The sequence below is a fragment of the Pseudomonas sp. ESBL9 genome, from assembly GCF_036668715.1.
GTDB lineage: Bacteria > Pseudomonadota > Gammaproteobacteria > Pseudomonadales > Pseudomonadaceae > Aquipseudomonas > Aquipseudomonas lundensis.
Window position 1 is genome coordinate 230139 of sequence record NZ_JAZEVV010000004.1, and the last position, 113936, is coordinate 344074.

Genomic DNA, 113936 nt, shown 5'->3' on the forward strand with positions numbered 1-113936 from the left:
TGGCGGCAGTGAAATGCACGCGCCCGTCTGCCGTGTCGGCACTCGGGCTGACCGTCGCTGCGTTGGCCACCCACATGCTCGATGCCGAGCAACTGGCCACCAGCAAGGGCATGGCTTCTTTCGCCGCTTTTTCAATGACCTGCGCATCGGTGCCGCCAAACCCCAGGCTGCGCAAGGCGGCCACGTCCGGACGCTCTTGCGGAGCCAGAACGCCCTGGACAAAGCCCATGTCCATCAGCGCTTTCATTTTTTCCAGGCCTTGCAGCGCGGCTTCCCGGGGGTTGGAAGCCTGCTGGCTGTTGCTCTGGGACGCGACGTTGCCGAAGGACAACCCGCCGTAGTTATGGGTCGGCCCCACTAAACCGTCAAAATTGACTTCAAAGGACTTCATCAGCGAGGCTCCGGCAAACGGTTTTTATAAGCACTTCAAAATGACAAACGTACGCCCGGCGTCAGCGCCGTCGGTAACGCGAGGGTCGGCGTTTCCAGCGAGGCCACCGGATAAGCACAATAATCAGCGGCGTAATACGCACTCGCACGGTGGTTACCCGAAGCGCCGATTCCGCCAAAAGGCGCGCTGCTGGCAGCCCCGGTCAACTGCTTGTTCCAGTTGACGATGCCGGCACGGCTTTCGAGCCAGAACTGCTGATAACGCGCTTCGGAATCGGACAGCAAACCGGCAGCCAGACCGAAGGCTGTGTTATTGGCCTGCGCTATCGCGGCGTCGAAATCAGCGTAACGGATCACTTGCAGCAACGGGCCGAACAACTCTTCGTCGCTACGCTCACTGACTTCGGTCACATCGATGATGCCCGGCGTCAGCAGCGCGGCATTGCTGTCTGGCTGACTCATTTCGAGCAGGGCCACCGCCCCGCTACCGAGCAGTACTTCTTGCGCATCCATCAGGGCCTGCGCGGCCTGTAACGAAATGACCGAGCCCATGAACGGCGCAGGCTGCTGATCGAACGCACCCACTTCAATGCGCTGGCTGACCTCGACCAGACGTGTCAGCAGGCTGTCGCCCCAGGCGCCTTCGGGCACCAGCAAGCGGCGCGCACACGTGCAGCGCTGACCGGCTGAAATAAAGGCTGATTGAATGATCGTGTACACCGCCGCTTCAACGTCAGCCACCTGATCGACCACCAGTGGGTTGTTGCCGCCCATCTCCAGCGCCAGGATTTTGTCCGGGCGACCGGCAAACTGCTGATGCAAGGCGTTACCGGTGCGACTCGACCCGGTGAAGAACAGGCCATCGATACCCGCATGGGCCGCCAGCGCAATGCCGGTGTCACGCGCGCCTTGCAGCAGGTTCAGCACCCCGGCAGGCAGACCGGCTTCGATCCAGCACTTGACGGTCAGCTCGGCCACTTTGGGTGTCAGCTCGCTCGGTTTGAAGACCACGCAGTTACCGGCCAACAGGGCCGGAACGATGTGACCGTTAGGCAGGTGCCCCGGAAAGTTGTAAGGGCCGAACACCGCCACCACACCGTGAGGCTTGTGCCGCAGCACGGCCGTGGCGTCCCCCAGTGGGCCGCTCTTCTCGCCCGTGCGCTCACGGTAGCTTTGAACCGAGATCGCCACCTTGTTAATCATGCTGGTGACTTCAGTCGCCGACTCCCACAGCGGCTTGCCGGTTTCCTCACCGATGCAGCGCGCCAGCGCGTCGGCGTTGGCCTTGAGGCTGGCGGCAAAGGCTTCCAGCACCGTCAGGCGCGCGTCGAAAGAACGTTTGGCCCAGCCCGCAAAGGCCTGACGCGCTGCGTTGACGGCGGCATCCACCTGGCTGGCATCGGCGCCCTGGCCGGACCACAGCACCTGCTGGGTGACCGGATTCAGCGATTCAAAGGCTTCGCCCTGCCCGTTTTGCCATGCGCCTGCGATGTACAACGTGCTCATTATTGCTTCTCCCGTGGGGCCACTGGCTGGGCGGATAACGTCACCGCGCGCACTTGATCGCCAGCGCTCAATTGCAGGCGCTTGGCAGTCATCGGATCGACCACCAGCGTGCCCGCGGCCAGCCGCGCCGGGGCGGCGGTGATGCGGCAGTCCTCGCGCTTGCGGTTGTGAATCAGGTAAGGCGTGGCGTCGTCGCCCGGTGTGCCAATGGCCAGCACCAGCGCTTCGCTTTCGCGCACCGCCCGGATTTTATCGGTCTCGCATTCCACCGCCGGGCCCGCGTCAAAGATATCGACGTAGCCCTGATAGCTGAACCCTTCGCTTTTAAGCATGTTCAGGGCCGGCTCGGTGTGGGTGTGCACCTTGCCGATCACGGCGCGCGCGTCTTCGGACAGGAAGCAGGTGTACACGGGAAACTTGGGCATCAGCTCGGCGATGAACGCTTTGTTACCGACCCCGGTCAGGTAGTCGGCCTGGCTGAATTCCATTTTGAAGAAGTGCCGACCCAGGCTTTCCCAGAACGGCGAACGCCCGGCTTCGTCAGACATGCCGCGCATTTCAGCAATGATCTTGTTGCCAAACAGCTCGGGGAACTCGGCGATGAACAGCATCCGCGCCTTGGCCAGCAAGCGGCCATTGAGGCCGGTGCGGTGATCCGCGCCGAGAAAAAGCGAGCACAGCTCCGAATTGCCGGTCAGGTCGTTGGCCAGAAACAGCGTCGGAATTTCGCGGTAAATATTCAGTTCTTGCGACGCGCTGACGGTCAGCCCGACGCGAAAGTTGTACCACGGCTCACGCAGGCCCACGGCGCCGGCAATGGCCGAAATACCGACCACCTTGCCGTTGTCGTCTTCCAGCACAAACAGATAGTCGGCATCGCCGCGTTCGGCTTCACCGCGAAAGGTTTTCTCGGCCCAGGTCACGCGGTGCAGCAGGCGTTCTTCATTGGCGGGCAGCGTGGTCAGACCGGTTCCCGTGCTGCGGGCCAGTTCGATCAGGGCAGGTAAATCGCTGTTGCGTACAGGACGAACGATCATGCTATCTCCTCATGCAGGGCTCGCTGACGAACCCCGCGAAACTCGCTCTAAAGCGTTAAACCGCAACCACTCGCACGCTGGCACCTTCGCCAACGCCCAGGGCTTCGGCCGCTTCCATGTCCAGCGTGACCGGCTTGCCCGGCGCCCAATCAAGCTCCAGCAACACCGCGCGGTAGTCCTGAAGCTGCGCATTGGCCACCAGGTACTGGCGCCCGCCGCCTTTGCACACGTCACCGATTTTCACCGGCACCACGCGGCTTTGCGCAATCGAACGAATACCCGACACCCGTGCATGCAGGGTCGGGCCACCGTCGAAAATGTCGATGTAATGATCGGTTTCAAAGCCTTCGCGCATCAGGATGTCAAAGGTGATCTGCGCCCGCGGGTGCACTTGGCCCATGGCTTCTTGCGCGGTGTCGGGCAGCAGCGGCACGTAGATCGGGTAGTGCGGCATCAGCTCGGCAAGGAAGGTCCGGCTTTTCAGCCCGCACAGGCGCTCGGCGGCGGCGTAGTTGAGGTCGAAGAAGTTGCGGCCGATGGCATCCCAGAACGGGGAATCGCCATTTTCGTCGCTGTAGCCGACGATTTCCGTCACCACCGAGTCGGCAAAGCGCTCCGGGTGGTTGGCGACGAACAGCAGGCGGCCACGGGAATTGAGTTCGGCAAACGTCGAACCGACCAGCTCCGGGACCACGTAAAAACTGGTCAGCAGGCTGTTACCGGTCAGGTCATGGCACTGCGACAGCACATGGATCTTGTTGTGAATCTTCAGCTCGCGGGAGGCGTGAACGAAGGTCTCGTTACGGAAGCTGTAGAACGGCTCCGAGTAACCGGCCGACGCCACGATGGCCGAACAGCCCACCAGCGTGCCGGTGGCCGTGTCTTCGAGGACGAAGAAGTAACTTTCTTCGCCATTGAAGCTCACCTCGGCAGCGAACGATGCCTCGGACGCGGCGATCTTGTCGCGCAGGCGTTCCACATCGTCCGGCAATGAAGTGACACCAATCGGGCTGTCCGCAGCCAGACGCTGTACCTCGCCCAGGTCAGCCATTTGCGCAGGGCGCATCACCAGCATGGTGTCACTCCTTAATTCTTGAAATAGAAAGAAACGAAGAAACCCCGGGGGCAGCGCGCAGGCACGCTCCCCTCCGGGGGGGGGCGATCAGGCTTGAGTCAGTTTCTGCACAGCGCGCTCAAAGCGGTCCAGACCGTCTTTGATATCGGCCTCGTCAACCACCAGGCTCGGCGCAAAGCGCACCACGTCCGGGCCCGCTTGCAGGATCATCAAGCCTTCCTGCTCGGCGGCATTAAAGATGTCCTTGGCCTTGCCTTTCCAGGCATCGCTCAACACGCAGCCGAGCAGCAGTCCCAGCCCCCGCACCTGTGTGAACAGGCCATATTGCTGACCGATGGCTTCAAGACGGGTCTTGAACTGGTCATGCCTGGCTTTCACACCGTCCAGTACTTCAGGGGTATTGATCACGTCGATCACCGCATTGCCCACTGCGCACGCCAGCGGGTTACCGCCGTACGTGGTGCCGTGCGTACCGACCACCAGGTGCTTGGCCAGCGACTCGGTGGTAAGCATGGCCGCAATCGGGAAACCGCCGCCCAGGCTCTTGGCGCTGGTGAGGATGTCCGGAGTCACGCCGTAGTGCATATAGGCAAACAGCTCGCCCGTACGGCCCATGCCGGTTTGCACTTCATCGAACACCAACAGCGCGTTGTGCTGATTGCACAGGTCACGGGCGCCTTGCAGGTAAGCCTGCTCGGCAGGCAACACGCCACCCTCGCCCTGTACCGGTTCCAGAACAACGGCGCAGGTCTTGTCGGAAATGGCCGCTTTGAGCGCGTCCAGATCATTGAACGGTACGTGGGTGATGCCGGTGATTTTTGGCCCGAAGCCGTCGGAATACTTTGACTGCCCGCCCACGTTAACGGTGAACAGGGTGCGCCCGTGGAAGCTGTTGAGCGCGGCAATGATTTCGTATTTTTCAGGACCAAAGCGGTCATGGGCCACACGGCGTGCGAGCTTGAAAGCCGCTTCGTTGGCTTCAGCGCCCGAGTTGCAGAAGAACACGCGCTCGGCGAAGGTCGAATCCACCAGTTTTTTGGCCAGGCGCAGCGCCGGCTCGTTGGTGAACACATTGGACACGTGCCACAGGTTGTTGGCCTGCTCAGTCAGCGCACCGACCAGTGCCGGATGCGCATGGCCCAATACGTTAACGGCAATGCCACCCGCGAAATCAATCAGCTCGCGGCCCGACTGGTCCCACACTCGGGAACCCGCACCGCGCACAGGAATGAAGGCCGCAGGTGCGTAGTTGGGCACCATGACCTGATCGAAATCGGCGCGTTGCACCGGGGCTTGCTCAACGGACATCGGAGTCTCCTGAAGAGGAACGCCTGCCTAAACTGGCGAGCGATGGGGGGATTGTAAGGACACGTGACCATCACGCCTTGCCGCCAAGCGACAACTTCTTATAGCGCTCAACCACGATTTTCCCAGGGTTTCGGCAATGCGACATATTGCGTCACAAAGGCGCAGTTTAAACGCTGGGCCCCGTTAACGGCAGCGCCACGTTGGGTTGATTTACAGATCCCCCGACATCGGCATTGCCCCCCCGACAGCTTCAATGCGCAAATGGGGCTATTCCTGTATCGCGCGATCGCACAATTGCGATACGTGGCCCACGGTTTTGAGCAGGTATTTGCGCTTTTCCTCAACCCCTTCGCGGACGATCTTGATCGCTCTTCACTGCCGATCAATGAGCCTGTCCATGCCTGACACCACCCCCGCTATTCCAGACGCGCCCGCACGTGCGCGCCCATCGCTGCTGCATCAAGCGCACCTCACACAATCGCTGCCCGACTGGCTGATGCAAGCCAGCGAACAGGCGCGGATCACCCTCAGACAAGTGACACCCGCGCCCCGACATTGGCCGCCCGACCTGCCCTATGCGCAACAGACTTCACTCAACCAGGCCCATATCAATCACTGGAAATCTCATCACGCCGTCCGCCAGCAATTCGACACGCTGCACAACATCGAGGCATTTGCCACGCCCTTGCTGCGCCAAGCGCTGCAGCGCCAGTATCACGTCGATCCCGCGTTGGACCTCAAACGCACCTTCATCAACCTGTACGTCCCCCTGACCACGCCGATTTTCGGCCTTAACACGGGCGCGGTTAAAAACTGGCGCGTTTCACTGCTGGACGCGGCCCTGCACAACTTCGAAGCTTTCGAAGCCGACCCGGATGCCCATACAACCGATTCCGGCTTCATCACCCAACCCTCGGCTGACGGGCAATTTCAGGTACTGCAAGCACTGACCGCCCAAGTCCCCATTGCGGGCTTTATCTCACTGTGCCGGCAACTGGATCTCGGCCGGCAGTACAAAATGCATCTGGACGACGCCTTGGGCGTGACCGACCGCAGCCAGGCGCGCGCGTTGAAAACAGCCGTTCGCGAATACATTAAAACCGCCCTGACGGCCTGCACGCACCATGCATTGGCGCACCAGCACATCAGCCGCAACCTACATGAGTCACTCAATGACCTGGGCCAGGTCAGGGGCTGGACGAGCGGCGGGCCCGCGCCCCTTTACCCGCACAGCATGACGCTGCTCGGCACCCCGCTGAGCGGGGTTCTCGTTTTCAGCGCCTACCCGGCGGCCACCCCGGACAACGCTGAAATCGTCGCGTACGTGCCGGATGATCCGCAGCATCCGCTCAAGCGCTATGCCTCGTTGGCTGACTTCGTCGCACAGCTGGCTCAACAACTGCAAGACACCGCCTACCAGCAGTACTTCAGCCGCTTTATCGATCAGCAGCATCTGGGAGCATTCTTCGGCGCAGTGCAGCGTGCGCTGTTTCACATCACCGTCGACCCGGCTGATCTCCCCGAGGGTCAAGGACGGCCCGAAGACTACCCGCAGGTAGTTCGCACCACCCCGATTGAACACCCGGTGCTGACGTACACCCTCGTCCATGTTTTCCAGGAATTCGACGAGCACCTGTTTTATGAGAAACGCCGAAAGCTGCTGGCCGATGCGCCCCTGATTGCCGTCAGTACGGATACCGAAGATCAGAAAACACGCCACGACCGTCACGAACGCCTGAAGCAAATCGGTGAATGGGCGCTCAACGGCCTCGAAATGGTCGGGGCCATTTTCGTGCCGGGGCTCGGGGAATTGATGTTGCTGCAAATGGCCTGGCAGGTGCTGGATGACGCCTATGAAGGCATCAAGGACTGGAGCGAAGGAAAAACCCTTGAAGCCTGGAACCACGTCTTCAACGTCATTTCCAGCCTGACCCAGGCAGGCGCCCTGGTCATTGGCGGCAAAATCGCCAGTGAGGCACTGTCACCCTTTATTGCTCGCTTGAAGCCCGTCACGCTGCCCACCGGCGAAACCCGATTGTGGGAGCCGGACCTCACACCTTACGAACACCCCGACCCGGTGCCTGCGCATACGCCAAGCAATGCCCTCGGCTTGCAGCTGCATGACGATGCGCAATACCTGACCCTTGAAGATAAAACCTACCGCGTCGAACAAGAAGCTCGCAGCCCACGCTACCGCATCAAGCACCCCGATCGCCTGCGGGCCTACTCGCCCCGCTTGCGCCACAACGGCATGGGCGCCTGGTCGGCCGAAACCGAACAGCCGCTTTACTGGGAGGATGCGCGGCTGTTTAAACGCCTCAACCCCAGCGCCGCCAACCTCCCGGACATTCAAGCTGCCCGCCTGCTGGCCCTCACCGATACCACGCCGTCTGTACTGCGCCGTCTGCATGCGGATGCGCTGCCTGCGCCCGCCTTGCTCGCAGACAGCCTTCAACGCTTCAACATCGACAACGACCTCCAGCGCTTTATCGACGACATGGAAAGCCACGATCCGGCCGCGCAACTGCGAGCCGACGCTCAGACCCAACTGCAAATACTGACCAGCCGCGACGTCTGGACCTTCAGTAAAGGCGTGAGGGTCATCAGCGAAAGTGGCGAGGTCATGGCCGACTACCCGCCTCGCTCCGGCGCCCCGCAACGCATAGACATCAGCCACACCCGCGTGCGTCAGGGTGAGCTGCTCAACGACGTTCTCCAGGCCCTGGATGCGCCGGATGCGAAAACCCTGTTAGGGCTCGACCCGGCATTCGGTGACCCGCTGCCAAACCCGCCCCTTCAACTCCGGCGCCTGCGCCAGCGCATTGCGCACGAGGCGCGTCGCCAGCGTTTCGAGGTGTTCACCTCGCGCTACACCACCCCGCAATGGCCCGTCAGTGACGAGGTCAAATGGCTACAAACGACCTACCCCGAACTGCCAACTTCGGCGGCACAGGAACTGATCTGGAATGCCCATGGGGACGAAATTCTTCAACTGCTCAATCAGCGCACCCTCTCCGAACGCCTCGAAGGCTTGGCGCAGCAGTATGTCCAGGAAACCCGCATCAACCGCGCCTACGAGGGTTTGTTTCTCGACTCGGCCTCCAGCCCCCACACGCAATGGCTGATTCTGAGAACCGTTGAATCCCTTCCCGGCTGGTCCAAAAAGGTGCGTCTGGAAATTCGTGAAGACCACTTTGAAGGCCCCCTGCTCGACAGCCTCGGTGACGAGCAGGCACCGCTACGCAAAGTACTGATCAAGTCAGCGCAGGGTTACAGCGCGCGCGATGCGCTGAATCAGGAGTTACACGGGCCCGACGACCTGTATGGCGCCTTGCTTCACGCACTGCCGGATGCCGAGCGTCGTCAACTGGGTTTTCCCTACGTCGGTCAGGGCAATGACTTGAAAAACGCAGTGCGTCAGCACCCACTCTTGCCGCGTACGCTGGTCAGCGCGCATGTTGAAACGCCGCGTACAGCACTGGACATCGACCCGCAGAGCCTGCCCAGGCTCAAAGCCGAGGGCTATCCCTTATTGGGTGCCGATGCGCCCCGACAGACCCCTGACATGATCGACCGGCGGGTCTATGAGCTTTACCCAAGCCTGAACATAAGGGAACGGGCACGCATCATTCGGACCCTGCCTGTCGACCGGGCCCAGGCCAATCAAGCACTCACCGAGCTTGGGCAAACGCTTCAAACACTGCGCGATGACCTTGAAGCCTGGACCGTCGATGCCCCCGCGGTGAACCAGCGCACCGGTGACATGCTGGCGCCCAACGCGCGCCGGGCCAATGTCCAGGACCGCCGCGCCTTCAGTCGTGAACTGGAACGTTGCTGGCGTCGGCAAACAGCCTTCGACAACCACTATGCCGACCCTGAACGCGATGGGTTTGAGTTAGCGTTCACACGGCCAATCGCCGATAGCATGCCGCCGATCAGCGCCGATTTCAGTCACGTCACTTACCTGTCCTTGACAGGTGCGGGGCCGGTGACCGGAGTTAACGAATTCCTTGAGCGCTTCCCAAGACTGCGCGTAGTGCACCTTCAGGGGTTTGAACTGGACGCGTTACCGGAGTCGATATTTTCGATGGAGAACCTTACCGACCTGCACCTGGAAAACAGTGCAATCACGCTAACCCCTGACACAGCGCTGCGCCTGGCCGGAATGGAACACTTGCAATACATCGACCTGGACGACAACCCGCTCAACATTACGCCCGACTTCAGCAACATGGCGAACCTGAACACCCTTTACATGAGCAATACCGAACTCACGGCATTTCCTGATTCATTACTGGGGCTCACGCGGCTTGAGGTGGTTGATTTAAGTGAAAACCTGATCGTCGAGTTGCCCGCCAGCCTGTTTGAGCCTCCACCCTCCGTCACCCAAGCGCTTGATCTTGAAGGCAATCCCTTGTCCGAAGAAAGCCTTGAGCGGGTGCGCACTTACTTTGCGCAAACTGGCATCGACATGAACGTCGAATTTGAAGTGGATGATGCTAACGCGCCTGAACCCGCCGAGGAGTAACGCTCAACCGCGCTCGGCAGGTGCTGATGACAACTCAAACGGGCTGCTGCTGCGGCGCTGATTGCGGTCTTCACGGGGGGTGGCGCCGAAGAAGTTGCGGTAGGCGCTGGAGAAGTGAGGCCCGGAGGAAAAGCCGCACGACAAACCGATCTGGATGATCGACTTGCTGGTTTGCATCAGCATTTGCCGGGCCTTGTTCAGGCGCAGCTCAAGGTAGTACTGGCTAGGGACGCGATTGAGGTACTGCTTGAAGATCCGCTCCAACTGCCGACGGGACACGCACACATGCTGGGCGATTTCGTCGGTGGTCAGCGGCTCTTCAATGTTGGCTTCCATCAGCAATACCGCTTGAGTCAGCTTGGGATGGCTGGAACCCAGACGGTTCTGCAACGGAATGCGCTGGCGCTCGCCCCCTTCACGAATGCGCTCCACCACCAGCTCTTCGGACACCGCGCCCGCCAGCTCGGCACCGTGGTCGCGGGCCAGCACGGCAAGCAGCAGATCCAGCACCGACATGCCCCCACAGGCACTGAGGCGATCGCGGTCCCAGTCAAACAGGTGACTGGTGGCAATCACCTTGGGGAAACGCTCGGCAAAGTCATCCTGCCAACGCCAGTGAACGGCCGCACGATAACCGTCCAACAACCCCAGTTGCGCCAAAGGATAGACACCCGCCGACAACCCGCCGATCACGCACCCGGCCCGCACCACCTGCTTAAGGGCGGTCCCCAGCGCCGAGGGCACGGGCCCCGGCGGCTCGTCGGCCAACAGAAACAGCTTTTGGCAGCCCTCAAGCTTGCCGGCCCAAGGCTCGCCGGGTAAGTGCCACGCGCCTTCCACAGGGGGTTCAGCTTGCAGGAACAACAACTCGTAAACGACTTCCGGGTGCACGCGCTGGGCAACACGCAACGCCTCTTCGGCCAGCGCCAGGGTCAAGGCTTTGGTGCTGGGCCAAATGAGAAAACCAATTCGATGGGCGGTCATAGCGTGCTATCCGGAACGAAAACGAGAGTGAGGAACCACATGCGCCAGACACTCAGCCTAGGCCAGCCGCGCAGGATGCGGAGCATGACCTATTTTGGTGCACAACGGCAGTCTTGAAATCACAGTTACTTCAGGCTACCTGAGAGGAACTGCTGCAAACGTTCACATTGCGGATTGACCAGTACTTCGCGCGGGTTGCCGCTTTCTTCCACGATCCCTTTGTGCAAGAACACCAACTGGTTCGACACTTCGCGGGCAAAGCCCATTTCGTGAGTCACCACCACCATGGTGCGGCCTTCAAGCGCGAGATCCTGCATCACTTTCAGCACATCGCCCACCAGCTCCGGGTCGAGGGCCGAGGTCGGCTCGTCGAAGAGCATGACTTCCGGCTCCATCGCCAGCGCACGGGCAATGGCCACCCGCTGCTGCTCGCCGCCCGACATGTGGCCAGGGTAAGCCTCCTTGCGATGGGAAACGCCCACCTTGTTCAGGTAGTGCTCGGCTTTTTCCCGCGCTTCGGTTTTGGACATGCCCAGTACATGCACCGGCGCTTCCATGATGTTTTCCAGCGCGGTCATGTGCGACCACAGGTTGAAATGCTGAAACACCATCGATAACCGCGAACGCATGCGTTGCAGTTGCTTAGGGTCAGCGGCCTTAAGCCCGCCGTCCTTGTTGGCAATGAGCTTGAGCTCTTCACCATTAAGCAGGATTTTGCCCGCGTGGGGCTGCTCAAGCAGGTTGATACAGCGCAAAAACGTACTTTTACCGGAACCGCTGGAACCGATGATGCTGATCACATCGCCCGCTTTGGCGGCCAGCGAAACGCCTTTGAGCACTTCGTGACTGCCATAGCGTTTATGCAGGTCTTGGACTTCAAGTTTGTACATGCTGTCGGTTCTCACAGAAACAGTCAGTCGTTGAGCAAGCGCCCGTGGCGCAGCGGCTCGCGCCCCGCCACTTTGGCCAGCCAGAAACCGGGTTGGGCATATCGCAGGCGCTCAACGGCAAACAGCACACCGGCCGTACCTGCGCATACCGTGCTCACCCGGTCGGATAAAGGATCAATCACTTCGAACAGCGGCTCGCCTTGTTCAACCCAGGCGCCCGCCGGACGTAAAAAACTCACCACACCGGGGTGCGGTGCAAACAACAACTCAGTCCCTTCGAAAGGCATGCCTTCACACGCCTCATGCTGCGCAGCCGGCCATTGCCCGCCGATCAGCCCTTGCTCGGCGAGAAACGCCAGAATCCCTTCGGCATAGAACTGTGCTTCATCACGACCGGTGTCTGCCTGCCCACCCAGCTCCACCGTAGTGGCCATGCAGGCCAGCGGAATGGGCGCGTCGCCAAAGTGACGCTGCACACGCAACCAGGGCAAGGAGCACGCTTCGTCAAAAGAGCTGCCGCCCGAATCTTCAGCCAGCAGGCCAACCCGCACATTCAGGTGCGCAGCCAGCGAGCGCCACTGCGGCCAATGCTGGGGCAAGGCGTACATGTGCAGGGCCGCTTCGGCATCGCAATGCAGGTCGAGTACCACGTCGGCATCACAGGCGTGGCTCAGGAGCACACGCTGCATGCCTTGCAACTGACTGGTCGCAGGTGGCAGCTCAGACAACACGTCGCGCATGGCCTGACGGATCAGATGAACATTGGCGCGTGGGTCATCCCCAAGGCGCCCTTCAAGCCGTGCCACAACCGGCGCACTCAGCTCGACAAAATCGCGGTTGAAGTTCTTGCCGCTGCCGTACTCGAAACGCCCTTGGTGATTGCCTTGCAGCAATTGCCCGAGCCCCAGCGGATTGGCCACGGGCACCAGTTCGATCACGCCGTTCAACAACCCTTGCGCTTCTAGCGCACTCAAGCGTTTTTTCAGCTCCCAGGCGCAACGCATACCGGGCAGTTCGTCGGCGTGCAAGCTGGCCTGAATGTAGGCCTTGCGCTCACCCGCGCCAAAACGAAACACCGACAGATGACGCTCGGTGCCCAGACTGCTCCAGGGCAAGGGATGATCGATACGTTCCATGGGTCAAGCCTTGCGCGGGGCCATATAGCCCAGCCAGCGGCGCTCGGCCAGTTTGAACAGGCGCACCAGAATGAACGTCAGGCACAGGTAGAAAACACCGGCGGTGATGTAGGCCTCGAACGGCAGGTAGTACTGCGCATTCACGGTACGCGCCGCACCCGTGATGTCGATCAGGGTCACGATGGACGCCAGACTGGTGGTCTGCAACATCATGATGACTTCGTTGCTGTACTGCGGCAGCGCCCGGCGCATGGCCGACGGCAACAGAATGCGGCGGTACATTTTGCCGCGCGACATGCCCATCGCCTTGGCCGCTTCAATTTCGCCGTGGGGCGTGGCCTTGAGGCTACCGGCGATGATTTCGGCGGTGTAGGCGCTGGTGTTGATGGCAAAGGCCAGACAGGCGCAGAACGTGGCGCTGGACAACAGCGGCCACATGAAACTGTCGCGCACTGCATCGAACTGGGCCAGCCCGTAGTAGATCAGGAACAACTGCACCAGCATCGGCGTGCCGCGAATCACATAGGTGTAGAGCCAGGCCGGGAAGTTGACCAGCGGCTGCTTGGAGACGCGCATCAGCCCCAGCGGCACGGCCGCCAGCAAGCCGAAGAACAGTGAAATACCCAGCAACTTGAGGGTTTCCAGCAGGCCATCAAGGTACAGCGGCATGCTGTCCCAAATGACGTTGTAGTCGAAGATCATAGATCAGCCGCCTTAACGCCTACCGAGTAGCGCTTCTCAAGTTGTCGCAACGCCAACAGCGATACGCTGGTCAACACCAGGTACATCGCCGCGACGGCCAGAAAGAAGGTGAAAGGTTCGCGAGTGGCATCTGCCGCCTGCTTGGCCTTGAACATCATGTCTTGCAACCCGACCACCGAGATCAGGGCCGTGGCTTTGGTCAACACCAGCCAGTTGTTGGTAAAGCCCGGGATCGCGAGACGAATCATCTGCGGCACCAACACCCGGAAAAACACTTGAAAGCTGCTCATCCCATACGCCATGCCGGCTTCGGCCTGCCCTTTGGGAATGGCCATAAAGGCACCCCGAAAGGTTTCGGACAAGTACGCACCAAAGATGAAACCCAAGGTGCCGATACCGGCCGCCAGCGGGTTCAAATCAATGTAATCGTCATACCCCAACAGGGGCGCGACGCGGTTCAGCAAGTCCTGACCGCCGTAGAAAATCAGCAGGATCAGCACCAGATCGGGAATGCCGCGAATGACAGTGGAATACAAATCGCCCAACCAGGCCAGCCAGCGCACCGGCGACAGGCGCAAAGAAACACCGATCAGACCTAGAACAATGGCCAGGGCCATGGACGACAAGGCGAGCTGAAGCGTCAGCCAAGCACCATCGAGGATGACAGCCCCGTAGCCTTTCAACATGATTCAGGTCCTCAAAATTTGGATGAAAAAATGGCGCAAACTTCAGAAATCCTGTTGCTTGCGCCATTTCGGACAGGGTGCTGCGATGGTTTACTTCGCGTCAGCGCCGTAAATATCGAAGTCGAAATATTTGTCCTGGATCTGCTTGTACTTGCCGTTGGTACGGATACCGTCGATGGCCGCGTTGATCTTGTCTTTCAGCGCATCGTTCTTGCGTACCGCGATGCCTACGCCGTCACCAAAGTATTTGACGTCGGTGAATTGCGGGCCTACGAACGCGTAACCTTTACCTGCGTCGGTTTTCAGGAAACCGTCTTGCAGCAGGGTGGCGTCGGCAACGGTGCCATCAAGGCGACCGGCCTGGATATCAAGGTAGATTTCGTTCTGCGAACCGTAAGGAACAACAGTGGCTCCTTTAGGCGCCAGCACTTCCTTGGCAAAACGGTCGTGGATCGAACCACGTTGCACACCGATTTTCTTGCCTTTGAGTTCATCCAGGCTGTCGCTGACGGCAGTGCCGTCCTTCATCACCAGGCGTGCTGGAGTGAGGTAGTAACGATGGGTGAAATCAACGGATTTTTTACGGTCGTCGGTGATGGACATCGAGGACAGGATGGCGTCGATCTTGCGCACTTTCAGCGCCGGGATCAGGCCATCGAACTCTTGCTCAACCCAAACGCACTTGACCTTCATCTCTTCGCACAGGGCGTTACCGATGTCGTAGTCAAAGCCGACAATGCTGCCATCCGGAGCCTTGGAGGCAAACGGAGGGTACGCAGCTTCGATACCAATTTTCAGAGGTTTTTCATCAGCAAAAGCCTGCAGGGACAGCACAGACAGTGCCAGGGCGCCAAGAAGCACGAGTTTCTTCATCTTAGGACTCCATCGGTAAAGGGCAAAAAATGCAGAGTGAGCGTGAGCCCAATATGCGGAGGTTAAACCGGGAATGCGGCGCCACGTCCTACTGGCGTTGTGCTGAGGTCAACACAACAACGACGACGAGCGAGTGATCGGCATTCTAACGACAGGCTTCAAGCCGTTATTTCTTCAATGCGACAACTAATTACAAATGCACCGAGAAAGGCGACTCCAGGCATTGACAGCTCTTCAAAATCATGCAAGAGCAAAAGGTGCAGAACCTATATGAGTTGCAAATAGCGGGCCTATTATTCGCAAAGCCTTCTATTCCGGCAAGTGCAGCGTTTCATCTAATTTATTTGGCCCGCACTGGCGGCGCCAAAACGGTGCTCTTCGTTTCGCAAAGCCCCGTTTTCGGGCACCCGGTTACACACGCGGTAACACCTCTTCGCTTTGCGCAGGAGCAAACCTACTGCGCGCCAGCCTGCTCCTACACACCCACCCTTTGGATCAACCACAAAAAAGCCCCGTCTGACAGTGCCAGGCGGGGCTTGTTTAATGCCAGCCGGTGTTACGCGACCTTCATGCCTTTATGGGTTTCAATCAAATGCTGCACCACGCCCGGATCGGCCAGCGTCGAGATATCCCCCAGCCCGTCGTACTCACCCGTGGCGATCTTGCGCAAAATGCGGCGCATGATTTTGCCCGAACGGGTCTTGGGCAGGCCCGGCGCCCACTGAATGACATCCGGCGACGCAATGGGACCGATCTCTTTACGGACCCAGTTTTTCAACTCCTGACGCAGTGCGTCTGTGGGCTCTTCCCCGCCATTCAACGTGACGTAGACGTAAATGCCCTGCCCTTTGATGTCGTGCGGCACGCCAACGACGGCGGCCTCGGCAACTTTAGGGTGCGCAACCATCGCACTTTCTATTTCAGCCGTGCCCATGCGGTGCCCGGAAACGTTAAGCACGTCATCCACACGCCCGGTGATCCAGTAATAGCCATCTTCGTCACGGCGGGCGCCGTCACCGGTGAAGTACATGCCGCGGAAGGTCTTGAAGTAGGTGTCCACAAAGCGGTCGTGATCGCCGTACAGCGTGCGCGACTGACCCGGCCACGAGTCGAGGATCACCAGATTGCCCTCGGTGGCGCCTTCGAGGATGTTGCCCAGGTTATCCACCAGCGCAGGCACCACTCCGAAGAACGGCCGTGCCGCCGAACCGGGCTTGAGGGCATGCGCGCCCGGCAGCGGGCTCATCAGGCACGCACCGGTTTCGGTCTGCCACCAGGTATCGACAATCGGGCAGCGCTCTTTGCCGACGGTCGTGTAGTACCAGCTCCAGGCTTCGGGGTTGATCGGCTCGCCCACCGACCCCAGCAAACGCAAACTGGACCCGTCTGCATCTTTAACGGCTGCCTGCCCCTCGGCCATCATGGCGCGAATGGCGGTAGGCGCGGTGTAGAGGATGTTGACCTTATGCTTGTCGATGATCTTCGACACACGGGTGATGTCCGGGTAGTTCGGCACCCCTTCAAACAGCACCGTGGTGGCACCGTTGGCCAGCGGCCCGTAGACAATGTAGGTATGACCGGTGACCCAGCCCACGTCGGCCGTGCACCAATACACCTCGCCCGGGCGGTAATCGAACACGCGCTCATGGGTCAGGGCCGCATACAGCAGGTAGCCACCAGTGGTGTGCTGTACGCCCTTGGGCTTGCCGGTGGAGCCGGAGGTATAAAGGATGAACAACGCTTCTTCAGCGCCCATCTCTTTTGGCGCGCAGTGCGTTGAGGCGACGGCCATCAGGTCGTGGTACCAGATGTCACGGTGTTTGTACCAGGCAATGTCACCGCCGGTGCGCTTGAACACGATGATCTTTTGCACGCTGGAGGTGTCTGGGTTGGTCAGCGCTTCGTCGACATTGGCCTTGAGCGCCGTGCGCTTGCCGCCCCGAATACCTTCGTCGGCGGTAATGACCACCTTGGATTTGCAGTCGATGATGCGACCGGCCAGCGCCTCAGGCGAGAAGCCGCCAAACACCACCGAGTGAATCGCACCGATACGGGTACAGGCCAGCATGGCCACCACCGCCTCGGGCACCATCGGCATGTAGATCGTCACCACGTCGCCACGGTGTACGTCCTGACCGCGTAAGGCGTTCGCCAACTTGCACACTTCTTCGTGCAGTTCACGGTAGGTAATGTTGCGCTGCTCGGAAGGGTCATCGCCCTCCCAGATAATCGCCACCTGATCGCCGCGCTCGGCCAGATGACGGTCCAGGCAGTTATAGGACACGTTGAGGGTGCCGTCGGCAAACCATTTGATGTCGACATGGTGATCGTCGAAAGAGGTCTGCTTGACCGTGGTGAAAGGCTTGATCCAGTCGAGACGCTTGGCCTGCTCGCGCCAGAAACCATCCGGGTTGACGACAGATTGCTGGTACATCGCCTTGTAGGTCGCCTCATCGGTCAGCGTGTTGGCTGCGACCTCGGGGCGTACGGGATACAGGGAAGCTGCACTCATGTTCCACACCTCAATTTTTTTGTAGTTGTTGTTTTATGACCCTGTTGTAGCCGGGCCACCGCGTGAGTTCCATTCGACGTTGGTAGTAAGAAACCTGCTTGAAAAACGTCATATTTATCAAGAAGGCTCAAGCTCGCCACTTACAGCACACCTCCCCGTCAAAAGCCGCGCCGCCAGACTGCCTTGCCCTGCTGTTTTCGGCGATTGTTGCAGAATCTGTCAACAGTCTTTATCAAAACGCCCTCTATATGCAGGCCAGGCGCAGGCATAAAATTCCTCTCGCCAACCAAGGCACCGCGATTAACGCAAGTTACAGCCCCCACGAAGGCACGTTCAGTCGCACTTAACTCATCAAGTTTCACACGTGGCCTCATAAGGGCTACGTGCCCCCACTCGACCAAAAACAGGTAACCCTGAAATGAAAGCGTTGTTAGTTCTGGCCCTCAGCAGTGTGTGTTTAACCGCCATGGCGGATGAATCAAACACCCCGGTTTCCAGCCAGCAACCTGCCGTAGAACACTACTCCTACTCTTCCGAACTGGACATTGCCAAAGTTATTTCCATGACTGAAGTGCCTAATGTGTGCGAAGTAGTGCCCGCACAAATGGTGTACGAAGACTCCCACGGTATGCAGCACACCCTGGAATACCGCGTCATGGGTAATGGCTGCTCGAACGGCTAACTTACTGTTTTAAGTTAAAGCCCTACTTATTTATTCAGGGCGCAACTTTAACGGCACACAAGGTTATATACGTGTTGCGTTAATGCCCGCCAGTCACCACTCAGGACACTCGTACATGAAACGCTCGCTGATATTGGCTTTTAGTCTATCGGTACTGGCAAGTGCTGCCTTTGCAGCAGACGGTTACACCCGCACTCATTCAGCCACTTATGCTGAAGACGGTTATGACAACACCCGTTCGGCCTCTTTTGCCGAAGATGGTTACGACAACACCCGCTCGGCCTCCTTTGCCGAAGACGGTTACGACAACACCCGCTCGGCCTCCTTTGCCGAAGATGGTTACGACAACACCCGCTCGGCCTCTTTTGCCGAAGATGGCTATGACCGCACCCAGGGTCATCGCTTGAGCTGACACCGCGAGTGACTTAACGCCCGGTTTCGACCGGGCTTAGTCCCCCCGAACGGCAAACACCCCCCTCCCGGCCTCACCTCGCCCTGCACACACCCCGGCAAGACCCACGCAAAAATAATCTGCCTGCGGCAAACCCTCGCCCAGCCGCTGCCTCGCCCAAGTCCACCCTAAAATCAGGGCATTTCGTCGCATCCGCGGAAAAAAACTGGCTGAAATACCCTGTACAAAACCCGTATACTCCCGCCGTCAAAAGGGCTTGATATATCCCCTTCCCGGGTTATAAACCCACGCTGCTCCGGCCCAAGGCCAGGCTGCGATGCACAAACCACTGCATCCCCTCAGCGACAGCGGGCCAACCCTACGAATACATTCATGTTTTTGCGTGCGCTTACCGCTGCTGCAAGCAACATTCCTTAGATCCAAGCGGCCAATGGCCGTGTGACAACTCAACCATTAAGCGTTATCACACGGGCGTCAGGCCCTCACGCAGGAGACGACACGTCATGCTGAGCTGGGACGAATTCGATAAAGAAGATGAAGGCGAAGTCGCCGTCAAAGGCGCCAATGCCGGTCACGCAACCGAAGCCAACATGGACCGCCTGGACACCGCCGGCGGCGTTGCGGCACTTGAGGCTCGCGCTGTCACGGCCAGTGACTCCGAGGCCATCAAGCGTGCCAAGGCCGCACTGGACAACCTTGATATCGCTGAAGGCCTGGCCGAGCTCGAAGGCGCCAGCGCTCGTGTAGCCGTTGATGAAAAGATGATGATCAACTGCCGCGCCGACCTTAACCAGCTCGTGCCGTTCAAGTACGACTGGGCCTGGCAGAAGTACCTCGACGGCTGCGCAAACCACTGGATGCCGCAAGAAGTCAACATGACCGCCGACATCGCCCTCTGGAAAAACCCGGAAGGCCTGACCGACGACGAACGCCGCATCGTGATGCGCAACCTGGGCTTCTTCTCCACCGCCGACTCGCTGGTTGCCAACAACCTGGTCCTGGCCGTGTACCGTTTGATCACCAACCCGGAATGCCGCCAGTACATCCTGCGCCAGGCGTTCGAAGAGGCGATCCACACCCACGCCTATCAGTACTGCATCGAATCGCTGGCCATGGATGAAGGCGAGATCTTCAACATGTACCACGAGATTCCTTCGGTCGCCAAAAAGGCCACGTGGGGCTTGAAGTACACCCGTTCGATCTCCGATCCGAAGTTCGAAACCGGCACCGTTGAAACCGACAAGGAACTGCTGCGCAACCTGATCGCTTACTACTGCGTTCTGGAAGGCATCTTCTTCTACTGCGGCTTCACCCAGATCCTGTCGATGGGCCGCCGCAACAAGATGACCGGGGTTGCCGAGCAGTTCCAGTACATCCTGCGCGACGAGTCCATGCACCTGAACTTCGGCATCGACGTGATCAACCAGATCAAAATCGAAAACCCGCACCTGTGGGATGCCGAGATGAAGGAAGAAGCCTCGCAGATGATCCTGCAAGGCACGCAGCTGGAAATCGAATACGCCCGTGACACCATGCCGCGCGGTGTGTTGGGCATGAACGCAGCGATGATGGAGGACTACCTCAAGTTCATCGCCAACCGCCGCCTGTCGCAAATCGGCTTGAAAGAAGAGTATCCGGGCACGACCAACCCGTTCCCGTGGATGAGCGAAATCATGGACTTGAAGAAAGAGAAAAACTTCTTCGAGACCCGCGTGATCGAGTACCAAACGGGCGGCGCACTGAGCTGGGACTGATACCCGGCGCGGTTAAACGCTGACCTTGAAAGGCTGCCCCCACGGGCAGCCTTTTTTGTGGCCGGGCAAACGCCGCCAATTCAATCGAAATATTCGACAGATCATGGCTTGGGCACATCGGCTCACATCAAGGGGTGGGGTCGGGATCTCGTGGCGGGAAAAGATCAAAAAAATGGATTTGATCCACGCTTGAAACAACTGTATAAAAACACAGTACTTTTTCAAGCATAGACCCAGCCCCGGAGAATCCCCATGTCGAACTCAGCGATGCGCAATACGCTTGAGCAAATCGTACTCAACCAATTCACCCCGTTGCACTGCGCTCAGGCACGCGAAATGCTGGGCTGGAGCTTTGAACGACTGAGCGAAGCGTCCCGTGTTTCGGTAGCGGCCATTAAACGCTTTGAGTCCGGCGAACCCATTCGCGACGTCACCCTGCTGGCCCTGGCTCACCGCCTTGAGGCTGAAGGACTGGTGTTCTTTCCAGGTTTCGCTCCCGGCAGAGGCGAGAACATTCGCGGCACGACACCGAACCCGATCGGTCGCGGCGATTACGCCATGATCGAGTAACCCCGGGCGATACAGATTCAACGCCACGCCAGCCATGCTGCCTGGCGTGGGCAGGCACCCGATCAAACCGCGTGTACTGGCCAGGGAAGGCCAGATCAAGCGTGACGTTGTGAGTTGCCAAAAAGACCGGCTGCCACAAAGTCAGTGCCGCTGCGGCCGATTTGTTTCCAGAACCCGCGTTGCGCCCCCCCACCCGATAAACACGCGCCCTGCTCACCTAAGGGGTAACGCAACGTCGTACGGCACTGATTTCAGGAACATCCTGCCTGCGCATGTACACGCGCAACGGCTCAGTGATGTTGAGCCGGTCATCGATGTTTTGATCCAGCAGCAACTGAACCAGCTCGCGCTTGAGGGTCATGGTGTCGGCATCCCCGGCTTGCCAGACAAATTCGCTGGTGGGGGTGATGTTGTCGTCGGCGACGTCCATCCCGAAGGAATCTTCACTAAAACGGACAATGTGCTGGCCTGTCTTACGATTGAAACCAACGAAGCCGTTAAGTTGATCGGCGGCCTGGCAGATCAGTTCAGACGTGATGCGCATGGTAAACCTCACTAATGAGCGCTAAAGGCTCTAGGACGATGGTTTACACGCAAGGATGAAGGTGTGTTCCCTCTGCCGGGGACGCTGTTGCGCGCCAGAATACTGCAGATCACACCTTAAAAGCGCAGCAAATTGCCCCTCACGCACATTTATGTCGGGTTCTCGATAGCCCCCGAGGCTGTCAGTTGTTAAAAAGACGCCCTTAATTTTACCGATCGAAAGGAACTCACCCCATGCCGGATATTTTTGGCAAAAGCGCCCTGCTCCTCAGCCTGTTGCTGGGCATGAGCGGCGCACACGCCGCCCGCCCGTCTGACACGGTTCAAGCGGAACTGGCCAAGGCTCAGGGCATCCCGCGGCCGGCCGTTATCGCCCATCGCGGCGCATCATTCGACGCCCCTGAATCCACGGCAGCGGCGTACACCGTTGCCCGCGACCTGGGGGCTGATTACCTGGAAATGGATCTGCAGCGCAGTAAAGACGGTGTGTTGTTTGCCTTGCATGACAACAGCCTGTTGCGCACCACCGACGTCGCGACAAAATTCCCGGAGCGCAAAGACAGCCCGGCCAACGCCTTCACCATGGCCGAGCTGAAAACCCTGGATGCGGGCAGCTGGTTCAACGCGGCCTACCCTGAGCGCGCTCGGCCGTCTTATAAGGGTCTGCAAATCCTGACTCTGGATGAAATCATCGACATCGCCGAGGCCAGCCCTCAGCACACACCCGGTTTGTACATCGAGACCAAGGAGCCCAAGCAGTTCCCGGGCCTTGAACATGACCTTAAAAACGCGCTGAGCAAGCGCGGCTGGCTGCAACCTGTCACCACGGTCAGCGGCGAACCAGGCGTGGGTCAGGGCAAAGGCCGCGTCATCCTGCAAACCTTTGAGAAAAGCAGCCTTGAACTGCTGCAAAAAGAAATGCCCGACACCCCTAAAATCTTGCTGTTATGGGTGGGTGAAGGGGGTATGGCACCCAACTCCGACGTGAGTTTTGCCGACTCTGGCGAGAAAGATAAAGCCGCCTATTACGCCAAACAGCAACCCAAGGACAAAGCCGAGTTCCTACGCTGGCTGGACTTTGCCAAAGCCCACGGGGCCATCGGTACCGGGCCTTCGGCTGCGCTGGCGGCCGGTGGCGATCAGAGCTACTTCGACCTGGTCCAGCCCTGGATGAACACAGCGACCCACGACAAGGGCATGCTGGTACACGTGTACACCATTGATGAGCCGGCGGACTTCAAGCATGTCATGCACTCTGGCGTAGACGGCATCTTTACCAACCGCGCCTCCGAGCTGCTGAAGTTCTATCAACGCCCGGCGCCGTTAACGGTTAACCAATTGCTCGAAAAGAACGGTTACTGATCGATTTGAGGCTTTCTTCAGTTTCAGGGCAGAAATTAAGGGTGAGTTAAGTTGCGATGTTTAATCTGGCCCCACTTAAACAGCTCACCCAAGAGGAATTAAACATGAAAGCACTTAGCGTATTGTTTGCCACTGCTGCCCTGACACTGACTGCCGGTCTGGCTCAAGCCGATGTTCGTCCGGACCACATTCCCGAGTTGCTCAAGAAGGGTGAAATCACCTCTTTTGAGACGCTGAATGCGAAGGCGCTGGCCCAGCATAAGGGTGCCACTATTCTGGACACTGAACTTGATGACTCATACGGCAAGTTGGTGTATGAAGTTGAAGTGCGTGACGCCCAGGGCCTCAAGTGGGATGTTGAACTGGACGCCAAAACAGGTGAAGTATTGAAGAATAAACAAGACACCTGAGTTAAGCGTTTAATAAAAAACCGCGCCCTCTTCTAGAGCGGCGCGTTTTTTTATGTCGGAGCCCCCTCTTTTTATAAAATATCGCCTCAGTTGTAGCGCATAAGCGAGTTCTCGCTAAAATTGCCCCTACCCCGTTCAACCGAGACCCCGATCCATGGTGCAAGGCGTAGAAACTGACATCGCAACGATCAATCGCATCAGTGCAGTGCCGGCCATGTTGCAAGTCATCAGTGAAATGACCGGCATGCGATTCGCGGCCATCGCCCGCGTGACCGCCACCAGCTGGACGGCGTGTGCCGTGCTCGACAAACTCGGGTTCGGGTTAAAACCCGGCGGCGAACTGGATTTGGCCACCACCTTGTGCTTTGAAAGCATGGGGTCGCATCAGCCGATCATTATCGATAACGTCAGTACAGACCCGCACTACCAGAACCATCACACCCCCAAGCTGTACCGTTTCGAAAGCTACATCACGGTGCCGGTATTCCGTACCGACGGCAGATTTTTCGGCACCATCTGCGCGCTGGACCCTGAACCCGCGCAACTTAAAAGCAGCACCATCCAGACCACGCTGGAGTCGTTCGCCCGACTGATCTCGTTGCAAATGGACGCCGAAGAACACCAGCAACGCACCGAAACCGCTCTGCTTCGGGAACGTGAAACCGCCGAATTGCGCGAGCAGTTTATTGCCGTGCTGGGCCATGACTTGCGCAACCCGCTGTTCGCCATTACCACCGCCGCCGAACGACTGCTACGCAAACACCCTAACCCTGCATCCGATCATCTGGTGCAGCACATTCTGACCAGCGGCCGACGTGCCGCACGGCTGGTTGAAGATGTACTGGACTTTGCCCGAGGGCGCCTGGGGGCCGGTATTCCATTGACACTGCATGACTCTGCCGACCTCAATGACGTGTTTACCCATGTCATCTCGGAAGTCCAGAGTGTTCACCCGCAGCGCCAGATTGAGGCTGACATCGGCCCCATTGATGGGCTGCATTGTGACAGCGGTCGATTGGCGCAATTGCTGTCCAACTTGCTGGCCAATGCCATCAACCATGGCGCAACCCACGGGGTGGTCGAAGTGCAGGCTCAAGTGAACGATGACCTCTTCACTCTGAAAGTAACCAACCAGGGCAACCCGATTCCGCCCCACGTCCAGGCACAACTGTTTCAGCCCTACTCGCGCCCCGCCAATGACACGCCACAAGCCGGGCTGGGGTTGGGACTGTACATCGCCAGCCAGATCGCTCAATCGCACGGCGGCCATATCGAGGTGTCCTCCTGTGAAGAACACGGCACCGTCTTTGCTTTCCACCTGCCGTTGGGCGCCCGGCGCTAAGGGTGTGTTCCTGTGCAGGTGAGGTCAGTACATTAAACACAGCATCTTTTCGAAACGACCAATGGCAGCCTGAGGCGTCTACGCTGGGCTATGGTGGTCTCTTTGCCCTGTTCGAAAGGCGTCGATCATGCACGGCAATACACGCTTGGAATCGTCCATTTCCACCCTCGCGGGCAAACTTGCTGCTTTGGCCTACAGCCTTCTGAGTTACGCGTTGTTTCTGCTGGTTTTTATCTACTTCATCGGCTTTCTCAGCTCGATTGGCGTGCCCAAAGGCATCGATACCGCCGTCAGCCGGGTGTCCTGGCCATGGGCGATCGTGATCGATGTGCTGCTGATTACCCTGTTCGCCATTCAACACAGCGGTATGGCGCGCAAAGCCTTCAAACACTGGTGGCTCAGGTTTGTGCCGGCACCGATTGAACGCGCAACCTATGTGCTGTTCAGCAGTGCGGTGCTGGCGCTGATGATCTGGCTGTGGCAACCGGTCAGCATCACCGTGTGGCGCATTGAGTCCCCTTTGGCCGTCGCCCTGCTGACAAGCCTGTATTGGCTGGGCTGGGCCTTGGTACTGGTGGCTACGTTTCTGATCAGCCACCTTGAACTGTTCGGCATCAAGCAGGCACTGGACACTGTTCTGCGGTTAAAAGCACCCGATACCTCTTTCAAAACCCCGCTGCTGTACAAATGGGTGCGACACCCGATGTATGCCGGTTTTCTGATGGCCTTCTGGGCGACGCCGCACATGACCGTCGGGCGACTGGTGTTCGCCGTGACCTGCACGCTGTATATCGTGATTGGCAGCCGACTTGAGGAAAAAGATCTGCTGGAGCTGTTTGGCGATCCCTACCGGCGTTACCAACAACGCATCGGCAGGCTCATCCCGTTTGTCGGTCGCAGAAAACTCCCGGTCTTGAGCCCGCAAAAAGGATGTATTTGCAGCGAGGATGAGTAGACACTGGCGCACAGCTTGAACGCTCACCTGTGAGCTCTTCCATTGCGCCAAGACAGACCTCGCCATGCTAACCCGCCTTTGCACTTACGATGACCTGACGGCTGAACAACGCCAGCAACTGCGTGCCATCAACGTCCATCCGGAGCAGCTCCCCTACTGCGGCGACATTGAATGCGCCCTGTACTCCCTGCCCGCGACCCCACATGCCGGGATCAAAGGGTTCGTGCTGCTGGCCGATGACCTGCCCGTGGCATTTTTATTACTCAAGCGCGCACCGCTGCTGGCGCATTGGGCCGAACCGGGCAGCGCCACCGTGCATGCGTTTCAGGTCGACAAACGCCTCCAGGGCCAAGGGATCGGCAAAACCTGCCTCAACCTGTTAGCACAGCAACTGCACGGTTACTGGCCAGAGATCAACCAACTGATGCTCTCCGTCAGCCCGTTCAACGCGCCAGCCCTGCATTTTTACAAGGGCCAGGGCTGGATTGAAGGGGGTGAGGCGTACCAGGGCGAGCGGTGCTTAAGCTTGGCGCTGGACACTGACTTGGCGGGACAGCGAGCGGGTTAATTGCATCGGTGCCAAATACCCGTACACAACAAAATCCACCTGTTTCATCGAAAAATAGCCACTGACTGTATCTAGACAAAAGGTCAGCATCGACCTTATTGTTTGGCCCGGACCACCGCAGTGGTCCACGTCGCTCGGACGGTTCCGGGCGCTTACGTATCAGAGGCCAACATGGCAGACCAAGGTTCGCCGCGCCGCTTTGCGCGCATCGATCGACTCCCCCCGTATGTGTTCAACATCACCGCCGAGCTGAAAATGGCTGCGCGGCGCCGTGGCGAAGACATTATCGACTTCAGCATGGGCAACCCTGACGGCCCGACACCGCCGCACATCGTTGAAAAACTCTGCACGGTCGCACAACGCGAAGATACCCATGGCTACTCCACTTCGCGCGGCATCCCACGCCTGCGCCGGGCTATTTCCCGCTGGTATGCCGATCGCTACAACGTCGACATCGACCCTGAAGACGAAGCCATTGTCACCATCGGTTCCAAGGAAGGCCTCGCGCATTTGATGCTGGCCACGCTGGATCAGGGCGACACGGTGCTCGTGCCCAACCCCAGCTATCCGATCCACATCTACGGGGCTGTCATCGCGGGCGCGCAAGTGCGGTCAGTGCCACTGATTCCCGGCGTAGACTTTTTCGCCGAGCTGGAAAAAGCCATCCGCGGATCGATTCCCAAGCCAAAAATGATGATTCTGGGCTTCCCGTCCAATCCCACCGCGCAGTGCGTTGAGCTGGATTTCTTCGAGCGCGTGGTGGCGCTGGCCAAACAATATGACGTGCTGGTGGTGCACGATCTGGCCTACGCCGACATCGTGTACGACGGCTGGAAGGCCCCTTCGATCATGCAAGTGCCGGGGGCAAAAGACATCGCCGTGGAATTTTTCACCCTGTCAAAAAGCTACAACATGGCAGGCTGGCGCATTGGTTTCATGGTGGGTAATGCCGAACTGGTCAGCGCGCTGGCGCGCATCAAGAGCTACCACGACTACGGCACCTTCACACCGTTGCAAGTCGCCGCCATTGCCGCCCTGGAAGGCGATCAACAGTGCGTGAAAGACATTGCCGAGCAGTACCGCCAGCGCCGTAACGTGCTGGTCAAAGGGCTGCATGAGCTGGGCTGGATGGTCGAAAACCCGAAAGCGTCCATGTATGTGTGGGCCAAGATCCCTGAGGCCTACGCGTCCATGGGGTCGCTGGAATTCGCCAAGAAGCTGTTGGCGGACGCCAAAGTCTGCGTCTCACCGGGCGTAGGATTTGGTGAATATGGCGATGACCATGTGCGCTTTGCGCTGATCGAAAACCAGGATCGAATTCGTCAGGCGGTGCGCGGCATTCGTGCCATGTTCCGTGCAGATGGCGTGAGCGCCAACTGAAAGACCCCGCCGGCGCGAACGCATTCGCGCCGGCGGGGGCTGGGGGCTTAAACCACCAGCGACAGCAGCAGGATGAAGATCAAACCGACCACCGACAGAATGGTTTCCATCGCGGTCCAGGTTTTGAATGTTTCAGCCACGGTCATGTTGAAGTACTGCTTGACCAGCCAGAACCCCGCATCGTTCACATGGGACAGGATCAACGAACCTGCGCCCGTCGCCAGCACCAGCAGCTCGCGGTTCACGCCCGGAATCAAGTCCACCACCGGCAGCACAATGCCTGCCCCGGTGATGGTTGCAACGGTCGCGGAACCGGTCGCGATCCGAATCACCGCCGCCACCAGCCACGCCAGTAGAATCGGCGAAATTTGCGCATTCACCGCCATGTGACCGATCACGTCGCCCACACCGCTGGCCACCAGCATTTGCTTGAAACCACCGCCAGCACCAATGATCAAAATGATCGCCGCCGTCGGCGCCAGGCTCGCGTCCAGCAATTTGAGGATGCGCTTGGAGTCGATGCCCTGACGCGCGCCAAAGGTGTACAGCGACAGCAGCAAGGCCAGCAACAGCGCCGTGATCGGGTGGCCGATCATGTCCATCCAGCCGCGGAAGAAGTTACCGTCGGGCAACGCCACGTCGGCAAAGGTCTTGAGCAACATCAGGAACACCGGCAGCAACACAGTGGCCAGCGTGATGCCGAAACTCGGCAGGCTGCTGGATTCCGGCTCGCTGGCCAGTTGATCCACCAGCTCCTGGGACGGGTTGCCGGGAATGTATTTGGAGATAAAGCTGCCGTAAATCGGCCCCGCGATGATGGCCGTCGGCAAGGCAACGATCAGGCCATACAGAATGGTCTTACCGATGTCTGCGCCAAAGACCCCAATGGCCAGCAACGGTCCCGGATGCGGTGGCACCAGGCCATGGACGGCAGACAAACCGGCCAGCAGCGGAATGCCGATCTTGATCAACGACACCCCGGTGCGGCGCGCCACGATGAACACCAACGGAATCAGCAGGACAAAACCGATCTCGAAAAACAGCGGAATGCCCACCAGGAACGCAGCGAACATCATCGCCCACTGCACGCGCTCTTTACCGAACGCGCGAATCAGGGTGCGGGCGATCTGATCGGCCCCGCCTGAGTCGGCCATCATTTTGCCGAGCATGGTGCCCAGCGCGAGGATGATGCCGACAAAGCCCAGCACGCCACCGAACCCGTCCTGAAAAGACTTGATGATTTTGTCGGTAGGCATGCCCGAGGTCAGGCCGAGGAACGCCGAGGCAATAATCAACGCGATAAACGGATGCAGCTTGAACCGGGTGATCAACACGATCAACCCGATGATGGTGACGACAGCGTCAAGCAGTAGAAAGGTGTTCTGGGACATGCCTAGCATGGGGCGTCTCCTGGCTTGTTGTTGTTATCGGGCGCGAATGTGCAGCCGGGGATGAGTCGGATAGCGCTGTCTTTTTTAAGCGAAATCATGGGGTTGTCTGCAACGAATGTTCATGCCACCAATCGCGGGCCTGAGACGCCAGCTCATCGATATCATGGGTGGCCGCGTTCAGGGTTAACACCAGAGGTTCATTGACCGGCGATTCAAGGGCAGCGAACTGGCTGTCAATCAGGGTTTTGGGCATGAAATGCTCGGGGCGATGAGCCACCCGATCTGCCGCTACTTCGGGCGTCAACTCAAGGAACACGAAGCCCAAACCGTCGACGGCGCTGCGCAGACGCTCGCGATAACGCAACTTGAGCGCCGAGCAGGTCAATACCGGGCGCTGGCCCCGCTCAACGGCAAGGCGCAACTCGTCTGCCAGGCTGGCCAGCCATCCGGCACGGTCGTCATCGGTCAGGGGGATCCCGGCACTCATCTTGGCAATGTTGGCCGCGGGGTGAAACGCGTCACCCTCAATCGGGGTCGCGCCATTGAGCAGGCACAATGCCTGGCTCACGCTGGATTTGCCGCAGCCGGCAACACCCATGATGACCAGGGCAGTGATAGGTTGACTCATGAAACACCTCAGTCCGTAGACAGCGCTGTCTTTGTCCGTGCGTTCAGTACCTGAAAGCAAAGCACAAAGCCGGGGCTACCGACGTCTATTTCTCATTTTTGTGGGGAGACGCGGTGACGCTCTCGACATACAAAGCTGGGGTAACCGGAGTGCCGACAATCAGGCAATTGCGGGCATCCGTGGACAGCGCTACCTTAGTGGCTTGTTTTTTGTTTGGCAAGCCGCGATGACCTCCGTCAAAAACGATAAAAATACCCGCACAACGGGCCGTCCGACCCTCAATGAAGTGGCCCGACTGGCAGGCGTCAGCCCTATTACAGCCTCGCGCGCATTGCGCGGCATCAGCAGTGTGGCCACCGAACTGGCCGAAAAAGTGCGCCAGGCCGCCGCCGACCTGAACTACGTGGTCAACCCTGCGGCACGCGCCCTGGCCTCGGCCCAGAGCCATTCGGTGGTGGTTTTAGTCCCGTCATTGTCCAACCTGCTGTTTATCGACACCCTCGAAGCCATCCATTCGGTATTACGGCCCAAGGGTTTTGAAGTCTTGATCGGCAACTTCCATTACTCGCGTGACGAAGAAGAAGACCTGCTGCGCAACTACATGGCCTACCAGCCGCGCGGGCTGCTGCTGACCGGGTTTGATCGCTCTGAAAGCTCACGGCGCATGATCGAGTCCAGCAATGTGCCCTGCGTGTACATGATGGAACTGGACGCGGGCGCCGGACTGAACTGCGTCGGGTTCTCCCAGTTGGAAGCGGGCGAGACCGCCGCTCACCATTTGATTTCCAGCGGCCGTCAACACCTGGCTTATATAGGGGCGCAACTCGACCAGCGCACCTTGCTGCGCGGTGAAGGCTATCGGCGTGCGCTGCAAGCCGTCGGCCTATACAACCCGGACCTTGAAGTGCTGACGCCACGCCCTTCATCCGTGGGGCTGGGTGGCGAATTGTTCTTGCAGTTGATGGCCGCACACCCGCAGGTGGATGCCATTTTCTTCGGCAATGACGACCTTGCCCACGGCGCCTTGCTGGAAGCGGCGCGGTTCGGGATCAAAATCCCTGAACAAATCGCCATTCTGGGGTTCAACGACCTGCCCTCCTCCGAGTTTATGGTGCCGCGGCTCAGCAGCATTCGTACGCCTCGCGAAGCCATTGGCCGTCGTGCGGCGGAACAAATGCTGACCCTGATGGCGGGTAATCGAGTCGCCAATCCTGTGCAAGACATGGGGTTTGAATTGATGGTGCGCGAAAGCAGTTAATCCTTAACCGGCCCAAAAGCGGCAAACCGCGGCAAGGTTTCTCCGCCCAGCCTTGCCGTTGACCGCCAGGCCCCGCGCGGGACGGGGGTTAGCGTACCCGGCATGCTAATTGCTCGATAAGTGGCTATCCACGATTTGAACAGGGCTCACGCATGCTAGTGACTGCGCAAAACACCTCGACCCTCCTGAAGACCCAGCGCCCGGACCTGGACCCTGTCACAGGGGCCGCCAGCGCGCTGTACAACGGTCAACTGCAAAACAGCCAGCCGCTGACCAATATTCAGGCCACGCCGACGTCGGCGGCTGGCAATGCTCAGGCCGATAACATCAACGCCGCCTTCGCCAAAACCCGCGTGCTGTTGCAGGCCAGCGTGCCTGAAACCGCTGTCACCCAAGGAACTGCCACCCAAGCCTTCAAGGACTACATGGACACGCCTGTGGCGCAGCGCATTCGCGAACAATTTTTGAAGGATATGGGCCTGACTGAGGACGACGTGAAAGCCATGCCGCCCGAAAAGCAGCAAGCGATCAACGACAAGATCAGCGACTTGATGCAACACACAGAAGCCCTCAAACACGCTGAAAGTGCCCGACACAAGCAAGAAGAGCAGGTTTAGGTCTTGCCTGTCATCGCTGACAGGCAATGCAAAGGACCTGTCAGTGCAACTGCAACGTGGCGTTGAACTGGCTGATAGCGTCTACCACGTGCCTGGAGCCTTGCTGGATTTCCAGAATCGCCACCCCGGCTTCATTGGCCAGTTCAACGCCCAATCCTGTTCGGCTCAGACTCGATTGCATGCTGTTGACGGCATTAAGGGACAAGTCGTGGTTCTTGCGCACCACTTCTACTATTTCCACGGTTGCCGCACTGGTGCGCGCAGCCAGGCTTCTGACCTCATCGGCCACCACGGCAAAACCACGCCCATGCTCCCCGGCACGTGCCGCTTCAATGGCCGCATTGAGTGCCAGCAAGTTGGTCTGATCGGCGATGCTGCGAATGGTTTGCACAATCTTGCCGATGCTGTCCGATTGCTTGCTAACCGCATCGATGCTCTGCGCTGCCTCGTTCAGGTCCTGGGAGATGGCCTCGATGATTTGCACCGTTTGCTGAACCACCTCAGAACCTTTCTGCGCACTTGCATCGTTTTGCACGGAAGTGGCATGGGCTGATTCGGCCGCTGTTTGCAGGTTGGTGACTTGAGCCGTGATATCACTGGCGAATTTCACCACTTTGTATAAACGGCCCTTGGCATCGAAGATCGGGTTATAGGACGCCTCAAGGAACACCTGACGGCCATATTTATCGAGCCGCTCAAATCGTCGCGATTGCACTTCGCCGCGGTTGAGTGACGCCCAAAACGCCTTGTACTGCGCCGACTCTCGCTCGTTCGGTGTGCAAAACATGCCATGGTGCTGACCCACAATCTCTGCCAACGAATAATGCATGGTGCTGAGAAAGTTCTGATTGGCGTTGATCACGCAACCGTCCGGCGAAAACTCGATCAGCGCCATCGAACGACTCAAGGCGTTCACGATGCTTTCGTTCTCATGTTCGGTGTGGATACGTTGCGTGATGTCCGCCGCCACTTTGATCACGCTGCTGACCTGCTTGTCGGCGCCAATGATCGGCATATAGCTGGCCTCAAGCCAGACTTCACGGCCGCTTTTATCGAGTCGCAGGTAGGTGCCACTCATGGCTTCGCCCTCACCCAGCGCGCGCCAAAATCGTGCGTACTCTTCGCTTCGGGTGTAAGGCTCTTCGCAAAATAGGCGGTGATGCTTGCCGCGTAGCTCTTCGACGGGATAACCCATGACCCGGCAAAAATTATCGTTGGCATCGAGAATAGTGCCGTCGGGGGCAAATTCGATGATGGCCATGGAGCGACTGATGGCCATTACCTTGGCCTTCATTTCATCGAGTGAACAACTCAGGCGTTGATTTTCAAGCAAGTCAGCTTTGCGATGTAAATCGAACATGGCTCAATCCCTGGAGATGCTGTCTATTGATACGTCATAAGCTTCAAGACACAACAAACCATCAGCGTGCAAGGCTCATGCCGCTGGAGCCGGACGCACCGCGGGGGATTCAAGCATTCGTTATTCACGCCCCGTAATTAATGAGCATAGCTAGCCAACGAAGGGTTGCAAGCAAAAGGCCATCCATTTGCGGCGCCCCGCCCGTTTTGAAAAACGTTCCCAAACGGACGATGCGGGATGCGCCACAGGCCTTTGTATATACTGGCGCCCGACTTCACCACCGATAGTTCCCACATGACCGCCCTTGTCTACAGCCTGCTCGACGCGCCTTTATGGCCATTGATGAACAAGTTTTACCGCCACCATCAGTCGTCAATGAAAGCGGTCAAAGACGCGCAATTGTGGGTGGCGCGGCAAGAAGAAATCATCGCCGGGCTGTGCCTGCGACCTGTGGCAAACGGCTATTGGTTGACAGGGTTGTTCGTCGCGCCCGAGTGGCGCAAACAAGGTGTCGCGGCGACGCTGATTGATCGCGCGGTGTCGGCCTGCGACGGGCCGGTCTGGTTGTTTTGCGACCCAGGGTTGCAAGGCTTTTATGAAAGGTTGGGGTTCTCGCTGGATACTCGACTGCCCCACGCCTTGCATGAGCGGCTGGTGCGTTACCAACGTAACAAAGCGATGGTGGCGTTGGGGATCGGCCTGTAGTTGCTGCCCCAACAAAAACGAGGCAGCCACCACAGAGGCAGGACGTTTACTCCAGCGTGCCAGGCTCCAGCTCCGGGAATAGCACCTCGATATAACCGAACTTGCTGAAGTCCTTGATCCGCGACGGGTAGAGGCGGCCAATCAGGTGATCGCATTCATGCTGCACCACCCGTGCGTGAAACCCTTGCGCTTCGCGCACAACCGGTTCGCCTTTAGGCGTAAAGCCCTCGTAGCGGATCCGTTGGTAACGCTCCACCGCGCCGCGCAAACCCGGCACCGACAAGCACCCTTCCCACTCCTCTTCGACCTCCGGACTCAACGGCGTGATAAGCGGATTGATCAGAATGGTCTGCGGCACCGCCTCGGCATCCGGGTAACGCTCACTGTGTTCGAACCCGAAAATCACCAGTTGCAGATCCACCCCGATTTGCGGCGCAGCCAGACCGACGCCACCGGCATGTTCCATGGTTTGCAACATGTCATCGATTAATTGCCACAACTCGGGCGAGTCGAACATGTCATCCGGCACAGGTTTGGCGACCTGCAGCAGACGTTCATCGCCCATTTTCAAAATTTCACGAATCATAGTCAGGCTTCATCTGAGGGGGATGTGAGGGAATGGTCGCGGCCAAGGCCGGAAACATGTTGCTTGGGATTGGGATCGTCCGCTTCATCGAACGTTTTCTCACCCGGGTCCTTGCCTTCGGCGGACATGTGCTCGATCACTGCGTTCATTTCTGCCCCCAGTAGCAGCACGGCTGCCGAGATGTAGAAATACAACAACAGCACGATGATTGCCCCGATGCTGCCGTACATGGCGTTGTAATCAGCGAACGTCTTGACGTAAAAGGCAAACCCCAACGACGCGGCGATCCACACCACCACGGCCAATACCGAGCCCGGTGTAATGAAACGAAACTTCTGTTCGACATCGGGCATCACGTAATACATCACCGCCACGGCAACCATCATCAGCAGCACGATCACCGGCCAGCGCAGGATCGTCCACAGCGTCACCACAAATTCTTCAAGCCCGACCTGCCCCGCCAGCCAGCTCATCACTTGCGGGCCCAGCACCATCAACGCGGCGGCAGCCAGCAACATGCCCGCAAGACCGATGGTGTAAAAAATCGACAGCGGCAAACGCTTCCAGATAGGCCGCCCTTCTACCACGTCATACGCCGCGTTCATGGCGCTCATCATCAGGCGCACACCGGCCGAGGCGGTCCACAAGGCAATCACAATACCCACCGAGAGCAAACCGCCCTTGGACTGTTGTAACTGGTCGATCACCGGGTTGACCTGTTCCAGCGCCTGCGGCGGCAATACCAGTTCGGATTGCAGGCGCAGCCAGCTGAAGAAGTCCGGCAGGTGCAAAAAGCCGATCAGCGCGATCAGAAACAGAATGAACGGGAACAACGAAAACAACATTTGATAGGCCAACGCAGAGGCGTACGTCGACATCTCATCGTCAATGAATTCCTTGACCGTACGGATCAACACTTTGCCCAACGGCAGGCCATTCAAGACCGGAAATAACATAGCGTCTCCTTTCGCCGCTCAATGAGAGGGTTTACAAGCCATACAACAACTTCAGGTGGGGGTTTTACCTCAAAAGTAGTCGAGTTGGCGACTTTGGAAACAGGTCCGCGCCCAACGTGTAAAAACGGCCATCACTGGATGGCCGTCATTTATTTCTTCAGGCAAATCAATTGCCCTCAGGATCCAGCGCTGTTCAGGCTTTGTCGACGGTCTTCTTAACCGCATCCTTGGCCTTGCCCACCGCCTGCTGGCCTTCGCCTTTCACTTCCTGGGCTTTGCCTTCTGCGCGCAGTTTGTCGTTGTCAGTGGCTTTGCCAACCGTTTGTTTGACATTGCCTACTGCTTCGTTCGCCATGCCTTTGATCTTATCGCCAGTGCTGCTCATGGGATTTCTCCTAGTGAAATTTCGGATGTCATTAACTCGACATTAGGATTGACCTGACGCTTTACGGAGGAGTTTCATTTATTTTCTGTGGGTCATTTCATCGCCCGGCGCAGGTTGGGCTTTATGTTTGCCCGCGAACCCCCGAGAATGCGCGACGTATTCAGGCTCAGGCGCTGAAGATCCAGAAAGACAGGAAGGTTATGAAACTCGATAAAAAGCAGGCCATTGCCCGCAGAAACCAGGCACTTGGCGGTGCAGTGATCGGCGTTAACAACGGTCACTTCGCCTCACTCAACACCAACAAGAATATTTGGTGGTTCGACATCCCGCTGGCCCGTCTGGCCGTTGGTCAGTACGAATGGGTGCACCTGCTGCTGCACACGCCGAGCACCGATGAACTGCTGCACCTGAAAGTGACCACGGCGTTTCTGCGCGAGAAACGCGAAGGCATGGTGGTACGCGCCACCCACAAGCGCACGCCGACCATGAGCCTGGAACTGAGCGCTGACAAGGATTCGTTCTTGCAGGACGTACGCCCGACCGGCACGGGCGTAAACTTCGCCCAGTTCTTGCAAAAGTAAGCCGTTGCACAAACGACAAAGCCCCGCATGGCGGGGCTTTGTCGTATTCGGGCGGTTACTTTTTCAGGCCAAGCTTTTTCAGTTCTTCGTCACGCAACTCGCGACGCAGGATTTTGCCCACGTTGGTCGTAGGCAATGAATCGCGGAACTCAACGATTTTTGGCGCCTTGTAAGCCGTCAGGTTGGCACGCATGTGCGCCATGACTTGCTCCTTGGTCAGCGTCATGCCCGGCTTGACCACGATGAAGACCTTGATCAACTCGCCGGTTTTCTCGTCCGGAATGCCGATGGCCGCTGATTGCAGCACGCCCGGCAGCGAGGCCATCACGTCTTCCAGCTCGTTGGGGTACACATTGAAGCCCGAGACCAGAATCATGTCTTTCTTGCGATCGACAATGCGCATGTAGCCGTCCGGCTGGATGATGGCAATGTCACCCGACTTCAACCAGCCTTCGCTGTCCATGATTTCGTCGGTGGCGTCAGGGCGCTCCCAGTACCCTTTCATGACCTGCGGGCCCTTGATGCAGAGTTCGCCCACTTCTCCCAGCGGCAACTCTTCACCGGCATCGTTGATGACTTTGCACAAGGTCGACGGGACCGGAATACCGATGGTGCCGACCTGGATGTTCTGAATCGGGTTGACCGACGCCACCGGGCTGGTTTCGGTCATGCCGTAGCCTTCGCAGATCGGGCAGCCGGTCACGGCTTTCCAGCGTTCGGCCACGGACAACTGCAAGGCCATGCCGCCCGACAACGTGACTTTAAGCGCGGAGAAGTCCAGCTTGCGGAATGCTTCGCTGTTGCACAGCGCCACAAACAAGGTGTTCAGGCCCACGAAACCGCTGAACTTCCATTTCGACAGTTCTTTGACCATGGCCGGCAGGTCACGAGGGTTGCTGATCAGCACGTTGTGGTTACCGATCAGCATCATCGCCATGCAGTGAAAGGTGAACGCGTAGATGTGGTAAAGCGGCAATGGCGTAATGAGGATTTCGCAACCTTCATTGAGGTTGGAGCCCATCAGCGCCTTGCACTGCAACATGTTGGCGATCAGGTTGCGATGGGTCAGCATCGCGCCCTTGGCCACGCCGGTGGTGCCACCGGTGTATTGCAGCACGGCCACATCGCTGCTCGGCGGGTTGGCATCCCTGACCGGCTGGCCGTGCCCTTGGCTTAGCACATCGTTGAACTTGATGGCATTGGGCAAGTGATAGGCCGGCACCATTTTTTTCACGTACTTGATGACGCTGTTGATCAGCACGCGCTTGAACGGAGACAGCAGGTCGGCCACTTCGGTGATGAATACGTATTTGACGGACGTTTGGGGCACGACTTTTTCGGCCAGGTGCGCCATGTTCGCCAGACACACCAGCGCCTTGGCGCCCGAGTCATTGAATTGGTGTTCCATTTCCCGCGCGGTGTACAGCGGGTTGGTGTTGACCACGATCAAGCCGGCGCGGATGGCTCCGAACACAGCGATGGGGTATTGCAGCAGATTAGGCAATTGAACAGCGATGCGATCGCCGGGTTGCAAGTCAGTGTGCTGTTGCAGATAGGCCGCAAAGGCACCCGACAATTCGTACAGTTCACCGTAGGTGATGGTTTTGCCAAGGTTGCTGAACGCCGGTTTGTCGGCGAAGCGTTGGCAAGATTGTTTCAGTACCGTCTGGATATTTGGATATTCGTCCGGATTGATTTCAGCAGCAATCCCAGCTGGGTACTTATCCTTCCAAAAGCCTTCAAACATGGAAGCCCACTCCTCAGCGACGCGAATTCTTCACCGCATTTGATGCGGTTATTATTTGTTTGATTTTTATAATTGATAACTCTGGCTTTTTACTTACCGAGAAGTCACAAAGCGCGCCGAGAGTAGCAGCTTTGCCAAAGGCCGCCTAGAGCCAAAAGTGGGCTTCAAAGTAACCAACCTGACTGTAGGACAATCCTAAGTCATCATTAGAATAAAAACTCAATATCGTTCAAACCCCTTCTATTCCGGGCCTCTCCGGGTGGAGGCGGCACGCAGGTCCTATTAATGGAGACGAATAAAAACGCCCGTTCACGTCGCGTAAACGGGCGTTTGTCGCCTGGTTGAACGAATCAGGCGATATCACGCAACTCACGGCGCAAGATCTTGCCCACCGGGGTCATAGGCAATGACTCGCGCAGCACGATTTGCTTGGGGACTTTATACCCGGTGAAGTTGTCTTTGCAGTAGGCCTTGAGTTCTTCAACCGTGACCCCGCCCTCACGTGCCACTACGAACAATTTGACCGCCTCCCCGGTGCGCTCGTCCGGCACACCGATGACCGCACAGTTCGCCACTTTCGGGTGAGCCATGACGATGTCTTCGATTTCGTTGGGGTACACATTGAAACCGGACACGATGATCAGGTCTTTTTTACGGTCCACGATGCGCACGAATCCGTCCGGGTCAATCACCGCCACATCGCCGGTTCTGAACCAGCCTTCGGCGTCGAGTACTTCCGCGGTGGCCTGCGGATTTTGCCAGTAGCCTTTCATTACCTGCGGGCCCTTGACGCACAACTCGCCTCGCTCCCCCAACCCGAGATCGACCCCGTCGTCACTGATGACTTTCATCGCAGTGCCCGGCACTGGCGTACCCACCGTGCCCAGCCGTGCCAACGAACCACACGGGTTGGCGCTGGCCACCGGCGACGTTTCGGTCAGGCCATAGCCTTCGACGATGCGGCAACCGGTGAGTTTCTCCCAGCGCTCGGCCGTGGCCTTGACCAAGGCCGTACCGCCGGAGTTGGTGACTTTAAGCCCGGAGAAGTCCAGCGCCTTGAAATCCGGGTGATCCATCAACGCCACGAACAACGTGTTGAGCCCCAGAAACGCCGTGAAGCGCCAGTTGCTCAGTTCTTTGACAAACCCCTTGATGTCACGCGGGTTGGTAATCAGTACGTTGTGGTTGCCGGTGACCATCATGCACATGCAATTCGCGGTGAAGGCATAGATATGATAGAGCGGCAACGGCGCGATCATGATTTCGCGTCCGTCGCGCAGGATCGACTGCCCCTGGGCGTCATGCTGCGACAGGCACGCTCGCACTTGCAGCATGTTGGCAACCAGATTGCCGTGGGTGAGCATCGCGCCTTTGGGCAAACCGGTGGTGCCACCGGTGTATTGCAGCACGGCAATGTCATCCAGGGTCGCGTTCAGGGCATGAAGCGGCTGACCGGCGCCACGGTGCAAAACGGTTTTGAAAGACACCGCCTGCGCCACGTTGTAGGCCGGCACCAGCTTTTTGACTTTGTCGACCACCAGGTTGGTCACCCAGCCCTTAACCGCGGGCATCATGTCGCCCATTTTGGCTTCAATCAGGTAGTCGATCTCGGTGTCTTGCAGGACTTCCTGCACCCGCTTGCCGAACATGTTCAAGTACACCAGCGCACGAATACCGGCGCTTTGGAACTGATGGCGCATTTCACGGGAGGTGTACAGCGGGTTGGTGTTGACCACCACTAACCCGGCACGTAGCGCACCGAATACCGCGATGGGGTATTGCAGGATATTGGGCATTTGCACCGCAATGCGGTCACCTGGCTTGAGGTCGGTGTGCTGCTGCAAATACCCGGCAAAAGCCGCACTGTGACGCTCAAGCTCGGCATACGTGAGGGTCACCCCCAAATTGCTGAAAGCGGGCCGGTCGGCGAATTTCTTGCAGGAGCGTTCAAACACATCCACGACCGACGTAAAAGCCGTCATATCGATGTCCAGCGGTACACCGGCGGGACGTTTGTCATTCCAGAAATCAGGTTGCATTGTTTTTATCCTCTTACCTGAGCCAGTCTGGCCGCCTCTTTCATGCACTAAAAAGCGGAACCTGCGGACGTTAACAGTTCTCAAGTAGTAGGCAAATACAGCGATCTTCGCCATTTACATCTTGAATTGTTTTGCTGCGACGCCGCCGGTTGAGTGGCCAGCGCGCAAATGCGCTATACACTGCTACGACTCGCGAGGAAGGACTCACCATGACCACGGACAGTTTTTGGCTGGATGCAAATGACCGCACCGGTCTTTTCGTCAATCGCTGGCTGCCCGCTGGCGCAGCGAAAGCCATTGTGTTGCTGGCCCATGGCATGGCGGAACATGGCGGGCGCTATGCACGGCTGGGGGACGCCCTGTGCGGTGCCGGTTTTGGGTTGTACGCCCACGATCAGCGCGGCCACGGCAAGACCGCCGAGCGCGGCACGCCGGGCTATTTTGCCGATCACGACGGCTGGTGTGCCGTGGTCAGCGACGTGGCCACCTTGCAACAGCACATCAATCAGGCACATCCCGGTGTTCCGGTGTTTTTGCTGGGGCACAGCATGGGCAGTTACGTCGCTCAGTCTTATTTGCTGCACCACAGCGCCAGCCTGCACGGTGCGATCCTCAGTGCGTCGAACTTCCAGCCGCCCATGCTCTACCGCGCGGCCAGCCTGATTGCCCGCTTTGAACGCTGGCGCCAGGGGCCAACGGGGCGCAGTGCGCTGATCGACTGGCTGTCGTTCGGTTCATTCAACAAAGCCTTCAAGCCCAATCGCACCCGCTATGACTGGCTCAGCCGCGACCCTGCCGAGGTCGATGCCTACGCGGCAGATCCGCTGTGCGGGTTTCGCTGTACCAACCAGTTCTGGATCGATCTGTTGGGCGGTTTGCAGCAAATCAGCACACCCGCGAACCTGTCGCAGATCGACGCGAGCCTGCCAATACTGATCATTGGCGGGGAATGTGATCCGGTCAGTGCAGGCAAGCGTCTCACTGACTTGGCCAATGCCTTGCGCCAGTCGGGCAATCAGTCGGTACAACTGAAGATGTACCCCCAGGCGCGGCACGAACTGTTTAATGAAACCAATCGCGATGCGGTGATGGCCGACGTGATTGCCTGGCTCGAACAGGCACTGACTCACCCACGGCCCGCGCGCAGCGAATGAACACCCAACATCATTAAAAAAGTTATTAGAATCAAAAACTTGCAATTAAAACCGGCACAGGACATGCGCTAGATGACTCAAGTTACCAACACCCCGTACGAAGCTCTCGAAGTCGGCCAGACGGCCAGTTACAGCAAAACTGTGGAAGAGCGTGACATTCAACTGTTTGCGGCCATGTCCGGCGACCACAACCCGGTCCACCTTGACCCGGAGTTCGCCGCGGCAACCATGTTCAAGGAGCGCATTGCGCACGGCATGTTCAGCGGCGCCCTGATCAGCGCGGCCGTCGCCTGCGAGTTGCCCGGCCCCGGCACCATTTACATCGGTCAGCAAATGAGCTTCCAAAAACCGGTGAAGATTGGCGACACCCTGACCGTACGCCTGGAAATCCTGGAAAAACTGCCAAAATTTCGCGTCCGTATTGCCACCCGCGTATTCAATCAGCGCGACGAACTGGTGGTGGACGGTGAGGCCGAAATCCTCGCCCCGCGCAAGCAACAGACCGTCACCCTGCCCACCTTGCCCGCCATCAGCATTGGCTGAATGACACGCATAAAAAAACGCCGGATAACCGGCGTTTTTTCATTTCAGCCTGTACTTAAGACTGAGCACGCGCCTGATTGCGCAGCGCTTTCACCTGATCGTGATTGCGTTGTACGCCGTGATACTGGCGCTCTACCAGGTCACGGATACCCATCAGGTTATGCTTGGTGATTTTCTCAAGGGCTTCTTTGTAAGCCTTCAGCGCATGGTCTTCACCGCGCTCGGCTTCGTTCAGCACGGCCTCTTCATCCTTACCGGTAAACATGGACTTCACGTCCACCCAACGGCGGTGCAAATCACCGGCAACGCTGGTGCTGGTCTCCGGATCGCCGCCCAAGCTACGCACGGCAGCCTGAAGTTCTGCGGCGGCGGTTGCGCAATCAGCGGAACGCTTGGCAAACAGGGCTTTGAGTTCAGGGTGCTTGATGTCTTCTGCACAGGTTTTGAAACCTTCCTGGCCGTCTTTGCTGGTTTCGATCAGATCGTTCAAAACTTTGATGGATTCTTTATTGATGTCAGTCATTGTTCAATTCCTTACAAGGTTGAGGATCGTGCAATAGAGATTGCATGGCCCGTGCCAGACTTTTAATTTTTATAAATCCCTTTAAAAACAATGACTTAATAATTAACTGAACTTCTGTATCCGGTTTTTTTGCATGATCTGTCAATTGGCCTGCATGCAGAATGCCTGTATTTTCCAGATCAACGTTTCACGCCAGAAAAGGCCGAATCATGAACCCCGAAAAACTCGAACTGCTGGTAACCCGCGAAATGCCGTTCGGCAAATACAAAGGCCGGATCATTGCTGACTTGCCCGGACAGTACCTGAACTGGTTTGCCCGCGAAGGTTTCCCCCATGGAGAGCTGGGTGGCTTGCTGGCCTTGATGCAAGAGATCGACCACAACGGGCTGTCCGATCTGCTTGACCCGTTGCGCGCCAAACACGGAAAACCCAAACCTCGCCACTGACAGAGCGCCCCTATGCCAAGGATTGAAGACAACGCCCGCGACGAACACTTCTGGCACGCCATCGCTCAACGCTACGACGTGGCCCCCGGCCCGATCAATCTTGAGAACGGCTACTTTGGACGCATGACCCGCGGCGTCGCGCAGGACTACCAGCGTCAGGTAGACTTTATTAACCGCAGCAACTCCGTGCACGTGCGTCAGCGCTTCGACGACACGCAAAGCCTTGAAATCCGTGCTCAATTGGCCGACATGCTGAAGGTCGAGCCCGGCAGTATTGCCCTGACCAACCGCGCGTCGGACGCCTTACAGTCGCTGATCCGCAACTACACAGGCTTGCAGCCCGGTGACCAGTTACTGATCTGCGACCTCGAATACCACAGCGTCGAATACGCCATGCGCTGGGTGGCACAGCAACGCGGGCTGGAGATGATTGAAATCACCCATGCCCACCCCGCCACGTACGAGAGCCTGCTCAACGGCTATCGAGAAGCCTTTGCGCAACACCCGCGCATCAAACTGATGGCCCTGACCCACGTCACCCATCGCACAGGGCTGGTGATGCCGGTGCAGGCGATTATCGAATTAGCGAAAGAGCATGGGGTCGATGTCATTCTGGACGGCGCCCACGCGCTGGGGCAGATCGACTTCGACCTGCCGGACATGGGCGTGGCATTTGCCGGTTTCAACTTGCACAAGTGGATCGGTGCGCCATTGACGCTGGGCTTTATGTACATCGACCCGCAGCGGTTGGCCGACATTGCGCCGGACATGGGCAGCCAGCACTACCCGGAACCGGACATCCGCAACCGTGCCCCATACGGGACGCCCAACATTCCGGCGTGGTTGAGCCTGCCCAAAGTGCTGCAAGAACACCTCGACCTGGGAGGTTCCAGGGCCAAGGGCGAGCGCCTCAGGGCCCTGCGCGATCTGTGGGTGGGTGAAGCGCGCACGCTGCCGGGTATCGAAGTGCTGACGCCCGACGACCCGCGCCTGTATTGCGCCATCACCTCGTTGCGCTTTACCCACCTGGACGATCAGCAGCCGATGGTCGAGCGCCTGCTCAAGGACTACAACCTATTGACTGTGGCGCGTAATGGCTCGGCGTGCGGCAGTTGCATTCGCATCACCGTGGGCATGGCCACGACGCGGGATGACATCCATCAATTGATCCGGGCGTTGCGTGAGCTGGCTGTGGGCTAACAATCGCGCCTCACTGCAAAACACACAGACAAAAAAAAGGTGCGCCGACCAAGCGCACCGAAAAACCGTAGAACACACAACACATTCGTGACACAACCCTCAGTCCAGCAGCGCCAGCGCCTCCGCTGTGCATTCCTGAATGCGGGCCCAATCGCCGTTTTTGATCCACTCGCTGTCGAGCATCCAGCTACCGCCTACACACATGACGTTTTTCAGCGCCATGTAGCTGCGGATGTTGGCCGGGCTGACGCCCCCGGTCGGGCAAAACTTCACTTCACCGAACGGCCCGCCCAGCGCCTTGATGGCCGCAACGCCACCGCTGACCTCGGCCGGGAACAATTTGAAACGGCGATACCCCAGCCCGTAGCCTTCCATGATCCCCGACGCATTGCTGATACCCGGCAGCAGTGGAATGTCGCTGGCCACACTGGCTTGCAACAGGTCGCGGGTGATGCCCGGCGTGACGATAAATTGCGAGCCGGCTTCTTCGGCTGCTGCCAGCATATGGCGGTCCAGGATGGTGCCAGCGCCCGTCACCAGCTCGGGGCGCTGGTCGCGCAGGATGCGAATCGCCTCCAGCCCGAACTCCGAACGCAGGGTCACTTCAAGGGCATTGAGACCGCCCGCGGCCAGCGCATCGGCCAGCGGCAAGATGTCCTGCTTACGCGCAATGGTGATGACCGGCAGGATCCGGGCCTTGGCACACAGCGCATCGATCAGGGCGACTTTCTCAGCCATCGAAACGTTCGGGGTGGTTGTTTGCATGGCAGCTGATCCTTGGCTCATGGGCACCAGTAAATCTCTAACGTAGGTTGCAGAAAGGCTCGAATCGGCAGGGCAGCAACATCATCGCCAGCCAACGCCGCTTTAAGGGTGTTCAATTTGGCCGGACCCTGAATCGACAGCACAGTGTGCTTTGCACTGCTCAGCAGACTGCGACTCATGCTCAGGCGCTGATGCGGCACGGTCGGCGCCAGCATCGGCCAGCAGCGTTGCTGTTTATTGAGGTCCAGTGCGCTGGCCAGATTCGGGCTGTCCGGGAACAGCGAGGCCGTGTGACCGTCATCGCCCATGCCGAGGATCAGCACGTCAATTGGCGGTAACTCGGCCAACTGGCGATCGGCCTGCTGCGCGGCCTCTTCCAGATTGGCCGCCACGTTGTACAGCCCCACGAAGCGGGCCTTGGCTGCCGGGCCTTGCAGCAGGTGTTTTTTAAGCAGGCCGGCGTTGCTGTCGGCGTGTTCAACCGGCACCCAGCGCTCATCGGCCAAGCTGACCACCACGCGCGACCAGTCGACAGGCTGCTTGATCAGGCTGTGAAAAAACGCTACCGGGCTGCGACCGCCCGACACTACCAGCGTGGCCGTATCTTGCTGTTGAATCGCGTCGGTCAATTGCACGGCCACAGCCGCGGCCAGTTGATCGGCCAATACCGCCGGTGATGTGAAGGTGTGCGCAATGACGCCTTCAGGCAGTTTCAAATCAGATATCGCCATACCAGGACCTCCCGTCTCGGGTAATCAGGGCAATGGAACTCATCGGTCCCCAGGAGCCCGCCGCGTAAGGCTTGGGCGCATCGCCAGACTTCTTCCAGCCGGCGATCAACTGGTCGCACCATGTCCATGCCGCTTCAATTTCGTCTTTGCGCACAAACAGGTTTTGGTTACCGCGCATGACTTCCAGCAACAGACGCTCGTAAGCGTCCGGGACCCGAGCACTGTGATACGTGTCGGAAAAATTCAATTGCAATGGCCCGCTGCGCAGTTGCATGCCCTTGTCCAGGCCCTGATCTTTGGTCATCACGCGCAACGAAATGCCTTCGTCCGGTTGCAGGCGAATGATCAGCTTGTTGCCGATTTGCAGACGCTGCTCCGGGGCGAAGATGTAGTGCGAAGGTTCTTTGAAATGGATGACGATCTGCGACAGCTTTTGTGGCATGCGCTTACCGGTGCGCAGGTAAAACGGCACACCCGCCCAACGCCAGTTGCGGATATCAGCCCGCAGCGCGACGAAGGTTTCGGTGTCGCTCTGGGTGTTGGAGTTTTCTTCCTCCAGGTAGCCCGGCACCGACTGCCCTTCGCTGTAACCGGCGATGTACTGGCCGCGCACCACTTGGGTGGTGAGACCCTCCGGGGTAATCGGCGCCAGCGCCTTGAGCACTTTGACCTTCTCGTCGCGAATGCTGTCGGCCGAGAGGTCCGCAGGCGGGTCCATCGCGATCAGGCACAACAGCTGCAACAGGTGATTCTGGATCATGTCGCGCAGTTGCCCGGCCTTGTCAAAGTAGCCCCAGCGCCCTTCGATCCCGACCTTCTCCGCCACGGTGATTTCCACGTGGGAGATGTAACGCTGGTTCCACTGGGTTTCAAACAGGCTGTTGGCAAAGCGCAGGGCGATCAGGTTTTGAACGGTGTCTTTGCCCAGGTAATGGTCGATGCGGTAGATGCGGTTCTCGGGGAAGAACTGCGCCACGGCATCATTGACCTTGCGCGAGGATTCAAGGTCCGAGCCGATCGGTTTTTCAAGCACCACGCGGGTGTTTTCAGTCAGGCCAACGCGGGACAGATTTTCGCAAATGGCTCCGTACACCGCCGCCGGGGTGGCGAAATAGGCGATCAAGCGTTGTGCGGTGCCCGCCTGTTCGGCCAGCGCCACGTAATCGTCAGTCTTGAGAAAGTCCACATGCAGGTAGCTCAATCGGGCCAAAAAGCGGCCGATGGCTTGATCTTCGATTTCCTTGTCGCCCACGTACTGGCGCAACTGGCTGTCAATATGGGCCAGATGCGTGAATGCGTCGCCCGGCTCGCGAGCCAACGCCAGAATCCGCGTGTTGTCATGCAGCAAACCGGCGCGATCCAGTTGATACAAAGCAGGGAACAATTTGCGCAACGCCAGATCGCCAAGGGCGCCAAACAAGGCAAAGGTGCACGGTTCAACCGTAATCGAAGACATGATGTTGGTTCTTTTATCAAGTTAAGCTACAAATACCTTTTTTCAAGGCATCACTCAAGGAGAAATGTAGTAATAAACACAACATTTTCTCTAAATGCAGATTGCTACTAGTGGTGGTATCGGGCCAACAGTAGGATAGGCCACCTTTCAGCGCCGCATTCGCATGCGGCTCTTTTGCATCGACGCCCCAAGGAACATAAATGGACCGCGTGCGCAATCTACTCGAACAAATCAAAGGCCGCCTCGAAGAGCTGAACAAGGCCGAGCGTAAGGTGGCCGAGGTCATTCTGCAAAACCCGCAGCAAGCGACCCGCTTCAGCATTGCGGCGCTGGCCCAGGCTGCGTCGGTCAGCGAGCCGACCGTCAACCGTTTCTGCCGCTCGTTCGGCGTCAGCGGTTACCCCGAGCTCAAGCTGCAACTGGCGCAAAGCCTGGCCAGCGGCGCCGCGTATGTCAGCCGTGCCGTGGAAGCGGACGACAACCCCGCCGCTTACACCCAGAAAATTTTCGGCAGCGCCATCGCCTCGCTCGACAGCGCGTGCCAGGCGCTGGACCCCAATCTGATCAGCCGCGCCGTAGACCTGTTGATTCAAGCCCGACAGATCCACTTTTTCGGCCTGGGTGCTTCGGCCCCGGTAGCGCTGGATGCACAGCACAAGTTTTTTCGCTTCAATTTGGCGGTGACGGCCCACGCCGACGTGTTGATGCAACGCATGATTGCGTCGGTGGCCCACACGGGCGAGCTGTTTGTGATTATTTCGTACACAGGGCGCACCCGAGAACTGGTTGAAGTGGCGCGCATTGCGCGGGCCAATGGCGCGTCTGTGCTGGGCTTGACGGCTGAGAACTCGCCCCTGGCCAAAGCCAGCACCTTGAGCCTGAATATTCCGCTGCCCGAAGACACGGACATCTACATGCCCATGACGTCGCGCATTATCCAGCTGACCGTGCTGGACGTGCTGGCCACCGGCATGACCCTGCGCCGTGGCGTCGACTTCCAGCCGCACCTGCGCAAGATCAAAGAAAGCCTCAACGCCAGCCGTTACCCGGTGGGCGATGAGCTGGAGTAAGCGCCGGGCCGGTCAAGTCCAAGCGCGAGCCGCAGGCTCATCAGGCATGACATAACCCCGCCCGGGCATGCAGGCTCAAATGCGCTTGCTCACCCGGCGCCAGGCTCTGGTGCCGGGTGCCACTACTGGTGGATTCGACACACACAAACCCCATGACTTCACTCCAACTGACGCCCAATAGCGGCCGTTTGCCGGGGTGCCACACCACGGTGTTGCCGCTGTCGCCTGTATCAATGCTCAGCGCACGCTGCCAGGCATGATCGTTGAGTTGCATTTCACCGTCGTGGTGAAACACGCGCTGGCAACCGCCTTCCACCCGCAACACGCCTTTTTGTTCGCACGGTTCACGATTCAACTGGTCATAACCCACCACCCCGTCCAGCCCGGACAGCGCTACCTCAGCAACGTCACCAATACGCCAATAGGCGCGCAGTGCCTGACTCATGTGGCAAGGTGCGTCGTCCTGGTGTTCGGTACTCAGGCGCAGCGTCATGCTTTCACCCAAGCGGGCGTGCAGGTCCACTTGCCAGTCGCACAGTTGCAAACGCCAGTGCAGGCTCACGCCTTCGTCGTCGGCATGACTGTCCAGCAACTTCCAGTCAATCAACCGCGCCCACCCATGGGACGGCCAGGCATTTTCGCTTGGATGACGGCCATACCAGGGCCAACAGATCGGCACACCACCACGAATGGCGCCCACCTGAGGCCATTTCGCCGCGCACCACAGCCAGGGCTTTTGCCCCGTCGGTTTGAAGTGCAACAACTGCGCGCCCTGACGGCTGAACACGGCCTGACAATGCGGGTGATCGATTACCAGCACGTCGCGCTGCTGAAAGCGCTCCCACTGAAAGACGGGCTGTTCACGTTTGGACTTGAAAAAGCGATGAAGCGGATGCTCGTGCATGTGCCGCAATCCTGAAAAATCATGCGTCGGGTTGGGTCGACCCGAAAAAAAGCGGATAGCCAAGGCTACCCGCTAGATAAAGCGCAAGCTTGGCGCGATCAGAACGTCGACTGAATTTTCAGCCCGGCGACCAGTGCGTTATCCACCTTGTCCACACCCCCCGGATGGGTGATGTACTGCAGGTTTGGACGCACGGTCAGCCAATTGGTCACGTGGAAACCGTAGTTGAGTTCGTAGTTGTACTCGGTGGAACGCAGAGGCGAGTACAGCGGGTCACTGTAGTCAGTGGCGCCGATGGATGCGTTAATCAGCTCAGCGCTTTTTTTCACGTCATCGTTGACATGAATACGGGCGGCACCAATACCGATGTCATCCTTTGGACGCGCATCGAAGGGGCCTTTGTACACAAACATCAGCGACTGGTAGTTGTCGACGATGTTGGTGGCCTTGTCATGGAAGGTGGCATTGGCGGCTACGTGCAGGCCGCGGGTGGGGTCACCATTGTGCTGAGTGAGCTGTTGCTGCACGACAAACCAGTAACCGTGTTTGCTGTCACGCACGCGGTAACTTTGGCCATCATTGGTGAGGTCGACTTTCACGTCATCCGCCGGGGCGGTGCTTTTGTAATAACCGACACGGTATTCGCCCGGCAACTCATTGACCTTGGGCGACCACACCAATTCAACCGGCAGCACGGTGCCTTTGGTGCCGCTGCCACTGAGCTTGAAGCCGTTGCCGTGTTCCAGTTGCGACGGGTTCTGGTTGTAGGCACCGATTTGCGCATACAGCTCGGGCGTGATGTTGTACTTGACCCGCAACGCCGCCTGACTGACCGGCCAGTTGTACCAGATGTTGGTGGCCCAGTTGCCCACCTGGGAGCCGCAGAACGCCAGGTTCTGGAAGTCGCAAGGGAAGGTGTTGAAATCCTCGCCCTCGCCAAAGTACCCCGCTTTGACGTCCAGCTTGCTTTCCAGGAACTGGTGCTGGATCCACAGCTGGGTCAGACGCACCATGTGGCCACGGCCGTAGACTTCCTGCGATGAACTCAACGTGCCAGCACGCGGATCGCCGACGCGGTCATTGGAGATATTTTCACCATTACGGTTGGTCAGTTGAATCTTGGCTTGGGTGTTATCCCATCCCCAGAGTTTTTCCAGGTCCAAGGCCACGCCCAAACCAAACTGATCGCTGTAGCGCGCCGTTTTGTCGTGGTTGTAACCCCCGTGCAGGTTGGCCCCCACCTCACCGACGTAATCGGCCTTGATGTCGATACCCTGCTCGATCAACTTGGTCCGCTCGCCGCCCCAGTCGCCGGTCATCCATTTCGAGTCGGCGCTGAACGCGTCGGCTGCATAACTGCCGGTTGCACCCAGGCTGAGTGCGGCCATCACCGACAGTTGGCAGGCCAGACGGGTGCGGGTCATTGTGTTGTTCATCCCTTGGATCCTCGTTGGTTTCTTATTGGCTTTGTTTAACGCGGCACCGCTCAAGAAGCACCTGATGACAGGCTCCTTGTACAGATTCAACGCCCCTTGAAATGCGCCACGTTATCCGCCCGGCCCTGCGCAGGGGGCGCATTCATCGCCCCCAATCGCTCACCTGTGTTCGCATCAAACAGTAGCACTTTCGCAGGATCGAACTGCACGTTGAGGCTTTGACCGACCTGAGGCGCATCATCAGGGGCCAGACGGCAGCACACTTTGCTGCCATTGAGGTTCACAAACACCAGCGTGTCCGGCCCGGTGGGCTCTACCACCTGCACTTCAGCCCGAATGGTCGGCAACCCGTTGGGCTCGTTAGCCGCCAGCACGATCTGCTCGGCGCGAATGCCGACGATCACGTCACGGTCCTCCAGACCTGCATCACGGGTGCCCAACGGCAGCTCGCAACGCGCCTGCCCGCTGTCGAGCAACGCCACCAATCGCCCTTCCTGACGCTGCAAACGCAACGGGATAAAATTCATCGGCGGCGAGCCGATAAAACTGGCGACAAACAGGTTGGCCGGATCGTTGTAGATCTGTTTCGGGGTACCGAACTGTTGGATGATCCCGTCTTTCATCACCGCCACTTTGTCGCCCAGGGTCATGGCTTCGATCTGGTCATGGGTGACATACACGGTGGTGGTTTTCAGACGCTGGTGCATCAACTTCATTTCCGTGCGCATCTCGACCCGCAGCTTGGCGTCAAGGTTGGACAACGGCTCATCGAACAAATAGATCTTCGGTCGCCGCGCCAGCGCCCTGCCCATGGCCACCCGCTGCTGCTGCCCGCCCGACAGTTGGCCGGGCTTACGGTTGAGCAGGTGCTCGATCTGCAGCAGCTTGGCCACCCGCGCCACTTCCTCATCAATGGCGGCCGTGCTCATTTTGCGAATCTTGAGACCGAAGGCGATGTTGTCGCGCACGTTCATCGTCGGGTACAGCGCGTACGACTGAAACACCATGGCGATGTCGCGGTCCTTGGGGCTCATGCCGCTGATGTCGGCGTCGTCCACCAGAATCGCACCACCGCTGATGCTCTCCAGCCCAGCGATGCAGTTCATCAACGTGGATTTGCCGCACCCCGACGGGCCGACCAGAATCAAAAATTCGCCGTCATCGATTTTCAGTTCGATGTTTTTCAGCGTGTCCGGCAAACCCTTGCCATAGGTTTTGTTGACATTGCGTAATTCGAGCGTTGCCATGCGTTACCCCTTGACCGCGCCGGACGTCAGCCCGCGCAGAAAATACTTGCCCGCAAAAATGTAGACCAGCAGTGTCGGCAGCCCGGCAATCATGGCCGCAGCCATGTCGACGTTGTATTCCTTGGCTCCGGTGCTGGTATTGACCAGGTTGTTCAGCGCCACAGTGATGGGTTGCGCGTCGCCGCTGGCGAACACCACGCCGAACAGAAAGTCGTTCCAGATTTGAGTGAACTGCCAGATCAGGCACACCATGATGATCGGCACCGACATCGGTAGCAGAATGCGCCCTAAAATCGTGAAGAACCCCGCACCGTCCAGACGCGCCGCCTTGACCAGTGCGTCGGGAATGCTCACGTAGTAGTTGCGGAAAAACAGCGTCGTGAAGGCCAGCCCGTAGACGACGTGCACCAGCACCAGGCCGGTGGTGGTGTTGGCCAGCCCCAGCTTGCCGATGGTGAACGAGGCAGGCAGCAACACGGTCTGGAACGGCAGGAAGCAGCCGAACAACAGCAACCCGAAAAACAGTTGCGAGCCGCGAAAGCGCCACATCGACAGGACGTAGCCGTTCAGGGCGCCGATAAACGTGGAGATCAGCACTGCCGGGACGGTGATTTTGACCGAGTTCCAGAAGTAGCCGCCCACGGTGTCCCACGCCTTGATCCAGCCAATCCCGTCGATCACCTGCGGCCAGCTCAGCAGGTTGCCGGTGCGGATGTCTTCCGGGCTTTTGAAACTGGTGAGCAGCATCACCACCAGTGGCACCAGATACACCGCCGCGGCGAGGATCAACGTGGCGTAAATCGCCAGACGGCTGAAGGTAAAACGCTGCGCATTAATCATGGCGTTTATTCCTCAGCTCGGAGTACAGGTACGGCACCAGAATGGCCAGAATCGCCCCCAGCATCATGATGGCGCTGGCAGAGCCGACGCCCATTTGCCCACGGCTGAACGTAAAGGAGTACATGAACATGGCCGGTAAATCAGACGAGTAACCCGGCCCGCCCGCGGTCATCGCGGACACCAGGTCAAAGCTCTTGATGGCGATGTGCGCCAGAATCATGAACGCACTGAAAAACACCGGACGCAGGCTGGGCAACACGATGCGCAAATAGATGGTCGGCAGGTTTGCGCCATCGACTTGAGCTGCGCGAATGATGGATTGATCCACACCACGCAACCCGGCCAGGAACATCGCCATCACAAAGCCCGAGGCTTGCCACACGGCAGCGATCACCAGGCAGTACACCACGCGGTCCTGATCCAGCAGCCAGTCGAACCGAAACCCCTCCCACCCCCAGTCGCGGAGCATCTTGTCGAGCCCGAGCCCGGGGTTGAGCAGCCATTTCCAGGCCGTACCGGTGACGATCATCGACAGCGCCATCGGGTACAGGTAAATGGTGCGGATGAAGCCCTCTTTGCGAATGCGCTGGTCGAGCAATACGGCCAGAAAAACCCCGATCACCAGGCTGATGGCAATAAACAAACCGCCAAACACCGCCAGGTTTTTACTGGCCACCCACCAGCGATCGTTTTCCATCAACCGCACGTATTGCTGTAAGCCCACCCATTTGTAACTGGGCATGAAGCTGGAGTTGGTGAACGACAGCACAAAGGTCCACAAAATGTAGCCATAAAAACCGACCAACACGATCAGCATGCTGGGTGCCAGGACCAACTTGGGCAACCAGCGTTGCAGCGCATCAAACGGCGAGGCTTTACTCAACACAGCCACGGCACTCATCGAATTGCTCCCGAGAGGGTATGCCGGCATCTGCCTTCGCACATGCCGCACACGCCGGGTAACTAAGGGGGACGCCGCACGGGGGTGCGGCGGTTCATGTCAGCGGATTACTGGGCAGCCTTGATCGCGGAAGCCAATTGCTTGCCAGCCTTTGACGGATCCGCGTTTTTGTCACTCATGAAGTTGGTGACGACATCAAAAATGGCGCCCTGCACCGCCAGAGAGGTGGCCATGTTGTGGGCCATGCTGGGCAACTGCCCTTTTTCACCCGCGCTGGCAAAGTCTTTGGCCGAGGCTTGAGCGCAGCTGTCGAACTTGCTCATGTCCAGGTCATTGCGAACCGGGATCGAGCCTTTGTTCTGGTTGAACACGTACTGGAACTCCGGCTCCAGTGCGACTTTGGCCAGATCGTCACGCGCGGCATTGTTGTCAGGGGTGTCGTTCTTCTTGGCCAGCTTGAACATCGCCAGTGAGTCGATGTTGTAGGTAAAGCTGCCGTCGGTACCGGGGAATGGCACACACTCGTAATCGGTGCCGGCTGTTTTACCGGCAGCCGTCCATTCACTTTTCGCCCAGTCGCCCATGATCTGCATGCCGGCCTTGCCGTTAATGACCTTGGCCGCTTCGAGGTTCCAGTCTTGCCCCGTGCCGTCCGGGTCCATGTAGCCCTTGAGTTTTTTCAACTGGGTGAAGACCTCGGTCATCTGCGGGCCGGTCATTGTGGCTTCATCTTGATCGACGAAGACCTTTTGGTAGCCCTCCGGCCCCATCACGCTCAGCACCAGGTCCTCGAAGACTGTGCTGTCCTGCCAGGGTTGCCCGCCATGGGCCAACGGAATAAAACCGGCCGCCTTGAGCTTGTCGCCTGCTGCATACAGCTCGTCGAGGGTGGTAGGTGCCTTTTCGATGCCCGCTTTCTTGAAGACCTCAGGGTTGATCCACAGCCAGTTCACACGGTGGATGTTCACCGGTACGGCAACGTAGTGGCCTTCGTACTTCATGGTCTCGGAGACCTTTTTGGGGAGCAGTGCTTCCCAATTGTTGGCCTTTGCTACGTCGTCCACCTGGGTCAGCAAGCCGAGCGCGGCCCAGTCCTGAATGTCGGGGCCCTTGATCTGCGCGGCAGACGGCGGGTTACCGGACACGGCACGGGTTTTGAGCACGGTCATGGCCGCGGCGCCGCCGCCCCCTGCCACCGCGCTGTCCTGCCAGGTGTAGCCGTCTTTTTCGACCAGTTTTTTCAGCACATCCACTGCTTTGGCTTCGCCACCGGACGTCCACCAGTGCACGACTTCAACGTTGCCTTTGGTGTCGGCTGCGTAGGCATTGAGGGGGAAAATCGAGGCGAGAGAAATAACAAGGGCGAGGCGATTGAACGCATTCATCGGTAGACCTTTCTTGTTGTTATGACGGGGCAAGTCTGGTGCTTGCGCTTGAATCGAGTGTAATCATCCGGCTTCGGCCGCACGTAACGAAGAGATGCGCCTTTGTCACAACTCAGTGACAAAACAATCACGTGCTGCACGTTCAAACAGCAACCGTATTCCACAAGTTGGCGAATCTGAAAAAAAGAAGATTCTTTTCCATCAGCCGTGTAAAGCAATTTCCGCTTTGCCTGTAGGACGCATCCCTAAGTCCCTTCCCCACGTTGTACCCATTAAATACATCGGCGAATCTTCTCTACATCGTTACAACTTATGAACGGATGTCGACACCCATCAGGAGATAGCAGCCATGTCCAGAAGCAACCCTTTTCTGCCCAACCAGCATTTCATTTACCCTCTTAAACATCAGAACGGTGAGATTTATGCCTGGAAAGTCGATATCCAGCGTGCAGGAAAAGTTCACGTTCAAGTGTTCGATGCGAGCGAGTATGGCGGTATAGACGCCGCGTTACAGGCCGCTGAACAGGCGCGCAATCAATGGGTGTTGAAAATGCCGCAGGCCTTCAGCTATGAGAACCGTCAACGCCTGATGCCCCATAACACCAGTGGCCACCCCGGGGTTTACCGGATCCAGTCCAACAACATTGAATATTGGCGGGCCACCACCCGTATTCACGGTTACAACTTGAGCAAAAGTTTTCGTATCGACCGTTATGGCGACGAGCAGGCCAAAATGATGGCGCTGCAAGAACGCGAGCGGCAGTTAACCCTGTGTAACGAACCTTACGACGTGGCCATGGAAAAACTGCAGCAGCACTTCAGTCAAACCAGCGCCCGCATTCGCGAAAATCGCATCAAGGCAGCCATGAATAAAAAGGCTCAAGAACCCGAAACCGAGTCCGCGGCCATTTCGTGCCTGGAGCCCGTACTGCCCATCACGCCAGAACAGGCAAGCCTGTCCATCAGTCGGCATCTGGCGGCAAGCGGCAAGTGAGCCGCAGGCCTGTGCTGTTGCAGTTGCAGGGCGCGACCGGGCAAGCGCCGGGGCCGCTTTAATCCGCCGCTCGCGGTACTGACAACGTGACCCGCAGGCCACCACCGCGCAGGTTTTGCAAGCTGACTTCGCCGCCGTGGCTATGGGCAATGTTGCGGGCAATGCCCAACCCCAAGCCATAGCCTTGCTGATGCCCTGACAACCGGAAATGCGGCTCGAACACTTGCTCCAGTCGTTGCTCGGGAACCCCGGGGCCGTCATCGTCGACATGCAACACGAACGCGTGCGCGTGGTCTTCAATCACCAGGTGCGCGTGCTTGCCGTATTTGAGCGCATTGTCGATCAGGTTGCCCATGCACCGGCGCAAGGCCAAGGGCTTGCCAGAAAAGGGCCTCGACGCCCGCCCGGTCACAGTCACGCGGCCATTACCGTGGGGCAGCAAATACGGCTCGATTAAACATTCGAGCAACAGGTTCAGGTTCACCGGCTCGATGTTTTCGTGGATGTCCGTGTCTTTCACACACTGCAAGGCGCCTTTGACCAGCAGTTCAAGCTCATCCAGATCTCGCCCGAATTTGTGCTGCAACGCTTCGTCTTCCAGTAGCTCGACGCGCAAGCGCAAACGGGTAATCGGGGTTCGCAGGTCGTGGGAAATCGCGCTGAACAACTGGCTGCGCTCTGTGAGGTAACGGCTGATGCGCACCCGCATGGTATTAAACGCTCGCCCGACCTCAGCCACCTCACTGCCGCCCCCGATTTCGACTGGTTCGGCTTGCTCCTCGCCCAGCGACAAATCCCGCGCTGCACGGGCCAGACGCTTGAGGGGCCGACTTTGCCAGTGCACCAGCACACCGATGGAGAGCAATAAAAACCCGCTGCTCAGCGCGATAAACCATAACTGCATCGCGGGCAGGCCTTCTTCCTCAAGGCTGGTATAGGGCTGGGGCAACAGGGAAGCGATATAGAGCCACTCGCCGGGGGACATCTGGATTTGCGTCACCAGCACCGGGGGGTTGACCGGTTCCAGGGTCAGGGCAAAGTGCGCCCAGGAGCGCGGCAGCTCATCGAGCGTCAGCCCGGCGTTGAAGATCCGCAGGTCTTGCGGGCTGACAAACTGCACCGACAGGTCGACAGCGGGGCCCAGGGATTGGCGCAGCACTTGGTCCACGGCCTCAAGCACAGCCTGTTTGCGCTGGGTCAATGGCAACGCGCGCATGTCCAGAGGCCGCTCATTGAGGCTGACGACAAAGCGTGTGCCGCCCATGCTACGCATCTGGTCCAGCACCAGCGGCCGGTATGCCAGCGGCAGTGACTTCATGTAGGTGACGGTGGCGTTCATCGAATGCGCCAGGCTGCGCGCACTGGTGACAAGCCCTTGCAGTTGCGTGGCCCGCAGTTGCGACAGCCAGATCACGCTGGACAAGGTTTGCGCCAGCAAGATGGCGATCAAGGTGAGCAACAACATACGGCCGAGCAATGAGCGGGGCATACGCGGCCGGCGCCAGTACTTAATGGCCATGACCTGTCGTGACCTCGGCGGCCAACTGATAGCCGCTGCCGCGAATGGTGCGGATCAGTCGCGGGGGCTTTTCGGTATCGCGCAGGCGCTGGCGCAAGCGACTGACCGCCATGTCGACAATACGGTCCAACGGCATCAGGTCGCGGCCACGGGTGGCATTGCCGATGGTGTCGCGGTCCAGAATTTGTTGCGGGTGATCGAGAAACAATTTGAGCAAGGCAAAGTCGGCCCCCGAGAGGATGACTTCTTCGCCGTCGGTGTGAAACAGCCGATGGGTCACGGTGTTCAGGCGCCATTCTTCAAACGCCATGATGTCGTGACCGGCACCGGCACTGGCAAATTGCACACGCCGCAGCAGCGCCTTGATCCGCGCCTGCAATTCACGGGGGCTGAACGGTTTGCCCAGGTAGTCGTCGGCCCCCAGCTCCAGCCCCAGCACGCGGTCGGTTTCGTCGGAGCTGGCGGTGAGCATGATGATGGGCGTCTGGGCACAACGGGGGTGCTGCCTGACCCAGCGACACAGGCTAAACCCATCTTCGTCGGGCAGCATGACGTCCAGAATCAATAAGTCGCAGGGCGTGTGTTCGAGGGCTTTGCGAAAGCCTGCGCCATCACTCACCGTGCTCACCTGAAAACCGGCGCGGGTCAGGTAGATGTCCAGCAGTTCGCGGATTTCCTGATCGTCGTCGACCAGCAAAATGGATTTACCGAGTGAGCTCACAGCGGTGTTCCTTATTGTTTTTGGGAGTGCGGCGTTTCGCGGTCAGGCGAACGCTTGTTGCAATGCCACGCCCGCCCCCATCAACCCCGGATACGGCGCGGTGACCAGCCAGACCGGTATGCCGTTGAGGTAATTGCTCATGCAACCTTTGTCAGCAAAGCTGCGGGCAAAACCACTGGCCATAAAGAGGTCGGCAAACCGTGGCACCACGCCACCAACAATGTAGACGCCGCCACGTGCGCCCAGTGTCAGGACGTTGTTGCCCGCCACTCGACCTAGCCAGCAACTGAACTGTTCAAGGACTTGTAAGGCAATCGGGTCGCCTGCCAGGGCAGCGGCCGTGATGGCGCGGTCACTGTCGAGCACAGGTGCATGCCCGTCCACCGCGCAAATCGCGCGATAAAGACGCGGCAAGCCGCTGCCGCTCAAGACGGATTCGGCGCTGACGTGACCGATTTCGTTGTAAATGTGCTGCCACAACAGGACTTCACGCGGGTTACTCATGGGCAAGTCAACGTGCCCACCCTCGCCCGGCAAGGCCATCCACTGCGCCTCGCCCAGGCTCAGCAACGTCCCGACGCCCAGGCCGGTGCCGGGTCCGATCACCACCGCAGGGCGCAGCGGTTCGGCTTGGCCGGCACACACTTGGCGCACGTCGCCCGGTTGCAGGCGCGTCATGCCCAGCGCCATGGCACTGAAGTCGTTGATCAGCAGCAGGTTGTCCACCTGCAACGTCTGACAAAACGCCGAACGGCTCAGGCGCCAGTGGTTATTGGTAAAGCGGAATTCATCGCCGCTCACCGGCCCGGCGACGGACAGGCACACCGCGCCGATCGCGCCCAGCGGCAAGTCCAGGCCTTGCAGGTAGAGCTTGATGGCATCTTCCGGGCATGCAAAGTCGGCAGTGGCCAGCACGCTGACTGCGCGCAGTTGATCGTTTTCCCACAAGGCAAACCGCGCATTGGTGCCGCCGATGTCACCGACCAGAGCAAGCTTCATTTAAGGTTTTCCAGAGACGAGGTAAAGGTACTGGCGCCCTGCTCGGCCGAGCTGAAGGCCTGGCGCATAAACGCAAACAACTCGCGCCCGGTGCCGACCGCGTCGCTCAGGGTGCCGATGGCCGGGGTGCGTGCGGCGAATTCTGCCTCATCCACCCACAGTTGCAACGTACCTTTGACGCCGTCGACGCGAATCATGTCGCCATCCTGCACCCGGGCCAGCGGACCACCGACGGCCGCTTCCGGGCTGACGTGGATCGCCGCCGGAATTTTGCCGGAAGCGCCTGACATGCGTCCGTCAGTAATCAACGCGACCTTGAAACCGCGGTCCTGCAACACCCCCAAAAACGGTGTCATCTTGTGCAGCTCCGGCATGCCGTTCGAACGCGGCCCCTGAAAGCGCATGACGGCGACAAAATCGTGTTCCAACTCACCTGCCTTGAACGCATCGGCCAGTTGTTGTTGATCCTGAAACACCCGCGCCGGGGCTTCGACAATTTGATGCTCGGGCGCCACGGCCGAAACTTTCATCACCCCGCGCCCCAGGTTGCCTTCCATCACCCGCAATCCGCCCTCGGACGAGAAGGCGCGTGCAACCGGACGCAAGATGCTTTCGTCGAGGCTTTCAATCGGGCCATCACGCCATACCAGCTCGCCGTCCACCAGGAACGGTTCGCGGGTATACAGGCTCAGGCCGCGACCCGCCACCGTGTTGACGTCTTCATGCAACAACCCGGCTTCCAGCAGCTCGCGAATCAGGAATGCCATGCCGCCAGCGGCCTGGAAGTGGTTGATGTCGGCCTTGCCGTTGGGATAGACGTGGGACAGGGTCGGCACGACTTCGGAAAGGTCCGCCATGTCTTGCCAGGTCAGTTGAATCCCGGCGGCCCGGGCGATGGCGGGCATGTGCAAGGTGTGGTTGGTGGAACCGCCGGTGGCATGCAACGCCACGATGGAGTTGACCAGCGAACGCTCGTCCACGATCTCGCCCAACGGCATGAAGTTGCCGCTTTGCCGGGTCAGGCGGGTGACTTGATGCGCGGCCTCGCGTGTCAGCGCATCGCGCAAAGGCGTGTAGGGATTGACGAACGAGGCGCCCGGCAAATGCAGGCCCATCACTTCCATCAACAGTTGGTTGGTGTTGGCGGTGCCATAAAACGTGCAGGTGCCGGGGCTGTGGTAGGACTTCATCTCCGATTCGAGCAGCTCTTCGCGGCTGGCTTTGCCTTCGGCGTAGCGCTGGCGCACGTCGGCCTTTTCCTTGTTGGAAATGCCCGATGGCATCGGCCCGCCCGGCACGAAGATCGTCGGCAAATGGCCAAAGCGCAGCGCCCCTATCATCAGACCCGGCACGATCTTGTCACAAATGCCCAGCATCAGCGCCGCGTCGAACATGTTGTGCGACAGCGCAACCGCCGTCGACAGGGCGATCACTTCGCGGCTCAGCAGGCTCAGTTCCATGCCCGCTTCGCCTTGCGTCACGCCATCGCACATGGCCGGAGTGCCACCTGCGAACTGCCCGACCGAGCCCATTTCACGCAGGGCCTTTTTGAGTTGCTCGGGAAAGTGCTCGTAAGGCTGATGCGCCGAGAGCATGTCGTTGTAGGACGAAACAATCGCTACGTTGGCGGCGTTCATCAAGCGCAGGTTGTTTTTATCTTCCGTGCCACACCCGGCCACGCCATGGGCGAAGTTGGCACATTGCAGCTTGCCGCGTTGCGGGCCATCACTGGCGGCGCCACGAATGAGTGTCAGGTATGCCTCACGGGTTGCTCGACTGCGGGCAATAAGACGCTCGGTGACTTCAAGAACGCGGGGATGCATGTGTTGAACTCCAGGCTAACGGATGTGGCGACCTGTGCGTGTCCTATGCTGATCGAGGGGCCAGACACGCTCTTCGATCATTTGGACCCGTTGATTCAGGTCACTCGTTGTAGATAAAACAAAATATTGCCACCAAAATGGCTTGTTTTCTATTTCTATGCGAATAATCTTGTAATTCCAACAACAAATCGATGGCAGGCGCTTTCCATGACTCTACGAATCGCAATCAATGGTTTTGGCCGAATCGGCCGCAACGTCCTGCGCGCACTGTATACCCAAGGCTACCGTCAGGACCTGCAGATCGTCGCAATCAACGATCTGGGTGACAGCGCAATCAATGCACACCTGCTCAAGTACGACACCGTTCACGGCACTTTCGATGCAACCGTTGAGCACGATCAGGAAAGCCTGACCGTCAATGGCGACCGCATTGCCGTCACGGCCATTCGTAACCCGGCTGAACTGCCGTGGGCTGCACTGAAGGTCGACGTGGTGTTCGAATGTACCGGCCTCTTCACCGAGCGCAGCAAGGCCGAGGCGCATATTAGCGCCGGGGCGCGCAAGGTGATCATCTCCGCGCCGGGCAAAAATGCCGACGCCACCGTGGTGTACGGTGTGAACCACGACATCCTGCGCCAATCGCATCAAATTATTTCCAGCGCCTCCTGCACTACCAACTGCCTGGCGCCGGTTGCGCAAATCCTGCACCGCGAACTGGGCATTGCCAACGGTTTGATGACCACCATTCATGCCTACACCAATGACCAGAACCTGACCGACGTTTACCACAGCGACCCGTACCGCGCGCGCTCGGCCACGCAGAACATGATCCCGAGCAAAACCGGCGCCGCCGAAGCCGTGGGCCTGGTATTGCCGGAACTGGCGGGCAAATTGACCGGCATGGCGGTGCGCGTCCCGGTGATCAACGTGTCGCTGGTTGACCTGACCGTCGAGCTCAAGCGCGAAACCACGGCGGCCGAAGTCAACGCGCTGTTCAAAGAAGCCAGCCAGCATTCCAAAGTGCTGGGCTATAACAGCCTGCCGCTGGTATCGAGCGATTTTAACCACAACCCGCTGTCGTCGATTTTCGATGCCAACCACACCAAAGTCAGCGGCAAGATGCTCAAAGTCCTGGCGTGGTACGACAACGAATGGGGCTTCTCCAACCGCATGCTCGATAACTGCCTGGCGCTGTGCAACGCGGAGTGACGCGATGATCGGTATCAGCTTCACCACGGCCACCCTGGCGGCGCGCAAGCGTATCGCCCTGGTGGCTCACGATCACTGCAAAGGGTTCTTGCTGGACTGGGCCGAGCGTCACAAGGCCACCCTCAGCCAGCATGAGTTGTGCGCCACCGGCACCACCGGCCTGTTGCTGAGCCAGCGCCTGGGGCTGCCGATCGAAAGCATGATCAGCGGCCCGCTGGGCGGGGACCAACAAGTCGGGGCACGCATCGCTGAGCAACAGGTCGACATGCTGGTGTTCTTCTGGGACCCGTTCGAGCCGCAACCCCATGACCCGGACATCAAGGCCCTGCTGCGGGTTGCGGCGGTGTGGAACATCCCTGTGGCGTGCAATGAATGCAGCGCGGATTACCTGCTCAGCAGCCCGCTCATGAGCCAGCCCCACGATCACCGGGTGCCTGATTACGCTGCGTACTTGAAAGGACGCGTGTAAACCCGCAGGCATATCGCCGTAAACCGCGCGTAAAAGGCGGGAGACCAAAACAGCGCTTGACCAAACGCACAGATGATAAGCATTATCATTCGCTCAAAATCGGTCTGGTAGCACTGTGAGTCAGTCCCACTTCAATCAAGTCTTCCTGACGCAACGGGTCATCCTGTTGCGCACGTTACAGCGGATGGTCAATAACCCGAGTACCGCCGAGGACCTGTTGCAGGAGACTTACCTGCGCGTCACCCGCGCGCTGAGCGAACGCACGGTCGAGCATCTGGAACCGTTTGTGTTCCAGACTGCGCGTAATCTGGCGCTGGACCACCTGCGCTCACGGCGTATTCAGTCGCGCACGGTGCTCGAAGACGTGCCGACCGAGGTCATCGAAAGCGTCCCCTCCTCACTCAGCACCCCCGAAGAAGCCCATCAAGCCGCGCAATTACTGGAGCGTTTGAGTGTGAGCCTGAGCCAGCTAAGCGCACGTCAGCAGCGCATATTCATTCTCAGTCGCCTGCATGGTTGCAGCTATCAGGAGATCGCACGAGAGCTTGACGTGTCCCTGAGCACCGTTCAAAAGGAACTCAAATTAATCATGGCAATCTGTGTCGGGGTAGCCGATCGAATCAATCGGCCGTAATCTTGCCGGGACAACCCCGTAAGAAAAATCCGACTTGGCCGCTTTCACGCCAAGGATTCCAAGACGTTGAACACCACTGTGCCTGAGACTGCCAAGGATCACCCGTGAAGGACACTCCACCCCCCGCCGTGCCGGAACTGGCGCAGGATGCTCTGCAAGACGGCGCCATGGATCAGGCGCTGGACTGGCTGATCACCCTGGAGTGTGCCGACGCCTCCGAAAAAGCAGCGTTTCAAGCCTGGCTCAAGGCAGACCCGGCCCATGCCCGAGCGTTTGCCAAAGCCCATGCCGTCTGGAATGGCCAGCCGCTGATTGACGCGGCACACACCCTGAACACACGCCGTGCGCCTACCGTGTTGCAACGCATTGGCCGTCACTGGAAACACGTGGCCACTGCGGCAGTGCTGGTGATTGGCGTGGGCAGTTACAGCAATGTGCCATTACGCTTGCAGGCCGATCATTTGACCGTCGTGGGCGAGCGTCAGCGCCTGGAGCTGGAAGACGGCTCGAAAGTGTTGCTCAACACCAATTCGGCGTTCTCCAGCCACCGGGTCAATGCGCAAAGCAATGCGCGGTTGTATCAGGGTGAAGCGTTTTTCGAGGTTCCGGCCAATCTTGAATTCCCGCTGGTGCTCGATGCCGGCCCGGTTCGCGTCAGCGTGCGCGACACCGCTTTCGCCGTCAGCTACCTCAACGGGCAGGCTCAAGTGCGCGTGCAGCGCGGCGATGTCGATTTACGCATGAACAGCGTGGGCACGCAGATGCGGTTGTCTGCCGGGAACAGTGTGAGTATCGGCCCCAATGGTTTTGGCCAACCGGTCAAGCTCAACCCGCAAACCGATCTGGCCTGGGTTCAGGGACGTCTGGTGTTCGAAAACTGCCCCATGAGCCAAGTGCTGGAGGAAGTGCGGCGCTATTACCCCGGCTGGATCGTCAACAATAACGAGCAACTGGCCAGCGTCTCAGTGACCGGCAATTACCGTCTGGACCAGCCTCTGGACATCGTACGTTCCCTCGCCCACATCACCTCGTCCAGCCTCTCGGAATTCCCGGCGCTGGTCATTCTCAACTAAATCCGGTTTTTTTTACGCGATAGCACGAGGTCATACGTCTCGTTGTAGTCAATGCAACTGATTCGCATTTTGAGTCAGCTTCGCAACTATAAGATTCGTTCACCACGGAGCGCTATCAATGCCCACACGTTTCAGCAGCCGGTCCTCTTCCAACGGTCGCACCCGCCCAAAACACCCGTGCACCTTGTCGTTGTTGACCGTGGCCGTGCTGATGGCCGGCGCGCACGCCGTTCCGGCCATGGCCGCAACCGATGCGCCACCTGAACGCCGCGCTGTGGGCAATTACAAATTCGCGATATCACAGCAGCCGCTGGTGTCGGCGCTCAACGACTTCACGGCCGTCACCGGCTGGCAAGTCGGTTTACCGGCCGAACTGGGGCAGAACGTGTCTTCACCGGGTGTGCGCGGGTCTCTGTCGCCAGAAAAGGCACTCGACCGCCTGTTGATCGGCACCAACCTGGGCTACCGCAAACTGGGCAGCAATAACATCGTCCTCGAAAAACGTTCCGCCGGCAGCGGCACCCTCGCCCTGCAGCAAGTGACCATCAGCGCCACACGTCAGGAACAAGACGTCATCAGCGTGCCCAGCACCGTGACCGTGCAAGACCGTGAACAACTCGACCGTCAAAACGTCAACACCATCAAAGAACTGGTGCGCTATGAACCGGGCGTGTCCGTGGGCGGCGGCGGTCTGCGCGGCGGCATCAGCGGTTACAACATTCGCGGCATCGACGGTGACCGGATCCTGACTCAAGTCGATGGCGTTGAAATCCCCAACTCGTTCTTCAACGGTCCGTTCGCCAAAACCCAGCGCAACTACGTCGACCCGGAAATCGTCAAGCGCGTAGAAATCCTGCGCGGCCCGGCCTCGGTGCTGTATGGCAGCAACGCCATCGGCGGCGCGGTGAGCTACTTCACCCTCAACCCGGACGACATCATCAAACCGGGCCAGGAGGCAGGCGCACGCCTGAAGACGGGTTACAGTTCGGCCGACCGCAGCTGGCTCAAGTCCGCCACCGTGGCAGGCCGCGCCGACCAGTTCGACGGTTTGTTGCATGTGAGCCGCCGGGACGGCCACGAAACCGAATCCTATGGCAACCACGGCGGCACCGGCCTGACGCGCACTGCGGCCAACCCGCAAGACGTGAACACCACCAACGTATTGGCCAAGGCGGGCTGGAACTACAACGATGACGACCGACTGGCGTTCACCTACGAGAACTACCGGGACGAGCGCGACATCAACCAGAAAAGCGTGGTAGGCGGCCCGTTCAACCTGGGCCAACCGCTGGGCATGTACAAGTCACGTAACGGCAATGACACCGTGACCCGCGAGCGTTTCGGCATTGAAAACACCTTCGCGCTCGACAGCCTGCTGGCCGACCACGGCAAACTGAGCCTCAACTATCAGGTGGCCAAGACCGACCAAAGCACCGAAGAACGCTACTTCCCGTTCAGCCGTGATGTGTATCGCACCCGCGACACCCGCTATAAAGAGCAGCAATGGGTGTTCGATGCCCAGTTCGACAAAGCCTTCGCAGTCGGCCCCACCGACCATTTGCTGACCTATGGCACCACTTTGAAACACGACAAGGTCACCGGCTCGCGTTCCGGCAGCGCGGTGTGCCTTGCGGTAGGTGCTGGCTGTAAAGCAGTCGGCGCCCTGAGCACGGCCAAAGGCGACGTGTTCGCCAAAGTCAGCGACTTCCCGGACCCGACCATCGACACCTACAGCCTGTTTGCGCAAGACGAAATCAGCTGGAATCAATGGACCTTCATGCCCGGCGTACGCTACGACTACACGCGCCTCAAGCCCAAGATCACCCAGGAGTTCCAGAACGCGGTCAACCCCGACGGTAAATACCCCGTCAGCGACGATGAAAAAACCTGGCACCGCCTTTCGCCAAAACTGGGTGTGACCTACGCGTTCAATGACCACTACACCTGGTTCGGCCAGTACTCCGAAGGTTTCCGCACCCCGACCGCCAAGGCGCTGTACGGCCGCTTCGAAAACCTGCAGGAAGGTTACGTCGTCGAACCCAACCCCAACCTTGAGCCGGAAAAGAGCAAAAGCTACGAAACCGGCCTGCGCGGCCACTTCGACGAAGGCTCGTTTGACGTGGCGGTGTTCTACAACAAATACCGCGACTTTATCGATGAAGATAACGTCACCCCCGGCTATGACATGGACAGCTTCCAGAGCCGCAACATCAAGCACGCCACCATCAAGGGGGTCGAGCTTAAAGGCCAACTGCAACTGGACGCCTTCGGGGCTCCGCGTGGCCTGTACACCAAAGGGTCGATTGCTTACGCCTATGGCCGCAACGATGACACCGGCCAGCCACTCAACAGCGTGAACCCGCTGACGGGAGTGTTTGGCCTCGGTTATGACCAGGACAACTATGGCGCTCTGGTGAGCTGGACCCTGGTCAAGAAAAAAGACCGCATCGACGACACCGCCTTCAAAGCGCCAGACATTCAGGGCAAACGATTCGAAACCCCGGGGTTCGGCATTGTGGACGTGAGCGCCTATTACAAAGTGACGCAAGACGTGACCGTCAGCGCAGGCGTGTACAACCTGACCGACAAAAAGTATTGGCTGTGGGATGACGTGCGCAGCTACGACGGCGTGGGTGAAGCATCGGCCGTAAACCCGGCCAACCTCGACCGCCTGACCCAGCCGGGTCGCAACTTCGCGATCAACCTGGTCTGGGACATCTAGCCGGCGTTCTCACTGCGCGGTGTTTTCGCTGCGCAGTGAGGATTTTTTACTGTCACGCGTCTTCTTGTACGTCTAGTTACCAAGCGCATCTCATTCTCAAGGACATCTTCATGACCTCTCAAGACACTGCACAGCGTCCTGCCCTGCGTTCCCAACGCCTGAACCAGATCACCCACGAGCCTCATCAAAAACTCGACGCGCTGGTCAAGGCCCACAAACCCTTTGAGACCCGGGAAAACTTTGCCCGCTTTGTGGTGGCTCAATACCTCTTTCAATCGGAACTGCAAGCGCTGTACACCGACCCTTCGTTGAAAGAAATCGTCCCGGACTTGCCAGAGCGTTGCCGCGCAGAGCAAGCCAAAGCTGACCTCGCAGACCTCGACACTGAAGTCCCGGCTCCTGTCGCAGGCGCGGTCAACGCGCCAAGCAAGGCTCACGCGCTGGGCTGGATCTTTGTGTCGGAAGGTTCCAAGCTGGGCGCCGCCTTCCTGATCAAACGGGCCGTGGCACTGGAGCTGAGCGACACCTTCGGCGCCCGTCACTTGGGCGAGCCAGCCGGCGGCCGCGCTGAAGGCTGGAAACGCTTCGTCAAAACCCTTGATGGCCTGGAGCTGAGTGCTGAAGAAGAGGCCGATCTAGACAAAGGTGCAGTAGCGGCCTTCGAGCGTTTCACCGTATTACTGGAACACGCCTACGCTGCTCAGCCAGAACTGGCTTAAGCTAGACCTGCTCGGTCGGCGCGCGCTGGCCGAGCACTCTTTTTTGCGTCTTGAGCTTATGACCCGCCAAACCCAATCCCCGTCGAAAATAGCCCAAATCCTCTTCGGCCTGCTGGCCTACGTCAGCCTGGGCATCGGCCTGATCGCCATCGTGGTGCCGGGGCTGCCGACCACCGAGTTCATTTTGCTGGCGGCCTGGGCCGCGACCAAAAGCTCGCCGCGACTGAGCGCCTGGCTGGAAAACCACCGCCTGTTCGGCCCGATCCTGAGCAATTGGCGCAACGGCAAAATCATTCAACGCAAAGCCAAAGTCAGCGCCACCATCAGCATGCTGATCTGCGCGGGGTTGATGTTGTACGTGCTTGAGCATCAATGGCCGGTATTTCTGGCCATTGCGGGCATGAGCCTGGGCAATCTGTGGATCTGGTCCCGGCCGGAACGGTTACCACCCGCGCTGTAGCAGGCGGCACCATCGCTTCAACCCGGCGCGCTTACAACGTCAATTCACCCGCATACAGCCCATAAGCCGCCGCCAGGGCCGCCGCCACCACCGCTCCGAAGATCGCCCGTTCTGCGGCGACAAACAGCGGCTCACCCTGTTCACGTTTAGCCTTGGCAAAGAAGAACACCCCCGGCGCATACAGCAACGCCGACAGCAGCAAGTACTTGGGCCCCGCCGCATACAGCAACCACATGGCATAAATCAGGGCGATCAGCCCCACCAACAGGTCTTTGAAACGCGAACGGCTGGCCTGCGAGTAAGTCTCGCCCTTGATGCATAACAACACTGCATAAGCCGCCGACCACAGGTAAGGCACGAGGATCATCGACGACGCCAGGTAGATCAGGCTGGTGTACGTGCCCGCCGACACCAGGGTGATCAGCAGGAATATCTGGATCATGCTGTTGGTCAGCCACAGGGCGTTGACCGGGACATGGTTGGCGTTTTCCTTTTTCAGGAACGCCGGCATGGTGTTGTCTTTGGCCGTGGCAAACAGGATCTCGGCGCATAACAACGCCCACGAGAGCAGCGCCCCCAGCAACGAGATGGCTAACCCGATGCTGATCAAAATGGCGCCCCACTCCCCCACCACATGCTTGAGCACGCCAGCCATGGACGGGTTTTGCAGTTTGGCCAGTTCCGGCTGGGTCATGATGCCCAGCGACAGCACGTTCACCAGCACCAACAGTGCCAGCACCCCCAAAAAACCGATGACCGTGGCTTTGCCCACGTCCGAGCGTTTTTCGGCGCGCCCCGAATAAACACTGGCGCCTTCAATGCCGATAAACACGAACACTGTCACCAGCATCATGTTGCGCACCTGGTCCATCACGCTGCCCAGGCTGGGGGTTTCGGTGCCCCAGAAGTCCAGGGTGAAGATGTCGGCTTTAAACGCGACGCCGGTCAACACGATAAACATTACGATCGGGACGATTTTCGCCACGGTGGTGATCTGGTTGATAAACGCCGCTTCCTTGATGCCGCGCAGCACCAGAAAGTGCACACCCCACAGCAACAGCGAGGCGCAGCCAATGGCGATGGGCGTGTTGCCCTGACCGAAGACCGGTACGAAATACCCCAGCGTACTGAACAGCAACACAAAGTAGCCGACGTTGCCCATCCACGCGCTGATCCAGTAGCCCCAGGCCGAAGAAAAGCCCATGTAATCGCCAAAACCGGCCTTGGCGTAGGCGTAGACCCCGGAATCGAGTTCCGGTTTGCGGTTAGCGAGGGTCTGGAACACAAACGCCAGCGCCAGCATCCCCACCGCGGTAATGCCCCAACCAATCAGGACTGCCCCGCCAGCGGCGTGTTCCGCAATATTTTGCGGCAGCGAAAAAATCCCGCCGCCAATCATGGAACCGACCACCAGGGCGATCAAAGCATTAAGCCGAAGCTTCTGGGTTTGTTGCGACATCGCCACCTCGTTATTGGGTCTGGAACTGTTTTCGATACACGCTTAATAGGCTACAGATGTTCACTGACTAAATATATGCGCCGGTTAAACGTCTATAAGCACCCCGCAATAAGCCCCTTCTTTTTAATCGCAAGATTTTCTATTGAAGCCTGAAAAAACAACCCTGTGTACATGACGTTTTTATTTCATGGCGCGGTTCATGAAATATGAAAGCGACATTTGCAAAACTGAAAATAGTGACTAGCTTCAATCCCCACGACCTTGTTGCCACATGCGTATTAAAAACCTGTAAGTCCTCTGGAGCGGGCCTTTCAGGAAGCGTCAAAATAATACGTGATTGCGACCTTCCCACGCGCCACACAATGGAATGTAGTAATGCCCTGATCTAAGTCAAACGGCTGAAATATCAACGGAATTATCTTAAGGCCTCACTTCTCCTGGATTGGAGTTAACACAAATGTCTGATACTCCCGGAAAACTACGATTGGGTGCGTTGGTTGCTCTGGTAGTCGGCTCAATGATTGGTGGCGGTATTTTTTCGCTACCTCAAAACATGGCAGCAAGTGCCGATGTTGGAGCCGTACTTATTGGTTGGGCAATCACCGCAGTCGGTATGCTGACCCTCGCTTTTGTCTTCCAGACCCTCGCTAACCGCAAACCCGACCTCGACGGCGGCGTCTACGCCTATGCCAAGGCCGGTTTTGGCGATTACATGGGTTTCTCATCCGCCTGGGGTTACTGGATCAGTGCCTGGTTGGGCAACGTCGGCTACTTTGTGTTGCTGTTCAGTACGCTGGGGTATTTCTTCCCGATCTTTGGTGAAGGCAACACCCCCGCCGCGATCATCGGCGCGTCGGTCCTGCTGTGGGCCGTTCACTTCCTCGTTCTGCGCGGTATCAAGGAAGCAGCGTTCATCAACCTGGTGACCACGGTGGCCAAGGTCGTGCCGCTGATCCTGTTCATTCTGATCGCGGTCTTCGCTTTCAAACTGGACATCTTCACCAGTGACATCTGGGGCCTGAAAAACCCTGATCTGGGCAGCGTGATGGACCAGGTGCGCAACATGATGCTGGTCACCGTCTGGGTGTTCATCGGTATCGAAGGCGCGAGCATCTTCTCTTCCCGTGCCGAGAAACGTTCGGACGTGGGTAAAGCCACTGTGATCGGCTTCATCACCGTGCTGCTGTTGCTGGTACTGGTGAACGTGCTGTCGCTGGGCATCATGACTCAGCCCGAACTGGCCAAACTGCAAAACCCTTCGATGGCGGCCGTGCTTGAGCATGTGGTCGGTCACTGGGGCGCGGTGCTGATCAGTGTCGGTTTGATCATCTCGCTGCTGGGTGCCCTGCTGTCGTGGGTCCTGCTGTGCGCCGAAATCATGTTCTCGGCCGCCAAAGACCACACCATGCCGGCCTTCCTGAAAAAGGAAAACGCCAACCATGTACCGGTCAACGCCTTGTGGCTGACCAACGCCATGGTGCAGGTGTTCCTGGTTATCACCCTGTTCTCGGCCAGCACTTACCTGTCGCTGATCTACCTGGCGACCTCGATGATCCTCGTGCCTTACCTCTGGTCGGCGGCTTACGGCCTGCTGCTGGCAGTGCGCGGCGAGACCTACGAGAACGCACTGGCAGAACGCAAGAAAGACCTGATCATCGGCGGCATCGCCCTGATCTACGCCGTGTGGCTGTTGTATGCCGGCGGCCTGAAATACCTGCTGCTATCGGCCCTGCTGTACGCACCTGGCGCGATCTTCTTCGCCAAGGCTAAACGCGAGACAGGCCAGCAAGTGTTTACCAGCATTGAAAAAGTGATTTTTGCTGCCGTCGTCATCGGCGCCCTGGTGGCGGCCTATGGACTCTACGACGGCTTCCTGACCCTGTAAGCCCCTGTTTATGTACTTTGGAGGTTGACTGTAATGACCACGGAAAAAGTGAAATACGGCGTACATTCCGAAGCCGGCAAACTGCGCAAAGTGATGGTTTGCTCCCCTGGCCTGGCTCACCAGCGCCTGACGCCAAACAACTGCGACGAGCTGCTGTTTGATGACGTGTTGTGGGTCAACCAGGCCAAGCGCGACCACTTCGATTTCGTGACCAAGATGCGCGAGCGCGGTATCGATGTACTGGAGATGCACAACCTGCTGACCGACATCGTGGCGATGCCTGAAGCGCTGGACTGGATTCTTGACCACAAAGTGACCCCCAATCAGGTGGGTGTGGGTCTGGTGCACGAAGTCAAAGCCTGGATCAAAAGCCTTGAGCCCCGTAAAGCGGCTGAGTTCCTGATCGGTGGTGTGTCGGCCGACGACCTGCCGGACAGCTTCGGTGGCAAAACCATCGAGATGTTCCGCGACTTCCTCGGCCACACCAGCTTTATCCTGCCACCGCTGCCCAACACCCAGTTCACCCGTGACACCACCTGCTGGATCTACGGTGGCGTGACGCTGAACCCGATGTACTGGCCAGCGCGTCGTCAGGAAACCCTGCTGACCACCGCGATCTACAAGTTCCACCCTGAGTTCACCAACGCCGACTTCCAGATCTGGTACGGCGACCCGACTCTGGACCACGGCAACGCCAGCCTTGAAGGTGGCGACGTGATGCCAATCGGCAAAGGCGTGGTACTGATCGGTATGGGCGAACGTACATCGCGCCAGGCCATTGGCCAACTGGCGCAGAACCTGTTCAAGAACAAAGCCGTGGAACGCGTGATCGTTGCCGGTATGCCTAAATCCCGCGCCGCGATGCACCTGGACACCGTGTTCAGCTTCTGCGACCGCGATCTGGTCACCATCTTCCCTGAAGTCGTGAACCAAATTGTTGCCTTCTCGCTGTACCCGGACGAGAGCAAACAGGGCGGCATTGACGTTCGACGTGAAGAAAGCAGCTTCCTGGATGTGGTCGCCAAAGCGCTGGGCGTTAAAGCCCTGCGTGTGGTTGAGACCGGCGGCAACTCCTTCGCGGCAGAACGCGAGCAGTGGGACGACGGCAACAACGTTGTGGCACTGGAGCCTGGCGTGGTGATCGGTTACGACCGCAACACCTACACCAACACCCTGCTGCGCAAGGCCGGTGTGGAAGTCATCACCATCAGCGCCTCTGAGCTGGGACGCGGCCGTGGCGGCGGTCACTGCATGACCTGCCCAATCATCCGCGACCCGATTGACTATTAATTCATCCCTTTGAATGCTTGCGCCAGCCCCGAACCGGGCGGCGCAAGCCGGTTACCAGAAACCCAGGAGATTCCCATGGCGTTTAACATGAAAAACCGCAGCCTGCTCAGCTTGGTGCACCACACCCAACGCGAACTGCACTACCTGCTGGACCTGTCTCGTGATCTCAAGCGCGCCAAGTACACCGGTACTGAAGAGCCGCACCTCAAAGGCAAAAACATAGCACTGATCTTTGAAAAAACGTCGACCCGTACCCGTTGCGCGTTCGAAGTGGCCGCTCACGACCAAGGCGCCCACGTCACCTACATCGACCCGGTTTCTTCGCAGATCGGCCACAAAGAAAGCATGAAAGACACCGCCCGCGTTCTGGGCCGCATGTTTGATGCCATCGAGTACCGTGGCTTTGCGCAGGAAATCGTTGAAGAATTGGCCAAGTACGCTGGCGTACCGGTGTTCAACGGCCTGACCGCCGAATTCCACCCGACGCAAATGATCGCTGACGTGCTGACCATGCGCGAACACAGCGACAAGCCTCTGCACGACATCAGCTACGCCTACCTGGGCGACGCCCGCAACAACATGGGTAACTCGTTGCTGCTGATCGGCGCCAAACTGGGCATGGACGTGCGCATCGGCGCCCCTAAAGCCCTGTGGCCAGAAGAGTCGTTCGTTAAGCAGTGCCAGGAATTCGCCAAAGAAAGCGGTGCCAGAATCACCCTGACCGAAGACCCTAAAGTGGCCGTCAAAGGCGTGGATTTCATCCACACCGACGTCTGGGTGTCGATGGGCGAGCCGGTTGAAGCCTGGAACGAACGCATCAAACTGCTGCTGCCTTACCAGGTCAACATGGACCTGATCAAAGCCGCCGAAAATATCCGTGTGAAGTTCATGCACTGCCTGCCAGCGTTCCACAACTGTGAAACCAAGGTCGGTAAAGATGTGGCTGAGCACCATCCAAACCTCAAAGACGGCATTGAAGTGACCGAGGAAGTGTTTGAATCCCCCTTCAACATTGCCTTTGAACAAGCCGAAAACCGCATGCACACCATCAAGGCAATCCTGGTTGCAGCCCTGGCTGATATCTAAGGACGTGCATGGCTGCCGGAGCGGGCGCGCCTGCTCCGGCACAACCCGGCTGTTGTGAACTTCCCTTCTATTAAGGAAATACCTATGCGTATCGTCGTTGCACTGGGCGGTAACGCCCTCCTGCGTCGCGGTCAACCCATGACTGCCGAGAATCAACGCGAAAACATCCGCACCGCCACTGCCCAAATCGCCCGCATCGCCACTGGCAATGAGCTGGTCGTCGCCCACGGCAACGGCCCACAAGTGGGCCTGTTGTCCCTGCAAGCTGCCGCCTACACCGCCGTTAGCCCTTACCCGCTGGACGTTCTGGGGGCTGAAACCGAAGGCATGATCGGTTACATGATCGAGCAGGAACTGGGCAATCTGTTGCCGCAGGACGCGCCCTTCGCCACGTTGCTGACTCAGGTAGAAGTGGACCCCAAAGACCCGGCCTTCCAGAACCCGACCAAGCCGATCGGCCCGGTGTACAGCGAAGCCGAAGCCAAAAGCCTGGCCGCTGAAAAAGGCTGGAACATTGCCCCCGATGGCGACAAGTTCCGCCGCGTGGTACCGAGCCCTAAACCAAAACGCATCTTCGAAATCCGTCCGATCAAATGGCTGCTGGAAAAAGGCACCATCGTGATCTGCGCGGGCGGTGGCGGCATTCCGACCATGTATGGCGAAGACGGCAAGCTGCAAGGCATTGAGGCGGTGATCGACAAGGATCTGGCCTCTTCCCTGCTGGCGCAGCAACTGGACAGCGACTTGCTGGTCATTGCCACCGACGTCAATGCCGCCTTCATTGACTGGGGCAAGCCAACCCAGAAGGGCATTTCCCAGGCGCACCCTGACGAGTTGGAAAAACTCGGCTTCGCCTCCGGTTCCATGGGGCCGAAAGTGGAAGCTGCCTGCGAGTTTGCCCGTAAAACAGGCAAAACCGCCGTCATTGGCGCCCTGGCCGATATCGAGGCCATCGTTCAGGGTAAAGCCGGTACTCGCGTCAGCACCGAGAAATCTGGTATTACCTACTTCTGAACCGCGGGGCAGGCTTTCGGGCCTGCCCTTTCACCTTCTGCCCAAGGAGTCACCCTATGGCCTCGTTCGAACCCGGTCACCTGCATATCCATCGCGAACCGCTGCAACCGGGCGATTTCGGGTATGACATCAAGATTGATTACCAGGTCGTTCAGGATCCCAAGGAAGGCAAGTCCATGCAGTTCGACATGCACGGTCAGATCAACGGAAAGGATTTCAAGGATTCATTCACGCTGCCTAAAGACGTGGCCTTCAATTTTGCCCACGATGCCTTTCAGATTGCTGTCAAACATGGCATTCCCAAGACCGCTGACATCCGTTCGATGCACGGTCACTACGACAAGATGTTTTCGGATGTGATGGCCCAGCTTAACCACAAACCCGGTGACCCGATTAACCTCGATCATCTGGACTGATCCTGCCTGTAGCCGCTGCCGCAGGCTGCGCCAGCCGCTACAGGATGCGTCTCTTTGTCCTGTTGCCTCGCCCAAGGCATACTGGCCGTCTCCCGGCCTACAGTGTTCCCCGTTCTCATGCGTATCCATGTCAGCTTTATTGACCGCGTCGGTATTACCCAGGAAGTGCTGGCACTGCTGGGGGCACGCCATCTCAATCTCGACGCCGTGGAGATGATCCCCCCCAACGTGTATATCGATGCCCCGACCTTGAGCCCGCACGTGCTCGATGAGTTGCGTGAAGCGCTGTTCCGGGTTCAGGGCGTGCAGTCGGTAATGGTGGTGGACATCCTCCCGGGGCAGCGTCGGCACCTGCAACTCGATGCCCTGCTGGCCGCCATGACCGATCCGGTGCTGGCACTGGACAGTGAAGGCCATGTGCTGCTGGCCAACCCGGCGCTGGTCTCGCTGTATGGCCGCGAACCTGCCGGCGAAAGCATTGGCGAGTTGTTCACCGATCCCGACTTGCTGAGCGCCTTGCTGGAAAACGGCTTTCGCTTGCCCCTGCGTGAAGTCACGCTCAATGGCCACCCGCTGATGCTCGATGCCACGCCGATTACCGACGCGGGGGCTTTGTTGACCCTGTATCAGCCCAGCCGCATCGGTGAACGTCTGGCCGCGCTGCATCACGACCACGCCGAGGGGTTTGACGCCTTGCTGGGTGAGTCGCCCGCCATACGTACCCTGAAGGCACGAGCCCAACGCGTCGCCGCTCTGGATGCGCCGTTGTTGATTCAGGGCGAAACCGGCACCGGCAAAGAACTGGTCGCCCGCGCGTGTCATGCCATCAGCGATCGCTTCGGCGCACCGTTTTTGGCCCTCAACTGCGCGGCATTGCCGGAAAACCTGGCCGAAAGCGAGCTGTTCGGCTACGCCCCCGGCGCCTTTACCGGCGCACAACGGGGTGGCAAGCCGGGGCTGATGGAATTGGCCAACAACGGTACGGTGTTCCTGGATGAAATCGCTGAGATGTCGCCCTACCTGCAAGCCAAACTGCTGCGGTTTTTGAATGATGGCAGTTTCCGCCGTGTGGGCGGCGAGCGCGAAGTAAAGGTCAATGTCCGCATCCTCAGCGCTACTCATCGCAACCTCGAAAAAATGGTCAACGAAGGCACGTTTCGCGAAGACCTGTTCTATCGGCTGAACGTGCTCAACATCGAAGTGCCTCCTTTGCGTGAGCGTGGCCAGGACATCCTGCTGCTGGCGCGCACGTTTATGCAGCAGGCCTGCACTCAAATACAGCGTCCGGTGTGTCGCCTGGCGCCCGGTACGTACCCGGCCTTGCTGGGTAACCGCTGGCCGGGGAACGTTCGCCAATTACAAAACGTGATCTTCCGCGCCGCGGCCATCTGTGAAAGCAGCGTGGTCGACATTGGCGACCTCGACATTGCCGGAACCTCCGTCGCACGCCAAAGCGACGCAGACGTCGAAACCCTGGAGCACGCCGTTGAAGGCTTCGAAAAAGCCCTGCTGGAAAAGCTCTACGTCAGCTACCCCTCGACCCGCCAACTGGCCAGCCGCCTGCAAACCAGCCACACCGCCATCGCCCACCGCCTGCGCAAATACGGGATCCCCGACAAGACCTGAAGGTTGCCCGCCCCTTCAGCAAACCCGCTTTCTGCTCGACGTCGACATGACGTAGGTGGGGTCGATGCCCACCGCCCTACCGTATTGATTTCGTTCCAGTGTAGCGAATTCGATACAGCCAAAGGCCGACGCAGTGCTGCAAGGCTTTGATCCCCTTCGTTTTTTTAAACCCGGTCGCGGTGTAGCGATTTCGCTACACACTCATCCTTCATATTCCATCCTGAAATCCATAACCACTTGATAAATAAACGTTTATTGATTGTGGCAGCCATCTTGCAGAGCAATCCTCAATGCGCTCGATCTTGCACGAGCATTTAACTGCGACCACCAGACGAGTCTGGCCTTGAGGAGTTTCCATGAGCGAATTGCGTTTTACTGAAGACCACGAATGGCTGCGCGCCGAAGCCGATGGCAGCGTGACCGTGGGCATTACCGCGTTTGCGCAAAACGCTCTGGGTGATGTGGTGTTTGTGCAACTGCCCGAGTTGCAGTTTTACGAAAAAGGCGCAGAAGCGGCCACCGTTGAGTCGGTCAAAGCCGCCAGCGGCGTGTACATGCCGTTGGACGGTGAGGTGCTGGAGGTTAACCCGGCGCTCGACAGCAGCCCCGAAGTGGTCAACGAAGATCCGTTGGGCGAAGGCTGGTTCTTCCGGTTCAAGCCGGCGCACGCCAACGCCGTCAGCCAGTTGCTGGATCAGGACGCCTATGACCGCCTGATCAAAGCCAATGCCCAAGCCTGAGGACAGCGCCATGACCATTAACCTGAGCACCGCCAACGAATTCATCGCGCGCCACATCGGCCCGGATCAGGCCGACGAGCACGCCATGCTCGCCACGCTGGGTTTTGACTCGCTAGAGGCCCTGAGCGCCAGCGTGATCCCCGAAAGCATCAAGGGCACCAGCGTTCTGAACCTGCCCGCCGGGCAAAGCGAAGCCGATGCACTGGCCTCGATCAAAGCCATCGCCGGCAAAAACCAGCTGTGCAAGACCTACATCGGCCAGGGCTATTACAACTGTCACACGCCCGCGCCGATCTTGCGCAACCTGCTGGAAAACCCGGCGTGGTACACGGCCTACACCCCCTATCAACCAGAAATTTCCCAAGGCCGCCTGGAAGCACTGCTCAATTTCCAGACCCTGATCAGCGACCTCAGTGGCTTGCCGATTGCCAACGCGTCGTTGCTCGACGAAGCCACTGCGGCGGCCGAGGCCATGACCTTCTGCAAACGCCTGAGCAAAAACAAATCCGGCCGCGCATTCTTTGCTTCGCGCCATTGCCACCCGCAAACCCTCGACGTGTTGCGCACCCGTGCCGAACCGCTGGGCATCGAAGTGGTGGTGGGCGACGAGCGCGGCCTGAGCGACCTGTCTCCGTTCTTCGGCGCGCTGCTGCAATACCCGGCGAGCAACGGCGATGTGTTCGACTACCGCGAGCTGGTCGAGCGTTTTCACGCCACCCACGCACTGGTGGCCGTGGCCGCTGACTTGCTGGCCCTGACCCTGCTGACCCCACCGGGGGAATTCGGCGCCGATGTGGCCATCGGAAGCGCCCAGCGTTTTGGCGTGCCCTTGGGCTTCGGCGGCCCGCACGCGGCATATTTCGCCACCCGTGATGCGTTCAAACGCGACATGCCGGGGCGCTTGGTGGGTGTGTCGGTGGATCGTCACGGCAAACCTGCGCTGCGTCTGGCCATGCAAACCCGCGAGCAACACATCCGCCGCGAGAAGGCCACGAGCAATATCTGCACGGCACAAGTGTTGCTGGCCAACATGGCAAGCATGTACGCCGTCTACCATGGCCCTCAGGGCCTGACTCAAATCGCCCGGCGCGTTCATCAGCTCACGGCCATTCTGGCCAAGGGCCTGACTGCACTGGGGCTCAATGTCGAGCAAATCGAGTTTTTCGACACCCTGACCCTGCACACCGGCTCCAGAACAGCGGCCCTGCATGCCAAGGCACACGCCAGCCACATCAACCTGCGCGTGGTGGATGACGAGCGTCTGGGGGTGTCGCTGGATGAAACCTGCGGCCCGTCCGATGTCACTGCACTGTGGGCCCTGCTCGCAGCCGAGGGTCAAGCGCTGCCAGACGTCGACACGCTGGCCGCCACCGTGAGCAGCACCCTGCCGCCTGCCCTGCTGCGCCAATCGCCAATCCTCAGCCACCCGGTGTTCAACCGTTATCACTCTGAAACTGAACTGATGCGCTACCTGCGTCGTTTGGCGGACAAGGATCTGGCACTGGATCGCACCATGATTCCGCTGGGCTCTTGCACCATGAAACTCAACGCGGCCAGCGAGATGATCCCGGTCACTTGGGCCGAGTTTGGCAACCTGCACCCGTTTGCACCGGCCGAACAAAGTCAGGGCTACCAGCAGCTCACGACTGAACTGGAGGCCATGCTGTGCGCTGCCACCGGTTATGACGCCATTTCCCTGCAACCCAACGCCGGTTCACAGGGTGAATACGCCGGGCTACTGGCCATACGTGCCTATCACCAGAGCCGTGGCGACGAGCGCCGCGACATTTGCCTGATCCCGTCCTCGGCCCACGGTACCAACCCGGCAACCGCCAACATGGCGGGCATGCGCGTGGTGGTCACGGCCTGCGACGCCCGTGGCAACGTTGACATCGAAGACCTGCGCGCCAAGGCCATCGAGCACCGCGAACATCTGGCGGCACTGATGATTACCTACCCGTCGACCCACGGCGTGTTCGAAGAAGGTATCCGTGAAATCTGCGGCATCATTCACGACAACGGCGGTCAGGTGTACATCGACGGCGCCAACATGAATGCGATGGTGGGCTTGTGCGCGCCGGGCAAGTTCGGGGGCGACGTGTCTCACCTCAACCTGCATAAGACCTTTTGCATCCCCCACGGCGGTGGCGGCCCGGGCGTCGGCCCGATTGGCGTCAAGTCGCACCTGACCCCCTTCTTGCCAGGCCATGCCAGCTTGCCTCGCACACAGGGCGCCGTGTGCGCCGCGCCATTTGGCAGCGCGAGCATTCTGCCCATTACCTGGATGTACATCCGCATGATGGGCGGCGAAGGGCTCAAGCGCGCGTCGCAAATGGCCATTCTCAATGCCAACTACATCGCCCGTCGCCTCGAAGAGCACTACCCCGTGCTGTATTCGGGCAGCAACGGGCTGGTGGCACACGAATGCATCCTCGACCTGCGCCCGCTCAAAGACAGCAGCGGGATCAGCGTGGATGACGTGGCCAAGCGCCTGATCGACTTTGGGTTCCACGCGCCAACCATGTCGTTCCCGGTGGCCGGCACGCTGATGATCGAACCTACCGAAAGTGAGTCCAAACACGAACTGGATCGCTTCTGCGACGCCATGATCCGCATCCGTGAAGAAATCCGCGCGGTAGAAAACGGCACGCTGGATAAAGAAGACAACCCGCTGAAAAACGCCCCGCACACGGCGGCGGAAATGGTCGGAGAATGGACCCACCCGTACAGCCGCGAACAGGCGGTGTACCCGGTCGAGTCGTTGATCGAAGGCAAATACTGGCCGCCAGTGGGGCGTGTCGACAACGTCTTCGGCGATCGCAATCTGGTCTGCGCCTGCCCGTCAATCGAGAGCTATCAGGAGGCCTGACCCCCCCTCAGCGCCCGCCGCAGCGATTTAAACCGGTGCGGCGGGAGCATTGACCTTATGCCAATCCTTTTATAAGAAACCGGAGAACCCCATGTCGTTAAGCGTGTTCGACCTGTTCAAAATTGGCATCGGCCCTTCCAGCTCACACACCGTTGGTCCCATGCGGGCCGCTGTGCGGTTTGTTGAAGGGTTGCAGCGTGATGCGCTATTGCAACAAACCGCCTGCGTCAAAGTGGAACTGTATGGCTCGCTCGGGGCCACCGGCAAAGGTCACGGCAGTGACAAGGCGGTGCTGCTGGGGCTCGAAGGCGAACACCCCGACACCGTCAATACGGACACCGTGGACGAACGTCTGGCCACGATTCGCCACAGCGGCCACCTCAACCTGCTGGGCCACCACAGCATCGAGTTCAACGAAAAGCTGCACCTGGCGATGATTCGTAAACCCCTTCCCTATCACCCGAACGGCATGATTTTTCGCGCCCTGGACGACGCAGGCATTCAGATCCGCAGCCGCGAGTATTACTCGGTGGGGGGCGGCTTTGTGGTGGACGAAGGGGCGGCGGGCGCTGACCGGATCGTCGAGGACAGCACCGAACTCACTTACCCGTTCAAGACCGCCAAAGACCTGTTGCGCCACTGCGTCACCCACCACCTGTCGATCAGCCAGGTCATGCTGGCCAACGAGCGGGCGTGGCGACCCGAAGCCGAGACCCGCAGCGGGTTGTTGAACATCTGGCAAGTGATGCAGGACTGCGTCAGCGCGGGCTGTCGCCATGAAGGCATTCTGCCTGGCGGGTTGAAGGTCAAACGTCGGGCCGCGGCCTTGCATCGTCAGTTATGCGCCCACCCTGAAGCCTCATTGCGCGACGCGTTGTCGGTGCTCGACTGGGTCAACCTGTACGCGCTGGCGGTGAACGAAGAAAACGCCAACGGTGGCCGTGTGGTCACGGCACCGACCAACGGCGCGGCCGGCATTATTCCGGCGGTGCTGCATTACTACATGCGCTTTATCGGTGGCGCCAATGAAGACGGCGTGGTGCGCTTTTTGCTGACGGCGGCGGCCATCGGCATTTTGTACAAAGAAAACGCGTCGATTTCCGGGGCCGAAGTGGGCTGCCAGGGTGAAGTCGGCGTGGCGTGCTCCATGGCCGCAGGTGCCTTGTGCGAGGTGCTCGGCGGCACGGTGCAGCAAGTCGAAAACGCCGCCGAAATTGGCATGGAACACAACCTGGGGCTGACCTGCGACCCCATTGGCGGTCTGGTGCAAGTGCCTTGTATCGAGCGCAACGCCATGGGTTCAGTGAAAGCCATCAACGCAGTGCGCATGGCCCTGCGCGGCGACGGCCAGCATTTTGTTTCGCTGGATAAAGTGATCCGCACCATGCGCCAGACCGGCGCCGACATGAAAAGCAAATACAAAGAAACGGCTCGCGGCGGCCTGGCCGTCAACATTATTGAGTGCTGATTTTCAAGGAGTCATGAATGTCTACCGAACCCCTGCTTAAAACCCCGCTGCACGCCCTTCACTTGGAGCTAGGCGCGCGCATGGTGCCGTTTGCCGGCTATGACATGCCGGTGCAATACCCGCTGGGCGTGCTGAAGGAGCATTTACACACCCGTGAGCACGCCGGGTTGTTCGATGTCTCGCACATGGGCCAGATCCGGCTGCGCGGTGCGCAGGCAGCCCAAGGCCTGGAGACGCTGGTCCCGGTGGATATCCTCGACCTGCCGGTGGGCATGCAGCGCTATGCCATGTTTACCAACGAGCAAGGCGGCATTCTGGATGACCTGATGGTGGCCAATCTGGGCAATGACACGTTGTTTCTGGTGGTCAACGCCGCCTGCAAGGAACAGGACCTCGCGCACCTGCGTCAACACTTGGGCGATCGCTGCGAGATTGAACCGCTGTTTGAATCGCGCGCACTGCTCGCCTTGCAAGGTCCTGATGCAGTCAACGTGCTGGCGCGTTTGGCACCGGACGTGGCCAAGATGACATTCATGCAATTTGCCCCGGTCAAACTGATGGGCGCGGACTGCTACGTCAGTCGCTCTGGCTATACCGGTGAGGACGGTTTTGAGATTTCAGTACCGCGCGAACAAGCTGAAGCACTGGCGCGTCATTTGCTCGACCAACCCGAAGTCAAGGCCATCGGCCTGGGTGCGCGGGACTCGCTGCGACTCGAAGCCGGGTTGTGCCTGTACGGCCATGACATGAATGAAGCCACCACACCGATCGAAGCCAGTTTGCTGTGGGCCATTTCAAAGGCGCGCCGCGCAGACGGGCCTCGTGCAGGCGGCTTCCCGGGGGCAGAAACAATCTTCGCCCAACAACAAGGCGGCGTTGCACGCAAACGGGTCGGCCTGCTGCCCCAAGAGCGAACACCCGTGCGCGAAGGAGCCGAGATTGTGGATGCTGAGGGCACTGTTATTGGCCAAGTGTGCAGCGGTGGGTTTGGTCCGACGCTGGGAGCCCCGCTCGCCATGGGCTATCTGGACTTCAACCATACGCCTGTCGACAGCGAAGTCTGGGCAATCGTGCGCGGTAAGCGAGTCGCGATGAAAGTGTCCAAAATGCCGTTTGTACCGCAGCGTTATTACAGAGGTTAAACGCTTCACTGGAAGTTACACAGTTGCATGTTTACGCCATGCGCGTGTCATGCAACTGCCCCATTACCGTGCAAACTTTCGATAGTGAAAGCGTGCACTTAATGTCGAAAATAATTGAACCTTTCTATACCGTCACTGTGCTGCAAAAAAGCGCCGGGGCCTCTGAAAATCAGGGATAGACGGTTTATTTTCGGGGCTTGTTTTTATCGTCTAAGTTGTCGTAGAGTTTGCTCACTGTGTTTGCATGGGTCGCTGGAATCGTGACCTGGGCAGTAGCTCTAAGTTTGCTACAACCCGTTCGACGTCTCTTACTTTCCTGCAACCCAGCACCAGTACTCTTTCAGGTGAAAGAGACTGTCATTAATTGTTAGCGTCAAGGAATTAAGAAATGTCCCAACGTCAGAGCGGTACCGTTAAGTGGTTTAACGATGAGAAAGGTTTTGGTTTTATCACGCCGGAAAGCGGACCGGATCTGTTCGTGCACTTCCGCGCCATTCAGGGCAACGGCTTCAAGAGCCTGAAAGAAGGCCAGAAAGTCACCTTCATCGCCGTGCAGGGCCAAAAAGGCATGCAGGCTGACGAAGTTCAAGCCGAAGCTTAACGTTCTCGTACAGAAAAGCCTCTGATGGTGACATCAGAGGCTTTTTTATGGGCGCAATTCCGTAAGATGGCTTTTTTCTTTTAGAGACCCTGCCATGTCGAAACAACCGTTAAGCCCTCAAGGCGTGTTTCCCGCCGCTGGACTGGGGCGCCGCCTGGCAGCCATGTTCTACGATTTTTTGTTGTGCACGGCGCTGATGATCGTCACCACGTTCCTTTACAAACTGATCATGATGGCTTTTATCGGCGAGGCCAAAATGCGTGCCTTGTCTGAAGCCGGTGCCCTTGACGGCGATCCGCTGCTGTCGACACTCCTGTTTTTTGTCTTGTTCGGCTTCTTTGCCAAGTTCTGGACCCACTCCGGGCAAACCCTGGGCATGCAAGTGTGGGGGGTTCGTGTTCAGAACGCAGACGGAACAGCTATCAGTCTGTGGCAGGCGCTGTTGCGTTTTATTGTGTCCATCGGCTCGTGGTTATGTTTCGGGCTGGGTTTTTTCTGGTCATTGATCGACAAGCAAAAACGCACCTGGCATGACATGTACTCCAACACGCAGCTCGTCAGAATTCCCAAGCAAAAAAAGAAATAACACGCCGCACAAAAAAAGCCCGTATCGCTTGATACGGGCTTTTTTGTTGTGCAGTGCTCACCTCAGGTGGCGATAACCTCCCTCACCCCAGGCGAGCCCACTGCTTACTCAGCCAGTTTGAAAGTAATGAAACTGGCACGGCCTTGACGCAGGACGCGCATCGACACCGAACGGTTTTTCGGCAATGCCTTGGCAATTTCAGTGAACTGCTTGGCATCGCTGATCGCCTGGTTGTTCAGGTGCGTGATGACGTCGCCTGGACGCAGACCAATCAAGGCTGCCGGGCCATCTTGGACATCCTTGATGATCACGCCACCTTTGATGTCGTTGGTTTTCTTCTGCTCGTCACTCAAGTCCGCCACAGAAACGCCCAGACGGTTGCTGCTGCGCTCTGCGCCGCTTGGCGAATCCATTTCCTTGCCTTCATCGGGGATGGCGCCCACGGTCAGGTCGAGGGTTTTACGCTTGCCGTCGCGCACGACTTCAAGGCTTGCCTTGCTGCCGGCCTTGAGTGCGCCTACCAGATGCGGCAAATCGGCTGACATGACAATCGGCTGACCGTTCATGCTGAGGATCACATCCCCCACTTGCAGCCCGCCTTTGGCAGCCGGACCGTCTTCCAGTACCTGAGCCACCAGCGCACCGGCAGGCTTTTCCAGACCGAAGGATTCAGCCAGGTCTTTGTTGACCTCCTGAATCACTACGCCCAGCCAGCCACGGCTGACCTTGCCACCGCTTTTGAGCTGGTTGGACACGTCCATCGCCACATCGATAGGGATTGCGAACGACACGCCCATAAAGCCGCCTGAGCGGGTGTAGATCTGGGAGTTGATACCGACCACTTCACCGGCCAGGTTAAACAACGGACCGCCCGAGTTACCGGGGTTGATGGGCACGTCGGTCTGGATGAACGGCACATAGCTTTCGTTCGGCAGGCTGCGGCCGATGGCGCTGATGATGCCTTGGGTCACTGTGTGATCGAAACCAAACGGTGAACCGATGGCAACCACCCATTGGCCAGCCTTCAAGTCTTGAGACTTGCCGAGTTTAAGCACGGGCAGGTTTTTGCCTTCGATTTTGAGCAGCGCCACGTCGGAGCGCGGATCAGTGCCGATCAATTTCGCTTTCATTTCGCTGCGGTCTGACAGGCGAACGATAATTTCATCCGCATCGGCCACCACGTGATTGTTGGTCAGGATGTACCCGTCAGGAGAAATGATGAAACCCGAACCCAGGGACTGGGCCTCGCGCTGACGCCCGCCGCCGCTGCGCGGTGGCTGCGGAATGCTGCGTTCGAAGAAGTCACGCAGGCCTGGCGGCAAGCCTTCCAGATCTGGCATTTGCCCCATGTTGGAGACGCGACGTTCCGGGAGTTTCTGCGTAGTACTGATGTTGACGACCGCCGGGGAAGCTTGTTCCACCAATTGCGTAAAGTCCGGCAGTTGCACCACCGGCGCATCAGCCAGGGCCGGGACTGCCTGCCCTAGCATCATCACGGCCGCAAAAATGGGTAAGTAATTTTTCAATCGAGGCATCGACATACAGCTCCCGTTAATAGCAAGCAGAGTTAAGCGGCTGGCATTCAAAGTTCAAGGTCAAAGCATAGACCTTAATTTTGGATACCCGAAAACAAACAAGGCCAGAGCCTTTAGGGCTCTGACCTATAGAAAAAGATGAAACGTTTGGCAAATGAAATTCTTCACCAGACATTTCTGCACACCACTATGGCTTGGCCTGTGTGGAGGCCTGACCCGGGCGCATATTCAATGCAATGCGCTCAGCGGTTCCGATCGGGATTTCCCCGACCACCGTGGCGAGCATATCGCCATTATTGGTGGTGAGATGCCTTGAAACCGCCGCAGTAGGCCCTAGCTGGACCCGTGTATCAGGGGCTGAAGCGCCATTGAGAGGCTCAAGAAAGACAGAAAATCGTGTCAAACCGTCGTCGTACAAGAGACTGGTGACTTCGGATTTGCTCTTCGGATCACGGTGAACGGTGCTGTTGACCAATTCAAAGCCCGGAGGCAGCCAGTCGGAGTGCCAATTATTGACTTGCTTGACGACAAGGTCTTTGGGCTCCAGAGCAGCGATCTGACGGCATTGAGCGCCGGGGTTGAGCGAGGTGACCTCTGGCGTATGAGGATCGAGTTCGGTGAACTGGAAGCGCTCCAGCAACTGCCCCTTGTCATTGAGTAACAATGACTTGAGCGGCAGACCGGTCTGTTTATCCAGATACAACTCAACCCCATAGCGGTGCTGATCCCGTGGGGTCAGTGAGATGATGGCAGCGGGCCGCCCTGCTACGCGCGAATCACCCGACTTGGCGACGCTGTACCAGTTGCTGATTTTATCGACATCCAGTTTACGTACCGCCGTTGCAGATACCCCTGCGAGCCCGGAAACCAGCTTGCCCGTTACACATTCAGTACGGCCATTGGTGCGAACGACCTCTTGCGCAGGGCCGTCAAGTTGCAGCAAGCGCTCACGAACGTTCCCATCCTGCACCAAGTGCCAGATGCTGTGGGTAGAAAAACTACCGTTGCGTTCGTAGACGAAAGTGCCTTGATAGCTCTGCTGCTGCTCAGCCTGACCGAGACGTTTAAGCCAGTCCTGGGCTTCATCGGCATGGGCTGGTACTGCAAACCAGCCACTGAGCAACAGCGGTAACAGAGGGAGGACGCGCATGGTGGTCTTAACGGTTTTCCAGGCTGGCTGCACGAGCGTATGGCAGGACACCTTCAGTGCCTTTCATGGCGGCTTGCTGGGCATGCTGACGCAGGTAGCCGGGTAAACGCTGATCCTGCCAGCCGGACTGGCCTTGCAGTACACCGTTAGCCATCGGACCCGTCGCCTGATCGGCGCTTTCGCTGTAATTGGCCAATACCGCAGGACCTTTAACCATCGGAGCGCTCATGCTTGGCTGGCTGCCTTGCTGGGCAAGTTGCGCACCCACGATGTCATCCTGGTTGTAAAGCCTTACACCTGCCAGTACTGCCACGGTCACCGAAGCAGCAACAGCCAGACGGCCAATGCTCTTCCAGGGACCACGGGCCACTTTGGCCGGGGTTTGCTCTTCGGCCAATGCAGCCGATACGGCCGATGCGATGTCCAGCCGTGGAATCATCAAATCCTTGTGCATTGCCGCACGGGCCACCTGGTAACGCGACCAGGTATCACGTGTGTGCGCATCGTCGAAGGCATTCAACACCCGACGTAGTTCCAGTTCGTCCGCTTCGTTATCCATCACCGCGGACAGCGATTCCTGCAGGGCTTCACGACTCATGGCGGTTCCTCTCTTGGCTGTCGCCGCTGTCTCAGGTTTCCTGCAACAAAGGTTGCAGGGCTTTATCGATGGCTTCCCGAGCGCGGAAAATCCGGGAGCGCACGGTACCCACCGGACATTGCATGACGCTCGCAATGTCCTCGTAACTCAGACCGTCGAATTCGCGTAAAGTTAACGCCGTTCGTAGATCTTCTGGTAATAGCTGAATCGTGCGATGAACGGTCCCTTCGATCTCGTCACGGAGCAATGCGCGCTCCGGCGATTCAAGATCTTTGAGTCCGTGGTCACCATCGTAAAACTCAGCGTCCTCAGAACTCACATCACTGTCAGGCGGACGTCGACCGCGTGATACCAGGTAGTTTTTCGCCGTGTTAATGGCGATACGGTACAGCCAGGTATAAAAAGCGCTGTCACCGCGAAAATTACCAAGTGCCCGGTAAGCCTTAATAAAGGCTTCTTGTGCAACGTCCTGGGCTTCATGGGTGTCGTGCACAAAACGCACGATCAACCCGAGAATTTTGTGCTGGTATTTCAGCACTAGCAGATCAAATGCACGCTTGTCGCCACGCTGTACGCGCTCGACCAGCTGCTGATCCTCTTCCTGGGTTAGCATGAATACTCCTCATAAGACCGAGAGGGAGATTGCTTTGCTAAGTGATCAGGCTTGCAAACATAGACTCGGGCATTGCGCAAAAGTTCTCTCCCCCTGGCAAGTTTCCTGCGCACTCGGATTTGGCACGCACGAAAACGCAGCTCGGGCCTTGCCGGCTGCGTCGATAATCTTGTCGTTGAATTTACCTGCTGAAGCCGTACCGCAAGCTCCGCTTCAAAGCCAACGCTGCTCCCCTTCATGATGGGCAACCCTCTATGGAACATTGGCCTGTAGAAAAAGTTCAATATTCTGGCGAGGTGCCGCGCATTGTTTCACTGCATCGTCAGGGTGCTCTACACCCCTGGGGCCCGAACGATTCTGGCAGATTAATTCTGCAAATCGGCATACAGATCCCACACGAGTGAGGCACACTTCGTGCCCGCTGTAGTTTCACAATGCCATAAAGGCCCGGCTATTGTGCCGATCCCCCCCTCTATATACTAGTGGGCGCTTTTTTTGCGGACGTCAGAAGAATGAGCCAACATTTTCAACATGATGTGCTGGTGATTGGCAGCGGCGCTGCCGGTTTGAGCCTCGCGCTTACCCTGCCCAGCCATTTGCGCATTGCAGTCCTGAGTAAGGGCGATCTGGCCAATGGCTCGACGTTCTGGGCACAAGGTGGCGTGGCCGCCGTGCTGGATGATACCGACACCGTTCAATCCCATGTCGAAGACACGCTTAACGCCGGTGGCGGGCTGTGTCATGAAGACGCCGTGCGTTTCACCGTCGAACACAGCCGCGAAGCCATTCAGTGGCTGATCGATCAAGGCGTGCCCTTCACCCGCGATGAACCCGCCGACCCGCAGCATGCCGGTTTTGAGTTTCACCTCACCCGTGAAGGCGGGCACAGTCATCGGCGCATCATCCACGCCGCCGATGCCACTGGCGCGGCCATTTTCAAAACCTTGCTCGAACAGGCACAGCAACGGCCCAACATTGAGCTGCTCGAACAACGGGTAGCGGTGGACCTGATCACCGAGCGCAGACTGGGCCTGGAGGGCGATCGCTGCCTTGGCGCCTATGTACTCAATCGCAGCACCGGGGAAGTCGACACGTTCGGGGCGCGCTTCACCATTCTGGCGACCGGCGGAGCCGCCAAGGTCTACCTCTATACCAGCAACCCGGATGGCGCCTGTGGCGATGGTATTGCCATGGCCTGGCGCTCGGGCTGCCGAGTGGCGAATCTGGAGTTCAACCAGTTTCATCCCACCTGCCTGTACCACCCGCAAGCCAAAAGCTTTTTGATCACCGAAGCCCTGCGCGGCGAAGGCGCGCATTTAAAACTGCCAAATGGCGAGCGATTCATGCACCGCTTTGATCCGCGCGGTGAACTGGCGCCTCGCGATATCGTCGCCCGCGCCATTGACCATGAGATGAAGCGCCTGGGCATTGATTGCGTCTACCTGGACATCAGCCATCAGTCCGAAACATTCATCAAAACCCACTTTCCGACGGTGTATGAGCGCTGCCTCGGCTTTTCCATCGACATCACCCGCCAGGCCATCCCGGTCGTCCCGGCTGCGCATTACACCTGCGGCGGCGTGATGGTTGACGCCCATGGCCGAACCGACGTCCCGGGCCTGTATGCCATTGGCGAAACCAGCTTCACCGGCCTGCACGGCGCCAACCGAATGGCCAGCAATTCGCTGCTGGAATGCTTCGTGTACGGCCGTGCAGCCGCTGACGACATTCTCTCGCAATTGCAACAAGTGGCCATTCCAGTGGCCCTGCCCAGTTGGGATGCCAGTCAGGTGACCGACTCGGATGAAGACGTGATCATCGCCCACAACTGGGATGAGCTGCGGCGCTTTATGTGGGACTACGTGGGCATCGTGCGCACCAACAAGCGATTGCAACGCGCGCAACACCGCGTGCGGTTGTTGCTGGATGAAATCGACGAGTTCTACAGCAACTACCGAGTAAGCAGAGACCTGATTGAATTGAGGAACCTTGCTCAAGTAGCGGAACTGATGATCAGGTCTGCCATGGAACGTAAGGAATCTCGGGGTCTGCACTACACGCTGGACTATCCAGGGATGCTGCCAGAGGCGAAGGATACGATCCTTACACCGACCTAATGAGGCACGTTAGGAGCCCATAGCGTAGCACCATAGGACCCCGATTTGTAACAGCTTTGGCTCACATTTGTCCCAACGCTGGGGTCCTTAACGCCTGCCCGCAAGGGTCCTTATCGTGCGCCTGAGCGAGCGTGCGAGGGCCTACGGGGGTAAGCGCGCCCAGAGAGTATTAAAGGTGATCGCTCAGATTTTTCTCTCAAATTCTAAACGGACCTCAAGGAGTTCCTGTGTGAAATCTGAATAACCTGCGAGCCAAGAACTACTGCGAATTCATACATGGGCGCCCTACATAGCTGTCATTACATCGCTCAACAGATCGTGGGTAAGCTCAATGAGCCCCTCAGGCACGGCGACCCCACTGACTATGGCAATCATGGCGACTACCTTCCAGAAGCTGGGAGATTTAACGATAGCCTTGAGGACAGCTAACCGAACATCTTTCGCATGGTCATAGGGTCCTCCTTGAACCAGCCAATTAAAGCAATGAAATAACGTATCACTAAAAGAACCCAAGACTCCTCATAGGGAGCCTCAGGACTTCATCCATCTATTCGCCCAGCGTCACACGAGTGACCATTGGAAAATCTACCAGCTCAACTTGGAGCTTCTCGGCTGGGTCGGCTGGGTTTGCCAGCTTGAGTTGCACCTTGGCCTGAGCCATTACATCAGCCACACCAATGATCTCTACGTCCCATGCTGCTGCATTGGCGTTACGGGTCGCATGGATCTGCCACACATCGCCATCACCATCTTGGCGGAAGCTCAGAGAGGCCATGTCTTTAGGAAGCATAAAGATGCCGAGGTCTTCACCAGAATAGAACTGCGTACCACAACCCAATAGCTCCTCTACATCCGACAAACCAGCTCGTTGAGCAGCACGCTCAAGACCAGCGACTTCCTTTGCAGGAATCAGCAACACAAAGTCAGACAGCGAAGTGCCAACGGCTTGGTTGATGTTCATGGTCAGGCCGTCGATGATGTCCTCTGCGCGTTCGCGTGGGTTCTTCGATAAGCCAGTCAGTGCCTTGGTCTCGGTGGATGCAGCACTGGTCAGGATCTTCGCAATGGTCGCCCCACAAGACAGCTCAAAGTCTTTCAGCATCTTCTCGGCCATCTGACCCATGCCATTGGCAGTGAAGCCAGCAATCATGTGGTGGTCGAAGAACGTTTGACGGAAAGAGAACAGAGCGGCGTGCGGGGTCGCTTCACAGAACAGGAAGTCACCAGCGACTGCCTCACCCTTCTCAAAGGTCGAGTCATCGTAGATGGATTTACGGGGATCGAACTCAACGCTACGGTCTTGCATCAGCATAATCTGCTGTGTGGTTGGCTCAGTGCCCTTAGGGCGGAACTCACAGGGGATTGCGTCCTCTGCCGCCGCTTCCCAGTCACCGCCGTTAAAGTAGTCGTCAAGGCCCTCTGTAAGGATCTCAACGAACGTCTCAGCGCCAGTCGCGCCGTTGTCCTTTACCTCAGCCGAGGAGTTAAAACGGATGATGCCGCCTTGCTCAGTGAGAGCGGTAGACCAGTTGGTGGGCTTGATGTATTCGTTAGTTTTCATGTGGGATCTCCTTGAGTTGTCCGAAGTGATGTTCTTTGTGGACCGCTTAGCTGTTGTCAATTACGACGAGCTGCGCGAATGGCCGCACCGTGTGCCCGGATGTCTGCTGCTCGTTTCTCTTTGGCTTCACGAGCCCGAGCCACTTCAAGGCGTGTAGGTGCCTGATAGGAAGCGCATCGGTCTGCGTGGAACTGAGCGTCACGGAGCTGAGCTGCTCGAAGGTCTTCACCTGCTTTGATCTCTTGGCGGGCCAGCGAGGTCTGCTCAGGGAATGCTGAGGTACTGAGACCAGCTTCGATGTACTGGCGCACGATGGCCGTGATCGAACTGTGATTCTTACCAGCAGCAGCGATAAGACCTGCGAGCATTACGCCCTCGGCATAAGCCTTGGTCACGGGTTGGCCTTGAACGGTCAAGGAGTTGTCACTGAGTTGGATGTCGAGCTTCATATTGGGGTTCTCCTTTGAGAGACCTATAAGCAAACCTTGCCGCCATGATCGCGTGACCAATGGGGAAAGGAGACCCGCACGGGATCAACAAGGTTTGCTTAAAGGTATTGGATTGAAGGTGGTTTCACAGTCCTGCGGGGTTACTTTGGCGGGGACTGTAGGAGCGCCTCTGTGCTGAATGGCGGACAGCGAGGAGGTTCCGGTGTGGTGCATAGATTGCCCACTACTGACGCTTAGGGCGCCTCGTGGGACCTTGAGGAGACCATGGGTGACTGATTCCCGTGGCCGTAGTGAGTTTTTTTACGACAGTTCTCAGGCCAGCATTATCGGCTGACTGCTCATCGGAATGGACAAGTCACAGCGAACAAGCGTCTTTAAACTGAGACCGTCTTCCAGAGCTTCCTTGAGCGCTTCCATGCATCGCTGGTTTGTTATGAGGGCAATGTAGGGAAGCGTCACCGCGAGGTCGTAAACAGTGCCCAATTCAGGATCACGCGAACGGCCTGGAGCATTCACCTTAGAGACCAAGGCGCGGATCGTAATAAGCGATGTCCGACGTGGCTTGGTGAACACCCTGTTAATCAAGGCGAGCTCAGCGGTTGTCGGAATGGTTTTCTTAAAGTTGCTCATTTAGCGAATCCTCTAAGGCCGTCTCTGGCTGCAAGGGCGGCTGCTTGAGCCTCTGTAAGGTTGCCTTTAGCGATAGCTGAGCGTAGGCCCTGTACGGTGTTACGGTGCCCCAGAGAGCTCCATTGGCACTTGTTATTGAATGTCATGCGCTTGAGGATGGATGCACTGTGATCGTTTCCCAAAGAGGCCATCTTGTCAGCAACGATCAAAGCTACTTCGGGTAACTCAAGGATCGCCTCGAAGGCGTCATAGACCATATCTTTGAATTCATCCGAGACCCAGCCCGCATATTCAAGGGTTGCGCGTTTGGTCGCCCATGAGCCGGCACCATTAGAGCTGTGCAAATTTTGCATAGCTTCCATTCGTTTAGCCTGCTTGGTCCGCCACTGCGCAGGTCCGTTCTTTACTGGTAACTTTAAGGTTCGCCAGATGTCAGTTAGATCCCACTGCCCTGCATCATTGGCCTTGAATGCTTGACCTTCGATAATGATGACGTGCCCAGCGTGCTTATGTTTGATGTCAGTGATCATTTGTCTATTCCTCTTGTTTGCTCCCTCAGGTTCGCTCCCACAGCCCAGCGCAGAGACCCGACAAAGGTTCTGGACGGTGGCATGAAGAAGCAAACAGGAAGACTCTGCGATTATCTGTGTGATGCCCAGCGATGGGCGTGGTGTGTCTGTAGCCTTAGTGAGGGTTTTTACGACACAGCTTAACTAACTCTGTAGTTCTTCTTAAAGATTCATATAACAGGAAAGAGCATCTTAAAGTTTGTTCATTGAACTCTCTTAGAAAGAGGGTGATATTCATCACTAACCCTCTCTCATTGAAACTGGTCGATCTGGTGCCGATGCTTTTCCTTAAAGATGGTCTTGTAGTTCTTTTTAAGTATGCGGCATTTAATCAGAGGTCACGCAGGTCGTGATGTAGTTTCCTCAGCGCCTCTGTCGATGGTGGCTCCAACGTGTCCGTCCACGGTGACGCCCCAGCAATATAGAAGTCACCATTCATGGCAGCAATCAAGCATGCAGGGCTCGCTTTAACCAGTCTCGGCATTGCCAACTCGATAGCCTTCACGTATCGCTGGGACTGTCGCAGACCCAACCCCAAGAACTCCTGAACGGTTGCCGCTGTGATTACCGGAAGGCACGAAAGGATGCCGAACAGACGCTTCACGGAGAGCGGCTTAGAGGAACCACCTATTCCTATTGGTCGGTCGTGCCAGTCAAGCCGAGCGATCCCCTCAATGATGTCCGAAGCGAAGTATGGATATTGGCCAAATGCAGTTGACTGTCCAATGAGGCCCTCGAAAGGATTGACGATGTGAAGAGATGGTCGACCACGGCTACGCTTAATGGGTGCTACTACTGCTGGTGCTGAAGTTGTCATAATGAATGCTCCTAAGGTCAGTGGATTGCTGTGGCCTTAGTGAGGGTTATTAAATGACAATTGCTTCGGCGTTGTAGGAGCCGGTCTTGCGGATGGTTGGTAGGACCTCCTCTGTGACCCACTTGCGGAACGGCTCAGAGGCTGGTGCATGGCCGGCTAAGAGCATCTTGTAGACCCATACCTCATTTGCCACCCATGAGTTCGCTTGCACCACTGAGCTGCCCGGATGCCCCGGAATGGTTCCCTTTGGGTCTACCGTTTGCCGGTAGGCTTGTTCCACACCACGCCACTGATGAAGACCTTGGAGTCTTCCTTGCTGCACGATGCGAAACTGAGTGACGCGGTTGCTTGGGTTCTTAAGGCCAGCCGCTCGGGCTACCTGAGTCGCCACAAAGAGCAGGTCATGCTCAGGGTGACCCACCAGTACGTCCAGCTCGATGCCCATAAAGTTACGTTACTGCTATTGGAAAACGAACGCTTTGGCCGTACCGCCAAGAACATACCAGCAGTTCCGATTCAAACCTGACTCCTTAGATATAGTCACATCGATAATACCGTCTGCGCCCTGAGCGAAAGCGGCTACTTTCAAGTCGATCAATACAGCAGCCTCACTGGGCGCTTCCTCAACAAAACTCCGATGACACCGCCCTGCCGAAACCTCACTCACAATTTGCGCACCTATTGGCAGAGATTCGTACTCCTTGATCGTACGGACTGCCTCTCGCTGATCTTTCAGGCTTGCATAAGACTGTTCGTTCCCTACCTGTAAATTAGAAGAGTGGCTCCCACAGCCCGAAACCAGACCACATAACATAATAAAACCACCAAGATGTAGACGCATCTTAAGCTCCTTGAACTAATCGTACGATCATAACTGAACGCCATTAAAGTGCCATCAAGGCTTTTACCAAACCATCAGCCATACGCCCCACTTCCACGGCACTCCCCGCACCATAAAGGTCATAACTGATAGACCCCGACGAGTGCCCAAGGATTGCCTCAGCGGTCCCCACAGGCACCTCAGCGGCCTTTAAGGCACCAGCCAATGAGTGTCGCAACGAGTGGAATGTTTGGGTCCGATCAGTTTTCAACTTCAAGACATCCCGAAGGGCCCCATTGAGCACACCAGAGAATTGCCCAGCACCCAGCGTGAACAGCCGAGTGTCGGACTTTTCGACAAACTCAAGGAACGCCTTTAGATCAAACCCATAGGCCCCATCGGTCAACGGTACGACCCGAAGTGAATGCTTAGTTTTAGCAGTTTTGCCGTCATTCCTATTAATGTCGATGACCCACACACCTCCAACCTGCTTAACGTCAGCCTTGGTCAACTGCCTGAGTTCCTCGATACGGGTCCCAGTGATGGCCCCAAGGGACAACGCCCAGCGCTGCCATACATCAGCAGACAGGCCATTAGCGTAGGACATGAGCAACTGGACCTGATCCTGAGAGAGCGCCTCACGCGAGCTGTCAGCGTCCTTAGAGAGCTTCAGGCCCTTGTCAAAACTCTTGTCGAGATAGCCATTATGGACAGCCCAATCCATGACAGTTGATAGTCGGGTCAGCAGCTTGTTTACAGTGGAACCTTTGCGGTCCTCAAGGAGTTTTGCCTTGAGCGCCACCATGTCAGCCCGAGTGTGCTCTTTAAGATCGAGACCTCCCAGAACAGCGCTGATAGCAGCACAAGACGACTTAACATCTCTCATAGTGCTGGCCTGTACGTTGTCCTTTTGCTCCGCCATATAGAGCCCTGAGAGATGTTCGAATGTCAGAGCCTCAGAAGCGTTTACAGATAGGGACAGACAAGGGGCTACAGACGTGCCACAAGGGACACCTCTGAGTTCCTCAACGATCCCAACCAGCTTGCCCGGCCTCCCCTTCAAGCGCTCCTGAGCGGCCTCAAGGATGTCCTCAGCTTTGCTCGCGGCCCTTTGTTGATCAACGGTCATTGGCCCTTTAGCTGATGCCTCGCGAAGCGATAGACGTAACTCGTCGTAGATCATTTCGTAGGCTACAAGTGAGTCATCACCATGAGCCATAGTCAGGCACTCCTCAGCGATGTCTGCCAACCGTTCTCTGAGCTCATCCCACGTCGCCTCTGGGTTATCCAAGTGGAAAGCAGCCAGCGTCTTGAGGATGTCCTTGGAGATGGTCATTGCGGTGGCCTTGTCGGTAGTCCTGAGTGACAGCGTGAAGAAGCCCTTAACGGTTCCTTGAGGGCGAAGGCGAAGGTAATAGCGACCAGACCGGCGATAGTGGTACGGCTTGGCGAGCGCAGTTTGTAACAGGTTTGTCCCACTTTGGGAGCGGTGGTTGACGGTCATCGGCTGAAACCCCTGTATCCATTGGGTTTAGCCTCATAGGGTCGAGTTCTACAGCAACTACAAAGTGAGCCGCGACCTGATCGAGTTACGCAATCTGGCGCAAGTCGCCGAATTGATGATCCGCAGCGCCATGGCGAGAAAGGAGTCCCGGGGCTTGCATTACACCCTTGACTACCCGGACATGCTGCCCGAAGCACTGGATACTATTCTGGTGCCAACCACCTACGCCGACTGAATTTGAGCCGTACGCGCAAGCGCCGATGCTGATCGGGCGCCAGCGCGTCGCGGGGAATGCACACCGCTCGCACGCGGCGCTCCCCGCGTCGGCTGAAGCGCACAATCACCAACACCGGCAGCGCCATGCTGTCACGGCGCAACTGCACCGCTTGCCAACCCGTGGCGCGGCTCCATAACTGCCAGCCCTCGGCCGTACGGCGCAACCCCGTAATAGCCGTCGGGTGAGTCAAGCGAATATGCCGTGGCCACACCCAAATCCCATGGGTCAGGCACGCTAAAACACCGAGCATGCGGGCCCAGAGGGGAATCGACAGAAGGCATATTGAGATCAGCGCCAAGGACTGGGCTGCGAGATACGCCGCCAGCAAGTGCCCGGAAGCACGCCAGCGGCATTCGAAATACTTACTTGGGCTGAACACGATCCAGAATCATGCGAACCATGCGCTGCAGCTCAGGGTCCTCAGACTCGCTGCGCTCCATGAACCAGCCAAACATGTCCTGGTCTTCACACTCAAGCAGCCTGCGATAGCACTCGCGGTCAACATCATTGAGGGTGGCATACACCTCTTTAACGAAAGGCACCAGCAGCACGTCCAGTTCAAGCATGCCGCGACGGCTGTGCCAGTAGAGACGATTGAGTTCAACATCTTCGACCATGGAGCGCTCCTCAAATAGAGCGCAAGTATACAGGCCGTTCCAACATAGACCAGTCGGCTTTGGTCGGGCCCCCACAGGCCCTGCGCGAACTATCCATTTGAGGATCGCCCCTCTATGATGTCCGTCAGACTTTTTGACCTGCGATGAACCATGGCCGACTCTGCTTTTTTCTGCACCCTGACCCACGAAGGCGTTCTTGCTGTGATCGGCACTGACGCCAGCAAGTTTTTACAAGGGCAGCTGACCTGCAACCTCAACTACTTGAGCGACACGCGCTCCAGTCTGGGCGCGCGCTGCACGCAAAAAGGCCGCATGCAATCGAGTTTCCGTATCCTGCTTCAGCCCGACGGTTGCTTGCTGGCCATGGCGCGGGAACTGGTTGAGCCACAGTTGGCCGACCTGAAAAAGTACGCCGTCTTCTCCAAGTCCAAACTCACCGATGACAGCGCTAACTGGGTACGCTTCGGCCTCGCCGGTGCAGACGCAGTGCTGGCCGGGCTCGGGCTCGACCTGCCAGCCGACACCGACAGCGTCGTGCGTGCCAACGGCTTGATCGCGATTCGCGCCAGCCACCACCGTGCAGAACTCTGGGCCCCCGCCGATCAGGCCGACAGCGTCACTCGTGAACTTCACGCCCACTTGCCTCAGGCAAACCTCAATGAATGGTTGCTCGGGCAAATACGCGCCGGCATCGGTCAGGTGATGGAACAGACCCGCGAGCTGTTCATTCCGCAAATGATCAACCTGCAGGCCGTGGGGGGCGTGAGCTTCAAGAAAGGGTGTTACACGGGTCAGGAAATCGTGGCGCGCATGCAATACCTGGGCAAACTCAAGCGCCACCTCTACCGCTTGTCGCTCGACCTCAATGAGGTGCCATTACCGGGAACTCCGCTGTTTGCCCCGACTCATAGCAGCGCCATTGGCGAAGTCGTGATCGGCGCCCGCAGTGAGCGCGGTGTTGAACTGCTGGCTGTCCTGCAATCTGAAGCAGCACAAGCCGGCGACGTGCATCTGGGTGATGCGCAAGGCCCTGAATTGACCCTTCTGGATCTGCCTTATCAACTGGACCGTGATCGCGAAATCCAGCGCTAAATTGCAACACCTTGAAACGCAGCATCCTAGAGAACAGAAATGAGCAACCTGGCGCATAAGGTCCAAAAGGATTTGATTCAGGCCATTACCAAAGATGACCTGGTTCTACCCACGCTACCCGAAGTAGCGTTGAACATTCGCAAGGCCGCCGAAAACCCCGATATCAGCGTCAGCAACCTGAGCAAAGTGATTGGCCGTGACACCGCGCTGTCAGCGCGCCTGATCAAAGTGGTGAACAGCCCGCTGCTGCGCGCCGCTCAGGAGGTCACCAACCTGCACACCGCCATCACCCGATTGGGTGTCAACTACAGCAGTAACCTCGCGATCGGGCTGGTCATGGAGCAAATCTTCCATGCCCGCTCCGAGGTGGTTGAAAACAAAATGCGTGATGTGTGGCGTCAAAGCCTCGAAATCGCCGGCATTTGTTACGCCTTGTGCCGCCGCTGCACCTCACTTAAACCGGACCAGGCAGCGCTGGGCGGGCTGGTGCATCAAATCGGGGTGCTGCCGATTCTGACTTACGCCGAAGAACACAACGAACTGCTCTCGGACCCGGTTTCCCTTAACCATGTCATCGAAAATATCCACCCGCTGATTGGCGACAAACTGCTGAGCGTGTGGGAATTCCCTGAAATGCTGGTCAAGCTGCCGGGCCAATATCTGGACTTTTCTCGCGAATCCGCAGCAGTGGATTACATCGATCTGGTGCAAATCGCCACGGTTTTCTGCCTTAAGCAGGGCGATTCCGCCCTCTTGAACCTTGAGTTGAGCACCCTGCCCGCCTTCAAAAGGCTGGGCCTTGATGGCATGAGCAGCAAGCTGCAGGAAGAACTGAACGCCGCGCGCTTCATGTTCATCTGAGCGACACCGCCTTCAAACCCGCTCAGCGCAGGACCTGCACAAAACTGACCCGTACTTTCAGCCCGCCTTGCGCGCCATCATGCAAAGTGATGTGTGCCAGATGGGCGCGGCAGATCTCTCCCACAATCGCCAACCCAAGGCCTGATCCCGCCACCGAGGGATTTCGTCGGTAAAACCGCTCGAATACCCGTTCACGGTCTTCATGGGGAATCCCCGGACCGTCGTCTTCCACCTCCAGCACGGCAGGTTCAGTCACGCGCAAAATCACGTTGCCGCCCACGGGTGTGTGGGCCAGCGCATTGTCCATCAGGTTACTGAGCAACTCGTTGAGCAAGGTGGGCTCGCCGTGCAGCCACACAGGCCGGTCCGCTTCAAGTGCCAGCGCCACGCCGCGCGCATGCGCCAGGGGCGCCATCGCCATGCCCAGCTCACGCGCCAATTGGCTCAGATCCAGTAACTGCGCGCCGCCTTCGGCAATCGCCCGGGCTCCGTTCTCCACCCGCGCCAACGACAGTAATTGATTGGCCAAGTGGGTCACCCTGTCCGTGCCCTGCACCGCCTGTGTCAACGTCGTGCGCCATACGTTCGGATCATGCGCGCGCAAGCCCAGTTCAAGCTGGGCCTTGAGCACCGCCAGCGGGGTTCTTAGCTCGTGGGAGGCATCGGCAATAAACTGCGCCTGACGCTCAAACTGCCCGCGCAAACGCTCCGTGAAGTGATTGAGCGCCTGCACCAGCGGCCACAACTCACGCTGCACCGGCACTAGCGGCAAAGGACGCAAATCATCAGGCTCACGCTCCTCCACCGCGGTGCGCAAACGCTCCAGCGGACGCAACGCAGCGCTCACGGCAAACCACACCACCAACAGCGCGCCCAGCCCGAGCATCCCCAGACGCAGCACGGTGTCTGCCATCAGGCTGCGCGCCATCGCAACCCGCGCCTCATCGGTTTCTGCCACCCGAATTTCAGCCATGCCGTTCATGTTCGGTTCGCTGACAGCCTTGAGCAAACTCACCACGCGCACGTTTTGCCCCTGATACTGGCCATCATAAAAACGCGCCAGCGCCGGGTAATCGTCAGTCCGTAACGTACCGGGCGGCGGCGCTGGCAGGTTTTCGTACCCTGAAATCAGGCGCTGATGAATGTCATTGACCTGGTAATAGATCCGCCCCGCGCTGTCATAGGCAAACGTGTCCAGCGCGACGTAGGGCACGTCGGCGCTCAAGCTGCCATCTCGCTGCGACAAGCCCGCCGCAATGGTCCGCGCCGAAGCCAGAAGGGTTCGGTCGTAAGCGGTGTCAGCAGCCTCGCGGCCGTTGAACCAGGCACTCAAACTGCTGGCCAGCATCAACACCACCAGCATCAGCGTCAGGTGCCAGAGCAGTCGCCAGCGCAAACTGTCGAGCTTACGCATCACGGCTTTCCAGCAAGTAGCCCAGGCCACGAAAGGTCACGATCGCCACGGGCTGGCCGTCGAGTTTTTTTCGCAAGCGGTGGACATAAATCTCGATGGCGTCCGGGCTTGCGTCCTCGTCCAGACCAAACACCTGCGCCGCCAGTTGTTCCTTGCTCATGACCCGCCCCGGCCGGGCAATCAAAGCCTCCAGCACGGCTTGCTCGCGAGAAGTCAGGGTTAGCAATTCGTCACCGAGCGTAAAGCGGCGGGTTTCCAGGTCATACACCAACGCCCCGCAGCGTTGCTGACGTTCGCCGCCCAACACACTGCGACGCAACAGGGCTTTGACGCGGGCTTCCATCTCGGTCAGCTCGAAAGGTTTGGCCAGATAATCATCGGCACCCAAATTGAGGCCGTGTACCCGATCCTTGACGTCACTGCGGGCGGTCAACATCAACACTGGCAGGGTTTTGCCACGGGCACGCAAACGCGCCAGCACCTCAAACCCATCCATGCGCGGCAGCCCCACATCCAGAATCGCTACGGCATAGTCTTCACTGGCCAACGCCAGATCGGCAGCCACGCCATCGTGCAATACGTCCACGGTCAGGCCGGTACTTTTCAACGCCTGAGCCACACTTTCGGCCAGTTGCGGCTGGTCTTCGACCAAGAGCACACGCATCGGATCGTCCTCATTATTGTTCTAGGCACCTGCCCTTCTTTGCGCGGAGTGTACAGACGCCAGCCCGGCTGTGAAGTACGAAACGGCGCGAAAAAGTCTTGAAAGGTTGGTGAAAGGTTGGCCGATTAGGATCCTGAAACGGACAGTTACAACTGTCTTCGCTATGGATGCCGTAGCGACCCGAAAAGCGCCCTGAAGCGTTTTCGCCAATAAGAACAATAATGGAGCACTGCCTCATGCCGGCTTTAAAGCCTTGGGCCACCTGGCCCGTCCGTTTATTGCGTATTTGCCAAATCGCCTCACTCAGCGCCAGGTTGCGCCTGCGACACCTGCTGCCTCGCCCCTCACTGCCACGCAATGCCACTGAAATCAGCTTGCTTATCGGTTTCGGTATCGCCTTGTAGTGACGCGGCCCCGCCCCTCTCTAAAAACAAAAACGCACCGGGAGACACCATGAATCAATCACTGCGCGCCCTCGCCCTTGCGGCCAGTTGCCTTGTTTTGGCCGGCTACGCGATTGCCGAACCCAAACGCCCCGAATGCATCGCCCCCGCCTCGCCGGGCGGAGGTTTTGACTTGACCTGCAAACTGGCGCAAAGCGCGCTGGTGAACGAGAAGCTGCTGAGCAAACCCATGCGCGTGACCTACATGCCGGGTGGCGTCGGGGCAGTGGCCTACAACGCGGTCGTGGCGCAACGCCCCGCAGATGCGGGCACGTTGGTGGCCTGGTCCAGTGGCTCATTGCTCAATCTGGCGCAGGGTAAATTCGGACGTTTCGATGAGGGCGCAGTGCGCTGGCTTGCCGCCGTGGGTACCAGCTATGGCGCCATTGCCGTTAAAAGCGACTCACCTTACAAAAACCTCGATGATCTGGTGCAGGCCCTGAAAAAAGACCCCAGCAGCGTGGTCATCGGCTCCGGTGGCACCGTAGGCAGTCAGGACTGGATGCAAACGGCGCTGATCGCCAAGGCGGCCGGCATCAACCCGCGCGACTTGCGTTACGTGGCGCTCGAAGGCGGCGGCGAAATTGCCACCGCCTTGCTCGGCGGCCACATTCAGGTTGGCAGTACGGATATTTCCGACTCCATGCCGCACATCCAGAGCGGCGACATGCGCATCCTCGCGGTGTTCTCTGACACCCGCCTGGATGAACCCGAAATGAAGAATATTCCCACGGCCAAAGAGCAAGGCTACGACATCGTCTGGCCAGTGGTGCGCGGCTTTTACCTTGGTCCAAAAGTCAGCAACGAGGACTACGCGTGGTGGAAAGGCGCTTTTGACACGTTGCTGGCCTCTGAGGAATTCGCCACGTTGCGCGATCAGCGCGAACTCTTCCCGTTCGCCATGACCGGCCCCGAGCTGGACACCTACGTGAAAAAACAGGTGAGCGATTACAAAGTGCTGGCCAAAGAATTCGGCCTGATCCAGTAACCGCCGCTGACAGTTGATTGCGCGCCGTACCGCCGGCGCGCAGCGCAGGAGTGAACCATGCTCTTACAACGCATTTTTGCCTCGGTGTTGCTGCTGGTCTGCGTCGGTCTGGCGCTGATGGCCTGGCCGTATCAGGCCGCATTTTCCTACGAACCCGTCGGCCCCCGGGCTTTCCCGCTCTTGATGTTGGGCCTGATGGGGCTGGGCCTGATCTACATGATTGTGCGCCCGACGCCCGTGGTGCATAGCGAAGAAGACCCACAACTGGACCGCGACACACTGCTCAAGATCGCGGTGTGCGTCGTGCTACTGCTGATCTTTGCCGGCACCTTCGAACCCCTGGGTTTTATCCTCAGCAGCATCCTGATTGGCATCCCGATGGCCCGTCTGTACGGCGGTCGCTGGGTGCCCAGTGTCGTGATCATCAGTGTGATGAGCGTCGGCCTTTATCTGCTGTTCGATAAAGCCATGGACGTTCCACTGCCCCTCGGCCTGCTCGACGTTCTGGAGAACTGATATGGACACTTTTGGTTATTTGGGCCAGGGCTTCGGCGTCGCGCTCAGCCCCTACAACTTGGTGACTGCGCTGTGCGGGACGTTGATCGGCACCGTCGTAGGATTGTTACCCGGCCTTGGGCCCATCAACGGGGTTGCGCTGTTAATCCCGATTGCATTTGCACTGGGCCTGCCGCCCGAGTCCGCACTCATCCTGCTGGCAGCGGTGTATCTGGGCTGTGAATACGGCGGGCGGATCAGCTCGATCCTGCTGAACATTCCCGGCGAAGCCTCAACCGTCATGACCACCCTGGACGGCTATCCGATGGCCCGCAAAGGCCTGGCGGGCGTCGCACTCTCGCTGTCAGCCTGGAGCTCGTTCATCGGCGCCTTTATTGCGACCTGCGGCATGGTGCTGTTCGCGCCACTGCTCGCCAAGTGGGCCATTGCATTCGGGCCCGCCGAGTATTTCGTGCTGATGGTTTTTGCAATTGTGTGCCTGGGCGGGATGGCGGGCGACCGGCCCCTGAAAACCTTTATCGCCGCGCTGATCGGCCTGTTTCTGTCCAGTGTCGGGATCGATGCCAACAGCGGTGTGTACCGTTTCACCGGGGACAACATTCACCTGACTGACGGCATTCAGTTCGTGGTCCTGGTGTTGGGCCTGTTCTCCATCAGCGAAATTCTGTTACTGCTGGAAAAAACTCACCGGGGCCAGGAAGCGGTCAAAGCCACAGGCCGCATGATGTTTAACCTCAAAGAAGCGTCTGCGGTGTTTGTCGTGAATATCCGCTGCGGGTTATTGGGTTTCATCATGGGTGTGCTGCCCGGCGCAGGCGCGACGCTGGCCAGTGCCGTGGCCTACATGACCGAGAAGCGCATGGCCGGTGCGACGGGTCAATTCGGCCAGGGTGACATGCGCGGCCTGGCGGCCCCTGAAACGGCCATCGGCGCCTCGGCGTGTGGCGCACTGGTGCCGATGCTGACCCTCGGCGTGCCGGGCTCAGGCACCACGGCGGTGATGATCGGCGCCTTGTCGCTATACAACATCACCCCCGGTCCACTGTTGTTCCAACAACAGCCGGACATCGTGTGGGGCCTGATTGCTTCGCTGTTTATCGCCAACATCATGCTGGTGATCCTCAACATCCCGATGATCCGTATCTTCACGCGCATTTTGTCCGTGCCAAACTGGACGCTGGTGCCCGTGATTGCCATCATTACCGCGATTGGCGTGTACGCGGTGCATGCGACCACCTTCGACCTGTTCCTGATGATCGGCATAGGCATCTTCGGTTACATCCTGCGCAAGCTCGACTTCCCGCTCTCGCCTGTGCTCCTGGGCTTTATTTTGGGCGGCCTGATGGAACAGAACCTGCGCCGCGCCCTGTCGATTTCCAATGGCGCGCTGGAGATCTTGTGGTCTAGCCCGATCACGCTGGGCGTGTGGATGCTCACGGTCGTGATGTTACTGCTGCCCATCGTACGAATCTGGCGCAAACGTAGCGCTCAGCGCCGTACGCTAGCCAATGCCTGACAGCCGTTTCCAACACTGGGGGGTAACGCCGCTGGTCGGGCTGGCTGGCGGTTACCTGGCCAGCCTGATTGGCTGGCCGTTGCCCTGGATGGTCGGCTCATTGCTGGCAGTCATTCTGGTTCGCTGCCTGACACCCTGGCAGTTGGCCGAAATCCCCGGTGGCAGAAAGTGCGGCCAATGGATTATCGGGATTGGCATCGGCCTGCATTTCACGCCAACGGTGATAGAACAGGTGATCGCGCATTTTTGGCTGATAGTGTGCGGTGCGCTGCTGACGAGCCTGTCGAGCATCATCAACGTATGGATCATGCTTCGCAGCGGAGAAGATCGAGCCACTGCGTTTTTCTCAAGCATGCCTGGCGGCTCGGGCGAGATGGTCAACCTCGGCGCACGCAACGGCGCTGTTCTGAGCCGTGTGGCGGCGGGCCAGAGTTTGCGCGTATTGACCGTGGTCTTATGCGTACCCGCCGCATTCAAATACACATTGGACTCCGGCTCGCCGACCTTACAGGCCACACCCGTGGACTTCGCCTGGCTGACGCTGCTGTTTGCGGCCGGCGCCTTACTGGCCTGGATCTGGCAACGTTTGGGTCAACCCAACCCCTGGTTGTTCGGCCCTCTGCTTGTCAGCGCTTGCGTCAGCTGTGTGTGGGACGTACACACGGGGCTTCCCGAAGGCAGCAGTCAGGCAGGCCAATGGCTAATCGGCAGCGGCCTGGGCTGTCACTTCAATCGCGAGTTCTTTCGCCGCGCCCCTTCTTTTATCGCCCGCACACTCCTTGGTACAGCGCTCACTATGATGATCGCCAGTGCATGCGCTGTGGGGTTAAGCGCGCTCACGCACCTAGACCTGCGCTCCCTGACCCTGGGCATGATGCCGGGCGGAATCGCAGAGATGAGCCTGACCGCCGAGGTATTACAACTCTCCGTGCCTTTGGTGACGGCACTGCAAGTCATGCGCCTGCTGTTTGTGTTGTTTCTCGCGCAACCCTTATTCCGGCGTTGGACAAGGTCTGATCACTGACAGTCGAAAACAGCCCGGACAATGTAGGAAAAGTCATGCAATGTAAGGCTGATTCTTACAGTTTTATTACATTGAGGGCCTGATACTCAGCATTTACTGTGAAGCCCAATTCCTTCAACAGTGCAGGCTTTGAAATGAAACAGGGCGAGTCTTATAAATCATTAATTCTGGATAATGAGCACGCGACCTGCACGCTAAAAATCACCGTTCGCGAACAGCAAATATTGCAACTTTGTGCAAAAGGCATGACCACTGCAGAAATTGCCAGAACACTTCACCGCGCCGAGAGCACCATCAACTTTCACTTCTTCAATCTCAGAGCAAAGTTTGGAACACGGTGCCGTCACGCCACTGTTTTAAAAGCATTAAAACTCGGCATCCTGACACACACCTGACGACTATAAACCTCAAAAAAACTGAACGACACGATACGTATTAAACCGCCTGAAATGCACGTCAACCGATGTTCTGACCCCTGTGCAGCCCCACGACAAAAGAGCGTCCCGACATGGCCACTGAAGAATTAACGTACACAGCCCATAAATACCTAGAACTGTGCATTCACGTGCTGGAAAACATGGTGAACAACCCGATGTTCTGGGGAGCATTTTTAGGGGCGTGGCTGGTGGCGAGCTCCCGAAAAAATAAAAATATATTCAAAAAAATGGCGAGCTTTGTACTCAGCGTAAGTGTGGGTTACTTATTCTCGCCGGTGGCATTACTTTACTTGCCCGTCATACCGCCCGGCGTGTGCGGTTTTATATGTGCATTGGTGGTAATCCCCCTCAGCCGAAAACTGACTGACTGGATTCAAGTGACGGATATTGTCGACCTGATACGACGGTTTAGAGGGGGAAAGTGACCTGATGGCTGAGCAGACTACTCGACGCGCTGTGACAAAACCTCTATGCGCTCCGTCAAACCCTGCACATGTTGACGATCCTGTATAGCGCTTAGCGCCAGCCCTTGATTGAAAGCATTCAAGGCGCGGTAAAGCGTTAAGACTTGAAACTCATTTGCATTAAAGACGTCATAGCCTGATGTTACTTGATGGCCGTTAGGCAGCAACATGGGGCCATGCCCGCTAAACAACCAGTCCAGCGATATATCGTGCTTTTCTGCGAGCTCAATACAGTGCGCATAGGGAATCTTTGAGCGCCCTTTCCAGCTGCTCAATGTTTGAGGGCTAACCCCCATGGCGCCAGAAAGGTCAACGTCAGTTTTAACACCGAAAACCTGTTTCAACCTTAAAAGTACTTCAATTGATTTCCTGTTACTCATTTTGAATAATCCAAATTTGACTCAGCGCGATTTTGCTTCAATATCTACTCACATTGAGTACTTCAAGATTATTAAAAATTGCAACCTTATAAATATTTCGAAAATGACAACACTGACTTACCACTCACACAACTCGCTTCACGCTCAAAAAAACGCAACTCACACATACGCAATCAAAAATTCCTACATAAACAAAACCAAAAACTTACTTAATGCTGGAACTGCTTATCACCTCCTGCTCCGGCACTCACCCACCGAGATCAAAGGAGTGGTCTTTTCTATACGCCGTGCCTGCTACAACTGGCACTTAACAACGTTTAACCGGAGTCACTCATGAGCACCTACAAAATGGTTTGCCCACATTGCTTGAGTAAAATGCGGATCCGCACCAGCGAAGGCAGACATATTTTTTTACGTGTTGCCTATTTGCAATGTACAACCGAAGCCTGTGGATGGTCAGTCCGAGCTGAGTTCGAAATGACCCATGAGCTATCACCCAGCGGTATGCCCAACCCGGATGTTCGTCTTCCTCATGTTGATAAAGACCTGCGTCACGCTGCTATTCAGAACGTTGATAATGCGTGCGGAGTAACACCATGACATCTGCCCATTTAGTCGAGGATGACGAGCAACAGATACAGGCCTCGGCGCTGACGTTCTTGCGAAAGTTCCAACCCCAGCATCCGGAAAGCGATCAGATTTTATTTTGTAAAACCGTCAATTATCTGGTCAGTATTTACGCGCTGAGCGTTCCGGCGGCACAGAAGTTGGTCAGTCGCGCCTACGGCGAACTCAAAATCATTGATGAACGGTGCCGACTGGATCTGGATGCCAGTACTGAACATCTGGCCGTTATCACAGACCCGGAAAGTGGAATGACGTGGGCCGTTCCAATTAAAGCCATTGTAGAAAGAGTGATTGAGGCACCCGACAATTGTCGAATGCGACTGGTTTAATTCGCGCGATTTTCACGTGTTATCACTTACACACCAGGCGTCACACCTGGTGTGTCATGCCGCGTTTCTCTGACCACACCTGTATTGGTCGCAGATCAATCGGCAGGCAATGTCCAATTGATGGGCGTTAAACCGTTTTGTTCAAGAAACTTGTTGGTGCGGCTGAAATGCCCGTTCCCGATAAAGCCTCGATAAGCCGACAGCGGCGAAGGATGCACAGAGGTCAACACCAAATGTTTGGTGGCATCAATCAGCTTTTGTTTGCCCTGCGCATGTGCCCCCCACAGCAAAAACACCAACGTGGGCTGTGTCTCGCTGACCACCTGGATTATCCGGTCGGTGAAGTGCTCCCAGCCTTTTTTGGCGTGAGACGCTGCGTTGGCGCGCTCTACGGTCATGGTGGTATTGAGCAGCAACACCCCCTGATCGGCCCATGACTGCAAACAGCCATGGGAAGGAATGTCGATGTTCAGATCGCGTTTGAGTTCTTTGTAGATGTTGACCAGCGAAGGTGGCGCAGGCACGCCGCGCTGCACGGAAAAACACAGCCCATGGGCCTGACCCGGGCCGTGGTAAGGGTCCTGCCCCAGAATAACCACCTTGACCTTGTCCAGCGGCGTTGAATTCAGGGCATTGAAAATCAGGGGGCCCGGCGGATAAATTTCTTTGCCCGCAGCGTGCTCCTGACGCAGGAACTCACGCAGCTCGCCCATGTAGGGTTTTTCGAACTCCTCGCGCAGCGCCTGCTTCCAGAGGGGTTCAAGTTTTATACGGTCGTCCAGCGTCATGGCTACATCTCGAAAAACAATGGTGCGGACACTAAAAAAGCCCACCCGCCTTGTCAATGCAATCTGCCACGTCTGTCGCGAATGGCTATCCGGGTTGCCCGACTGTTGTATAAAGGCGGCCAACCTCACCGTTTTATTGGACTTGCCATGTCAACACCCGCCCTGTGCCCTGCCTGCGGCGCCAGCAATGGATGCGCGATGGTCGGCAGCGAAGAAGTGCCGACAAACGCATGCTGGTGTTTTGGGGTCACCCTCGACCCGAGTGTCATTGACGCGTTACCTGCCGAACTGCGCAATGCAGACTGTCTGTGCCCGCGGTGCGCCGGTGTGCTTGAGCAACTTCTTGCAACGACAGGCGACGCCAACCGTTAAGCTACGCGCCGGTTTTTCAAGTGATCGATGGCTATGCGTTTAGACCGTTTCCTCAGTAACTTGCCGCAATTCAATCGCAAACAGGTGCGCCTGTTGCTGATCGAGAAGCGCGTTCAGGTCGATGGGCACATCGTCTGCGATCCTCACCATGAGGTGCGGGCCTTCAGCCGTATTGAGTGCGACGGACAATGCCTGCAGGTCGGCAAGCCCGCGCGGTATTTCATGCTGCACAAGCCGCCCGGCTGTGTCAGCGCCACTCAGGACCCGCAACACCCCACTGTGCTCGACTTGCTGAACGAGCCGGACAAGGACGACCTGCATATCGCCGGGCGCCTGGACTTTAACACCAGCGGGTTGATGCTGATTACCAACGATGGGCACTGGTCACGACAGGTCACGCAACCTGAAACCAAACTGCCCAAGGTGTATTACGTTGAAACAGAGCACGCGATCACCGACGCGTATGCCGTCACGTTCAACCACGGCATTTATTTCGCGTATGAAGACCTCACCACCCAGCCCGCCCACTTGCACGTGCTTGGCCCGCGTTGTGCCCGGCTGAGCATCGTTGAGGGCCGCTATCACCAGGTCAAGCGCATGTTCGGCCACTTCAACAACAAAGTGCTGCGCCTGCATCGCGAGCGCATCGGCTCGTTGGTGCTCGATGAACGCCTCGCGCCAGGCCAGTACCGGGCACTGACTGCGCAGGAAATCGAGTTGTTCTGAGACCGCAACCCTCTGGCACCAGCTCAAGCCCCGCACGATTGACTGTCACATTCCGGGTTCACTCTCGAATTAAACGATGTTCGAGGTGCGGGAGTCCGACGCCATGAAGCCTGAAATCGCCGTGCTGGATATACAAGGTCAGTATCGAATCCATACCGAGCATTACCGATCCGAATCGGCACACCGCACCATCATTCTGGTCAACGGGTCGATGTCCACAACGGCCTCATTTGCCCAGACCCTCAAGAACCTGCACCCCGCACTGAATGTCGTGCTGTACGACCAACCCTACGCGGGTCAGTCAAAACCCCACAATCCTCATCCTTCCCTGCTAACCAATGAGCTTGAAGCCCACGTGTTGCTGGAATTGATCGAGCACTTTAACGCCCATTACGTACTGTCGTTTTCGTGGGGCGGACTGGTTGCACTGGCCGCCCTGGCTGAACAACCACAGCGTATTGAGAAAGCGGTGATCAGTTCGTTCTCACCCGCCATCAATACAGCCATGCAGGATTATCTGGAACGGGGCCGTCACGGGCTGGCCAGGGGCGACCGCACCCTGCTGGGCCATCTGGTGAACGACACACTGGGCAAGCATTTGCCGCACCTGTTCAAACGTTTTAATTTTCGCCACATCAGCACCCTTGCCGATCACGAATACGCGCAAATGCACTTCCACATCGACCATTTGCTGGCGAGTGACTACGTGAGTCGGCTCAAGGCGGCAGAACGCATTGCTATTCCTGTGCTGTTCATCAATGGCGAATGGGACGAATACACGGCGGCAAAAGACGCTCGACAATTCGCACACCCTGTTACCAACAGCCAATTTGCCATCGTGGACAACACCGGTCACTTTCTGGACATGGAACACACGGCTGCCAGTCGACACACAAAAAGCGTCGTGCTGGACTTCCTGAACCCAGTGCAATCCCCTTCATCGGCAGGGCTGCCAATGACGCCATCCGGTGAGCATATCGGGCTGTAAACGAGGGAATGAACAATTAAACCTTCTCATCCGCGCCGACTTCTGGTACAAAGTCAGCCGCTCTGAGCGGGTGTCGTATAATGGCATTACTCCAGCTTCCCAAGCTGATAACGAGGGTTCGATTCCCTTCACCCGCTCCACTTCTTCATTGCGCTGTCAGCCTTCTGAAAGCGACATTTCTTCGCAGCACTCCTCACGCCCGACCACTTTTCTTCACGCTGTACATCACCGTATCCGCATGGTGTAGCAATTGCTGCGCGACTTCTCCGTTCTCGGGGTAGACCGCAACACCAATGCTCGGCAACACGTGCAGGGTATGGCCTTCTATCAGGAGTGGCTGACTGAGGTTCTGGCGGATTTTTTCCGACACGATCTGTGCATGGTCCGGGTGCTTGAGGTTATCCAGCACGACCACGAATTCATCCCCGCTCATCCTCGCCACGGTGTCGCTTTCTCGTACGCAGTGCTTCATGCGTTTGGCAATCTGCTGCAGCAAGCAATCGCCAATACCGTGTCCATATTTGTCATTGATCTGTTTGAAATGATCCAGGTCGACATACAACACGCCGACAAATCCGTACTCCCGCCTCGCTTTGGCCAGTGCCCGGTCGAGCCGTTCATACAGTGATTCGCGATTGAACAGTTGTGTCAGGGGATCGTACTGCGCCAGGTACTGTAACCGGGCGTGTAGTTGCTTGCGCTCGATGGCGGCGGCCACTTGCGTGGAGACATATTGCAGCAGTTCCTGATGCTCCTCGGTATAACGCTCTTCGCCCAGCGAGCTCTTGACCAGCAGCGCACCAATGATGCCCTTATGCGTGGCCAGCGGCACACCCAGCCTCGAAGGCGCATCCGGTGAGCGGTGCAACATCGCTTGCCCGGTGCGTATCACCTGCTCGCTCAACTCAAGGGCTTCGTTACTGTGTCGTTGCGGGTGGTCATCCACGTGATAAGGAAAGCTCAACGTGCCTTGCGCCTGATCCCACAGGGCGACCGAAAAGTTCAACGCGGGCAGCCATTGCCCGATGAGCAAGTGCACACGCTTAAACAGCTGCATCAAGTCTTCGGCGCCATGGGCCGCTTCAGAGATATCAAACAGCGCCTGCTGCCGCGATTCGGCGTGCTTGCGTTCGGTGATGTCACGTGCAACGGCGATGCGCATCTGCCAGGTCTCGGACCAGCGGGCAGACCACAGGATATGCACGACTCGGCCATCCTTGTGCAGGTATCGGTTCTCAAAATTGAGTTTGGGCTCGCCGCCCATGACGTCCTGAGCCGCCTGCAACGTACGCGCCCGATCAGCGGGCAACACCAGCTCAATCATGTACGTTCCGATCAGTTCCTCTTGCGTGTACCCGAAAATGCGCTCGCAGGCCGCACTTACAAAGATAAACCGCCCCTGACGGTCCACCACGCACACGGCATCAAGCAACAGATCGATGAAGCTGGATTGCGACAGGTAGCTTTTAATATCCATTGGGCAGCTCTATGCCAGAAGGTAAAACCTCACACTCCATCCTCTTGATGCGGCACTCCCCCCGGCTGATTCCTTGCAGCTCAGGTCACACAACACTCATCCACAAACCGGGCAATGCATGCGCCAATGCACTGATCGCAAACCCGATGAACATGACGCCACACAACCGCGTAATCAGTAATTCATGGCGCTGGTACAGCGCGCGAACGTGACCGGCCCCGACAATCCCGACCAGAATGACATAGGCCGCCGCGCCGCCCACAAAACTGAGAGCAATCAGCCAGGGCAGCATCGTCCATGTGAGCAACTCTGCGCGACTGGAGAGCAAGGCCGTGAACGTGGCAACGGCAACGGGATACGCCTTGGGGTTGGTCAAACCGAAGAAAATGCCGTGGGCAAAAGGCTGGCGGGCCGGGCCTTGCTGCCCCCCGCGGCTAGGCTGTGCACGTACGGCACGCACGCCCAGCCAAAAAAGGTAGAGTCCACTGAGCAGGCCCAGCACGTTGAACGCCGTGCTGCCGAACTCACGGGCACCGACAATGGCGATCAGCGCAGTGCTGCACCACATCACATCGCCCAGCAGATGCCCGCATAAAAAACCGGCGCCGGCGCGGCGACCACGCGCGGCGCCAATCCCGAATACAGCCAATACGCCTGGCCCCGGCGTGATGCCATAAATGAAGCCCGAGGCCAGTACCGCCCACAACAGCGAAGGTGTCATGCAAAAACGCTCCAGAAATCCCGCTCACGCTCTCCAAGTGCCCGTGAGGCCGCTTGATTTTGCACGTTCTGAAACGTTATGTAACCGCGTGTTGAATAAAACAGCGGCTCGCTTGATAAAACCGCTATCGACGTCCGACCAGATTCACCACTAGCCGGTCCACCCAACCCCAGACCCGCTGTTTGACCCGCCGCCACAAAGGCCGCGATTGCCAGGCCTGCAAACTGACGGCCTGACTCTGCGCGAAGTCGGTGACAAAACTGGCCGCCACAGCGCGAGTCAGTGCAGGGTCCAGCGCCTCCAGATTGGCTTCGAGGTTGAAGTGCAGGTTCCAGTGATCAAAATTGCATGAGCCAATACTGACCCAGTCATCGATCAGCACCATTTTCAGGTGTAAAAAACACGGCTGATATTCAAAGATCTTCACCCCGGCTTTGAGCAGCCGCGGGTAGTAACGGTGCCCGGCATAACGGACCGAAGGGTGATCGGTGCGCGGGCCAGTAAGCAGCAAACGCACATCCACGCCCCGGTGGGCAGCCCGGCGCAGCGACCGGCGCACTTGCCAGGTGGGCAAAAAGTAAGGCGTTGCCAGCCAGATACGCTGTTTTGCACTGTTAATGGCCCTGACCAGCGACTTCAAAATATCGCGATGCTGATGGGCATCTGCGTAGGCCACACGGCCCATGCCTGTTCCCGACGCCGGCACGCGCGGTAAATGAGGCAACCCGAAGTGCGTGGCGGGCTTCCAGGCTTTACGACTGATATTGGCGCGCCATTGACGGTCAAACAGCATTTGCCAGTCCAACACCAACGGCCCTTGAATGTCGACCATCACTTCATGCCAGTCACAGGTATTGGTGCCCGGCTGC

Annotated in this window: 112 protein-coding genes, 1 tRNA gene and 2 pseudogenes (2 of these 115 cut by a window edge); 58 read left to right on the forward strand and 57 right to left on the reverse strand. The window is 58.0% G+C overall.

Annotated features, from left to right (window positions below; genetic code table 11):
* From astB to V6F78_RS13425, 5 genes are all read right to left on the reverse strand, one after another.
* Positions 1-391, reverse strand: partial view of an N-succinylarginine dihydrolase gene (astB, locus tag V6F78_RS13405; protein WP_047278112.1) — the 5' portion only. The gene continues 956 nt to the left of window position 1, outside the view; the window shows 391 of its 1347 coding nt (coding positions 1-391); the start codon lies at positions 389-391; its stop codon lies off the left edge, out of view.
* A gap of 35 nt (positions 392-426) precedes the next feature.
* Positions 427-1899: a succinylglutamate-semialdehyde dehydrogenase gene (gene astD, locus V6F78_RS13410; protein ID WP_169862512.1), complete on the reverse strand. Its 1473-nt coding sequence runs from the start codon at positions 1897-1899 to the stop codon at positions 427-429.
* Positions 1896-2933, reverse strand: a complete 1038-nt coding sequence (astA, locus tag V6F78_RS13415; protein WP_047294966.1) for an arginine N-succinyltransferase — start codon at positions 2931-2933, stop codon at positions 1896-1898. The genes astD and astA overlap by 4 nt, the downstream gene beginning before the upstream one ends.
* Before the next feature lie 55 nt (positions 2934-2988).
* Complete coding sequence (gene aruF, locus V6F78_RS13420; RefSeq protein WP_047276967.1) at positions 2989-4008, reverse strand: arginine/ornithine succinyltransferase subunit alpha; 1020 nt, start codon at positions 4006-4008, stop codon at positions 2989-2991.
* Between the two features lie 87 nt (positions 4009-4095).
* Entirely contained in the window at positions 4096-5316 is a 1221-nt protein-coding gene (locus tag V6F78_RS13425; protein ID WP_047276969.1) for an aspartate aminotransferase family protein, read from the reverse strand.
* A 63-nt stretch (positions 5317-5379) separates the two neighbouring features.
* On the opposite strand from V6F78_RS13425, the gene V6F78_RS13430 reads away from it, so the two are divergent.
* Complete coding sequence (locus V6F78_RS13430; protein ID WP_169858684.1) at positions 5380-5721, forward strand: hypothetical protein; 342 nt, start codon at positions 5380-5382, stop codon at positions 5719-5721.
* Positions 5714-9844 (forward strand): leucine-rich repeat domain-containing protein, encoded by a 4131-nt coding sequence (locus V6F78_RS13435; protein WP_332727503.1) that lies wholly within the window; start codon positions 5714-5716, stop codon positions 9842-9844. Before V6F78_RS13430 ends, V6F78_RS13435 begins: the two co-directional genes overlap by 8 nt.
* A 3-nt stretch (positions 9845-9847) precedes the next feature.
* Here the strand turns inward: V6F78_RS13435 and argR are convergent, their stop codons facing one another.
* The 7 genes from argR to acs form a co-directional block, all read right to left on the reverse strand.
* Positions 9848-10828, reverse strand: coding sequence for a transcriptional regulator ArgR (argR, locus tag V6F78_RS13440; RefSeq protein WP_047276973.1), 981 nt, complete (start codon positions 10826-10828; stop codon positions 9848-9850).
* A 125-nt stretch (positions 10829-10953) separates the two neighbouring features.
* Entirely contained in the window at positions 10954-11718 is a 765-nt protein-coding gene (locus tag V6F78_RS13445; protein ID WP_047276975.1) for an ABC transporter ATP-binding protein, read from the reverse strand.
* Positions 11719-11741: 23 nt separating this feature from the next.
* A complete protein-coding gene (locus V6F78_RS13450; RefSeq protein ID WP_094990216.1) occupies positions 11742-12854 on the reverse strand; it encodes a succinylglutamate desuccinylase/aspartoacylase family protein in 1113 nt (370 codons plus the stop codon).
* A 3-nt stretch (positions 12855-12857) separates the two neighbouring features.
* Positions 12858-13556, reverse strand: a complete 699-nt coding sequence (locus V6F78_RS13455) for an ABC transporter permease (protein WP_047276978.1) — start codon at positions 13554-13556, stop codon at positions 12858-12860.
* Positions 13553-14242, reverse strand: coding sequence for an ABC transporter permease (locus V6F78_RS13460; RefSeq protein ID WP_047276980.1), 690 nt, complete (start codon positions 14240-14242; stop codon positions 13553-13555). Before V6F78_RS13460 ends, V6F78_RS13455 begins: the two co-directional genes overlap by 4 nt.
* A 90-nt stretch (positions 14243-14332) precedes the next feature.
* The gene (locus V6F78_RS13465) at positions 14333-15115 is read right to left on the reverse strand and encodes an ABC transporter substrate-binding protein (protein ID WP_047294973.1); all 783 of its coding nucleotides are present in this window, start codon (positions 15113-15115) and stop codon (positions 14333-14335) included.
* 556 nt (positions 15116-15671) lie between these two features.
* Positions 15672-17627, reverse strand: a complete 1956-nt coding sequence (acs, locus tag V6F78_RS13470) for an acetate--CoA ligase (protein WP_047294975.1) — start codon at positions 17625-17627, stop codon at positions 15672-15674.
* Positions 17628-17725: 98 nt separating this feature from the next.
* Between acs and V6F78_RS13475 the strand changes: the two genes are divergently transcribed.
* From V6F78_RS13475 to V6F78_RS13495, 5 genes are all read left to right on the forward strand, one after another.
* Positions 17726-17974, forward strand: coding sequence for a hypothetical protein (locus tag V6F78_RS13475; RefSeq protein ID WP_139048411.1), 249 nt, complete (start codon positions 17726-17728; stop codon positions 17972-17974).
* 71 nt (positions 17975-18045) lie between these two features.
* Entirely contained in the window at positions 18046-18309 is a 264-nt protein-coding gene (locus V6F78_RS13480) for a DUF2790 domain-containing protein (RefSeq protein WP_047276988.1), read from the forward strand.
* Between the two features lie 115 nt (positions 18310-18424).
* Entirely contained in the window at positions 18425-18721 is a 297-nt protein-coding gene (locus V6F78_RS13485) for a hypothetical protein (RefSeq protein ID WP_047294977.1), read from the forward strand.
* A 503-nt stretch (positions 18722-19224) separates the two neighbouring features.
* The gene (locus V6F78_RS13490) at positions 19225-20475 is read left to right on the forward strand and encodes a ribonucleotide-diphosphate reductase subunit beta (protein WP_047276991.1); all 1251 of its coding nucleotides are present in this window, start codon (positions 19225-19227) and stop codon (positions 20473-20475) included.
* A 252-nt stretch (positions 20476-20727) separates the two neighbouring features.
* A complete protein-coding gene (locus V6F78_RS13495; RefSeq protein WP_047276994.1) occupies positions 20728-21045 on the forward strand; it encodes a helix-turn-helix domain-containing protein in 318 nt (105 codons plus the stop codon).
* 217 nt (positions 21046-21262) lie between these two features.
* On the opposite strand, the gene V6F78_RS13500 is transcribed toward V6F78_RS13495, so the two are convergent.
* Positions 21263-21589, reverse strand: coding sequence for a DUF2025 family protein (locus tag V6F78_RS13500; protein WP_047278132.1), 327 nt, complete (start codon positions 21587-21589; stop codon positions 21263-21265).
* A 233-nt stretch (positions 21590-21822) separates the two neighbouring features.
* Between V6F78_RS13500 and V6F78_RS13505 the strand changes: the two genes are divergently transcribed.
* From V6F78_RS13505 to alaC, 6 genes are all read left to right on the forward strand, one after another.
* A complete protein-coding gene (locus V6F78_RS13505) occupies positions 21823-22950 on the forward strand; it encodes a glycerophosphodiester phosphodiesterase (RefSeq protein WP_047294979.1) in 1128 nt (375 codons plus the stop codon).
* A gap of 104 nt (positions 22951-23054) precedes the next feature.
* Entirely contained in the window at positions 23055-23360 is a 306-nt protein-coding gene (locus tag V6F78_RS13510; protein WP_095008434.1) for a PepSY domain-containing protein, read from the forward strand.
* 154 nt (positions 23361-23514) lie between these two features.
* The gene (locus V6F78_RS13515; protein ID WP_070413901.1) at positions 23515-24702 is read left to right on the forward strand and encodes a GAF domain-containing sensor histidine kinase; all 1188 of its coding nucleotides are present in this window, start codon (positions 23515-23517) and stop codon (positions 24700-24702) included.
* Between the two features lie 127 nt (positions 24703-24829).
* Complete coding sequence (gene mddA / locus V6F78_RS13520) at positions 24830-25657, forward strand: methanethiol S-methyltransferase (RefSeq protein WP_094990395.1); 828 nt, start codon at positions 24830-24832, stop codon at positions 25655-25657.
* Positions 25658-25721: 64 nt separating this feature from the next.
* Positions 25722-26225, forward strand: a complete 504-nt coding sequence (locus V6F78_RS13525; RefSeq protein WP_047294987.1) for a GNAT family N-acetyltransferase — start codon at positions 25722-25724, stop codon at positions 26223-26225.
* A gap of 171 nt (positions 26226-26396) precedes the next feature.
* Positions 26397-27605 carry an alanine transaminase gene (gene alaC, locus V6F78_RS13530; protein ID WP_047277007.1) on the forward strand — a complete coding sequence of 403 codons (1209 nt, stop codon included), beginning with the start codon at positions 26397-26399 and terminating at the stop codon, positions 27603-27605.
* Between the two features lie 47 nt (positions 27606-27652).
* Here alaC and V6F78_RS13535 read toward each other — a convergent pair whose 3' ends face one another.
* Both V6F78_RS13535 and V6F78_RS13540 read right to left on the reverse strand, forming a co-directional pair.
* Entirely contained in the window at positions 27653-29005 is a 1353-nt protein-coding gene (locus V6F78_RS13535) for a GntP family permease (RefSeq protein ID WP_047277009.1), read from the reverse strand.
* Positions 29006-29090: 85 nt separating this feature from the next.
* The gene (locus V6F78_RS13540) at positions 29091-29624 is read right to left on the reverse strand and encodes a gluconokinase (RefSeq protein ID WP_047294989.1); all 534 of its coding nucleotides are present in this window, start codon (positions 29622-29624) and stop codon (positions 29091-29093) included.
* Between the two features lie 226 nt (positions 29625-29850).
* Between V6F78_RS13540 and V6F78_RS13545 the strand changes: the two genes are divergently transcribed.
* Together V6F78_RS13545 and V6F78_RS13550 are read left to right on the forward strand one after the other, a co-directional pair.
* Complete coding sequence (locus tag V6F78_RS13545; RefSeq protein ID WP_047294991.1) at positions 29851-30882, forward strand: LacI family DNA-binding transcriptional regulator; 1032 nt, start codon at positions 29851-29853, stop codon at positions 30880-30882.
* Between the two features lie 152 nt (positions 30883-31034).
* Entirely contained in the window at positions 31035-31499 is a 465-nt protein-coding gene (locus V6F78_RS13550) for a hypothetical protein (protein ID WP_047294993.1), read from the forward strand.
* A gap of 40 nt (positions 31500-31539) precedes the next feature.
* On the opposite strand, the gene V6F78_RS22445 is transcribed toward V6F78_RS13550, so the two are convergent.
* Both V6F78_RS22445 and V6F78_RS22450 read right to left on the reverse strand, forming a co-directional pair.
* Positions 31540-32112, reverse strand: a complete 573-nt coding sequence (locus V6F78_RS22445) for a methyl-accepting chemotaxis protein (RefSeq protein WP_371057814.1) — start codon at positions 32110-32112, stop codon at positions 31540-31542.
* Positions 32089-32859, reverse strand: a pseudogene (locus V6F78_RS22450) (PAS domain-containing protein); the annotation flags it as partial. The pseudogene V6F78_RS22450 and the gene V6F78_RS22445, both read right to left, overlap by 24 nt.
* A 294-nt stretch (positions 32860-33153) precedes the next feature.
* Between V6F78_RS22450 and V6F78_RS13560 the strand changes: the two are divergent.
* Entirely contained in the window at positions 33154-33564 is a 411-nt protein-coding gene (locus V6F78_RS13560) for a GNAT family N-acetyltransferase (RefSeq protein WP_047294998.1), read from the forward strand.
* 46 nt (positions 33565-33610) lie between these two features.
* Here the strand turns inward: V6F78_RS13560 and def are convergent, their stop codons facing one another.
* The 3 genes from def to V6F78_RS13575 all read right to left on the reverse strand — a co-directional run bounded on the left by def (position 33611) and on the right by V6F78_RS13575 (position 35491).
* Positions 33611-34150 (reverse strand): peptide deformylase, encoded by a 540-nt coding sequence (gene def, locus V6F78_RS13565; RefSeq protein ID WP_047277019.1) that lies wholly within the window; start codon positions 34148-34150, stop codon positions 33611-33613.
* Positions 34151-34152: 2 nt separating this feature from the next.
* Positions 34153-35106 (reverse strand): YihY/virulence factor BrkB family protein, encoded by a 954-nt coding sequence (locus tag V6F78_RS13570; RefSeq protein ID WP_047277021.1) that lies wholly within the window; start codon positions 35104-35106, stop codon positions 34153-34155.
* A gap of 193 nt (positions 35107-35299) precedes the next feature.
* Positions 35300-35491, reverse strand: coding sequence for a CsbD family protein (locus V6F78_RS13575; RefSeq protein WP_047277023.1), 192 nt, complete (start codon positions 35489-35491; stop codon positions 35300-35302).
* A gap of 200 nt (positions 35492-35691) precedes the next feature.
* Here V6F78_RS13575 and V6F78_RS13580 point away from each other — a divergent pair, with 200 nt between their 5' ends.
* Positions 35692-36072, forward strand: coding sequence for a hypothetical protein (locus V6F78_RS13580; RefSeq protein ID WP_047277025.1), 381 nt, complete (start codon positions 35692-35694; stop codon positions 36070-36072).
* Between the two features lie 55 nt (positions 36073-36127).
* On the opposite strand, the gene fadD1 is transcribed toward V6F78_RS13580, so the two are convergent.
* On the reverse strand, positions 36128-37819 hold the full coding sequence (gene fadD1 / locus V6F78_RS13585) for a long-chain-fatty-acid--CoA ligase FadD1 (RefSeq protein WP_094990392.1): 1692 nt from the start codon (positions 37817-37819) through the stop codon (positions 36128-36130).
* 350 nt (positions 37820-38169) lie between these two features.
* Positions 38170-39858, reverse strand: a complete 1689-nt coding sequence (gene fadD2 / locus V6F78_RS13590) for a long-chain-fatty-acid--CoA ligase FadD2 (protein WP_047277028.1) — start codon at positions 39856-39858, stop codon at positions 38170-38172.
* 209 nt (positions 39859-40067) lie between these two features.
* Here fadD2 and V6F78_RS13595 point away from each other — a divergent pair, with 209 nt between their 5' ends.
* Both V6F78_RS13595 and V6F78_RS13600 read left to right on the forward strand, forming a co-directional pair.
* On the forward strand, positions 40068-41012 hold the full coding sequence (locus tag V6F78_RS13595) for an alpha/beta hydrolase (RefSeq protein ID WP_070413910.1): 945 nt from the start codon (positions 40068-40070) through the stop codon (positions 41010-41012).
* 72 nt (positions 41013-41084) lie between these two features.
* Positions 41085-41555 carry a MaoC family dehydratase gene (locus V6F78_RS13600; protein ID WP_047277033.1) on the forward strand — a complete coding sequence of 157 codons (471 nt, stop codon included), beginning with the start codon at positions 41085-41087 and terminating at the stop codon, positions 41553-41555.
* 55 nt (positions 41556-41610) lie between these two features.
* On the opposite strand, the gene V6F78_RS13605 is transcribed toward V6F78_RS13600, so the two are convergent.
* Positions 41611-42078, reverse strand: a complete 468-nt coding sequence (locus V6F78_RS13605) for a ferritin-like domain-containing protein (protein WP_047295005.1) — start codon at positions 42076-42078, stop codon at positions 41611-41613.
* A 209-nt stretch (positions 42079-42287) separates the two neighbouring features.
* On the opposite strand from V6F78_RS13605, the gene V6F78_RS13610 reads away from it, so the two are divergent.
* Together V6F78_RS13610 and V6F78_RS13615 are read left to right on the forward strand one after the other, a co-directional pair.
* The gene (locus V6F78_RS13610; RefSeq protein WP_019693207.1) at positions 42288-42524 is read left to right on the forward strand and encodes a DUF3820 family protein; all 237 of its coding nucleotides are present in this window, start codon (positions 42288-42290) and stop codon (positions 42522-42524) included.
* Between the two features lie 12 nt (positions 42525-42536).
* Complete coding sequence (locus V6F78_RS13615; RefSeq protein WP_095008441.1) at positions 42537-43724, forward strand: aminotransferase class V-fold PLP-dependent enzyme; 1188 nt, start codon at positions 42537-42539, stop codon at positions 43722-43724.
* Between the two features lie 99 nt (positions 43725-43823).
* Here V6F78_RS13615 and V6F78_RS13620 read toward each other — a convergent pair whose 3' ends face one another.
* The 3 genes from V6F78_RS13620 to zwf are packed head-to-tail and all read right to left on the reverse strand — an operon-like array spanning position 43824 to position 46676.
* Positions 43824-44489 carry a bifunctional 4-hydroxy-2-oxoglutarate aldolase/2-dehydro-3-deoxy-phosphogluconate aldolase gene (locus V6F78_RS13620; RefSeq protein WP_047277040.1) on the reverse strand — a complete coding sequence of 222 codons (666 nt, stop codon included), beginning with the start codon at positions 44487-44489 and terminating at the stop codon, positions 43824-43826.
* Positions 44490-44506: 17 nt separating this feature from the next.
* Complete coding sequence (gene pgl, locus V6F78_RS13625; protein ID WP_332727514.1) at positions 44507-45220, reverse strand: 6-phosphogluconolactonase; 714 nt, start codon at positions 45218-45220, stop codon at positions 44507-44509.
* The gene (gene zwf / locus V6F78_RS13630; protein WP_047295016.1) at positions 45207-46676 is read right to left on the reverse strand and encodes a glucose-6-phosphate dehydrogenase; all 1470 of its coding nucleotides are present in this window, start codon (positions 46674-46676) and stop codon (positions 45207-45209) included. The genes pgl and zwf overlap by 14 nt, the downstream gene beginning before the upstream one ends.
* A 209-nt stretch (positions 46677-46885) precedes the next feature.
* Between zwf and V6F78_RS13635 the strand changes: the two genes are divergently transcribed.
* Complete coding sequence (locus tag V6F78_RS13635; RefSeq protein ID WP_169835829.1) at positions 46886-47746, forward strand: MurR/RpiR family transcriptional regulator; 861 nt, start codon at positions 46886-46888, stop codon at positions 47744-47746.
* A 40-nt stretch (positions 47747-47786) separates the two neighbouring features.
* On the opposite strand, the gene V6F78_RS13640 is transcribed toward V6F78_RS13635, so the two are convergent.
* The 6 genes from V6F78_RS13640 to V6F78_RS13665 form a co-directional block, all read right to left on the reverse strand.
* Positions 47787-48650, reverse strand: a complete 864-nt coding sequence (locus tag V6F78_RS13640) for a D-hexose-6-phosphate mutarotase (RefSeq protein WP_332727516.1) — start codon at positions 48648-48650, stop codon at positions 47787-47789.
* Between the two features lie 98 nt (positions 48651-48748).
* The gene (locus V6F78_RS13645) at positions 48749-50086 is read right to left on the reverse strand and encodes a carbohydrate porin (protein ID WP_332727518.1); all 1338 of its coding nucleotides are present in this window, start codon (positions 50084-50086) and stop codon (positions 48749-48751) included.
* An 86-nt stretch (positions 50087-50172) separates the two neighbouring features.
* Positions 50173-51333, reverse strand: a complete 1161-nt coding sequence (locus V6F78_RS13650; RefSeq protein ID WP_048376385.1) for an ABC transporter ATP-binding protein — start codon at positions 51331-51333, stop codon at positions 50173-50175.
* A 3-nt stretch (positions 51334-51336) separates the two neighbouring features.
* On the reverse strand, positions 51337-52173 hold the full coding sequence (locus V6F78_RS13655; protein WP_332727521.1) for a carbohydrate ABC transporter permease: 837 nt from the start codon (positions 52171-52173) through the stop codon (positions 51337-51339).
* The gene (locus tag V6F78_RS13660) at positions 52166-53074 is read right to left on the reverse strand and encodes a carbohydrate ABC transporter permease (RefSeq protein WP_047278160.1); all 909 of its coding nucleotides are present in this window, start codon (positions 53072-53074) and stop codon (positions 52166-52168) included. Before V6F78_RS13660 ends, V6F78_RS13655 begins: the two co-directional genes overlap by 8 nt.
* A 107-nt stretch (positions 53075-53181) precedes the next feature.
* Positions 53182-54459 carry an ABC transporter substrate-binding protein gene (locus V6F78_RS13665; RefSeq protein ID WP_094990387.1) on the reverse strand — a complete coding sequence of 426 codons (1278 nt, stop codon included), beginning with the start codon at positions 54457-54459 and terminating at the stop codon, positions 53182-53184.
* Between the two features lie 349 nt (positions 54460-54808).
* On the opposite strand from V6F78_RS13665, the gene V6F78_RS13670 reads away from it, so the two are divergent.
* Complete coding sequence (locus tag V6F78_RS13670) at positions 54809-55453, forward strand: AP2 domain-containing protein (RefSeq protein ID WP_047295027.1); 645 nt, start codon at positions 54809-54811, stop codon at positions 55451-55453.
* 58 nt (positions 55454-55511) lie between these two features.
* On the opposite strand, the gene V6F78_RS13675 is transcribed toward V6F78_RS13670, so the two are convergent.
* The 4 genes from V6F78_RS13675 to edd are packed head-to-tail and all read right to left on the reverse strand — an operon-like array spanning position 55512 to position 60515.
* On the reverse strand, positions 55512-56942 hold the full coding sequence (locus V6F78_RS13675) for an ATP-binding protein (RefSeq protein ID WP_217491514.1): 1431 nt from the start codon (positions 56940-56942) through the stop codon (positions 55512-55514).
* A gap of 19 nt (positions 56943-56961) precedes the next feature.
* Entirely contained in the window at positions 56962-57693 is a 732-nt protein-coding gene (locus V6F78_RS13680) for a response regulator (protein WP_047278168.1), read from the reverse strand.
* A 42-nt stretch (positions 57694-57735) separates the two neighbouring features.
* Complete coding sequence (locus V6F78_RS13685) at positions 57736-58692, reverse strand: glucokinase (protein ID WP_047295031.1); 957 nt, start codon at positions 58690-58692, stop codon at positions 57736-57738.
* Positions 58689-60515, reverse strand: coding sequence for a phosphogluconate dehydratase (gene edd, locus V6F78_RS13690; protein WP_047295033.1), 1827 nt, complete (start codon positions 60513-60515; stop codon positions 58689-58691). The genes V6F78_RS13685 and edd overlap by 4 nt, the downstream gene beginning before the upstream one ends.
* 207 nt (positions 60516-60722) lie before the next feature.
* Here edd and gap point away from each other — a divergent pair, with 207 nt between their 5' ends.
* From gap to V6F78_RS13725, 7 genes are all read left to right on the forward strand, one after another.
* Entirely contained in the window at positions 60723-61724 is a 1002-nt protein-coding gene (gene gap / locus V6F78_RS13695) for a type I glyceraldehyde-3-phosphate dehydrogenase (protein ID WP_169858693.1), read from the forward strand.
* A 4-nt stretch (positions 61725-61728) separates the two neighbouring features.
* The gene (locus tag V6F78_RS13700; protein WP_047278171.1) at positions 61729-62193 is read left to right on the forward strand and encodes a methylglyoxal synthase; all 465 of its coding nucleotides are present in this window, start codon (positions 61729-61731) and stop codon (positions 62191-62193) included.
* A 115-nt stretch (positions 62194-62308) separates the two neighbouring features.
* Complete coding sequence (locus V6F78_RS13705; protein WP_047277068.1) at positions 62309-62827, forward strand: RNA polymerase sigma factor; 519 nt, start codon at positions 62309-62311, stop codon at positions 62825-62827.
* Between the two features lie 167 nt (positions 62828-62994).
* Positions 62995-63900 (forward strand): FecR family protein, encoded by a 906-nt coding sequence (locus V6F78_RS13710; RefSeq protein ID WP_094990399.1) that lies wholly within the window; start codon positions 62995-62997, stop codon positions 63898-63900.
* A gap of 118 nt (positions 63901-64018) precedes the next feature.
* On the forward strand, positions 64019-66622 hold the full coding sequence (locus tag V6F78_RS13715) for a TonB-dependent receptor (RefSeq protein WP_095008447.1): 2604 nt from the start codon (positions 64019-64021) through the stop codon (positions 66620-66622).
* Positions 66623-66732: 110 nt separating this feature from the next.
* Positions 66733-67341: a biliverdin-producing heme oxygenase gene (locus V6F78_RS13720; RefSeq protein WP_047281073.1), complete on the forward strand. Its 609-nt coding sequence runs from the start codon at positions 66733-66735 to the stop codon at positions 67339-67341.
* A gap of 58 nt (positions 67342-67399) precedes the next feature.
* A complete protein-coding gene (locus V6F78_RS13725) occupies positions 67400-67801 on the forward strand; it encodes a YbaN family protein (RefSeq protein WP_047277076.1) in 402 nt (133 codons plus the stop codon).
* Between the two features lie 31 nt (positions 67802-67832).
* On the opposite strand, the gene arcD (V6F78_RS13730) is transcribed toward V6F78_RS13725, so the two are convergent.
* On the reverse strand, positions 67833-69260 hold the full coding sequence (arcD, locus tag V6F78_RS13730; RefSeq protein ID WP_047295042.1) for an arginine-ornithine antiporter: 1428 nt from the start codon (positions 69258-69260) through the stop codon (positions 67833-67835).
* A 457-nt stretch (positions 69261-69717) separates the two neighbouring features.
* Between arcD (V6F78_RS13730) and arcD (V6F78_RS13735) the strand changes: the two genes are divergently transcribed.
* The 12 genes from arcD (V6F78_RS13735) (at position 69718) to V6F78_RS13790 (ending at position 83983) form a co-directional block, all read left to right on the forward strand.
* The gene (gene arcD / locus V6F78_RS13735) at positions 69718-71145 is read left to right on the forward strand and encodes an arginine-ornithine antiporter (RefSeq protein WP_047295044.1); all 1428 of its coding nucleotides are present in this window, start codon (positions 69718-69720) and stop codon (positions 71143-71145) included.
* A gap of 33 nt (positions 71146-71178) precedes the next feature.
* Entirely contained in the window at positions 71179-72435 is a 1257-nt protein-coding gene (gene arcA / locus V6F78_RS13740; RefSeq protein ID WP_047295046.1) for an arginine deiminase, read from the forward strand.
* A gap of 75 nt (positions 72436-72510) precedes the next feature.
* Entirely contained in the window at positions 72511-73521 is a 1011-nt protein-coding gene (locus tag V6F78_RS13745) for an ornithine carbamoyltransferase (RefSeq protein WP_047295048.1), read from the forward strand.
* Positions 73522-73605: 84 nt separating this feature from the next.
* Positions 73606-74535 (forward strand): carbamate kinase, encoded by a 930-nt coding sequence (gene arcC / locus V6F78_RS13750; protein ID WP_047277085.1) that lies wholly within the window; start codon positions 73606-73608, stop codon positions 74533-74535.
* A gap of 56 nt (positions 74536-74591) precedes the next feature.
* Positions 74592-74951: a DUF5064 family protein gene (locus V6F78_RS13755; protein WP_047277087.1), complete on the forward strand. Its 360-nt coding sequence runs from the start codon at positions 74592-74594 to the stop codon at positions 74949-74951.
* A 117-nt stretch (positions 74952-75068) separates the two neighbouring features.
* The gene (locus V6F78_RS13760) at positions 75069-76577 is read left to right on the forward strand and encodes a sigma-54-dependent transcriptional regulator (RefSeq protein ID WP_047278198.1); all 1509 of its coding nucleotides are present in this window, start codon (positions 75069-75071) and stop codon (positions 76575-76577) included.
* A gap of 356 nt (positions 76578-76933) precedes the next feature.
* On the forward strand, positions 76934-77317 hold the full coding sequence (gcvH, locus tag V6F78_RS13765) for a glycine cleavage system protein GcvH (RefSeq protein WP_047277090.1): 384 nt from the start codon (positions 76934-76936) through the stop codon (positions 77315-77317).
* Between the two features lie 10 nt (positions 77318-77327).
* A complete protein-coding gene (gcvP, locus tag V6F78_RS13770; protein ID WP_169840059.1) occupies positions 77328-80186 on the forward strand; it encodes an aminomethyl-transferring glycine dehydrogenase in 2859 nt (952 codons plus the stop codon).
* 91 nt (positions 80187-80277) lie between these two features.
* Positions 80278-81654, forward strand: coding sequence for an L-serine ammonia-lyase (locus tag V6F78_RS13775; protein ID WP_193076504.1), 1377 nt, complete (start codon positions 80278-80280; stop codon positions 81652-81654).
* Between the two features lie 17 nt (positions 81655-81671).
* On the forward strand, positions 81672-82796 hold the full coding sequence (gcvT, locus tag V6F78_RS13780; protein ID WP_047295054.1) for a glycine cleavage system aminomethyltransferase GcvT: 1125 nt from the start codon (positions 81672-81674) through the stop codon (positions 82794-82796).
* Between the two features lie 388 nt (positions 82797-83184).
* Positions 83185-83397, forward strand: a complete 213-nt coding sequence (locus V6F78_RS13785; RefSeq protein ID WP_007977299.1) for a cold-shock protein — start codon at positions 83185-83187, stop codon at positions 83395-83397.
* 94 nt (positions 83398-83491) lie between these two features.
* Positions 83492-83983, forward strand: coding sequence for an RDD family protein (locus V6F78_RS13790; RefSeq protein ID WP_047278206.1), 492 nt, complete (start codon positions 83492-83494; stop codon positions 83981-83983).
* A 104-nt stretch (positions 83984-84087) separates the two neighbouring features.
* Here the strand turns inward: V6F78_RS13790 and V6F78_RS13795 are convergent, their stop codons facing one another.
* The 4 genes from V6F78_RS13795 to rpoE form a co-directional block, all read right to left on the reverse strand.
* Positions 84088-85518 carry a DegQ family serine endoprotease gene (locus tag V6F78_RS13795; RefSeq protein ID WP_371057692.1) on the reverse strand — a complete coding sequence of 477 codons (1431 nt, stop codon included), beginning with the start codon at positions 85516-85518 and terminating at the stop codon, positions 84088-84090.
* A gap of 187 nt (positions 85519-85705) precedes the next feature.
* Complete coding sequence (locus tag V6F78_RS13800) at positions 85706-86668, reverse strand: MucB/RseB C-terminal domain-containing protein (protein WP_332727536.1); 963 nt, start codon at positions 86666-86668, stop codon at positions 85706-85708.
* 7 nt (positions 86669-86675) lie between these two features.
* Entirely contained in the window at positions 86676-87266 is a 591-nt protein-coding gene (locus V6F78_RS13805; RefSeq protein WP_047277104.1) for a sigma-E factor negative regulatory protein, read from the reverse strand.
* Positions 87267-87297: 31 nt separating this feature from the next.
* Positions 87298-87879: an RNA polymerase sigma factor RpoE gene (rpoE, locus tag V6F78_RS13810; RefSeq protein WP_047277106.1), complete on the reverse strand. Its 582-nt coding sequence runs from the start codon at positions 87877-87879 to the stop codon at positions 87298-87300.
* A 512-nt stretch (positions 87880-88391) separates the two neighbouring features.
* Here rpoE and nadB point away from each other — a divergent pair.
* The gene (nadB, locus tag V6F78_RS13815; RefSeq protein ID WP_047281079.1) at positions 88392-89996 is read left to right on the forward strand and encodes an L-aspartate oxidase; all 1605 of its coding nucleotides are present in this window, start codon (positions 88392-88394) and stop codon (positions 89994-89996) included.
* 547 nt (positions 89997-90543) lie between these two features.
* On the opposite strand, the gene V6F78_RS13820 is transcribed toward nadB, so the two are convergent.
* From V6F78_RS13820 to V6F78_RS13850, 7 genes are all read right to left on the reverse strand, one after another.
* Positions 90544-91557, reverse strand: a complete 1014-nt coding sequence (locus V6F78_RS13820; protein ID WP_169840279.1) for a hypothetical protein — start codon at positions 91555-91557, stop codon at positions 90544-90546.
* Between the two features lie 56 nt (positions 91558-91613).
* On the reverse strand, positions 91614-92006 hold the full coding sequence (locus V6F78_RS13825; protein WP_047281081.1) for a hypothetical protein: 393 nt from the start codon (positions 92004-92006) through the stop codon (positions 91614-91616).
* 312 nt (positions 92007-92318) lie between these two features.
* The gene (locus V6F78_RS13830; RefSeq protein ID WP_092234271.1) at positions 92319-92636 is read right to left on the reverse strand and encodes a hypothetical protein; all 318 of its coding nucleotides are present in this window, start codon (positions 92634-92636) and stop codon (positions 92319-92321) included.
* Positions 92633-93166, reverse strand: a complete 534-nt coding sequence (locus tag V6F78_RS13835) for a KilA-N domain-containing protein (RefSeq protein WP_278450118.1) — start codon at positions 93164-93166, stop codon at positions 92633-92635. Before V6F78_RS13835 ends, V6F78_RS13830 begins: the two co-directional genes overlap by 4 nt.
* A gap of 905 nt (positions 93167-94071) precedes the next feature.
* A complete protein-coding gene (locus tag V6F78_RS13840) occupies positions 94072-94467 on the reverse strand; it encodes a BRO-N domain-containing protein (protein WP_047281086.1) in 396 nt (131 codons plus the stop codon).
* A 15-nt stretch (positions 94468-94482) separates the two neighbouring features.
* Positions 94483-94863 (reverse strand): hypothetical protein, encoded by a 381-nt coding sequence (locus V6F78_RS13845; RefSeq protein WP_047281087.1) that lies wholly within the window; start codon positions 94861-94863, stop codon positions 94483-94485.
* Between the two features lie 43 nt (positions 94864-94906).
* The gene (locus V6F78_RS13850; protein ID WP_278450114.1) at positions 94907-96346 is read right to left on the reverse strand and encodes a tyrosine-type recombinase/integrase; all 1440 of its coding nucleotides are present in this window, start codon (positions 96344-96346) and stop codon (positions 94907-94909) included.
* Positions 96347-96389: 43 nt separating this feature from the next.
* Here V6F78_RS13850 and V6F78_RS13855 point away from each other — a divergent pair.
* A pseudogene (locus tag V6F78_RS13855) lies at positions 96390-96581 on the forward strand (L-aspartate oxidase); the annotation flags it as partial.
* Here V6F78_RS13855 and V6F78_RS13860 read toward each other — a convergent pair.
* Complete coding sequence (locus V6F78_RS13860) at positions 96550-97002, reverse strand: protein YgfX (protein ID WP_094990384.1); 453 nt, start codon at positions 97000-97002, stop codon at positions 96550-96552. The pseudogene V6F78_RS13855 and the gene V6F78_RS13860 overlap by 32 nt on opposite strands.
* The gene (locus V6F78_RS13865; RefSeq protein ID WP_047277109.1) at positions 96986-97240 is read right to left on the reverse strand and encodes an FAD assembly factor SdhE; all 255 of its coding nucleotides are present in this window, start codon (positions 97238-97240) and stop codon (positions 96986-96988) included. Before V6F78_RS13865 ends, V6F78_RS13860 begins: the two co-directional genes overlap by 17 nt.
* A gap of 150 nt (positions 97241-97390) precedes the next feature.
* On the opposite strand from V6F78_RS13865, the gene ygfZ reads away from it, so the two are divergent.
* On the forward strand, positions 97391-98332 hold the full coding sequence (gene ygfZ, locus V6F78_RS13870; protein ID WP_047295063.1) for a CAF17-like 4Fe-4S cluster assembly/insertion protein YgfZ: 942 nt from the start codon (positions 97391-97393) through the stop codon (positions 98330-98332).
* Between the two features lie 39 nt (positions 98333-98371).
* Positions 98372-99193 carry an HDOD domain-containing protein gene (locus V6F78_RS13875; protein ID WP_047295065.1) on the forward strand — a complete coding sequence of 274 codons (822 nt, stop codon included), beginning with the start codon at positions 98372-98374 and terminating at the stop codon, positions 99191-99193.
* Between the two features lie 22 nt (positions 99194-99215).
* On the opposite strand, the gene V6F78_RS13880 is transcribed toward V6F78_RS13875, so the two are convergent.
* Both V6F78_RS13880 and V6F78_RS13885 read right to left on the reverse strand, forming a co-directional pair.
* Positions 99216-100607 carry a sensor histidine kinase gene (locus V6F78_RS13880; protein ID WP_047295067.1) on the reverse strand — a complete coding sequence of 464 codons (1392 nt, stop codon included), beginning with the start codon at positions 100605-100607 and terminating at the stop codon, positions 99216-99218.
* Entirely contained in the window at positions 100600-101271 is a 672-nt protein-coding gene (locus tag V6F78_RS13885) for a response regulator (protein WP_047277116.1), read from the reverse strand. Before V6F78_RS13885 ends, V6F78_RS13880 begins: the two co-directional genes overlap by 8 nt.
* A gap of 453 nt (positions 101272-101724) precedes the next feature.
* On the opposite strand from V6F78_RS13885, the gene V6F78_RS13890 reads away from it, so the two are divergent.
* From V6F78_RS13890 to V6F78_RS13915, 6 genes are all read left to right on the forward strand, one after another.
* A complete protein-coding gene (locus tag V6F78_RS13890) occupies positions 101725-102702 on the forward strand; it encodes a Bug family tripartite tricarboxylate transporter substrate binding protein (RefSeq protein ID WP_332727544.1) in 978 nt (325 codons plus the stop codon).
* Positions 102703-102759: 57 nt separating this feature from the next.
* Positions 102760-103218, forward strand: coding sequence for a tripartite tricarboxylate transporter TctB family protein (locus V6F78_RS13895; RefSeq protein ID WP_047278221.1), 459 nt, complete (start codon positions 102760-102762; stop codon positions 103216-103218).
* A 1-nt stretch (position 103219) separates the two neighbouring features.
* On the forward strand, positions 103220-104734 hold the full coding sequence (locus V6F78_RS13900; protein WP_332727546.1) for a tripartite tricarboxylate transporter permease: 1515 nt from the start codon (positions 103220-103222) through the stop codon (positions 104732-104734).
* Positions 104727-105758: an AbrB family transcriptional regulator gene (locus V6F78_RS13905; RefSeq protein WP_047295071.1), complete on the forward strand. Its 1032-nt coding sequence runs from the start codon at positions 104727-104729 to the stop codon at positions 105756-105758. Before V6F78_RS13900 ends, V6F78_RS13905 begins: the two co-directional genes overlap by 8 nt.
* A 98-nt stretch (positions 105759-105856) precedes the next feature.
* On the forward strand, positions 105857-106153 hold the full coding sequence (locus tag V6F78_RS13910) for a response regulator transcription factor (protein ID WP_139048412.1): 297 nt from the start codon (positions 105857-105859) through the stop codon (positions 106151-106153).
* A gap of 113 nt (positions 106154-106266) precedes the next feature.
* Positions 106267-106620 (forward strand): putative holin, encoded by a 354-nt coding sequence (locus tag V6F78_RS13915; RefSeq protein WP_094990380.1) that lies wholly within the window; start codon positions 106267-106269, stop codon positions 106618-106620.
* 17 nt (positions 106621-106637) lie between these two features.
* On the opposite strand, the gene V6F78_RS13920 is transcribed toward V6F78_RS13915, so the two are convergent.
* Positions 106638-107039 carry a helix-turn-helix domain-containing protein gene (locus V6F78_RS13920; RefSeq protein ID WP_169839321.1) on the reverse strand — a complete coding sequence of 134 codons (402 nt, stop codon included), beginning with the start codon at positions 107037-107039 and terminating at the stop codon, positions 106638-106640.
* Positions 107040-107372: 333 nt separating this feature from the next.
* On the opposite strand from V6F78_RS13920, the gene V6F78_RS13925 reads away from it, so the two are divergent.
* Positions 107373-107639 (forward strand): ogr/Delta-like zinc finger family protein, encoded by a 267-nt coding sequence (locus V6F78_RS13925; RefSeq protein ID WP_332727551.1) that lies wholly within the window; start codon positions 107373-107375, stop codon positions 107637-107639.
* A complete protein-coding gene (locus tag V6F78_RS13930; protein ID WP_047277129.1) occupies positions 107636-107995 on the forward strand; it encodes a hypothetical protein in 360 nt (119 codons plus the stop codon). Before V6F78_RS13925 ends, V6F78_RS13930 begins: the two co-directional genes overlap by 4 nt.
* A gap of 95 nt (positions 107996-108090) precedes the next feature.
* Here the strand turns inward: V6F78_RS13930 and ung are convergent, their stop codons facing one another.
* Positions 108091-108783 carry a uracil-DNA glycosylase gene (ung, locus tag V6F78_RS13935; RefSeq protein ID WP_047277131.1) on the reverse strand — a complete coding sequence of 231 codons (693 nt, stop codon included), beginning with the start codon at positions 108781-108783 and terminating at the stop codon, positions 108091-108093.
* 147 nt (positions 108784-108930) lie between these two features.
* Between ung and V6F78_RS13940 the strand changes: the two genes are divergently transcribed.
* The 4 genes from V6F78_RS13940 (at position 108931) to V6F78_RS13955 (ending at position 111009) form a co-directional block, all read left to right on the forward strand.
* Entirely contained in the window at positions 108931-109155 is a 225-nt protein-coding gene (locus V6F78_RS13940) for a cysteine-rich CWC family protein (protein ID WP_047295080.1), read from the forward strand.
* A gap of 33 nt (positions 109156-109188) precedes the next feature.
* Entirely contained in the window at positions 109189-109881 is a 693-nt protein-coding gene (locus tag V6F78_RS13945) for a pseudouridine synthase (protein ID WP_332727666.1), read from the forward strand.
* Between the two features lie 103 nt (positions 109882-109984).
* Entirely contained in the window at positions 109985-110869 is an 885-nt protein-coding gene (locus V6F78_RS13950; RefSeq protein ID WP_047295233.1) for an alpha/beta fold hydrolase, read from the forward strand.
* Between the two features lie 66 nt (positions 110870-110935).
* Positions 110936-111009 (forward strand) — tRNA-Gly (locus V6F78_RS13955).
* A 53-nt stretch (positions 111010-111062) separates the two neighbouring features.
* On the opposite strand, the gene V6F78_RS13960 is transcribed toward V6F78_RS13955, so the two are convergent.
* From V6F78_RS13960 to V6F78_RS13970, 3 genes are all read right to left on the reverse strand, one after another.
* Positions 111063-112346, reverse strand: coding sequence for a diguanylate cyclase domain-containing protein (locus tag V6F78_RS13960; protein WP_047295084.1), 1284 nt, complete (start codon positions 112344-112346; stop codon positions 111063-111065).
* A gap of 85 nt (positions 112347-112431) precedes the next feature.
* Positions 112432-113067 (reverse strand): LysE family translocator, encoded by a 636-nt coding sequence (locus V6F78_RS13965; RefSeq protein WP_314398511.1) that lies wholly within the window; start codon positions 113065-113067, stop codon positions 112432-112434.
* 124 nt (positions 113068-113191) lie between these two features.
* On the reverse strand, positions 113192-113936 hold the 3' portion of the coding sequence (locus V6F78_RS13970) for a phospholipase D-like domain-containing protein (RefSeq protein ID WP_332727558.1). The gene runs 410 nt beyond the window's last position; only the last 745 of its 1155 coding nucleotides appear in the window; the start codon falls outside the window, past its right edge — the gene reads right to left on this strand; the stop codon is at positions 113192-113194.

Bases quoted from the DNA above. Each gene is read 5' to 3' on its own strand.
- astA (WP_047294966.1), bottom strand. From the start codon at position 2,933: ATGATCGTTCGTCCTGTACGCAACAGCGATTTACCTGCCCTGATCGAA.
- aruF (WP_047276967.1), bottom strand. From the start codon at position 4,008: ATGCTGGTGATGCGCCCTGCGCAAATGGCTGACCTGGGCGAGGTACAG.
- V6F78_RS13425 (WP_047276969.1), bottom strand. From the start codon at position 5,316: ATGTCCGTTGAGCAAGCCCCGGTGCAACGCGCCGATTTCGATCAGGTC.
- V6F78_RS13435 (WP_332727503.1), top strand. From the start codon at position 5,714: ATGCCTGACACCACCCCCGCTATTCCAGACGCGCCCGCACGTGCGCGC.
- argR (WP_047276973.1), bottom strand. From the start codon at position 10,828: ATGACCGCCCATCGAATTGGTTTTCTCATTTGGCCCAGCACCAAAGCC.
- V6F78_RS13445 (WP_047276975.1), bottom strand. From the start codon at position 11,718: ATGTACAAACTTGAAGTCCAAGACCTGCATAAACGCTATGGCAGTCAC.
- V6F78_RS13450 (WP_094990216.1), bottom strand. From the start codon at position 12,854: ATGGAACGTATCGATCATCCCTTGCCCTGGAGCAGTCTGGGCACCGAG.
- V6F78_RS13455 (WP_047276978.1), bottom strand. From the start codon at position 13,556: ATGATCTTCGACTACAACGTCATTTGGGACAGCATGCCGCTGTACCTT.
- V6F78_RS13460 (WP_047276980.1), bottom strand. From the start codon at position 14,242: ATGTTGAAAGGCTACGGGGCTGTCATCCTCGATGGTGCTTGGCTGACG.
- V6F78_RS13465 (WP_047294973.1), bottom strand. From the start codon at position 15,115: ATGAAGAAACTCGTGCTTCTTGGCGCCCTGGCACTGTCTGTGCTGTCC.
- acs (WP_047294975.1), bottom strand. From the start codon at position 17,627: ATGAGTGCAGCTTCCCTGTATCCCGTACGCCCCGAGGTCGCAGCCAAC.
- V6F78_RS13480 (WP_047276988.1), top strand. From the start codon at position 18,046: ATGAAAGCGTTGTTAGTTCTGGCCCTCAGCAGTGTGTGTTTAACCGCC.
- V6F78_RS13485 (WP_047294977.1), top strand. From the start codon at position 18,425: ATGAAACGCTCGCTGATATTGGCTTTTAGTCTATCGGTACTGGCAAGT.
- V6F78_RS13490 (WP_047276991.1), top strand. From the start codon at position 19,225: ATGCTGAGCTGGGACGAATTCGATAAAGAAGATGAAGGCGAAGTCGCC.
- V6F78_RS13495 (WP_047276994.1), top strand. From the start codon at position 20,728: ATGTCGAACTCAGCGATGCGCAATACGCTTGAGCAAATCGTACTCAAC.
- V6F78_RS13500 (WP_047278132.1), bottom strand. From the start codon at position 21,589: ATGCGCATCACGTCTGAACTGATCTGCCAGGCCGCCGATCAACTTAAC.
- V6F78_RS13505 (WP_047294979.1), top strand. From the start codon at position 21,823: ATGCCGGATATTTTTGGCAAAAGCGCCCTGCTCCTCAGCCTGTTGCTG.
- V6F78_RS13510 (WP_095008434.1), top strand. From the start codon at position 23,055: ATGAAAGCACTTAGCGTATTGTTTGCCACTGCTGCCCTGACACTGACT.
- V6F78_RS13515 (WP_070413901.1), top strand. From the start codon at position 23,515: ATGGTGCAAGGCGTAGAAACTGACATCGCAACGATCAATCGCATCAGT.
- mddA (WP_094990395.1), top strand. From the start codon at position 24,830: ATGCACGGCAATACACGCTTGGAATCGTCCATTTCCACCCTCGCGGGC.
- V6F78_RS13525 (WP_047294987.1), top strand. From the start codon at position 25,722: ATGCTAACCCGCCTTTGCACTTACGATGACCTGACGGCTGAACAACGC.
- alaC (WP_047277007.1), top strand. From the start codon at position 26,397: ATGGCAGACCAAGGTTCGCCGCGCCGCTTTGCGCGCATCGATCGACTC.
- V6F78_RS13535 (WP_047277009.1), bottom strand. From the start codon at position 29,005: ATGCTAGGCATGTCCCAGAACACCTTTCTACTGCTTGACGCTGTCGTC.
- V6F78_RS13540 (WP_047294989.1), bottom strand. From the start codon at position 29,624: ATGAGTCAACCTATCACTGCCCTGGTCATCATGGGTGTTGCCGGCTGC.
- V6F78_RS13545 (WP_047294991.1), top strand. From the start codon at position 29,851: ATGACCTCCGTCAAAAACGATAAAAATACCCGCACAACGGGCCGTCCG.
- V6F78_RS13550 (WP_047294993.1), top strand. From the start codon at position 31,035: ATGCTAGTGACTGCGCAAAACACCTCGACCCTCCTGAAGACCCAGCGC.
- V6F78_RS13560 (WP_047294998.1), top strand. From the start codon at position 33,154: ATGACCGCCCTTGTCTACAGCCTGCTCGACGCGCCTTTATGGCCATTG.
- def (WP_047277019.1), bottom strand. From the start codon at position 34,150: ATGATTCGTGAAATTTTGAAAATGGGCGATGAACGTCTGCTGCAGGTC.
- V6F78_RS13570 (WP_047277021.1), bottom strand. From the start codon at position 35,106: ATGTTATTTCCGGTCTTGAATGGCCTGCCGTTGGGCAAAGTGTTGATC.
- V6F78_RS13575 (WP_047277023.1), bottom strand. From the start codon at position 35,491: ATGAGCAGCACTGGCGATAAGATCAAAGGCATGGCGAACGAAGCAGTA.
- V6F78_RS13580 (WP_047277025.1), top strand. From the start codon at position 35,692: ATGAAACTCGATAAAAAGCAGGCCATTGCCCGCAGAAACCAGGCACTT.
- fadD1 (WP_094990392.1), bottom strand. From the start codon at position 37,819: ATGTTTGAAGGCTTTTGGAAGGATAAGTACCCAGCTGGGATTGCTGCT.
- fadD2 (WP_047277028.1), bottom strand. From the start codon at position 39,858: ATGCAACCTGATTTCTGGAATGACAAACGTCCCGCCGGTGTACCGCTG.
- V6F78_RS13595 (WP_070413910.1), top strand. From the start codon at position 40,068: ATGACCACGGACAGTTTTTGGCTGGATGCAAATGACCGCACCGGTCTT.
- V6F78_RS13600 (WP_047277033.1), top strand. From the start codon at position 41,085: ATGACTCAAGTTACCAACACCCCGTACGAAGCTCTCGAAGTCGGCCAG.
- V6F78_RS13605 (WP_047295005.1), bottom strand. From the start codon at position 42,078: ATGACTGACATCAATAAAGAATCCATCAAAGTTTTGAACGATCTGATC.
- V6F78_RS13610 (WP_019693207.1), top strand. From the start codon at position 42,288: ATGAACCCCGAAAAACTCGAACTGCTGGTAACCCGCGAAATGCCGTTC.
- V6F78_RS13615 (WP_095008441.1), top strand. From the start codon at position 42,537: ATGCCAAGGATTGAAGACAACGCCCGCGACGAACACTTCTGGCACGCC.
- V6F78_RS13620 (WP_047277040.1), bottom strand. From the start codon at position 44,489: ATGCAAACAACCACCCCGAACGTTTCGATGGCTGAGAAAGTCGCCCTG.
- pgl (WP_332727514.1), bottom strand. From the start codon at position 45,220: ATGGCGATATCTGATTTGAAACTGCCTGAAGGCGTCATTGCGCACACC.
- zwf (WP_047295016.1), bottom strand. From the start codon at position 46,676: ATGTCTTCGATTACGGTTGAACCGTGCACCTTTGCCTTGTTTGGCGCC.
- V6F78_RS13640 (WP_332727516.1), bottom strand. From the start codon at position 48,650: ATGCACGAGCATCCGCTTCATCGCTTTTTCAAGTCCAAACGTGAACAG.
- V6F78_RS13645 (WP_332727518.1), bottom strand. From the start codon at position 50,086: ATGAACAACACAATGACCCGCACCCGTCTGGCCTGCCAACTGTCGGTG.
- V6F78_RS13650 (WP_048376385.1), bottom strand. From the start codon at position 51,333: ATGGCAACGCTCGAATTACGCAATGTCAACAAAACCTATGGCAAGGGT.
- V6F78_RS13655 (WP_332727521.1), bottom strand. From the start codon at position 52,173: ATGATTAATGCGCAGCGTTTTACCTTCAGCCGTCTGGCGATTTACGCC.
- V6F78_RS13660 (WP_047278160.1), bottom strand. From the start codon at position 53,074: ATGAGTGCCGTGGCTGTGTTGAGTAAAGCCTCGCCGTTTGATGCGCTG.
- V6F78_RS13665 (WP_094990387.1), bottom strand. From the start codon at position 54,459: ATGAATGCGTTCAATCGCCTCGCCCTTGTTATTTCTCTCGCCTCGATT.
- V6F78_RS13670 (WP_047295027.1), top strand. From the start codon at position 54,809: ATGTCCAGAAGCAACCCTTTTCTGCCCAACCAGCATTTCATTTACCCT.
- V6F78_RS13675 (WP_217491514.1), bottom strand. From the start codon at position 56,942: ATGCCCCGCTCATTGCTCGGCCGTATGTTGTTGCTCACCTTGATCGCC.
- V6F78_RS13685 (WP_047295031.1), bottom strand. From the start codon at position 58,692: ATGAAGCTTGCTCTGGTCGGTGACATCGGCGGCACCAATGCGCGGTTT.
- edd (WP_047295033.1), bottom strand. From the start codon at position 60,515: ATGCATCCCCGCGTTCTTGAAGTCACCGAGCGTCTTATTGCCCGCAGT.
- gap (WP_169858693.1), top strand. From the start codon at position 60,723: ATGACTCTACGAATCGCAATCAATGGTTTTGGCCGAATCGGCCGCAAC.
- V6F78_RS13700 (WP_047278171.1), top strand. From the start codon at position 61,729: ATGATCGGTATCAGCTTCACCACGGCCACCCTGGCGGCGCGCAAGCGT.
- V6F78_RS13710 (WP_094990399.1), top strand. From the start codon at position 62,995: ATGGATCAGGCGCTGGACTGGCTGATCACCCTGGAGTGTGCCGACGCC.
- V6F78_RS13715 (WP_095008447.1), top strand. From the start codon at position 64,019: ATGCCCACACGTTTCAGCAGCCGGTCCTCTTCCAACGGTCGCACCCGC.
- V6F78_RS13720 (WP_047281073.1), top strand. From the start codon at position 66,733: ATGACCTCTCAAGACACTGCACAGCGTCCTGCCCTGCGTTCCCAACGC.
- V6F78_RS13725 (WP_047277076.1), top strand. From the start codon at position 67,400: ATGACCCGCCAAACCCAATCCCCGTCGAAAATAGCCCAAATCCTCTTC.
- arcD (WP_047295042.1), bottom strand. From the start codon at position 69,260: ATGTCGCAACAAACCCAGAAGCTTCGGCTTAATGCTTTGATCGCCCTG.
- arcD (WP_047295044.1), top strand. From the start codon at position 69,718: ATGTCTGATACTCCCGGAAAACTACGATTGGGTGCGTTGGTTGCTCTG.
- arcA (WP_047295046.1), top strand. From the start codon at position 71,179: ATGACCACGGAAAAAGTGAAATACGGCGTACATTCCGAAGCCGGCAAA.
- V6F78_RS13745 (WP_047295048.1), top strand. From the start codon at position 72,511: ATGGCGTTTAACATGAAAAACCGCAGCCTGCTCAGCTTGGTGCACCAC.
- arcC (WP_047277085.1), top strand. From the start codon at position 73,606: ATGCGTATCGTCGTTGCACTGGGCGGTAACGCCCTCCTGCGTCGCGGT.
- V6F78_RS13755 (WP_047277087.1), top strand. From the start codon at position 74,592: ATGGCCTCGTTCGAACCCGGTCACCTGCATATCCATCGCGAACCGCTG.
- V6F78_RS13760 (WP_047278198.1), top strand. From the start codon at position 75,069: ATGCGTATCCATGTCAGCTTTATTGACCGCGTCGGTATTACCCAGGAA.
- gcvH (WP_047277090.1), top strand. From the start codon at position 76,934: ATGAGCGAATTGCGTTTTACTGAAGACCACGAATGGCTGCGCGCCGAA.
- gcvP (WP_169840059.1), top strand. From the start codon at position 77,328: ATGACCATTAACCTGAGCACCGCCAACGAATTCATCGCGCGCCACATC.
- V6F78_RS13775 (WP_193076504.1), top strand. From the start codon at position 80,278: ATGTCGTTAAGCGTGTTCGACCTGTTCAAAATTGGCATCGGCCCTTCC.
- gcvT (WP_047295054.1), top strand. From the start codon at position 81,672: ATGTCTACCGAACCCCTGCTTAAAACCCCGCTGCACGCCCTTCACTTG.
- V6F78_RS13785 (WP_007977299.1), top strand. From the start codon at position 83,185: ATGTCCCAACGTCAGAGCGGTACCGTTAAGTGGTTTAACGATGAGAAA.
- V6F78_RS13790 (WP_047278206.1), top strand. From the start codon at position 83,492: ATGTCGAAACAACCGTTAAGCCCTCAAGGCGTGTTTCCCGCCGCTGGA.
- V6F78_RS13795 (WP_371057692.1), bottom strand. From the start codon at position 85,518: ATGCCTCGATTGAAAAATTACTTACCCATTTTTGCGGCCGTGATGATG.
- V6F78_RS13800 (WP_332727536.1), bottom strand. From the start codon at position 86,668: ATGCGCGTCCTCCCTCTGTTACCGCTGTTGCTCAGTGGCTGGTTTGCA.
- V6F78_RS13805 (WP_047277104.1), bottom strand. From the start codon at position 87,266: ATGAGTCGTGAAGCCCTGCAGGAATCGCTGTCCGCGGTGATGGATAAC.
- rpoE (WP_047277106.1), bottom strand. From the start codon at position 87,879: ATGCTAACCCAGGAAGAGGATCAGCAGCTGGTCGAGCGCGTACAGCGT.
- nadB (WP_047281079.1), top strand. From the start codon at position 88,392: ATGAGCCAACATTTTCAACATGATGTGCTGGTGATTGGCAGCGGCGCT.
- V6F78_RS13820 (WP_169840279.1), bottom strand. From the start codon at position 91,557: ATGAAAACTAACGAATACATCAAGCCCACCAACTGGTCTACCGCTCTC.
- V6F78_RS13825 (WP_047281081.1), bottom strand. From the start codon at position 92,006: ATGAAGCTCGACATCCAACTCAGTGACAACTCCTTGACCGTTCAAGGC.
- V6F78_RS13830 (WP_092234271.1), bottom strand. From the start codon at position 92,636: ATGAGCAACTTTAAGAAAACCATTCCGACAACCGCTGAGCTCGCCTTG.
- V6F78_RS13835 (WP_278450118.1), bottom strand. From the start codon at position 93,166: ATGATCACTGACATCAAACATAAGCACGCTGGGCACGTCATCATTATC.
- V6F78_RS13840 (WP_047281086.1), bottom strand. From the start codon at position 94,467: ATGGGCATCGAGCTGGACGTACTGGTGGGTCACCCTGAGCATGACCTG.
- V6F78_RS13845 (WP_047281087.1), bottom strand. From the start codon at position 94,863: ATGCGTCTACATCTTGGTGGTTTTATTATGTTATGTGGTCTGGTTTCG.
- V6F78_RS13850 (WP_278450114.1), bottom strand. From the start codon at position 96,346: ATGACCGTCAACCACCGCTCCCAAAGTGGGACAAACCTGTTACAAACT.
- V6F78_RS13865 (WP_047277109.1), bottom strand. From the start codon at position 97,240: ATGGTCGAAGATGTTGAACTCAATCGTCTCTACTGGCACAGCCGTCGC.
- ygfZ (WP_047295063.1), top strand. From the start codon at position 97,391: ATGGCCGACTCTGCTTTTTTCTGCACCCTGACCCACGAAGGCGTTCTT.
- V6F78_RS13875 (WP_047295065.1), top strand. From the start codon at position 98,372: ATGAGCAACCTGGCGCATAAGGTCCAAAAGGATTTGATTCAGGCCATT.
- V6F78_RS13880 (WP_047295067.1), bottom strand. From the start codon at position 100,607: ATGCGTAAGCTCGACAGTTTGCGCTGGCGACTGCTCTGGCACCTGACG.
- V6F78_RS13885 (WP_047277116.1), bottom strand. From the start codon at position 101,271: ATGCGTGTGCTCTTGGTCGAAGACCAGCCGCAACTGGCCGAAAGTGTG.
- V6F78_RS13890 (WP_332727544.1), top strand. From the start codon at position 101,725: ATGAATCAATCACTGCGCGCCCTCGCCCTTGCGGCCAGTTGCCTTGTT.
- V6F78_RS13895 (WP_047278221.1), top strand. From the start codon at position 102,760: ATGCTCTTACAACGCATTTTTGCCTCGGTGTTGCTGCTGGTCTGCGTC.
- V6F78_RS13900 (WP_332727546.1), top strand. From the start codon at position 103,220: ATGGACACTTTTGGTTATTTGGGCCAGGGCTTCGGCGTCGCGCTCAGC.
- V6F78_RS13905 (WP_047295071.1), top strand. From the start codon at position 104,727: ATGCCTGACAGCCGTTTCCAACACTGGGGGGTAACGCCGCTGGTCGGG.
- V6F78_RS13915 (WP_094990380.1), top strand. From the start codon at position 106,267: ATGGCCACTGAAGAATTAACGTACACAGCCCATAAATACCTAGAACTG.
- V6F78_RS13920 (WP_169839321.1), bottom strand. From the start codon at position 107,039: ATGAGTAACAGGAAATCAATTGAAGTACTTTTAAGGTTGAAACAGGTT.
- V6F78_RS13925 (WP_332727551.1), top strand. From the start codon at position 107,373: ATGAGCACCTACAAAATGGTTTGCCCACATTGCTTGAGTAAAATGCGG.
- V6F78_RS13930 (WP_047277129.1), top strand. From the start codon at position 107,636: ATGACATCTGCCCATTTAGTCGAGGATGACGAGCAACAGATACAGGCC.
- ung (WP_047277131.1), bottom strand. From the start codon at position 108,783: ATGACGCTGGACGACCGTATAAAACTTGAACCCCTCTGGAAGCAGGCG.
- V6F78_RS13940 (WP_047295080.1), top strand. From the start codon at position 108,931: ATGTCAACACCCGCCCTGTGCCCTGCCTGCGGCGCCAGCAATGGATGC.
- V6F78_RS13945 (WP_332727666.1), top strand. From the start codon at position 109,189: ATGCGTTTAGACCGTTTCCTCAGTAACTTGCCGCAATTCAATCGCAAA.
- V6F78_RS13950 (WP_047295233.1), top strand. From the start codon at position 109,985: ATGAAGCCTGAAATCGCCGTGCTGGATATACAAGGTCAGTATCGAATC.
- V6F78_RS13960 (WP_047295084.1), bottom strand. From the start codon at position 112,346: ATGGATATTAAAAGCTACCTGTCGCAATCCAGCTTCATCGATCTGTTG.
- V6F78_RS13965 (WP_314398511.1), bottom strand. From the start codon at position 113,067: ATGACACCTTCGCTGTTGTGGGCGGTACTGGCCTCGGGCTTCATTTAT.